This is a genomic window from Reichenbachiella sp., assembly GCF_039969095.1.
In the GTDB taxonomy this organism is placed as follows: Bacteria; Bacteroidota; Bacteroidia; order Cytophagales; family Cyclobacteriaceae; genus Reichenbachiella.
On record NZ_JBDVOL010000011.1, the window covers coordinates 403,701 to 519,043 of the forward strand.

General features: G+C 38.3%; 95 protein-coding genes and 2 tRNA genes (2 of these 97 cut by a window edge). 46 read left to right on the forward strand and 51 right to left on the reverse strand.

The window, feature by feature from the left end; all coding sequences use genetic code 11:
* From ABJH98_RS10380 to dnaE, 6 genes are all read left to right on the forward strand, one after another.
* On the forward strand, positions 1 to 622 hold the 3' portion of the coding sequence (locus tag ABJH98_RS10380) for a succinate dehydrogenase cytochrome b subunit (RefSeq protein WP_348307603.1). It extends 65 nt beyond the left edge of the window; the window shows 622 of its 687 coding nt (coding positions 66–687); the start codon falls outside the window, past its left edge; it ends in the stop codon at positions 620 to 622.
* A 31-nt stretch (positions 623 to 653) separates the two neighbouring features.
* Positions 654 to 2,576 carry a fumarate reductase/succinate dehydrogenase flavoprotein subunit gene (locus tag ABJH98_RS10385; protein WP_348307604.1) on the forward strand — a complete coding sequence of 641 codons (1,923 nt, stop codon included), beginning with the start codon at positions 654 to 656 and terminating at the stop codon, positions 2,574 to 2,576.
* A gap of 8 nt (positions 2,577 to 2,584) precedes the next feature.
* A complete protein-coding gene (locus ABJH98_RS10390) occupies positions 2,585 to 3,337 on the forward strand; it encodes a succinate dehydrogenase/fumarate reductase iron-sulfur subunit (RefSeq protein ID WP_348307605.1) in 753 nt (250 codons plus the stop codon).
* Positions 3,338 to 3,430: 93 nt separating this feature from the next.
* Positions 3,431 to 3,736 carry a hypothetical protein gene (locus ABJH98_RS10395; RefSeq protein ID WP_348307606.1) on the forward strand — a complete coding sequence of 102 codons (306 nt, stop codon included), beginning with the start codon at positions 3,431 to 3,433 and terminating at the stop codon, positions 3,734 to 3,736.
* Between the two features lie 66 nt (positions 3,737 to 3,802).
* The gene (locus tag ABJH98_RS10400) at positions 3,803 to 4,798 is read left to right on the forward strand and encodes a glycosyltransferase family 2 protein (protein ID WP_348307607.1); all 996 of its coding nucleotides are present in this window, start codon (positions 3,803 to 3,805) and stop codon (positions 4,796 to 4,798) included.
* A 235-nt stretch (positions 4,799 to 5,033) separates the two neighbouring features.
* Positions 5,034 to 9,248: a DNA polymerase III subunit alpha gene (gene dnaE / locus ABJH98_RS10405; RefSeq protein ID WP_348307608.1), complete on the forward strand. Its 4,215-nt coding sequence runs from the start codon at positions 5,034 to 5,036 to the stop codon at positions 9,246 to 9,248.
* Between the two features lie 278 nt (positions 9,249 to 9,526).
* Here dnaE and ABJH98_RS10410 read toward each other — a convergent pair whose 3' ends face one another.
* The 3 genes from ABJH98_RS10410 to ABJH98_RS10420 all read right to left on the reverse strand — a co-directional run bounded on the left by ABJH98_RS10410 (position 9,527) and on the right by ABJH98_RS10420 (position 12,012).
* Positions 9,527 to 9,955 (reverse strand): hypothetical protein, encoded by a 429-nt coding sequence (locus ABJH98_RS10410; RefSeq protein ID WP_348307609.1) that lies wholly within the window; start codon positions 9,953 to 9,955, stop codon positions 9,527 to 9,529.
* Between the two features lie 13 nt (positions 9,956 to 9,968).
* Complete coding sequence (locus ABJH98_RS10415; protein ID WP_348307610.1) at positions 9,969 to 11,237, reverse strand: hypothetical protein; 1,269 nt, start codon at positions 11,235 to 11,237, stop codon at positions 9,969 to 9,971.
* 100 nt (positions 11,238 to 11,337) lie between these two features.
* Entirely contained in the window at positions 11,338 to 12,012 is a 675-nt protein-coding gene (locus ABJH98_RS10420) for a toxin-antitoxin system YwqK family antitoxin (RefSeq protein WP_348307611.1), read from the reverse strand.
* Positions 12,013 to 12,128: 116 nt separating this feature from the next.
* Between ABJH98_RS10420 and ABJH98_RS10425 the strand changes: the two genes are divergently transcribed.
* The 3 genes from ABJH98_RS10425 to ABJH98_RS10435 all read left to right on the forward strand — a co-directional run bounded on the left by ABJH98_RS10425 (position 12,129) and on the right by ABJH98_RS10435 (position 16,956).
* Positions 12,129 to 13,034 (forward strand): hypothetical protein, encoded by a 906-nt coding sequence (locus tag ABJH98_RS10425; protein ID WP_348307612.1) that lies wholly within the window; start codon positions 12,129 to 12,131, stop codon positions 13,032 to 13,034.
* Between the two features lie 117 nt (positions 13,035 to 13,151).
* Positions 13,152 to 16,187, forward strand: coding sequence for an ATP-binding cassette domain-containing protein (locus ABJH98_RS10430; RefSeq protein WP_348307613.1), 3,036 nt, complete (start codon positions 13,152 to 13,154; stop codon positions 16,185 to 16,187).
* Between the two features lie 7 nt (positions 16,188 to 16,194).
* Positions 16,195 to 16,956: a YdcF family protein gene (locus tag ABJH98_RS10435; protein ID WP_348307614.1), complete on the forward strand. Its 762-nt coding sequence runs from the start codon at positions 16,195 to 16,197 to the stop codon at positions 16,954 to 16,956.
* On the opposite strand, the gene ABJH98_RS10440 is transcribed toward ABJH98_RS10435, so the two are convergent.
* The 9 genes from ABJH98_RS10440 to ABJH98_RS10480 all read right to left on the reverse strand — a co-directional run bounded on the left by ABJH98_RS10440 (position 16,953) and on the right by ABJH98_RS10480 (position 22,558).
* A complete protein-coding gene (locus tag ABJH98_RS10440) occupies positions 16,953 to 17,750 on the reverse strand; it encodes an SDR family NAD(P)-dependent oxidoreductase (protein WP_348307615.1) in 798 nt (265 codons plus the stop codon). The genes ABJH98_RS10435 and ABJH98_RS10440 overlap by 4 nt on opposite strands.
* Positions 17,747 to 18,253, reverse strand: coding sequence for a dihydrofolate reductase (locus ABJH98_RS10445; protein WP_348307616.1), 507 nt, complete (start codon positions 18,251 to 18,253; stop codon positions 17,747 to 17,749). Before ABJH98_RS10445 ends, ABJH98_RS10440 begins: the two co-directional genes overlap by 4 nt.
* A 1-nt stretch (position 18,254) precedes the next feature.
* Positions 18,255 to 19,166: a methionyl-tRNA formyltransferase gene (gene fmt, locus ABJH98_RS10450; RefSeq protein WP_348307617.1), complete on the reverse strand. Its 912-nt coding sequence runs from the start codon at positions 19,164 to 19,166 to the stop codon at positions 18,255 to 18,257.
* Positions 19,167 to 19,231: 65 nt separating this feature from the next.
* Positions 19,232 to 20,173, reverse strand: a complete 942-nt coding sequence (locus ABJH98_RS10455) for a fatty acid desaturase (RefSeq protein ID WP_348307618.1) — start codon at positions 20,171 to 20,173, stop codon at positions 19,232 to 19,234.
* An 83-nt stretch (positions 20,174 to 20,256) separates the two neighbouring features.
* Positions 20,257 to 20,478, reverse strand: coding sequence for a membrane protein insertion efficiency factor YidD (gene yidD / locus ABJH98_RS10460; protein ID WP_348307619.1), 222 nt, complete (start codon positions 20,476 to 20,478; stop codon positions 20,257 to 20,259).
* 1 nt (position 20,479) lies between these two features.
* A complete protein-coding gene (locus tag ABJH98_RS10465; RefSeq protein ID WP_348307620.1) occupies positions 20,480 to 20,695 on the reverse strand; it encodes a hypothetical protein in 216 nt (71 codons plus the stop codon).
* 26 nt (positions 20,696 to 20,721) lie between these two features.
* Complete coding sequence (locus tag ABJH98_RS10470) at positions 20,722 to 21,276, reverse strand: 1-acyl-sn-glycerol-3-phosphate acyltransferase (protein ID WP_348307621.1); 555 nt, start codon at positions 21,274 to 21,276, stop codon at positions 20,722 to 20,724.
* A gap of 9 nt (positions 21,277 to 21,285) precedes the next feature.
* Positions 21,286 to 22,233 carry an acetyl-CoA carboxylase carboxyltransferase subunit alpha gene (locus ABJH98_RS10475; RefSeq protein WP_348307622.1) on the reverse strand — a complete coding sequence of 316 codons (948 nt, stop codon included), beginning with the start codon at positions 22,231 to 22,233 and terminating at the stop codon, positions 21,286 to 21,288.
* 109 nt (positions 22,234 to 22,342) lie between these two features.
* Positions 22,343 to 22,558, reverse strand: coding sequence for a PspC domain-containing protein (locus ABJH98_RS10480; RefSeq protein WP_348307623.1), 216 nt, complete (start codon positions 22,556 to 22,558; stop codon positions 22,343 to 22,345).
* Between the two features lie 141 nt (positions 22,559 to 22,699).
* On the opposite strand from ABJH98_RS10480, the gene ABJH98_RS10485 reads away from it, so the two are divergent.
* Together ABJH98_RS10485 and ABJH98_RS10490 are read left to right on the forward strand one after the other, a co-directional pair.
* Complete coding sequence (locus tag ABJH98_RS10485; protein WP_348307624.1) at positions 22,700 to 24,478, forward strand: OmpA family protein; 1,779 nt, start codon at positions 22,700 to 22,702, stop codon at positions 24,476 to 24,478.
* A 201-nt stretch (positions 24,479 to 24,679) separates the two neighbouring features.
* Positions 24,680 to 25,663 (forward strand): pyruvate dehydrogenase complex E1 component subunit beta, encoded by a 984-nt coding sequence (locus tag ABJH98_RS10490; protein ID WP_348307625.1) that lies wholly within the window; start codon positions 24,680 to 24,682, stop codon positions 25,661 to 25,663.
* On the opposite strand, the gene scpA is transcribed toward ABJH98_RS10490, so the two are convergent.
* Entirely contained in the window at positions 25,664 to 27,802 is a 2,139-nt protein-coding gene (gene scpA / locus ABJH98_RS10495; protein WP_348307949.1) for a methylmalonyl-CoA mutase, read from the reverse strand.
* Positions 27,802 to 29,505, reverse strand: a complete 1,704-nt coding sequence (locus ABJH98_RS10500; RefSeq protein WP_348307626.1) for a methylmalonyl-CoA mutase family protein — start codon at positions 29,503 to 29,505, stop codon at positions 27,802 to 27,804. Before ABJH98_RS10500 ends, scpA begins: the two co-directional genes overlap by 1 nt.
* A gap of 296 nt (positions 29,506 to 29,801) precedes the next feature.
* Here ABJH98_RS10500 and dnaA point away from each other — a divergent pair, with 296 nt between their 5' ends.
* Positions 29,802 to 31,217, forward strand: a complete 1,416-nt coding sequence (gene dnaA, locus ABJH98_RS10505; RefSeq protein WP_348307627.1) for a chromosomal replication initiator protein DnaA — start codon at positions 29,802 to 29,804, stop codon at positions 31,215 to 31,217.
* A 24-nt stretch (positions 31,218 to 31,241) separates the two neighbouring features.
* On the opposite strand, the gene ABJH98_RS10510 is transcribed toward dnaA, so the two are convergent.
* From ABJH98_RS10510 to mce, 4 genes are all read right to left on the reverse strand, one after another.
* A complete protein-coding gene (locus tag ABJH98_RS10510) occupies positions 31,242 to 32,681 on the reverse strand; it encodes a trypsin-like peptidase domain-containing protein (RefSeq protein ID WP_348307628.1) in 1,440 nt (479 codons plus the stop codon).
* Positions 32,682 to 32,763: 82 nt separating this feature from the next.
* Positions 32,764 to 33,192, reverse strand: a complete 429-nt coding sequence (locus tag ABJH98_RS10515; RefSeq protein WP_348307629.1) for a hypothetical protein — start codon at positions 33,190 to 33,192, stop codon at positions 32,764 to 32,766.
* A gap of 80 nt (positions 33,193 to 33,272) precedes the next feature.
* On the reverse strand, positions 33,273 to 34,304 hold the full coding sequence (gene thiL, locus ABJH98_RS10520) for a thiamine-phosphate kinase (RefSeq protein WP_348307630.1): 1,032 nt from the start codon (positions 34,302 to 34,304) through the stop codon (positions 33,273 to 33,275).
* Positions 34,304 to 34,705, reverse strand: a complete 402-nt coding sequence (mce, locus tag ABJH98_RS10525) for a methylmalonyl-CoA epimerase (protein WP_348307631.1) — start codon at positions 34,703 to 34,705, stop codon at positions 34,304 to 34,306. The genes thiL and mce overlap by 1 nt, the downstream gene beginning before the upstream one ends.
* A gap of 147 nt (positions 34,706 to 34,852) precedes the next feature.
* Here mce and ABJH98_RS10530 point away from each other — a divergent pair, with 147 nt between their 5' ends.
* Positions 34,853 to 35,182, forward strand: a complete 330-nt coding sequence (locus ABJH98_RS10530; protein ID WP_348307632.1) for an iron-sulfur cluster assembly accessory protein — start codon at positions 34,853 to 34,855, stop codon at positions 35,180 to 35,182.
* 602 nt (positions 35,183 to 35,784) lie between these two features.
* Here the strand turns inward: ABJH98_RS10530 and ABJH98_RS10535 are convergent.
* The 3 genes from ABJH98_RS10535 to ABJH98_RS10545 all read right to left on the reverse strand — a co-directional run bounded on the left by ABJH98_RS10535 (position 35,785) and on the right by ABJH98_RS10545 (position 39,766).
* Entirely contained in the window at positions 35,785 to 37,584 is a 1,800-nt protein-coding gene (locus ABJH98_RS10535) for a 4Fe-4S dicluster domain-containing protein (RefSeq protein ID WP_348307633.1), read from the reverse strand.
* The gene (locus ABJH98_RS10540; protein WP_348307634.1) at positions 37,581 to 38,921 is read right to left on the reverse strand and encodes an NAD(P)/FAD-dependent oxidoreductase; all 1,341 of its coding nucleotides are present in this window, start codon (positions 38,919 to 38,921) and stop codon (positions 37,581 to 37,583) included. Before ABJH98_RS10540 ends, ABJH98_RS10535 begins: the two co-directional genes overlap by 4 nt.
* Positions 38,922 to 39,283: 362 nt before the next feature.
* Positions 39,284 to 39,766 (reverse strand): dCMP deaminase family protein, encoded by a 483-nt coding sequence (locus tag ABJH98_RS10545; RefSeq protein WP_348307635.1) that lies wholly within the window; start codon positions 39,764 to 39,766, stop codon positions 39,284 to 39,286.
* A gap of 128 nt (positions 39,767 to 39,894) precedes the next feature.
* On the opposite strand from ABJH98_RS10545, the gene ggt reads away from it, so the two are divergent.
* Positions 39,895 to 41,592, forward strand: a complete 1,698-nt coding sequence (ggt, locus tag ABJH98_RS10550) for a gamma-glutamyltransferase (RefSeq protein WP_348307636.1) — start codon at positions 39,895 to 39,897, stop codon at positions 41,590 to 41,592.
* Positions 41,593 to 41,852: 260 nt separating this feature from the next.
* The gene (locus ABJH98_RS10555; RefSeq protein WP_348307637.1) at positions 41,853 to 42,221 is read left to right on the forward strand and encodes a hypothetical protein; all 369 of its coding nucleotides are present in this window, start codon (positions 41,853 to 41,855) and stop codon (positions 42,219 to 42,221) included.
* A 3-nt stretch (positions 42,222 to 42,224) separates the two neighbouring features.
* Here the strand turns inward: ABJH98_RS10555 and guaA are convergent, their stop codons facing one another.
* The 3 genes from guaA to ABJH98_RS10570 form a co-directional block, all read right to left on the reverse strand.
* A complete protein-coding gene (gene guaA / locus ABJH98_RS10560; protein ID WP_348307638.1) occupies positions 42,225 to 43,754 on the reverse strand; it encodes a glutamine-hydrolyzing GMP synthase in 1,530 nt (509 codons plus the stop codon).
* Positions 43,755 to 43,850: 96 nt separating this feature from the next.
* Positions 43,851 to 44,525, reverse strand: coding sequence for a DUF6048 family protein (locus ABJH98_RS10565; RefSeq protein WP_348307639.1), 675 nt, complete (start codon positions 44,523 to 44,525; stop codon positions 43,851 to 43,853).
* Positions 44,512 to 45,252, reverse strand: coding sequence for a hypothetical protein (locus ABJH98_RS10570; protein WP_348307640.1), 741 nt, complete (start codon positions 45,250 to 45,252; stop codon positions 44,512 to 44,514). The genes ABJH98_RS10565 and ABJH98_RS10570 overlap by 14 nt, the downstream gene beginning before the upstream one ends.
* A 197-nt stretch (positions 45,253 to 45,449) precedes the next feature.
* Between ABJH98_RS10570 and ABJH98_RS10575 the strand changes: the two genes are divergently transcribed.
* Together ABJH98_RS10575 and ABJH98_RS10580 are read left to right on the forward strand one after the other, a co-directional pair.
* A complete protein-coding gene (locus ABJH98_RS10575; RefSeq protein ID WP_348307641.1) occupies positions 45,450 to 47,156 on the forward strand; it encodes a hypothetical protein in 1,707 nt (568 codons plus the stop codon).
* 48 nt (positions 47,157 to 47,204) lie between these two features.
* Positions 47,205 to 48,398, forward strand: coding sequence for an OmpA family protein (locus ABJH98_RS10580; protein ID WP_348307642.1), 1,194 nt, complete (start codon positions 47,205 to 47,207; stop codon positions 48,396 to 48,398).
* Here the strand turns inward: ABJH98_RS10580 and ABJH98_RS10585 are convergent.
* Both ABJH98_RS10585 and dnaB read right to left on the reverse strand, forming a co-directional pair.
* Complete coding sequence (locus tag ABJH98_RS10585) at positions 48,395 to 49,393, reverse strand: zinc-binding dehydrogenase (protein WP_348307643.1); 999 nt, start codon at positions 49,391 to 49,393, stop codon at positions 48,395 to 48,397. The genes ABJH98_RS10580 and ABJH98_RS10585 overlap by 4 nt on opposite strands.
* A gap of 14 nt (positions 49,394 to 49,407) precedes the next feature.
* Positions 49,408 to 50,985: a replicative DNA helicase gene (gene dnaB, locus ABJH98_RS10590; protein ID WP_348307644.1), complete on the reverse strand. Its 1,578-nt coding sequence runs from the start codon at positions 50,983 to 50,985 to the stop codon at positions 49,408 to 49,410.
* 249 nt (positions 50,986 to 51,234) lie between these two features.
* Between dnaB and ABJH98_RS10595 the strand changes: the two genes are divergently transcribed.
* Positions 51,235 to 52,596 (forward strand): Mur ligase domain-containing protein, encoded by a 1,362-nt coding sequence (locus ABJH98_RS10595; RefSeq protein WP_348307645.1) that lies wholly within the window; start codon positions 51,235 to 51,237, stop codon positions 52,594 to 52,596.
* A gap of 35 nt (positions 52,597 to 52,631) precedes the next feature.
* Positions 52,632 to 53,438 (forward strand): 3'-5' exonuclease, encoded by an 807-nt coding sequence (locus tag ABJH98_RS10600; protein ID WP_348307646.1) that lies wholly within the window; start codon positions 52,632 to 52,634, stop codon positions 53,436 to 53,438.
* Positions 53,439 to 53,440: 2 nt separating this feature from the next.
* Here ABJH98_RS10600 and ABJH98_RS10605 read toward each other — a convergent pair whose 3' ends face one another.
* Both ABJH98_RS10605 and ABJH98_RS10610 read right to left on the reverse strand, forming a co-directional pair.
* Positions 53,441 to 53,968, reverse strand: coding sequence for a thioredoxin family protein (locus ABJH98_RS10605; RefSeq protein ID WP_348307647.1), 528 nt, complete (start codon positions 53,966 to 53,968; stop codon positions 53,441 to 53,443).
* Between the two features lie 347 nt (positions 53,969 to 54,315).
* Positions 54,316 to 54,699 carry an START-like domain-containing protein gene (locus ABJH98_RS10610; RefSeq protein WP_348307648.1) on the reverse strand — a complete coding sequence of 128 codons (384 nt, stop codon included), beginning with the start codon at positions 54,697 to 54,699 and terminating at the stop codon, positions 54,316 to 54,318.
* Positions 54,700 to 54,820: 121 nt separating this feature from the next.
* Between ABJH98_RS10610 and ABJH98_RS10615 the strand changes: the two genes are divergently transcribed.
* The 3 genes from ABJH98_RS10615 (at position 54,821) to ABJH98_RS10625 (ending at position 58,401) form a co-directional block, all read left to right on the forward strand.
* Positions 54,821 to 54,894: transfer RNA gene (locus ABJH98_RS10615), tRNA-Met, on the forward strand.
* 174 nt (positions 54,895 to 55,068) lie between these two features.
* Positions 55,069 to 57,852 (forward strand): leucine--tRNA ligase, encoded by a 2,784-nt coding sequence (gene leuS, locus ABJH98_RS10620; protein WP_348307649.1) that lies wholly within the window; start codon positions 55,069 to 55,071, stop codon positions 57,850 to 57,852.
* 108 nt (positions 57,853 to 57,960) lie between these two features.
* Positions 57,961 to 58,401, forward strand: coding sequence for an SRPBCC family protein (locus ABJH98_RS10625; protein ID WP_348307650.1), 441 nt, complete (start codon positions 57,961 to 57,963; stop codon positions 58,399 to 58,401).
* Here ABJH98_RS10625 and ABJH98_RS10630 read toward each other — a convergent pair.
* The 3 genes from ABJH98_RS10630 to era form a co-directional block, all read right to left on the reverse strand.
* Positions 58,398 to 59,408, reverse strand: coding sequence for a GntG family PLP-dependent aldolase (locus tag ABJH98_RS10630; protein ID WP_348307651.1), 1,011 nt, complete (start codon positions 59,406 to 59,408; stop codon positions 58,398 to 58,400). The genes ABJH98_RS10625 and ABJH98_RS10630 overlap by 4 nt on opposite strands.
* An 80-nt stretch (positions 59,409 to 59,488) precedes the next feature.
* A complete protein-coding gene (locus ABJH98_RS10635; RefSeq protein ID WP_348307652.1) occupies positions 59,489 to 60,220 on the reverse strand; it encodes a lysophospholipid acyltransferase family protein in 732 nt (243 codons plus the stop codon).
* Positions 60,221 to 60,261: 41 nt separating this feature from the next.
* Positions 60,262 to 61,149 (reverse strand): GTPase Era, encoded by an 888-nt coding sequence (gene era, locus ABJH98_RS10640; protein ID WP_348307653.1) that lies wholly within the window; start codon positions 61,147 to 61,149, stop codon positions 60,262 to 60,264.
* Positions 61,150 to 61,273: 124 nt separating this feature from the next.
* Between era and ABJH98_RS10645 the strand changes: the two genes are divergently transcribed.
* The 10 genes from ABJH98_RS10645 (at position 61,274) to ABJH98_RS10690 (ending at position 67,289) form a co-directional block, all read left to right on the forward strand.
* Positions 61,274 to 61,346, forward strand: a tRNA-Met gene (locus ABJH98_RS10645).
* Between the two features lie 263 nt (positions 61,347 to 61,609).
* Entirely contained in the window at positions 61,610 to 61,999 is a 390-nt protein-coding gene (locus tag ABJH98_RS10650; protein WP_348307654.1) for a helix-turn-helix transcriptional regulator, read from the forward strand.
* A gap of 64 nt (positions 62,000 to 62,063) precedes the next feature.
* A complete protein-coding gene (locus ABJH98_RS10655; protein ID WP_348307655.1) occupies positions 62,064 to 62,438 on the forward strand; it encodes a single-stranded DNA-binding protein in 375 nt (124 codons plus the stop codon).
* A 91-nt stretch (positions 62,439 to 62,529) separates the two neighbouring features.
* Positions 62,530 to 63,003 carry a JAB domain-containing protein gene (locus tag ABJH98_RS10660; RefSeq protein ID WP_348307656.1) on the forward strand — a complete coding sequence of 158 codons (474 nt, stop codon included), beginning with the start codon at positions 62,530 to 62,532 and terminating at the stop codon, positions 63,001 to 63,003.
* Entirely contained in the window at positions 62,993 to 63,907 is a 915-nt protein-coding gene (locus ABJH98_RS10665; RefSeq protein ID WP_348307657.1) for a toprim domain-containing protein, read from the forward strand. The genes ABJH98_RS10660 and ABJH98_RS10665 overlap by 11 nt, the downstream gene beginning before the upstream one ends.
* Before the next feature lie 37 nt (positions 63,908 to 63,944).
* Positions 63,945 to 64,748: a hypothetical protein gene (locus tag ABJH98_RS10670; RefSeq protein ID WP_348307658.1), complete on the forward strand. Its 804-nt coding sequence runs from the start codon at positions 63,945 to 63,947 to the stop codon at positions 64,746 to 64,748.
* Positions 64,749 to 64,786: 38 nt separating this feature from the next.
* Positions 64,787 to 65,305 (forward strand): hypothetical protein, encoded by a 519-nt coding sequence (locus ABJH98_RS10675; RefSeq protein ID WP_348307659.1) that lies wholly within the window; start codon positions 64,787 to 64,789, stop codon positions 65,303 to 65,305.
* Positions 65,302 to 65,826, forward strand: coding sequence for a hypothetical protein (locus ABJH98_RS10680; protein WP_348307660.1), 525 nt, complete (start codon positions 65,302 to 65,304; stop codon positions 65,824 to 65,826). Before ABJH98_RS10675 ends, ABJH98_RS10680 begins: the two co-directional genes overlap by 4 nt.
* A gap of 321 nt (positions 65,827 to 66,147) precedes the next feature.
* Positions 66,148 to 66,570: a single-stranded DNA-binding protein gene (locus tag ABJH98_RS10685; RefSeq protein ID WP_348307661.1), complete on the forward strand. Its 423-nt coding sequence runs from the start codon at positions 66,148 to 66,150 to the stop codon at positions 66,568 to 66,570.
* A gap of 74 nt (positions 66,571 to 66,644) precedes the next feature.
* The gene (locus tag ABJH98_RS10690) at positions 66,645 to 67,289 is read left to right on the forward strand and encodes an ArdC-like ssDNA-binding domain-containing protein (RefSeq protein WP_348307662.1); all 645 of its coding nucleotides are present in this window, start codon (positions 66,645 to 66,647) and stop codon (positions 67,287 to 67,289) included.
* A gap of 7 nt (positions 67,290 to 67,296) precedes the next feature.
* Here the strand turns inward: ABJH98_RS10690 and ABJH98_RS10695 are convergent, their stop codons facing one another.
* The 4 genes from ABJH98_RS10695 to ABJH98_RS10710 all read right to left on the reverse strand — a co-directional run bounded on the left by ABJH98_RS10695 (position 67,297) and on the right by ABJH98_RS10710 (position 78,839).
* Positions 67,297 to 67,842, reverse strand: coding sequence for a transposase (locus ABJH98_RS10695; RefSeq protein WP_348307663.1), 546 nt, complete (start codon positions 67,840 to 67,842; stop codon positions 67,297 to 67,299).
* A 146-nt stretch (positions 67,843 to 67,988) separates the two neighbouring features.
* A complete protein-coding gene (locus tag ABJH98_RS10700; protein ID WP_348307664.1) occupies positions 67,989 to 68,738 on the reverse strand; it encodes a hypothetical protein in 750 nt (249 codons plus the stop codon).
* Positions 68,739 to 68,751: 13 nt separating this feature from the next.
* On the reverse strand, positions 68,752 to 75,150 hold the full coding sequence (locus tag ABJH98_RS10705) for a DUF6443 domain-containing protein (RefSeq protein WP_348307665.1): 6,399 nt from the start codon (positions 75,148 to 75,150) through the stop codon (positions 68,752 to 68,754).
* Positions 75,151 to 75,206: 56 nt separating this feature from the next.
* The gene (locus ABJH98_RS10710; RefSeq protein WP_348307666.1) at positions 75,207 to 78,839 is read right to left on the reverse strand and encodes a hypothetical protein; all 3,633 of its coding nucleotides are present in this window, start codon (positions 78,837 to 78,839) and stop codon (positions 75,207 to 75,209) included.
* A gap of 753 nt (positions 78,840 to 79,592) precedes the next feature.
* On the opposite strand from ABJH98_RS10710, the gene ABJH98_RS10715 reads away from it, so the two are divergent.
* A complete protein-coding gene (locus ABJH98_RS10715) occupies positions 79,593 to 80,564 on the forward strand; it encodes a hypothetical protein (protein WP_348307667.1) in 972 nt (323 codons plus the stop codon).
* Positions 80,565 to 80,799: 235 nt separating this feature from the next.
* Here the strand turns inward: ABJH98_RS10715 and ABJH98_RS10720 are convergent, their stop codons facing one another.
* Positions 80,800 to 81,063, reverse strand: coding sequence for a hypothetical protein (locus tag ABJH98_RS10720; RefSeq protein ID WP_348307668.1), 264 nt, complete (start codon positions 81,061 to 81,063; stop codon positions 80,800 to 80,802).
* Between the two features lie 591 nt (positions 81,064 to 81,654).
* Between ABJH98_RS10720 and ABJH98_RS10725 the strand changes: the two genes are divergently transcribed.
* The 3 genes from ABJH98_RS10725 (at position 81,655) to ABJH98_RS10735 (ending at position 85,614) form a co-directional block, all read left to right on the forward strand.
* Entirely contained in the window at positions 81,655 to 83,904 is a 2,250-nt protein-coding gene (locus tag ABJH98_RS10725; protein ID WP_348307669.1) for an efflux RND transporter permease subunit, read from the forward strand.
* A complete protein-coding gene (locus ABJH98_RS10730; protein WP_348307670.1) occupies positions 83,901 to 84,902 on the forward strand; it encodes a hypothetical protein in 1,002 nt (333 codons plus the stop codon). Before ABJH98_RS10725 ends, ABJH98_RS10730 begins: the two co-directional genes overlap by 4 nt.
* 163 nt (positions 84,903 to 85,065) lie before the next feature.
* Positions 85,066 to 85,614 (forward strand): outer membrane beta-barrel protein, encoded by a 549-nt coding sequence (locus tag ABJH98_RS10735; RefSeq protein WP_348307671.1) that lies wholly within the window; start codon positions 85,066 to 85,068, stop codon positions 85,612 to 85,614.
* Between the two features lie 46 nt (positions 85,615 to 85,660).
* Here ABJH98_RS10735 and ABJH98_RS10740 read toward each other — a convergent pair whose 3' ends face one another.
* The 3 genes from ABJH98_RS10740 to ABJH98_RS10750 all read right to left on the reverse strand — a co-directional run bounded on the left by ABJH98_RS10740 (position 85,661) and on the right by ABJH98_RS10750 (position 91,026).
* The gene (locus tag ABJH98_RS10740; protein ID WP_348307672.1) at positions 85,661 to 87,346 is read right to left on the reverse strand and encodes a sodium:solute symporter; all 1,686 of its coding nucleotides are present in this window, start codon (positions 87,344 to 87,346) and stop codon (positions 85,661 to 85,663) included.
* Positions 87,347 to 87,485: 139 nt separating this feature from the next.
* Entirely contained in the window at positions 87,486 to 89,966 is a 2,481-nt protein-coding gene (locus tag ABJH98_RS10745) for a PIG-L family deacetylase (RefSeq protein ID WP_348307673.1), read from the reverse strand.
* Positions 89,967 to 90,129: 163 nt separating this feature from the next.
* Positions 90,130 to 91,026, reverse strand: a complete 897-nt coding sequence (locus ABJH98_RS10750) for a hypothetical protein (RefSeq protein WP_348307674.1) — start codon at positions 91,024 to 91,026, stop codon at positions 90,130 to 90,132.
* A 147-nt stretch (positions 91,027 to 91,173) separates the two neighbouring features.
* Here ABJH98_RS10750 and ABJH98_RS10755 point away from each other — a divergent pair, with 147 nt between their 5' ends.
* From ABJH98_RS10755 to ABJH98_RS10770, 4 genes are all read left to right on the forward strand, one after another.
* Positions 91,174 to 93,720, forward strand: a complete 2,547-nt coding sequence (locus ABJH98_RS10755) for a M14 metallopeptidase family protein (RefSeq protein ID WP_348307675.1) — start codon at positions 91,174 to 91,176, stop codon at positions 93,718 to 93,720.
* Positions 93,721 to 93,944: 224 nt separating this feature from the next.
* Positions 93,945 to 95,009, forward strand: a complete 1,065-nt coding sequence (fbaA, locus tag ABJH98_RS10760; protein WP_348307676.1) for a class II fructose-bisphosphate aldolase — start codon at positions 93,945 to 93,947, stop codon at positions 95,007 to 95,009.
* 167 nt (positions 95,010 to 95,176) lie between these two features.
* Complete coding sequence (locus ABJH98_RS10765; protein WP_348307677.1) at positions 95,177 to 96,067, forward strand: 3-hydroxybutyryl-CoA dehydrogenase; 891 nt, start codon at positions 95,177 to 95,179, stop codon at positions 96,065 to 96,067.
* Positions 96,068 to 96,071: 4 nt separating this feature from the next.
* Positions 96,072 to 97,148, forward strand: coding sequence for a DNA/RNA non-specific endonuclease (locus ABJH98_RS10770; RefSeq protein WP_348307678.1), 1,077 nt, complete (start codon positions 96,072 to 96,074; stop codon positions 97,146 to 97,148).
* A 10-nt stretch (positions 97,149 to 97,158) separates the two neighbouring features.
* Here ABJH98_RS10770 and ABJH98_RS10775 read toward each other — a convergent pair whose 3' ends face one another.
* A complete protein-coding gene (locus tag ABJH98_RS10775) occupies positions 97,159 to 97,749 on the reverse strand; it encodes a tetratricopeptide repeat protein (protein ID WP_348307679.1) in 591 nt (196 codons plus the stop codon).
* Between the two features lie 56 nt (positions 97,750 to 97,805).
* Positions 97,806 to 98,900: a DUF1573 domain-containing protein gene (locus ABJH98_RS10780; protein ID WP_348307680.1), complete on the reverse strand. Its 1,095-nt coding sequence runs from the start codon at positions 98,898 to 98,900 to the stop codon at positions 97,806 to 97,808.
* Positions 98,901 to 98,990: 90 nt separating this feature from the next.
* On the opposite strand from ABJH98_RS10780, the gene trpS reads away from it, so the two are divergent.
* From trpS to ABJH98_RS10805, 5 genes are all read left to right on the forward strand, one after another.
* Positions 98,991 to 99,959: a tryptophan--tRNA ligase gene (gene trpS / locus ABJH98_RS10785; RefSeq protein WP_348307681.1), complete on the forward strand. Its 969-nt coding sequence runs from the start codon at positions 98,991 to 98,993 to the stop codon at positions 99,957 to 99,959.
* Positions 99,960 to 99,964: 5 nt separating this feature from the next.
* Complete coding sequence (locus tag ABJH98_RS10790; RefSeq protein ID WP_348307682.1) at positions 99,965 to 101,695, forward strand: phospho-sugar mutase; 1,731 nt, start codon at positions 99,965 to 99,967, stop codon at positions 101,693 to 101,695.
* A 241-nt stretch (positions 101,696 to 101,936) separates the two neighbouring features.
* The gene (locus tag ABJH98_RS10795) at positions 101,937 to 102,911 is read left to right on the forward strand and encodes a calcium/sodium antiporter (protein ID WP_348307683.1); all 975 of its coding nucleotides are present in this window, start codon (positions 101,937 to 101,939) and stop codon (positions 102,909 to 102,911) included.
* 136 nt (positions 102,912 to 103,047) lie between these two features.
* On the forward strand, positions 103,048 to 103,620 hold the full coding sequence (locus ABJH98_RS10800; RefSeq protein ID WP_348307684.1) for a sigma-70 family RNA polymerase sigma factor: 573 nt from the start codon (positions 103,048 to 103,050) through the stop codon (positions 103,618 to 103,620).
* Positions 103,617 to 104,525, forward strand: a complete 909-nt coding sequence (locus tag ABJH98_RS10805; RefSeq protein ID WP_348307685.1) for a hypothetical protein — start codon at positions 103,617 to 103,619, stop codon at positions 104,523 to 104,525. Before ABJH98_RS10800 ends, ABJH98_RS10805 begins: the two co-directional genes overlap by 4 nt.
* On the opposite strand, the gene trmB is transcribed toward ABJH98_RS10805, so the two are convergent.
* From trmB to ABJH98_RS10835, 6 genes are all read right to left on the reverse strand, one after another.
* Positions 104,526 to 105,188: a tRNA (guanosine(46)-N7)-methyltransferase TrmB gene (gene trmB, locus ABJH98_RS10810; RefSeq protein WP_348307686.1), complete on the reverse strand. Its 663-nt coding sequence runs from the start codon at positions 105,186 to 105,188 to the stop codon at positions 104,526 to 104,528.
* Positions 105,189 to 106,418: a folylpolyglutamate synthase/dihydrofolate synthase family protein gene (locus ABJH98_RS10815; protein ID WP_348307687.1), complete on the reverse strand. Its 1,230-nt coding sequence runs from the start codon at positions 106,416 to 106,418 to the stop codon at positions 105,189 to 105,191.
* Between the two features lies 1 nt (position 106,419).
* On the reverse strand, positions 106,420 to 107,259 hold the full coding sequence (locus tag ABJH98_RS10820) for a hypothetical protein (RefSeq protein ID WP_348307688.1): 840 nt from the start codon (positions 107,257 to 107,259) through the stop codon (positions 106,420 to 106,422).
* A 2-nt stretch (positions 107,260 to 107,261) separates the two neighbouring features.
* A complete protein-coding gene (locus tag ABJH98_RS10825) occupies positions 107,262 to 107,651 on the reverse strand; it encodes a biopolymer transporter ExbD (RefSeq protein ID WP_348307689.1) in 390 nt (129 codons plus the stop codon).
* Entirely contained in the window at positions 107,651 to 108,322 is a 672-nt protein-coding gene (locus tag ABJH98_RS10830; protein ID WP_348307950.1) for a MotA/TolQ/ExbB proton channel family protein, read from the reverse strand. The genes ABJH98_RS10825 and ABJH98_RS10830 overlap by 1 nt, the downstream gene beginning before the upstream one ends.
* Positions 108,323 to 108,417: 95 nt before the next feature.
* Positions 108,418 to 109,731: an SPOR domain-containing protein gene (locus tag ABJH98_RS10835; RefSeq protein WP_348307690.1), complete on the reverse strand. Its 1,314-nt coding sequence runs from the start codon at positions 109,729 to 109,731 to the stop codon at positions 108,418 to 108,420.
* Between the two features lie 283 nt (positions 109,732 to 110,014).
* On the opposite strand from ABJH98_RS10835, the gene ABJH98_RS10840 reads away from it, so the two are divergent.
* Positions 110,015 to 110,329: a hypothetical protein gene (locus tag ABJH98_RS10840; RefSeq protein ID WP_348307691.1), complete on the forward strand. Its 315-nt coding sequence runs from the start codon at positions 110,015 to 110,017 to the stop codon at positions 110,327 to 110,329.
* 2 nt (positions 110,330 to 110,331) lie between these two features.
* On the opposite strand, the gene ABJH98_RS10845 is transcribed toward ABJH98_RS10840, so the two are convergent.
* The 4 genes from ABJH98_RS10845 to ABJH98_RS10860 all read right to left on the reverse strand — a co-directional run.
* Positions 110,332 to 111,180 (reverse strand): DUF4249 domain-containing protein, encoded by an 849-nt coding sequence (locus ABJH98_RS10845; RefSeq protein ID WP_348307692.1) that lies wholly within the window; start codon positions 111,178 to 111,180, stop codon positions 110,332 to 110,334.
* A complete protein-coding gene (locus ABJH98_RS10850) occupies positions 111,177 to 113,789 on the reverse strand; it encodes a TonB-dependent receptor (RefSeq protein ID WP_348307693.1) in 2,613 nt (870 codons plus the stop codon). The genes ABJH98_RS10845 and ABJH98_RS10850 overlap by 4 nt, the downstream gene beginning before the upstream one ends.
* Before the next feature lie 171 nt (positions 113,790 to 113,960).
* Positions 113,961 to 114,905, reverse strand: coding sequence for a FecR domain-containing protein (locus ABJH98_RS10855; RefSeq protein ID WP_348307694.1), 945 nt, complete (start codon positions 114,903 to 114,905; stop codon positions 113,961 to 113,963).
* Positions 114,906 to 114,969: 64 nt separating this feature from the next.
* Positions 114,970 to 115,343, reverse strand: partial view of an RNA polymerase sigma-70 factor gene (locus ABJH98_RS10860; RefSeq protein ID WP_348307695.1) — the 3' portion only. 208 nt of this gene lie beyond the right edge of the window; the window shows 374 of its 582 coding nt (coding positions 209–582); its start codon lies off the right edge, out of view — the gene reads right to left on this strand; the stop codon is at positions 114,970 to 114,972.

Consider the following 115,343-nt stretch of genomic DNA (forward strand, 5'->3'; position numbering starts at 1 on the left):
GCTATTTCTAATTTTATTTCTAGTCATTCACTTGGCTGGAAATTTGCAGCTGTTATTTGGAACAGATGGTGAGGCATTCAACATATATGCTCACAACATGGCGAATAATCCATTGATTAAAGTAGTTTCTTATGGCAATTTCTTTTTCATATTGGTGCATGTCATAGATGGTATCATTCTAACTATGAAAAATAAGGCAGCCAGAAATGTTCGTTACAAAGTGGCTACCAAAGATTCAAAAAGCAGTTGGGCTTCTAAGAACATGGCACTGTTAGGTATCATTACACTAGTCTTTTTAGTTGCCCATCTAAAAGGGTTCTGGTATGAATTCAAAAATGGCACAGTCGCCGAAGTCATGTATAATGGAATGACCATTCCTGATGGATATGCGATCGTAGATTTTGCATTTTCAAATCCTTTAATCGTGGCGTTCTATGTGATTTGTATGATCTTTCTAGGATTTCATCTCTCGCACGGATTCTCAAGTGCATTTCAGTCCATGGGATTAAATCATAAGAAATATACCCCTTTCATTTCCAAGCTTGGAATTCTCTATTCAATTCTAATTCCATTTGGATTTGCAATTATTCCGATCCTGATGTATTTGAATATTTCACTTTAATAGACTTATAAAAAATTAAGACCCATATATAATGGCTTTAGATTCGAAAATACCTGAAGGACCGTTAGCTGAAAAGTGGACGAAACACAAATTCAAAAGCAAACTGGTCAACCCAGCCAACAAAAGAAAATATGACGTAATCGTAGTAGGCACTGGATTAGCTGGTGCCGCCGCAGCTGCCTCATTTGGTGAGCTAGGATACAACGTTAAATCCTTCTGCTTTCAAGACAGTCCAAGAAGGGCACACAGTATTGCCGCACAAGGCGGTATTAATGCTGCAAAAAATTATCAAAACGATGGAGATTCTGTTTTTAGACTCTTCTACGATACCATCAAAGGCGGTGACTATAGAGGTCGTGAGGCAAACATCCATCGTCTCGCCGAAGTATCTGTAAATATTATCGATCAGTGTGTTGCTCAAGGTGTTCCTTTTGCAAGAGACTATGGTGGATTATTGGACAACCGGTCATTTGGAGGTGCTCAAGTATCGCGTACCTTCTATGCACGGGGTCAAACAGGACAGCAATTATTATTAGGTGCTTACAGTGCCTTGAGTAGACAAGTAGCGTCAGGCAAAGTTCAACTACACGCCAGAACAGAAATGCTTGATGTAGTAATTGTAAATGGCCAAGCACGAGGCATCGTTACAAGAAATTTAATCACAGGCGAAATCGAATCACATAGCGCTCATGCGGTCGTGTTGGCAACAGGAGGCTACGGAAACGTATTCTTCCTATCGACAAACGCCATGGGCTCGAATGTAACCGCTGCATGGAGAGCACATAAGAAAGGTGCATTCTTCGGCAACCCATGTTACACTCAGATTCACCCAACCTGTATTCCAGTATCGGGCGATCATCAGTCTAAATTGACTTTGATGTCTGAATCATTGAGAAATGATGGAAGAATTTGGGTACCTAAGACAGCAGTCAAAGGATTGAAAGCAGTTGATGCTGCTAAAATCTCCGAAGAAGATAGAGATTACTACTTGGAAAGAAAATATCCTGCCTTTGGAAATTTAGTACCAAGAGATGTAGCCTCTCGTAATGCCAAACAAATGTGCGACGAAGGTCGTGGCGTAGGCAATACAGGTTTGGCCGTTTTCTTAGACTTTTCTGATGCAATCAAAAGAGATGGGCTAGAAACTGTAAAAGGAAAGTATGGCAACTTGTTTGACATGTACGAACAAATCACGGGAGATAATCCTTACGAAATGCCAATGATGATCTATCCAGCGGTGCATTACACCATGGGCGGTCTTTGGGTTGATTATAACTTGATGACCACAGTTCCTGGGCTTTATGCAGCTGGCGAAGCCAACTTCTCAGATCACGGTGCCAACAGACTTGGTGCTAGTGCCTTGATGCAAGGATTGGCAGACGGATACTTCGTATTGCCCTATACTATTGGAGATTATTTGGCAGACATGCCATACGAAAAGATTCCAACGGACCACGAAGAATTCCAAAAAGCAGAAACAGCTGTAAAGGAAAGAATTCAAAAACTGTTGAGTATCAACGGAGAGAAAACGGTAGATGATTTCCATAAAGAACTTGGGCACATCATGTGGGAATACTGTGGTATGGCCAGAAATGAAGAAGGTCTGAAAACAGCCAAAGGCAAAATCAAAGCTTTGAAAGAAGAATTCTGGAAAAATGTTAAAGTATTGGGTGATAACGAAGAGATGAATATGTCTCTCGAAAAAGCCAATAGAGTAGCTGATTTCATCGAGCTTGGAGAGTTGATGATTGATGATGCTCAAAACAGAAAAGAATCTTGTGGTGGTCACTTCCGTGAAGAATCACAAACACCTGAAGGTGAAGCTTTAAGAATCGACGATGAGTTTTCTTATGTAGCCGCCTGGGAGTATCAGGGAGAAGGCAAAGAAGAAAAGCTCAACAAAGAGAAGCTGGAATTCGAAAATGTGAAATTGACTCAAAGAAGCTATAAATAAGAAGAGATATGAATTTAACATTAAAAATTTGGAGACAAAAAGACGCCACGGATAACGGTGGATTCGAAACGTACAAAGTTTCTGATATTTCTGAGGACATGTCTTTTCTTGAAATGCTCGATGTTCTCAACGAAGATTTATCAAGAGCTGGTAATGATCCAATACACTTTGATCATGACTGTAGAGAAGGGATTTGTGGTATGTGCTCATTGTATATCAATGGCAAACCTCATGGCCCTAAAGATGCTGTAACTACCTGTCAGCTGCACATGAGATCATTCAAAGATGGAGACATTATTGTGATCGAACCTTGGAGAGCAGCTGCTTTCCCAGTGCATAAAGATTTGGTAGTAGACAGAAGCTCTTTCGACAGGATCATCCAAGCAGGTGGATATGTCAATGTGAATACAGGCGGAGTACCTGATGCCAACGAAATCGCTATTCCTAAAGTGATCGCTGATGAGGCCATGGATGCTGCTCAATGTATCGGATGTGGTGCTTGCGTTGCCGCATGTAAAAATGCATCAGCTATGCTATTCACTGCAGCGAAAGTTTCTCAATTGGCTCTTTTACCTCAAGGACAAGTTGAGCGTCAAACTCGTGTAGAAAATATGGTCGCACAAATGGAAGAAGAAGGTTTTGGAAACTGCACCAACACCCAGGCTTGTGAGGCGGTTTGCCCTAAAGAGATTAGCGTAACTCACATTGCTAGATTGAACAGAGAGTACTTGTCTGCTAAAGCATCTTCAGACAATATCTAATTTTAATTTTAAAAAAATAATAGAGCGTCATTGCTGAAATAAATTAGCAGTGACGCTCTATTTTTATATTACTTTAACCACGAACTAAATACTATGAACAAGTTTAAAAATGTACTTATGATGGCGGCTTTTATTCTGCCTGTTTTATTTATCTCTACTTCATGTAGTGACGATGATGACGATGATAATGGTTGGAGCGATGCGGAAATTGAAGCAATTAAAGCAGAATGCGTTTCTGAAGAACAAGGCAACCAAGAGCAATGCGATTGCTTTTATGATAAAGTAACAAGTGAATTTAGTAAGAGTCAATTTGAGAACGAAGATTTTTCTGAAGAAGACGGACTTACAATTTTAGAATTTGCTATTGATTGTGATATTGACATCTTTAATTTTGAATAAGAGATTATTTTTCAAGAATTTAAAAAGGTTCATCTCAAACAGATGAACCTTTTTTTGCCTTTAGTCATGTTAGTTTCAATCATACTCCCTTACTACAACTCTTCTAAGACTATAGCCAGAGCTATAAATAGCAATCTTAAGCAAACCCATACAGCATTCGAACTTCTGCTCATCGACAACAATTCTACAGATCATAGCCTTGAAATTGTCAAAGAATTAGCTAACTCAGATTCCAGAATAAAACACCTATCTGAACCCAAACAAGGCGTCGTCTTCGCAGCCAACACAGGTATGAAAGCGGCAACTGGTAATTACATCGCACGTATGGATGCAGATGATGTGGCTCATCCCGAACGGCTGGAAAGACAAATCAAACATTTGAATTCCAATGCTGAGATATCAATTTCAGCAACTCAAGTCAACTACAAAACTGAAAATGAAGAATTGAATGATTTTTCTCATTTTGTGGATTGGAGCAACAGACTCACTTCATGGAATGACATTTATCAAAATCGATTTGTGGAGTTTCCTTTGGTCAACCCTACCCTTATGTTTCGAAGGTCAGCATTAGAAGATATTGGATGGCTAAAAGAGGGTGCATTCCCTGAAGATTACGAGTGGTTCCTTAGAGCCATAGACAACGGACACAAGATCGAAAAACTTTCGCTCCCCCTACTCGACTGGCACGATAGTTCTTCCAGGCTTACTAGAACCGATGAGCGCTATGAAACTGAGGCCTTCTTCCAAATCAAGACTAAATACCTCGCCAAACACCTGAAAGCCACCAACAACACCAAAGTCTGGATTTGGGGAGCTGGAAAACTTGGCTTCAAACGAAGCCAACAACTCTTAATTCATGAAATTGAAATTGAAGGGTATATTGACATCAAAAAAGGCAAGCAATTACCCAACTATCCTTGCGTGCACTTCAAAGACGTTAATAAAGACCAGCATCCCTTCATTATTAGCTATATCACCAATAGAAATCGACGAGATGAAGTAAGAGCTTTTCTTAATTCAAAGGGCTATGAAGAAAGTAAAAACTTCATTGTTGCTGGCTAATAAAAACTCTTCCAAAGTTTAAAACTTTGGAAGAGTTGATTCCATAAATATGTGGAAAACTTCCCTCCTTTTCACTCCGTTTATCCAGTCTAAATTCCTAGCTTTAAAGTCCGATTCCTGCAACTTTTTTTAAATTGTCATTTCGACCAGAGGGAGAAATCTTCAACGTGCTTTTAGCTGAACAATTAGATTTCTCACTATCATTCGAAATGACAAAAAAGCTAAATTGACACCCATGTACCTAATATTTGATACCGAGACCACTGGATTACCCAAGAATTACAATGCCCCATTGGAAGACTTGGACAATTGGCCCCGACTGGTTCAGTTAGCCTGGCAGCTACATGCCAATGACGGTTCACTAATTAGTGATAAAAACTACATCGTAAAGCCAGAAGGCTACACCATTCCGTTCAATGCCCAGAAAATTCACGGCATCTCCACTAAAAGAGCAGAAGAAGAGGGCCATGACCTCAACGAGGTTTTAAGTATATTTTCAGAAGATCTTACTAAAATAAAAGCAGTAATCGGCCACAATGTAGAGTTTGATTTGAACATTGTAGGAGCAGAATATTTAAGAAAAGAAAGAAAGAATGATTTAGCGAGCATTGACTCCATAGATACCAAGGATGAGTCGACTGAATTTGTAGCCATTCCTGGTCGAGGTGGAAAATTCAAATGGCCTACACTAACAGAGCTCCACACCAAATTATTCGGTGTTGGATTTGATGATGCGCATGATGCGGCCTATGATGTAGATGCGACCGCCAAATGTTTCTTCGGGCTTGTCACCGAAGGAGTAATCGCTCCACTTGATGATACAGCTAAGGAAAATATCAAATACCAGGCGCCTGATTTGGCAGCGGCCAATTTCGCCGTAAAAGACGATAACAAAGGCATTGATATAGACACAGAAGCAGCCAAAGATATTGAGGCCCCTTTCTGTCATCTGCACTTACATTCACAGTTTTCAGTCCTTCAAGCTACTCCTAAAATCAAACCACTGATTGCCAAGGCGAAAGAACTAGGCATGCCAGCTGTTGGGCTGACTGATTTGGGAAATATGTATGGTGGCTATCACTTTGTAGAAGGCGCCATCAAAGAAGGTATTAAACCTATTCTAGGTCAGGAATTTTTTATCTCTGAAGAAAGAAAAACACTAAAATTCACCAAGGACAATCCAGATCGAATGACTCGGATTGTACTCCTGGCAAAAAATAAAAAAGGCTATCACAATTTGGCCAAGCTGTCCTCTCTTGGACATATGGAAGGACTTTATGGATTCTACCCAAGAATCGACAAAGAACTCATTAATCAATACAAGGAAGATATCATTTGTCTCACAGGCGGTTTGATGTGCGAAGTACCTTCGCTAGCACTGAATCAAGGAGAAGAACAAGCTGAAACTGCTCTACTCTGGTGGAAAGAGCAATTTGGCGACGATTTGTATATTGAGCTCAATCGCCACGGCTTGGATGAAGAGAATCACTTAAATGATATTTTACAAGGTTTTGCTGAAAAACACAAAATCAAAATGATCGCGTCCAATCATGTGCATTATTTGGACAGAGATGAATCTAAGGCGCATGATGTATTGCTTTGTATCAAAGATGGTAAAAGTATTAATGACGAGGTAGGACGAGGCAGGGCATATCGTGATGCGTTACCCAATGATCAATACTATTTCAAAACGCAAGAGGAGATGAAAGCGCTCTTTGCGGACATTCCTGAGGCCATTGAGAACATCAAAGTATTGATTGATTCTGTTGAAGAATATCGACTCTCCAGAGATGTGCTTTTACCCGCTTTCGATATTCCTGATGAATTCAAAGACCCACAAGATGAGGAAGATGGTGGCAAAAGAGGAGAAAACAACTTTCTTCGGCATTTGACTTATCAGGGAGCAAAAAAACGTTATAGTGATATCACTGATGAAATTACTGAAAGACTCGATTTTGAACTAAAAACCATTGAGAATTCAGGTTACCCTGGTTACTTCCTAATTGTACAGGATTTCACAACTAAGTCAAGGGAAATGGGTGTGTCCGTTGGGCCAGGTCGGGGTTCAGCTGCAGGATCAGCAGTTGCCTATTGTATTGGTATTACCAATGTAGACCCAATTGCCTACGATCTACTATTTGAGCGTTTCTTAAATCCAGATCGAGTATCACTACCCGATATTGATATTGACTTTGACGATGAGGGTCGTGATAAAGTCATCCAATATGTGATTGACAAATATGGTCAAACACAAGTAGCCCAAATCATCACTTATGGTACCATGGCGGCTAAATCTTCTATTCGAGATTCTGGACGTGTGATGGAACTGCCACTGCCAGACACAGATTCTATTGCCAAACTCATCCCAGAGCGACCAGGCATTAGCTTAGATAAGGCATTTAAAGAAGTGAAAGAACTTCAGGCCATGGAGTCTGGCCACGGACTCAAATCTGAAGTGATCCAACAGGCAAGAGTATTGGAAGGGTCCGTAAGGAATACCGGGATTCACGCCTGTGGTGTAATCATTACTCCAAGTGACATTACGATGCATGTGCCCGTCGGTGTGGCCAAAGACTCGGATCTACTCGTCACTCAATTTGATAACAGTGTAGTAGAAAGTGCCGGCATGTTGAAGATGGACTTCTTGGGTCTAAAAACCCTATCCATTATTAAAACGGCTTGCGCCAATGTCAAAAAACGTCATGGAGTTGAAATCATTCCTGATGACATTCCGCTTGACGACAAAAAGACTTACGAGCTCTATCAGCGAGGTGAAACTAATGGAACGTTCCAGTTTGAGTCACCAGGGATGCAGAAGCACTTGCGTTCGCTAAAACCAGATAGGTTCGAAGATTTAATTGCCATGAACGCCTTGTATCGACCAGGGCCGATGGAATACATCCCCAACTTTATTGCCCGGAAGATGGGTACCGAAGAGATCGAATATGATCTAGAGGGAATGGAAGAGTATCTGGCAGAAACGTATGGAATTACGGTCTATCAGGAGCAAGTGATGCGTCTTTCACAGAAGCTGGCTGGATTCACCAAAGGTGAAGCAGATATGCTTCGTAAGGCCATGGGTAAGAAAATCCAAGCCATTCTGGATCAACTCAAACCGAAATTCGTAGCAGGCTGTTTGGAACGCGGTCACGACGAAGCCAAAGTACAAAAGGTTTGGAAAGACTGGGAAGCCTTTGCAGCCTATGCTTTCAACAAATCTCACTCTACGTGCTATTCTGTAGTCGCATACCACACGGCATACCTCAAAGCGCACTACCCTGCTGAATACATGGCGGCTGTGCTTACCCACAACCAAAACAACATAGAGAAAGTCAGTTTCTTCATGGAAGAATGTCGGGTAAGAAAAATTCCAGTTCTCGGTCCTGATGTGAATGAGTCAGGAGTATTTTTTCAAGTAAATGAAGAAGGAAAAATTCGATTTGGCATGGGTGCGATCAAAGGTGCAGGTGAAGCCGCGGCCATTTCTATTATCGAAGAACGCGAAGAAAATGGAAAATTCGAGGACTTTTTCGACTTTGTAACAAGAATCAATTTACGATCTGTCAATAAAAAAACATTGGAGGCATTGGCTCAATCTGGCGGATTTGACTGTTTTGAAGTTTATCACAGAAGACAGTATCTTATCACCGATGACGGAGAACCAAGTTTGATAGAAAAGGCCATCAAATATGCCAATAAGATGGAACAGGAAGAAGCCAGTGCGCAAGCTTCCTTATTCGGTGGTGAATCAGGCGTATCCGTCCCCACTCCTACGGTTTCTGATGTAGAGCCATTCAGCGAATTAGAAAAATTGAGAATTGAGAAGGAGGTAGTCGGTCTTTATATCTCAGGGCATCCGCTCGATCAATTCAAATTTGAGATTGATCAATTCACTAATACTTCGATCAAAGAATTGAATGGTGACTTGTCAGAGCTTCAGAAAAAGGGAAGCATTAAGATTGCAGGACAAGTTGCCGCCGTGGGTCATAGAGTTACGAAAACGGGGAAACCGTTTGGCACCATTACCCTCGAAGACTTCACCGATTCATTCACATTCTTTTTGTTTTCCGATGATTATGTCAAATTCAAAGAATATTTTGAAACCGGTTGGTTTCTTTACTTTCAATGTGCCGTGCAAAACCGATGGAAAGGAGAAGAACTAGAGCTCAAAGTAAAGTCTATGGACTTGTTGACAGAAATTAGAGGAGAAAAAACCAAAGGACTCAACTTGAGAATCAAACTTCAAGATGTGAACGACGGACTAATCCATGAAATCAAAAAACTCACAACTGAATACGCAGGAAGCAGCTTGCTTAAACTAGACATCGTCGATGAGGAAGAAAATATGCAGGTGAATTTACTTTCACGCAAAGTAAAGATAGAACCTGACAACGGCTTATTGGACAAATTAGAAGCCATGGATGAGATTCAGTATAAGGTGATTGCCTGATTAGGAGATCACCTTTATTAGGTTCTATTTTTTCTTTGTGAAATAGTAGACAATTGCTGTAATTATGCTAAAAAATAAAGCGCAGATTATCCACAATGCCTTGCTTCCACCGCTCATACTTTTTTGCTTAGTGAGTACTTCAAAAATTACCCAGATAGCACTAATCAAGGCTACCGATAAAAAATAGAATTAGTATCCATAATTTTAACGATTTGTTGAGATTTATGAATTTTGTATTTACTGCTAATTGCCAGCCAATCAAAATTAAGACACCAGAACTAATTTTTCCTTAAAATTATTGCCTGCTTGACCTTGCGCCTTGCATTAAGAGGAAATGCTATGGATAAAACAGCTAATCCTCCAGATACTTTAAAGAATGTTTTATGATGATCATTTTTCCATTTAGCTTCATCAGCCATTTCACTTTTCAGATAAGAAAGTCCTCCCAAAGCAAAGGAACCTATCGTAGCAAATAAGGTCACTTTACCAAGTGTCCTATTAAATATTGCATGATTCAGTTTAGAATTGACCTCTTTGTTGGACCAGCCATAGTTCAATACATAAAACCCTTGGTCATTTAGCCAAGTATTTTGTTTGGTGGAATAGGGGCTGTTTGGAGAATTTTCGCTTAAGTTTTTTTGACCGTAAGCCTCATTCAAGAAACTCAAATAAACAAATAGAAAAAAGATTTTGATAGATAAGCGCATAATTTACAATTAGCTAGTCTAGATCTGAAGATTGAACTTTTGGATATTTCGATTTTAAGGATTTTCTCAATTGCTCTGCTTTTTCAACTTTATTTCTTCCACTTTGACTAATTATAATTGACCCTGTTAGCATGCCTCCAGTAGCAATAAAAAAACCAGTCCCTGGTTTTCTATCAGACTTGTCTGGATCTTCATTTAAGGCATGTGCAAGATTAAATACTGAACCCAAAAATAATGACGCTATCGAAGCCCCAACAAGAATTCTGGCACTACTCCTTTGCTTTACAGCCTTTTCCAAATTCAAGTTTATCTCTAGGTCATTCCAATTATACCCTGACAATTCAAATCCATTTTTTGATATCCAGCTATTCTGAGATCTTTCATAAGGACTTCGGAATACGGTATGGGTCTGCATTGAATTAATGGTATTTTCATTCTGTTCTTCGTGGTTGGACAAGTTGTTGACAACAACGCTGTCCTTTTCTAATGCCTTTTTTCTTGATTCATCAATTTTTTGCTTCATTTCAGAGACCAATAACAATTCTTCTTTCGCACGATTCGATTTAGCTAGAGAAATAATCGAAGAAACTCCTACTAATAATCCATATGCTTGAATACCACTTTCACTGCCATCACTGAGGATATGTTTCAGCCCAAATGCAGCTCCCGTCATTGCAATGGCCGACCACAATTTACTCATTGACCTGGCCTTGACAGCTCTTTCAATTCCCAAATTGATATCAGGATTGTCCCAATAGTAATCTGAGACATCAAGCCCTCTTTTCATCATCCATGTATTCGTCTTGTCCGAGTATAAATTAAGAGGTGGAAAAGTCAACTCATTATCAAATTGAATTTCTTGCGATCTTCTTGCCCACTCTATTTCTTTTATTTTTCTTCTGGCTTTTGAAAACTGCAAGGCGGATACAGCTGTTACTGGAACACTAACTGCAAGCAAGAAAAATTTATCAGGATCTTGATAGACATTGGAAATCCCTGCTGCCACTCCTACTAGGCTTAAGCTTAAAAGTGCATATGCTGCGCCCCTATTGACAATTGCATGATCAAGTTGATCATTTAATTCTACATTTGTCCAAGAATAACCTTTAACATCAAACCCATTCTTCTCTAACCATTTGTTTTGATTTGAAGAATATGGACTCTTGTCCTTGTTGATTTTTAAAATTGTATTTTCAGCTCGTTTACCATCACTCTGACCTTGGGCTCTTTGAGCTAACCAAAGAAATAAAAAGAGGAAAATAAGTCTGGTTTGTTGTTGCATCGGGATTGAAGTTGGTTTTTAGTTTTGTTGATCATAAGTCAACAAAAATATAAACTCCCCCTAATCTTACTTTTATAATTTAATCCGGAATTAGACATGACTATTTTTCATAATCAAAATAAAGCTTCTTCTTCCCTTTTTTAGAATATTCGAACCACTCACCTATTTCCTCCCCATTTTTATAATTGCCTGAGTAGTTAAGTTGTCCATCTCCGTCAAAAAATTCCCAATAGCCATCTTCCTTCCCTTCCTTGTAATTTCCCTTTTGAAATAAAACTCCATCTTCCGTATAAACCTCCCACTTCCCATCAGGCAATCCCGATACGTAGGAACCATTACTTTTTAACTTTTTATTTTCATGATACGACAACCAAATACCTGAGTATAATCCTGATTTGTAAATTCCTTTTCTTTTGAGTTGGCCAGTATCATAATAATAAAAAGCACTATCCTCAAGCAAACCTGTTTTCCAGTTTTCTTCGCTCTTCATCTGACCATTTCGATAATAACTCAAACATTTCCCACTTAACTCATTGTCGATATAGTTCTCAATAGCATTGATTTTTCCATCCGGATAGAAGTAAGACCATTTGCCAGATTTTCCTTCCTCGTCTATCACGCCAAAAGATTTCAGTTGTCCGCTGTCATAAAAATTTTCGGAAGTTTCTTGAGCTTTCAGGTTCGTGCTTAGAGCTGCACAAATTATGAGTAATAAATGAGTTAGCTTTTGGTAATTCATGTGTAGATATACGAGTCTTTCTAAATTTATGGTCATATTCCATCAAAATTGTATCCAATCAGACGCAACGGTTCAAATTATTTCAAACAGTGCTTTATATCCATTCAAAAATATATTAAAATTGGCATTGAGAAATTCATAAAACACAAACTATGATCAACTATAAACAAACCATCAACCTTTGCTTTGCACTAGCGTTGACTGTTTTCATTTGTTCTTGCGGGGGTAATTCCAAAAAAGTAACCGCTGAAATTGAGGCTGAGGCATTTGAAGAAGCTGAAAATCAACTTATAGAAGAAATTGATAAAGTGGTGCATGATATGCCACCACCATCAGAAGTTCCATATCTACTCCAAGCCACAGGATCAGATTTCAATGCAGAATTGATCAACGACTTGAATAACGTAACGAAATACGAAAATTCAACAGACAAAGCAGCAATGAATCTAGGTGCTTATGCTACCGATATCGGATACCTATCTGCTTATGATCAAGTGCAGGACGCTTTGAAATACATGGAAACATGTCAAAAGTTGGCCGATCAAATTGGTATCGCATCTGCTTTTGAGTTAGAGTTGATGGAGAGGTTTGAAAGAAATCTTGGAAACAGGGATTCATTGGCTAATCTAATCAACTATGCTATGGACGTAGCAGAAGAAAAATTAGAAGCTACAGATAGACTTCAGACTATCGCCTTAGTGCTTTCTGGAAGTTATATTGAAGGACTTTATCTTTCTGTGATGGTTATTGACACTTACCCAGATGATTTACTACCTGAAGCAAGCAGAAATTTGATTCTTGAGCCTTTGGTTAAGATTATCATTGATCAGAAAGAACCATTGAATGATGTTGTAAGATTGTTGAAAGACTTGAAAAGTGACGACACTATTGCTGAAGTAGTAGCAGAATTTGACATTTTAAGAGTACTATACCAAGAAGATCTTTCGGAAATCGATAAGAAAATAGCTGAAGGTGATCCAAACTTTATGTTGAACAAAGATATGTTAGTTGATATCATTTCTGAAGTGAAAAGAATTAGAGCTGAAATGGTTAAATAATCCATCTTCATCTCGCACTAAAAAGCATTGAATCTATTGTTCAATGCTTTTTTTATTTCTGCTCCAAATTAACCTATATTTAAAGATCAATACCATCTGTAAATCTCGATCTAAACTATGAGTGAACAACTGTTAAAAGCCATCATCCACCTATTGGCAATCGTGGCAAAAGAGGACGACGTAACTGAAGATGAGAGAAGTGCCATTGAAGACTTTTTACTCGAAAATCTAAGTAAAGACGAGAGCCTTAAATACATGCAGCTCTTTGATCAAATGACCAGTCACATGTCAGGTGACCGAGCAGTTTCATTTGGTGAACAAAAAGAAATCTCAATACTCGCCAAACAAGTCAATCAGGAACTTACTCAACAGCAAAAAATAGTTGTTATACTCAAGGTACTTGAGGTGATCATGGCTGACGGTGAAATATCCGACCGAGAATTGGAATTGCTTCACCTTATAGGAGAATCATTCAATTTTTCAACCAAAGCAGTTGATCACATCAAATCATTTGTGGTCAACAAAGAACGTTCACAGCTTAATGCTGATAATATTTTAATTATAGATGATAGCAACGGTGCTGGCTCAAATACAGACGCCAGACATCTTAAACGGTCTTTCTTATCTGGATACATTGCCTTCTTCAGGTTACCTGCCTTGGAAATGTATTTTATGAAATACATGGGTGATTCTGCACTCACCCTAAATGGTGTACCTGTTCGAAAAAGCAAAATCATTGTTTTTTCCTCTGGCAGTACCATTCGTGGATCTAAAATAGATCCAATCTATTATAGTGATGTGGTTTCTACTTTCCGTGAAGAAAGCAGTGACTCAAAAATTTCATTTGTTGCCGAAAACATTGGATTCACATTCCCCAATGGGCACCAAGGTCTTAGAGATATTACCATTGCTGAAAGCTCGGGCAAACTGGTTGGACTCATGGGCGGTAGTGGTGCTGGTAAGTCCACTCTGCTAAACGTTTTGAATGGAAATGAGACTCCTTCACAAGGTTCAGTTCGAATCAATGGAATTGACATTAACAAAGACAAGAGCAATGTTGAAGGAGTGATCGGCTATGTGCCACAGGACGACCTTTTAGTTGAAGAATTAACTGTTGCTGAAAACCTCTATTACGCGGCCAAACTCTGTTTTGCAGATATGAGCAATGATGAATTACATCAGCTTGTAGATAAAACTTTAGCAGCGCTAGGCTTGAGCGAAACACGAAACTTAAAAGTGGGGTCTCCTTTACAAAAAACAATTAGTGGCGGTCAAAGAAAAAGAGTAAATATTGGGCTTGAATTGCTTCGAGAGCCTTCAGTGCTTTTTGTTGATGAGCCAACTTCAGGACTTTCTTCGAGAGACTCTGAAAACATCATGGACCTTTTGAAAGAGTTATCATTAAAAGGTAAAATGGTTTTTGTCGTTATTCACCAACCGTCCTCGGAGATCTTTAAGATGTTTGATAAATTGGTCATTTTGGATGTCGGCGGTTATCAGATATATTATGGAAACCCAGTAGAGGCTGTTATCTACTTCAAGAATATTGTTGATCTAATTGATAAAGATGCTGGCTCCTGTATCGAATGTGGAAATGTAAATTCCGAACAAATTTTCAATATCATCGAAACCAAAGTAGTAGATGAATATGGCAAACTTACTGACCAGCGTAAAATTTCTCCTCAAGACTGGAATAGCTATTTCACCGAACGAGTCTCTATAAAGCCAGCTACAGAATCAGATGAAAAACCTGAGAAAACGCTCAAAATTCCTAGCAGAATTAAGCAGTTACTCATATTTGCCAGTCGGGATATCGCATCTAAACTCAGCAACAAGCAATATCTAGCTATCAATTTATTGGAAGCACCTCTTCTAGCAATAATTCTGGCATTTATCATTAGATATGTCCCACAAGGCTCTAACGAGTACATTTTCAGGGAAAACCCCAATATTCCTGCCTTCTTCTTCATGGCGATTATTGTATCGTTATTTATGGGATTAACTGTGAGTGCTGAAGAGATATTTAAGGATAGGAAAATTCTAAAAAGGGAATCGTTTCTGAATTTGAGCAGGTTTAGTTATTTGGTCTCGAAAATGATGATATTATTCGGATTGTCTGCTTTACAAACACTGATGTTCGTCTTAATTGGAGACTTCGTATTAGGAATCAATGGAATGACTTTCTCATTTTGGTTGGTGATGTTTAGCGTCTCTTGTTTTGCCAATATCATGGGATTGAACATTTCTTCAGCTTTCAATTCTGCAGTAACGATCTACATTCTGATTCCTTTGCTTATTATCCCTCAGTTAATATTGAGTGGTATTGTAGTGAATTTTGACAAGCTACATCCATGGCTGAGCAACTCTAAAAAAGTGCCTATTATCGGAGAATTAATGGCCTCAAAATGGGGATATGAAGCATTGGCTGTGACCCAATTCAAAGACAATGAATTCGAAAAAAACTTTTTCACTTACGACCAAACTATAGCCAATTCAGAATTCAAAAGCGTCTATTACTTTTCTGCGATTGAAGCCAATTTGGATTATGTACATTCCAATTTTGGTTCGGAAGACAGTGAGAAGAAACAAAAAGTAAATGAGAAATTGAAACTCATTCAAAAAGAGCTGACCAAAGAAATGGAGTTGGCTGGAGTACCAAAAAGCAAATTTCCAGCAGTTGACAATCTGACGCCCGGAAAATTCAACAAATCTACTTTTGATGAAACCGAAAAGTTCGTCAAAATCATGCGGAAGATTTACAATAATCGCTTGAAAAAAGCTACTGCTGAGCGAGATGCTCTCACGAAGACCATGACAGACAGTGATGAAAAACTAGCGGCATTCGCAGAATTGAGAAAAGACAATGAAAATGAAGCCATCGTATTTTTCTTGAAGAACAGCACTGCAGAAAATAGATTGTTGGAAACTAAAAAGGAGCTGATTCAAAAGATCTATCCGATCTATAATGTACCAGTCCCACAACATGCGTTGGATGTCAGATCTCATTTTTATGCCCCACAAAAACACTTTTTGGGGAATTACTATGACACCTTATATTTTAATGTTGTAGTCATTTGGATGATGTCATTGCTTCTAGTTATTTCGTTATATTTTGATTGGTTCAGAAAAGTGGTCAATAGCTTCGGCCAATAACTAGCTCATGTTTTTTATCTTATCCAAGATCATTTATTGGTTAGTGATGCCCACTAGTCTAATCGCTTGGTTGGTAATAGCTTCTCTATTGGTTAAAAGACACAGACAGAAACATATTCTTAGGATTCTGGCCATATCACTCTTTTTCTTTTTCACCAATCCTTGGATCTCAACTGTGGTTATGAATGCCTGGGAGCCAGACCCATTGCCCTTTCATAATTTTGATCAAGAGTATAGTGTCGGGATTGTCCTTTCTGGTATTACCAATCCTAACCGGCCGCCTTTCGATCGAGTACAATTCAACAAAGGAGCTGACAGAATTGTTCATGCAATTGAACTCTATAAGCTGAGTATTATCCATAAAATATTGATTACAGGTGGGTCAGGTACTTTGACCTTCGAAGGAAATAAAGAATGTTATGCACTTCAGGAATTTGCAATAAGCAGTGGCGTTCCGATAGAAGACATTCTCATTGAAAACAGGGCAAGAAATACAAGAGAAAATGCCTTGTTCACAAAAGAACTGATTGCAGGAATCCCTGGACAAACAATGTTAATAACTTCTGCCTTTCATATGCGAAGAGCACAAGGTTGCTTTCAAAAAGTAGGGTTGGAAACAATTCCTTTTCCTACAGATCATTACGGTGAACCCATTCATTATACACCAGACGACATCATTATACCTTCTATTATTGGTTTGAAAATCTGGACGATTCTCACTAAAGAATGGATTGGAATTGTAGCTTACTGGGCCGCGGGATATATTTAAGTGACAGCCATTTTTCGGACAAGTATTGAAAATATACTTGGAAAAAAGCGCTTCATATAGATACCCATCACTTCTTTGAATCCGCCAATGTAACTCTCCTCCTTTTGCGAGGCCACACTTTTTAGCATCTTAGTCACCAATTGATCCACGGTTAATCCGGCCGCTTGAGCTTTGTCTAGCGAATTTTGTTTAGTTCCATCTCCCATGAGCGCATTAAATGAAATTTTGGTATTTACATAGCCTGGCAGAATCAAGGTCACTTTCACACCATCATCGAAATGTTCCGACCTTAATGCATCGTAAAAACCATGAACTGCATGTTTAGATGCAGAATAACCCGAACGTAAAGGAGTGCTTATGATACCGACAGCACTAGTTACTGCTATGTGATGACCAAATTGCCTCTCAATCATCCCTGGTAATACATACTTTGATAATGCTATTGTGCCAAAGTAATTCACTTCCATAATCTGGCGTTGCACTTCCATCGACGTATTGATTACTTTATCACGTTGGCTTATGCCTCCATTATTAAACAGAATGTCCACTCCTCCAAAAAATGCTTCGGCTTCTTTTGCCTTCTCTTCAAGCGATGGAGCATTTGCCAAATCAAGTGGAAGTATTTCTATTGTTGCTAGGTTCTGATTTTCACCTTTCACTCTTTCCAGCTCTTCAGCACGTCTTGCAGAGATAACTAGGTTACATTTAATTTTACTTAAATGTTGCACTAAACCCTCTCCTATGCCACTAGAAGCGCCAGTGATCCAAATGTTCCTATTTTCGAAGTATTTCACTTTTTTATTTTTTCGTATTTCACAAAATCAAATGAATATTTATGGCGATCATCTAAAGGATGATGTTTTCTTGAAGTCTCTTTCCATTCACTTCGCATTTCTGGAAAGAAAACTTCACCATTTTCAATATGAGCATCAATCTCAGTAAGATAAATCACATCTGCTCGATCCATGGCCATTTCATAGATCTGACCACCGCCAATGACAAACAATTCTTGTTCGCCTTGTTCTACTGCAAAATCATATGCTGCATCTATATCATTAAACACTGTGCAGTCTGGCACCTCAAAGCTTTTTCGCCTGGTAAGTATTACATTCGTTCGATTGGGCAAAGGCTTAAATTTTGGAGGTAAAGAATCAAAATTCTTTCTTCCCATAATCACTACATGTCCTTTGGTAGTTTCCATGAAGTACTTCATATCATCAGGGAGATGCCATGGTAAGTCATTGTTTATTCCAATCACCCTGTTTTTTGACATGGCCGCAATCAATGCTATTTTCATTTCACTCAAATTTAAACCCTCTCAATAAATCTTGAATTTGCATCCGTTTTTTACCTTCCATTTGAAGGTCAAGTAAATCCAACCAACCATCTTTGGTTTTTATTGACAGATAGGTTTTGTTGTCAGTATCCATCTGTCCTACTTCCTTATTTGCATTTCGTTCAGCAGATTGAACTTTGTACACTTTAAATTTCTTATTGTTAATCGTAGTCCATGCAGAAGGGTAAGGAGACAATCCTCTGACGAAATTTCTAATCTGTTCGCTTTCATGATTCCACTGAATCTCACAAGTCTCCTTATGAATTTTTGGTGCAGATTTTAATGCATTTGATTCCACTTGTGGTGACAGTTCTACATTCTGATTCTCAATGTTTTGAACTGTTTTAAGCACCAGCTTAGCGCCTTTATGCATCAGCCTTTCATACACGTCACCTACTGTATCTTCCGAGCTGATGGGCTCTTTTTCCTGAAGTATAATGCTTCCTGTATCTATTTCATGTTTGAGGAAAAACGTAGTTACTCCAGTTTCGGTTTCTCCATTCATAATAGCCCAATTGATCGGTGCTGCACCTCTATATTGTGGAAGTAAAGAACCGTGAAGATTGAATGTACCACTGGCTGGCATGTCCCACACAGCTTCTGGCAACATTCGGAAGGCAACTACGACTTGTAGGTCGGCATCGAGTCCTCTAAGTTCAGATAGAAAGTCTTCAGATTTAAGGTTAGTTGGTTGTAAGACATTCAAACCGACGCTTTCAGCATACTCCTTAACTGGGGTTCCTTGTAGTTTTTTACCTCTACCCTTTGGCTTGTCCGGCGCAGTAATTACCCCTACAATTTCAAACCCATTCTCATGTAAAATCTGAAGACTAGGTACGGCAAACTCTGGTGTACCCATAAATACAATCCGCATATACTTTCGATTTTTTCTAGCTCGAAATTACTCGGATTAGAGGAGAGATTCCATTCTCCAGCTTACTAAATACTATTGTTTCTTTTGATTCTGCTACTCAATCCAATTTTAGGATTGGTGATAAATTGTACAATCACGTTTACCCATGATTTATGCACAAACAGATTGTCATAAAAACTTGGAGCTGTTTCTTTCAACTTTGGCAATCTAGTTCCTGGAATATTTGGAAAATCATGATGCTCGTTGTGGTAGCCAACATTCAATGCAAATTTATTCAAAAACCCATAGTAGCTGTACGTCTCTTGTCCTTCTTTAAACACATAGTGCTCCGCAATGAAATGAGCTGCTAATGGGTGTAAACTTCCTGCGAGGAAAATTGAAATGAGTAAATAAATAATGGCACCAAATCCAACAAAATACCAATAAACCCCAATCGCAGTGAGTTGAAATAGAATATTATAGATGTGCCATTTTTCCAGTTTTATAGGATGGACAAACATGGGTCTAAAGGCGTAGAAAAGAATTTGGTTAGTTGCCCAAAGAATTTTACCTATAAACCCTCTGAATATTTTAGCTTCCGCTGAGGTAGGTAGATCAGTGTCATTATTTTCATCCCCTTGCTCCCAATGATGCTTCAAGTGATAGGTCTTAAATGAAATAGCATACGGTACTACGATTGGAATATTAGCTACTAAGGCTAACCAATTGTTATACACTTTCTTTTTAAAAGCTAAGTCATGACTCAATTCATGAATGGCTAAAAAGATCGTATGACTCACCGATGCTCCAAATATGTATGCCAATGGAAAATACCAGTACCAAGCCAATTCAGCAATAAAAGGCGCGGTTACCAATTGAAAAATGACAAGAGCTAATGTTTTATATTTTAATCCTTTATCAATTCCATAAAGCGATTTCACTTCTGGATGTTTTTCGATTATTTCTTTCCTTCTCTTGAAATGCGGCTCTCTTTCATCCGACCAATAAAACCCTTTTTTCTTTTCCAATGTGCTTCGGTTTATTTGAATTGCAAAGATAAGCTTGTTTTTACTTCATAAAAATATTGAATAGTTAATATTCCTGATATTGATCATGGTACGGGATCATAACCACTAGATCCCCATGGATGACATTTGGCTATTCGTTTTATACCAAGCAAAATACCTTTCCTCACCCCATGTTTTTCAATAGCCTCTTTGGTGTATTGAGAGCAAGTCGGAGAAAATCGACAAGATGATGGAAATAATGGTGAAATACTGTATTGATAAATCCAAATAGGGATCAGAAAGAGTTTCTTTATTAAAGATTTCATATCATTCCTGTCGACTATAAATGTCATTAAGTTTGACCAAATCATCTTCAGGGATATCTGTACGATTTAACACAGCAAACAATTCACTTCTGGACTTGATATCGTATTTCAGCAAAACGTCATCTTTTTTCTGTTGCTTTTTTAAATTTCTTGAATAAAGGAAAATACCCACTTGCAATCCCGCAGCAACAACCAGCAAAATAATAATTAAAGTCATACCAGCAATTTTGGTATTATACTGAATTAATCCACCCCAAGTTCTGGATGTTTTCCTGGAACGCCTACAAATTTACTTTTGATGTAAGCAACTTCTTCATCCATATTTCCAGTAGGATGGAATTCTTCGCCAAATTCAACGACTCTCTGTTTGAAATCAAAGCTGCATAAAATAATAGGCACCTTAGTGGCCATGGCTATTCGATAAAATCCAGTTTTCCATTCAGATACCTTTGAACGCGTACCTTCTGGCGTTATCGCCAATCGCATGACTTCTCGCTCATTGAAAATCTTAACTATTTGATCCATCAAATTCCCAGCATTTCTACCTCGATCTACAGGAATTCCTCCCATATACGTCAGTAACCAGCCAAGAGGCGGAAATTTATACAACTCCTTTTTGACTAAAAATGAAGATCTAAGGTTTTTAATAGGTCTAACTATAACACCAATAAAAAAATCCCAATTGCTCGTATGCGGCGCAATGGCGATGACACATTTTTTTGTTGTTTTAGGAATATCGCCTTTGATTTCCCAACCCAAAATTTTCAAGAAAATGAGCTCTGCGAGAAGCTTAGTCATAAGCTAGAATTACGAGGCTACTACACCCATTTTTGAGAATTTATCAATACGTTGATTGATTCTTTCTTCTGGAGAAATTTTATCCAAATCTTTCAAATTGGCAACCAATACTTTCTTTAGTTCTTTAGCTGCTTCTGACGTATCCACATGTGCACCACCAATTGGTTCTTTAATAACTCCGTCAACCATACCGTTAGCCATCATGTCCTTAGCCGTTGGTTTAAGCGCTTCAGCAGCTTGTTCCTTATAATCCCAACTTCTCCAAAGAATAGTTGAACAATTTTCAGGTGAAATCACAGAATACCAAGAATTTTCCATCATAAGGACACGATCACCTATTCCAATACCCAAAGCACCACCTGAAGCACCCTCTCCAATGATAACACAAATTACAGGCACTTTTAGCATAAACATTTCCTTTAGGTTTCTTGCTATAGCCTCTCCTTGACCTCTTTCTTCAGCTTCTAGCCCAGGAAATGCACCGGGTGTGTCAATCAAACAAATTATTGGTTTATTGAATTTTTCGGCCATTTTCATCAAACGCAATGCTTTTCTATAGCCTTCAGGATTAGCCATACCAAAATTTCGCATTTGGCGCTGCTTGGTATTTCTTCCTTTTTGCTGACCTATGATCATCACTGTTTGACCAGCTAAGGAAGCAAACCCTCCAACCATAGCTTTATCATCCTTAACGGTTCTATCGCCGTGAATTTCTATGAATTCATCAGTGATCTCATAGATATAATCAAGGGTATAAGGTCTTTCAGGATGACGAGACAACTGAACCCGCTGCCAGCGTGTCAAATTATCAAAAGTGTCCTTTTTAAGTTTTTTTATTTTTTTTTCTAAAGTCTTGACTGCTTCATTTACATCTACATCGTTGTTAGATGCGAGCATTTTCATGTCAGCCAACTTTTCTTCAAGCTCTGCAATAGGCTTTTCAAATTCTAATAGCATAGATTAATGATGAAATTTGAGATGCAAACCTAAAAATAAATTCCAATTTAAAGGCTAGCAAAATTTACTTTATCTCAAGAGAATTTAAATCCATTGAATTCAGCGTGGATCAATGATACCAAAGTGAGTGCCTTCTTCTCATGTGTTTTCTGAAATTCATTACAAACGCCAACATTAAATAAACCAAAACAGGCGATCCAAAGGTCAAAAATGACGTATAGATGAAGAATAGTCTGATACTAGAAGATGGAATTTTCAACTTCTCACCTAATCTAGTACACACCCCAAAAGCGTATTTCTCGAAAAATTCCTGTATTCCTTTCATAACGCGGTAAAATTAACGCAAAACGATGAATTTATTTGTCTTCTATTAGTTTAGGATATATTTATTTTTTCCGTATTATTGCAATTATTCCGAGAATAAGTACAAAAAAGTTATATCAATTTTAATAAAACAATTATTCAAATGAGAAAATCGAATGTTGTAATAGCCATATGTGTAGGCTTAACAATGTTATCAGGCTGTAGTGCTCTGAACAACATGGTGAAGCTTGCTGCCACCCAGCAAGTAGATGTAGTACCTAACCCACTTGAACTCCATGGCGATTCTGTGAAGGCTGATATGTCAGTGGTACTACCAGCGAAAATGCTTCCACAAAATTATGTTTATAATCTAACCACTTATTATAAGTCAGGTGAGAACGAAGTAGAAGTAGGGAAAATGGTATTTGATGCTGTAGACTTTCCTGACAGTAAAACTACTACTTCAAGAAAAAGCGATACTTATAGCTTCGCATACGATCCTGCTATGAGCCAAGGTACTTTAGAGGTACAAGGTGTAGCAGTTGATAAAAATGCAAAAACCAAAGAAACTGCTAGAGTCGAAATAGCTAAAGGTATTATTACGACCTCTCTTCTAGTTGAAGAAGAATTTTATAGCGCATATGCTTTCCATGGCTACAACGACCAAGAAGAAGTAGAGCCAACTAACGTGGACTTCTTTTTCGATCAAGGTAGCTCTGTGCTGAAAAGCTCAGAAACAAGAAGTGAAAAAGGAAAAGAATTTGCAGCATTCATTGCTGACAAGAACGTAACTAAAACTGTAACCATTACAGGTACTCACTCTCCTGAAGGTACTGAAACAATTAACTCTGGTTTATCTGAAGCAAGAGCTAAATCAATTGAAAAGTACTACAGAAGTCAAATGAGAAGATACGACTATAAGGACATGGCTGATTCGATCAACTTTATCCTTAAGCCAGTTGTTGAAGATTGGACCGCATTCAAAGATGCTCTAAGTGCTTACGAAGGTGTTTCTGATGCTCAGAAGTCTGAGATCTTAAAGGTTGTAAATGGTGCTGGTGTTTTCGAAGACAAAGAAAAAGCTTTACAAGACTTAGATTCTTACAAAGCTATCTTCAAAGATATCTACCCAGGTTTAAGAGCTGCTAAAACTGAAGTTTTAACAGTTAAAGAAAAGAAAACGAATGCTGAAATTGCTGTTCTAGCAAAACAAATTGCAGAAGGTACAGCTAGCGCTGATACACTTTCATTCGAAGAGTTAATGTTTGCTGCAACTTTAACTCCATCATTAACTGAAAAAGAAGCTATTTTTAAGGCTGCCACTAAGAAAGATGGAAATTGGAAATCTCATAACAATTTGGGTGCTGTGTATTTAGATATGGCAATTGCAGCAGAAGGTGCAGAAAGATCATCTAAAATTGAAATGGCGATTACTCAGCTAGAAATTGCCGCAAATAAAAGCAATACTTCAGCTGTTTTAGCTAATATGGCAACAGCATATGCTCTACAAGGAGATAAGGCTCAAGCTTATGATGCTATAGTAGCTGGATTTGAGAAAAGCCCAGCGAAACGTCACATTTCTGGAATGAATGCTGTTAAAGGTTCATTAGAGATTAAAAGAGGTGAATATGATGCTGCTTTTGAATCTTTGAAAAATGCAGATGAATCTACTAGCGTAGCATTCAATAGAGGATTGGCTCTTTTGCTAAACAATGATTACGAAAACGCTGTGACAGGCTTTGGTAATGCAGCTGAGCAAGATGCTGAATTCGCTAAAGCCTACTATGCATCTGCTGTCGCTTCTGCTAGACTCAGAAATGATGCAGACATGCTTACAAGCTTAAAGACTGCGATTGAAAAAGATCCTGAATTGAAAGAAAAAGCATTGAATGACCTTGAATTTTCAAACTATGCTACTCAAGTAGCAGAAGCATTGAATTAAGATTTCGAATCATTTGAATGGAAAGACTCACTTCAGTAAATGAAGTGAGTCTTTTTTGTTTTACCCCTCTCCTATTTATTTCGGTTTAATTGCGATATTGAGCCCTTTGTGATAATTTAGCCATCTCGAAATTCACATCTGTAGAATAAGAGAAAATACAAAACGACGCACCCAAGCTATAAAACGTTAAAATAAATTCCGATGAAAGAATTACAATTCAGAGAAGCCCTAAGAGAGGCCATGAGTGAAGAAATGCGAAGAGATGAATCCGTATATCTCATGGGAGAAGAAGTAGCAGAGTACAACGGTGCGTATAAGGTAAGTCAGGGCATGCTCGATGAATTTGGAGCAAAAAGAGTTATAGACACCCCAATTGCTGAGCTTGGATTTGCTGGGATTGGCGTTGGATCTGCAATGAACGGACTTAGACCTATTATTGAGTTTATGACATTCAATTTTTCACTTGTGGCTATTGATCAAGTGATCAATGGAGCTGCTAAGATGATGTCTATGTCTGGTGGTCAATTCAATGTTCCAATTGTATTTAGAGGCCCAACTGGGAATGCAGGTATGCTTAGCTCTCAGCATTCTCAAAACTTTGAAAACTGGTATGCCAACTGTCCTGGATTGAAAGTGGTAATTCCTTCTAATCCAGCTGATGCAAAAGGACTTTTAAAATCTTCTATTAGAGATAACGATCCTGTCATATTCATGGAATCAGAATTGATGTATGGTGAAAAAGGACAAGTACCAGAAGGAGAATATTTAACGCCAATCGGAGTTGCAGAAGTAGTGAAAAAAGGAACAGATGTCACTATTGTTTCTTTTGGTAAGTTCATGAAAGTAGCCCATTCTTCTGCTGAGGCTTTAGCCAAAGAAGGAATCAATGCTGAAGTTATTGATCTGAAAACGGTAAGACCGATTGATTACAACACGATCATTGAGTCTGTGAAGAAAACCAATAGATTGGTAATCGTAGAAGAAGCATGGCCTTTGGCCTCAATTTCTTCGGAAATCAGTCATATCGTGCAAAAAAGAGCGTTTGATCATTTGGATGCTCCTATTCATAGAATCACCAACAAAGATGTGCCGCTTCCTTATGCGCCAACTTTGATTGAAGAAATTCTACCAAATGTTGAGAGAACGGTGAAGGCAGTAAAAGAAATCATGTACGTGCAGCAATAATTATTGCTGCAATTCTTTGATTAGCTTTTCTAGAATATCCTTAGCTGCTTCTGAGATTTTAGTTCCAGGACCAAATACTCCAGACACCCCAACATCAAATAAGAAATCGTAATCTTTGGGAGGTATTACACCTCCTGCGATTACCATAATATCTTCCCTACCCAATCTTTTCAATTCATTGATCAAAGCTGGAATCAGTGTCTTATGGCCTGCAGCTAAGCTCGATGCGCCTACAATGTGTACGTCGTTTTCAGTGGCCTGCTTTGCCACTTCCTCTGGAGTCTGAAAAAGAGGTCCAATATCCACGTCAAAACCAAGGTCTGCAAAACTAGTTGCAATCACTTTTGCGCCTCGATCATGTCCATCTTGTCCCATTTTAGCCACCATGATTCTAGGTCGCCTTCCATCCAGTTCTTCGAATTGTTTGACTAACTCCATGACTGTATCAATTTCTTTATTGTCTTTGACTTCTTTTGCAAATACACCTGAAACAGCCGAAGTCTTAGGTACATGTCTACCAAAAGCTTCTTCCATGGCTGAAGATATTTCTCCCAACGTAGCACGAACTCTCGCAGCTTTTATCGACAGATCGAGTAAGTTGCCTTTGCCAGTTTTTGCGCTTTCTGTGAGTGCCAACAAGGCTTTGTCCACTAAATTCTGATCTCGCTCCTCTTTTAGTTTATTCAGTCGCTCAATTTGCGATTTTCTAACTGCATCGTTATCCACTTCAAGTAGCTCAATGTCAGTTTCTTCTTCAGTTAGGTATTTATTAACCCCAACAATGACTTCCTTCTTGGTATCAATTCTGGCTTGCTTTCTTGCGGCAGCTTCTTCTATTTTGAGTTTGGGCATCCCGGTTTCTATGGCTTTAGCCATACCACCCATTTCTTCAATTTCATTAATGATATCCCATGCTTTTCGTGCCAATTGATCAGTCAAATACTCCACGTAATATGACCCCGCCCAAGGGTCGACCACCTTGGTAATATCAGTCTCTTCCTGCAGATAAATCTGTGTGTTTCTGGCAATTCGGGCAGAAAAATCAGTTGGCAAAGCAATGGCCTCATCTAAGGCATTGGTATGTAAAGATTGCGTATGCCCAAAAGCAGCCGCCATAGCCTCAATACATGTTCGTGCGACGTTATTATATGGATCCTGAGCGGTTAAGCTCCACCCTGAAGTTTGGCTATGAGTTCTCAAAGCCATAGATTTCGGATTTTGGGGATTAAATGTTTTCACAATTTTAGCCCATAGGATTCTGGCAGCCCTCATTTTAGCTATTTCCATAAAATGATTCATCCCAACAGCCCAAAAGAACGACAACCTCGGTGCCAGCACATCAACATCAATACCAGCATTTACACCTGTTCTTAAGTACTCCAATCCATCAGCCAAAGTAAAAGCCAATTCTAAATCTGCTGTCGCTCCTGCTTCCTGCATGTGATAGCCGCTGATACTAATAGAATTAAATTTGGGCATGTGCTCCGAGGTATATTTGAAAATATCGGAGATGATTCGCATGGAAGGTTTAGGAGGGTATACAAAGGTGTTTCGTACCATGAATTCCTTTAGAATGTCATTCTGTATAGTCCCACTCAGAAGAGATTGATCTACTCCTTGCTCTTCTGCTGCCACAATATAAAATGCCATAATTGGAAGCACAGCGCCATTCATGGTCATAGATACAGACATTTGATCCAGTGGTATCTGGTCAAAAAGTATTTCCATATCCAAAATAGAATCTACAGCTACGCCAGCCTTACCCACGTCGCCAGTTACTCTTTCATGATCTGAATCATACCCTCGATGAGTAGCCAAATCAAACGCAATAGACAAGCCTTTTTGACCAGCTGCTAGATTTTTTCTATAAAAAGCATTCGACTCTTCCGCAGTGGAAAACCCTGCATATTGTCTTATCGTCCAAGGTCTGGAGGCGTACATAGCGGAGTAAGGACCTCGCAAGAATGGCGGCAATCCGGCAGAAAAACCTAAATGCTCAGCATTTTTAACATCACCTGAATTGTAATTAGCTTTAACAGGAATCCCTTCTGGCGTAGTAAAAGATTTTTCTTCTTTTATATAATTATCAGTTTTCCAATCTAATTGATCGAAACTGATTTTTGAAAAGTCTGGTTTGATCATGACAATGGTGCATTTTGAGTTACACCCAGTTGGGTCAATATATTTCTCACTACTTCTAAGCGATTTGATCTTGCATTTACCCAATTGGTTATTTGATTGGAAGCTTCAGCATGCTCTTTACCAGCTCCAAGTATCAGCGTCTGTGTTTTTTGCCCATTTAGAGCGAGGTCAACGTTAGATTCAGTATAATCATCATCTCCACCACAGCAAACTAAAATATGCTTCTGATTTAGCTCTTGGATTGGATTGATTTTCTCAATTTTAAAACCAGCCCAATTAAAAAAATTAGTGACAAATGTAAACCTGGCATTGATCATCTTCGAATTAGATCCAACACCCAACAAATAAACAGTTGGTCTAGAAGTCTCCCCTTCTTTTTCCACATATGACTCAACTGCTTTTCTTACCATTTCGAAATCACTTGCCAGCGATAAATGCTCTTGATGCAAAGAATCCATGGTGACAGTTTCATCTTGATTTCCAAAATCATTAACACCAACCATTTTTTTTCGACCAGAATTAATTCTATTTCTCTGAAATTCAAAATCTCTCTTAATGATGTCCTTAAAGAAGTTACCATTAACTGCATTTTCAAATCCTCCATCAGATTCTAATTGCTTAAACATGCCCCAAGCTTCTTTCATCAATTCCGACGTTAAATTCTCCAAGTAATAAGATCCAGCAGACGGATCCGATATTTTTGCAAAATAAGATTCTTCCTTTAGCAAATTGGAAATGTTTCTAGCAATCCGATCTGTAGAAGAAAGTGAGTGACGAGGGTTTATACTTAAATAATTTACCCCTCCTAACACGGCAGACATAGCTTCTGAAGTACATCTTAAAAAATTGGTATTTGAATCTAAAGCAGTTTTTGTGATTGCTGAAGTCTCAGCATGGATTGGAATGGTAATATTTTCCACACCATATTGCTTAAATAACTGAGTAAGCAACAATCGCATGGCTCTCACTTTAGCTAACTCCAGAAAATAGCTAGATCCTATTGAAGTACTGACAAATATCCCTTTTGTTATATCCTCTAACTTATGGCCTGCATTTAAAAAATGATTCGTATAAAAAACCATTTGAGACAGCATATAGGCTAATTCAACAGCAGCTGATCCGCCATTGCATTGAACCAATCCACTATTTATATTGATCGTTCTGTGTCCAATTTTATGACCTATCTCAAATGATTGATCTAAAAAATCAAGAAGGTCTGAGTTCAGTATTTGCGAAATATCATCAATATGATGAAACACCAACACCTCTCCATCTTTATCAGTAGGATTATTACTCTTCCACCAATGGGCTAATTTCTCATAGCTATTAAAGCTGGAAGTACACAAAGCCAAGGTGCTATATTGAGGCTTTACTGTTGCCAGCAACTGATTTATATCTGTCACATGATCATCAGACAAGATCGAACCGTCGGCTCCGTTCATCAAGCCATCCAACACTTTTTCATTCGTACTTGTTGTACCTAAGATTTGCAAGAATTTCCAGTCAGTATTAGCATGCGGTGCTGCGACATTTCCACTAAAATCTTCCTTATCGTAATAGGAGGATAATATTAAATCTCTTTCGCAGTTCCAAGTCAAGATTTTCTGTGCGTTTTCATCGCCCAGATCCTTCTTAAGCTTATCCAACCATTGCGATTTGGAGGACTTGGCAAACTCGTCAAAGTTGTATCCTTTCATCATATTTTTTGGGTAGTCATGCAATTTAAGATGTTCATAACGAAGAAGGAAAAAATAAGTATCAATAATCTAAAAACTGCCTCTAGAGACTTCAATCACCGATATTCGTTATTTTTAGGAAATTGTATTTTTCAAAGAATATTCAAAAAAAAGAAGCAACTAATAGTGATAGGACAATTTTCCAAAAAGTCAATACCGTTTTGATTTTTTTGTTAATTATTTTTTCTTCAAATTTGATATCCGCTTTAGAGAAAGATGTTGAAAATAATCACTTTTTAACCACCAACAATTATATACGAATGCATGTAAAAATATGGGATAAATGCTTGGAATTTATTGGGTCAAAAATACCCGAACAGAGCTTTAAAACTTGGTTTGAGCCAATTATTCCCATAAAATTTACACATCCTGTACTCACAATACAGGTTCCCTCTCAATTCTTTTATGAGTGGCTTGAAGACAATTACGTTCAAGTGCTTAAAGCAGCAATTCAAGCAGAAATAGGCGGAGAAGGCAAATTAGAGTACTCTGTAATTGTAGATAAAGGAAATTCTTCCAATCAGCCATACACAGTCAATTTGGCTCAAAAAAACGGCATTTCTAAATTTGGACAAATCAAGGGGGATCAAAATCAGCGTTTCGCTAGCCCTTTTGCACTTCAAGCAGTTGATGGTTGCTATCAAAAATCCAACTTAAACCCAGAAAACACCTTTGAGACTTACATTGAAGGAGATTGTAATAGATTAGCACGATCTGCTGGATATGCTGTAGCAACTAAGCCAGGTGTTACCTCTTTCAATCCATTGATGATTTATGGCGGCGTTGGACTTGGAAAGACTCATTTGGTGCAGGCTATTGGAAACAAAATCAAAGAAGAGACTCCAGAAAATTTCGTATTGTACGTAGCCTCTGAAAAATTTGCCAATCAATTTATTGAGGCATTAAAAAACAACAACCTTCAAGATTTTACTAACTACTATTTGAACGTTGACACTTTAATAATTGACGACGTTCAGTTCTTCAAGGACAAAGTAAAAACTCAGGAAATTTTCTTCCATATTTTCAATCACTTGCACCAAAACGGCAAGCAGATTGTAATGTCTAGTGATAGACCTCCTACCGAATTACAAGGTTTGCAAGAAAGGTTGGTATCTAGATTCAAATGGGGACTGACTGCAGATTTGCAGAATCCAGATTTTGAAACCCGATTGGCAATTATCCAAAAGAAACTTCAAGATGATGGTCTAATCATTGACGATAAAGTACTCGAGTATTTAGCGTATAGCGTAGATACTAATATTAGAGAGCTAGAAGGCGTCCTGATTTCATTGGTCGCTCATTCTTCACTTAATAAAACAGACATTGATTTAGAATTAGCTAAGCAAACACTAAAGTCAATCGTTAAGAATATTGAATCAGAAGTGGGGATAGACTACATCCAAAAAACGGTTTCTGAGTATTTCAACGTATCGTCTGATGACCTAAAAGCAAAGACAAGAAAGAAAGAAATCGTGATTGCCAGACAATTGGCTATGTATTTCTCAAAAGATTACACCAATCACTCTCTAAAAAGCATTGGAAGCCATTTTGGAGGTCGAGATCACAGCACGGTCATTCACGCACTCCAGTCAGTCAACGATATGTTAGACACAGATGCCAGGTTCAGATCCTCATTTTCTGAATTGAAAAAGAAATTTAAAATGAAAGCCATATAGGCTTTCATTTTTTTGTTCACCCTTCTAGAAAAGAAATGGATAGTACACTTTTCTACCTGAAGTAGTAATTCCTGATACGATCACTTTTCCTCTTATTTTATTTAAGATATTTTCCAATTCTTGAGGAGACTCAATGTTACTATGATTGATTTCAGTGATGATGAATCCTTCTGGAATGTCTAATTTCCTGAAAAAACCATTTCCCACTTCAATTACACGAATACCAGATTTTATACCGATAAGATTCTGCTCAGCCTTGGATATGGCTTCAAAAGAAGCTTGCAAGGATTGAGATTGATAGATATTTCTTTTGAGTACTTCAGTAGTGCCTTCCCTATTGGTGAATTCCAGAGTTTTTGAGACATTTTTATTTCCCCGTTTTAAAGTCAACTGAATTAAGTCTCCCGGATACTTATAACCAATCATTTCTTCCAATTGTGCCTTGTCATAAAGAGGCTCGCCATTCACAGCAGTTACAATATCACCTTTCTCTATATCGGCTTTATCAGCTGCCCATCCTTTTTGCACGTGAGTGATAATCACGCCATTCAAGCTATTAATATTCAGCTCTTCAGCAACTTCATTATCTATATCTGCAAATTCAGCCCCGAAGAAAGCTTTTTGAACTTCACCATACTGAACGATATCATTAAATACTTTTTTTACGATATCAACAGGAACAGCAAACCCATATCCTGCATAAGATCCGGTCATAGACAAGATGGCCGTGTTAATACCAATCAACTCTCCATTTCGGTTAACCAAAGCACCTCCACTGTTTCCTGGATTGATCGCCGCATCAGTCTGAATAAATGACTCAATAGGAAACTTATCCTTGAGGATATGAATATTTCTGCCTTTGGCAGATACAATCCCTGCTGTAACAGTTGAAGTAAGATTGAAGGGATTCCCAACTGCCAATACCCACTCTCCTACCTTTACCTCTCCAGAATTGCCCAATGCAATAGCAGGGAAGTCTTCAACATCAATCTTTATCACTGCCAAATCAGTCGAGGGGTCTATCCCTATGATATTGGCTTTATAACTGCGTTTTTTATGTACTACTTCGATCTCATCTGCATCTTCAATCACGTGATGATTGGTGACTATATATCCATCTTTGGACAAGACTACACCCGAACCCGTACTGATTCGTTGGGAAGAGCGCGGCTCAAAAAACCAATCCATCCAATGCCCAGTTCGATAATTGATTATACTCAAGTTTTTAATAAAAACTACGCTGTTTGTAGACTGTTCTGACGCATCTACAAAATCCTCCACTGGGAGAATATTTGAATTCGAAATATGACTATTTGAAATAAAATCCGCTCGTTCCGTTTCATTCTGATGATTCCGTTCTTGCTTTTCTTTGAGACCATTGTACTCAGTATACTGTATAGTAAACCAAACACCCATTCCAGCAGATAAGAAGGCTATTAATCCTGTTTTTAGATATTTCGTCATAGCTATTATTTCGTTTTTCTAAATGAAAAATACGAAGTAATGAACTAGAAGTTGAAATTGGTCGCGTTAAAGATTGTTAAGCTTACTTATTGGATAACCAGTTGATAGCTTCATCCATATTCTGAAAAAACCTATTGTGAGTAGCTTCTGGTATTTTGATGGAGCTTTGTATGTCGTCAAGAGAAAATTTTGCAAAAATATCTACAGGAGAAACGGTTGCAGAATACTCTATGCCCACTTTAATCATTTCTTTGGTAAACTCACCTGCAATAAATCTTTGAGAATTCTCGTCCAACACTTCTATTTCGCGAGCATCATAAAGCACTTTTTTTGCCCCCTCAAAAGTAACGGCATCAATGATTCTTTGCGCTACAGCTTTTATTTCATCATAAGTGCAAAAGCCAGTCCACCGACTGGTCAATATCTTGTTGATAGGACTCCAAAATACCTGTACGTAAGGTTTATTCAGATAAACCTTAGAATTTTTAGGTATTTCGATTGAAGTATGCATTTTCTACAATGATTATTCTGCTTTAACAAATTTAAGATCATTTTAAAAAATATTAACAATAATCAATCGACATTTTTTTGCTAAAAATGTTTCCAGCCCTGCGCTTGAATAGCCACTGTATTGTTGTTCTTTGTGACCATTTTCAGCCCATTTTCCTTTTTGTCAATATAGCCTATGGTACAAATATCTGCGTGGTTTTTGATTTTCTCAAAATCATTTTGACCTATGGTGAAAAGTAATTCGTAATCTTCTCCTCCGTTTAAAGCACAGGTCATTGGATCCATATTGAACTCTACTGCGGTGTCAAAAGCCATTTTCGCAATCGGCAATTTGTCTTCATAAATAGTCACTCCCACTTCCGAACATTTGGCAATATGAAATAACTCAGAAGCCAGTCCATCAGATATATCTATCATAGAAGTAGGAACAAGCCCTAAATCACCCAATTCATGTATGACATCCATTCTGGCAGAAGGTTTTAATTGACGTTTGACGATGTAGTCATATTTCTCCAGGTCAGGCTGCATTTCTGGATTCTCTTTGAATACCACTTTTTCTCTTTCCAAAACTTGTAAGCCTAAAAATGCTCCTCCCAAATCTCCAGTTACACAGATGATATCATTTTCTTCTGCATTCTTTCTATAGACTACTTTGTCTTTTTGTACTTCGCCTATGACCGAAACAGAAATAACTAATCCAGATGGAGATGAAGTCGTATCCCCTCCCACTAAGTCCACAGAATAATCATCACAAGCAAACTGAATTCCTTTATAAAGCTCCTCAATGGCCTCGACTGAAAAACGATTACTCAATCCTAAACTCACCGTAATTTGTTTTGGTAGACCATTCATAGCTGCAATATCAGAAACATTCACTGCTACAGCTTTATAGCCCAAATGCTGCAAAGGCATGTACGACAAATCGAAATGCACGCCTTCCAAAAGCATATCGGTAGAGAGTAGCTGCAACAAATCACCTGAGCCAAAAACAGCTGCATCGTCACCAATGCCTTTTAGTGTAGAATCGTTTTTGTTGGTGAATTTCGAACTGATTTGATCAATCAAGCCAAACTCTCCTATTTCTCCTATTTCTGTTCTTTTCTGATCTGACATTACGCTTTGATTTCTTGACACAATTCTACTAAAACACCATTACTCGACTTGGGGTGTAGGAAACAGACCAATTTATTGTCGGCTCCTTTTTTTGGCTCCTCATTAATCAACTGAAAACCTTCTCCTTCCAATCTTTTCATCTCGGCATGAATATCTTCTACTTCAAAAGCCAAATGATGAATACCTTCGCCCTTCTTTTCAATAAACTTAGCGATCGCGCTGTCTTCTCCTGAGGCTTCAAGTAATTCTACCTTAGACTCTCCCACTTGAAAAAAGGAAGTAGATACACTTTCTGAATCAACAGTCTCTACTTTGTAGCTAGATTGACCGAATAATTGTTCGAAAAGTTGATTAGAATCCTTGAGGTTCTTTACGGCAATACCAATATGTTCTAGTTTCATTTTGGGGCTTAATTATTCAAAACGATTCTAAATAAATCGTTAGATTTGCAAAAAAAGTGAAACTTTTCTGGAAGACGAAGGGTTTTCTACTATTAAAAGTTGAACATTCAAATTGGTGTTAAAAACACCTTTAGAAATAAATAAAATATGTTGACCGTATCAGAAAAAGCGCAAAACAGAATTGTAGAGTTGAAAAAGGCAGAAGGCCACACAGATCTCCATAACTTGAGAGTTTCAGTGAAAGGTGGTGGGTGTTCTGGTCTGATGTACGATTTGTCATTCGATGATCAGATCACTGACAAAGACGATGTGTTTGAAGGCGCCAACGGCGTGAAAGTAATCGTAGATAAGAAAAGCTTGTTTTATCTTTTAGATACTACTTTAGACTTTTCTGATGGACTGAATGGTAAAGGATTTCAATTTGTAAATCCGAACGCTACTCGTACCTGTGGATGCGGAGAAAGCTTTGCTGTCTAAAACAGTTTCATATAAAAATATTGATAGCCGTGGATGATCTTCATGGCTATTTTTTTGTCTCTTCTGTCGATGGACGTTTAACAAGTTTGAGACGAGTTGAATCCTCAGTAATACTAATTATCCTAAAGTAATTATTCTCTGAAAAAGAACTAACAAAAGAAGAGTCATTAAACCAAAATACGTAATCAGCTGAATCATTTTTGTAAATGACAGTGGACACACTATCTATATAATTTAAGCACACAGGCTCATATTCATACATTAGAGACATTAATGAGTCTTTTGAAGGGAAAATCTTTTTTTGAGATCTATACAATACAACCTCATTAAAAAAACCATTTGCACATAACATATTCTGACTCCTTCCTTCTTTCGAACTAGAGATATTGGATATTGAAAACTTGCACGATACAAGTAAAAACATAATCCATGTGTATAGTAAAGGCTTTAAACGAATCATTTAATTGTCATCGGTCGATTGCGATTACAACTTCACAGTATTTATAGTGCAATTAAATAAAATCATCCTTCATTACACATTCATTTCGGCTGTAATTTCTTGCCATACTGTAGATTAAGGTTACTTCAAGTAACCTAGTTAATCATTTCTTTATCTCAGGAAAACTATCATTACCAATCAAGCCAGCCGATTCAAATCGATTATCGTCTGCTCTGTTTTCTAAATTGAGCACCCCTCTTGGGCAAACAGCTGAACACACCCCACAGCCAACACAAGATGATCTGATGATATTTTCACCACGCTGGGCGTACCAGCGCACGTCGATGCCCATTTCACAATAAGTGGAGCAATTGCCACACGAAATGCATTGTCCGCCATTGGTGGTGATTCTAAATCTGGACTTGAATCGTTGTATTAAGCCAAGGTAGGCCGCCAATGGGCACCCGAATCGGCACCACACTCTATTCCCCATCAAGGGATAAAATCCAGTGCCTACCACACCAGCAAAACCAGCGCCTATCCAACCACCGTAAATGGAGCGTACTTTATAGGAACTCACACCCAGCAACTCACTCTCTCCCGTCCAATAGGTATATAACACACCAATGGTCATGACTATAGCAAATACCAATACCCCATGAATGGATATTCGTTCAAACTTCCAGGCCTTCAAAGATTTGTCCGACAACTGGCGAAACGGATCACCGGCAGTTTCCGCTAGGCCTCCACACCCACACACCCATGAGCAATACCAGCGCTTCCCAAAGAAATACACCATCACAGGCACACCGATCAAGGTCAGCCCTATCCCCCAGCCCAACATGAACAATCCAATACCGCCATGATTGATGAGCGTATTCAGTTCATTGTCAAAAAAGAAATCATAATCCAGCGGCCAAATGTTTTTGAAATCAAAGTAGGGCTGATTCAATCGAATCAGTATTTCGGGGATCAGAAAAGCAAAAGCCAACTGAAAAAACATCACAGAAGCCGTTCGCCAAAGCTGGTACTTGCTATGTCGATATTTGATGATCATTCGAATGCCCATCACCAGAATCGCCAGCGTGTAAATAAACCCATACAGAAAAAACCGACCCGCATCTGACCCTTTGAGCCATTGACTCACGGGGTCTACCATCAAAATCCAGCTGGTCATGTACTCCGGATAGAAATACAATACGATATAAAAAAGTATCAGAAAGGTCCCAAGCAGAATCCCTATCCATCCGATGTTTTTAGTCTTACTATGAAAAGTTCCGTCGTTTTTAATCCCCGGTGGCCCCAGTATTTTCTTGTTGGGTAGAATGTAGAGCAAAGCCCCAAGCAACGTCATACCATATACAAGCACCAACGCCAGTGTTTTATGCTCTGACACCCAACCCATCGATGAAGCCTTGGTCAAGGCGTATTTCAAATCTTTGATTTCATATTCATTGAAGCCTTTTTGATTGATGACTCCATATTTTGCAATGTTCACTTGAACAGTTTTCAATGCCTTACGCAGTTCCTCTTCGTTCCCAAAATTACGGCCATCCAGCCAACCCCCGTAGGATTGAAAGGCCTCCCATTGGAACCCTGTAACTGCATCTTTAGTCCTAAATGCCTGCTGCGCTTTTTCTGTTGAAAATTGACCGTCATTGTTTGCTTCTATTATTTGGTCAATTTTCTGATCACTAAGACCATAACGATCCAATTGATAGGCATTGATCTTTGCGAAAATTTCTTCCAAACTTGAATTATAGCTAATTGCATGGCTATGAACTTGGCCTAACTCATTCTCGCCAAATGATTTTATTAAACCTGATTTAGCCGAATTTTCGATATGATCATCAATTATTTGTTCTGTGAGTTTATAATTTTCACTTCCGAAGGTGAGTAAAAACATTCCGAATCCTACCAGAAAAACACATAAACCAATATGCTGTATCGTTTTATAACTCATGCAAAAAGTCTTTTAATCATGGATACTCTATTATTTTCAACAGCTATTTCATCAAATTCCTGGTTGAATTTCTCTCGAATGCTGAATTCATGAGCCTTATAGAATTCAGGGTCAAAATTGGCCAGCTCGAGATTTTTCATTACAAAATTGATCTTGCGATTATTTGCGATCCAGCCGTCCCATACATCATGACGCATACGAATTCCAAAAACATTCACTCCTAATACGGACATTGATTCTGTTTCAAAAACAAAACGTAACAATTTCTTACCATCTTCAGATTGCCAGACAAATTGGCTTTCTCCACTCTCCAATTCAGGTTTTACAGTACCATAAGTTTGATATTCAATATTGAAAAATTTAGCCGAATTAAACCATATACCAGGTCGGTAAGCCGTTTTATCACTTGTAATTGTACTGGCTACCACTTCACCCATCATTCGGCCAGTGTACCAAACCTGCTCTATAGGCCTCCGACCAAGAGAAGGGTTGCGATGCTCAGCACAATCGCCAATCGCATAAACATCAGGAATGTTAGTTTCCAAATATTCGTTAACCAAAACGCCTCTATTCAACTCTAAACCACTACCTTTTAACCAATTCACATTTGGCGATACACCCACAGTAAGCCCAACGAAGGTGCATTCAATTTCTTCACCATCACTGGTTATCACACTTGTTACTTGATTATTACTGTCCGTTTTGATTTTCTTTAGTTCCGTCTCCAACCGTAAATCAATGTGCTGGTCTAGAATTTCTTGATTGATCATTTGAGACTCCTCTTTTGGCAACACTATATCCCAAAAGCTCCTTTCTCTAACTAAAAAAGTGACTTCTATTCCCCTTGAATGGAGCATTTCAACTAATTCGATCCCTATCAAGCCTCCGCCCACGATTACCGCTCGCTTAGTAGTTTGGGTTTGTGCCGTGATATATTCAAGATCCTGCTTGCTGTACAACCCACTCACTCCAATGGCATCCTGTCCAGGCCACCCAAATTTGTTTGAAACAGATCCTGTCGCAATAATCAAAGAATCATAAGCAAGGGATTTCTTATCTTCAATTTTTATGCTTTTTTTCTCGAAATCTACATTTGTAACCCAGCCCTTCATCAAATCAATCTTGTTCTTTTCCCAAAACCAGTTTTCATAAGGTTGAGTATGTTCAAATTCCATATGCCCCATGTAGACATACATAAGCGCTGTTCTGGAATAGAAATAATCCGTTTCACCAGAGATAACAGTGATTTTACAATCACTATTCTTTCTAATGTGCCGAGCTGCAGTGACTCCAGCTATTCCATTTCCGATGATTATTATTCGTTTCTGCTTTGTCATAAACTCATTGTTCCTAGTAGAACTCCATACTAAAAGTAAATCAACTTCCATATAATCCCATCTAAATGGATATAGTTCCATTCATATAGGTAATTCCCCTAGTAAATAGTGAATACCCGTAAATTTCACATTTTTTCTCAGAATAGTTTTGTGTGTTGCAACAGCTTATTATCTTTGTATCACAATTTCGAAAGAAAGAAAAATATTTTCGAATGTCTACATCTTTTTGGCACGATAATCGTTATATTAGAGTAGCATTCAATTACAACATTTAAGGTTGTTGAGGTAAGTTTAGGTTAGGTTGGTTTAGGGGTTGCACGTCAAAAGGCAGCCCCTTCCTTTTTTTAAGACCTTTTTACTTTTTAAATCAAAGTGGTTAAATCTGCTATTTGCCCTTCGTACTTTTTACAAGTCACTCCGAATTTTTGCAGAAAGTCAATTCCTTCATCAGATTGCAAACCTTTGTATTCTGCATAAGATTTCAGATAGACCACTTCAGCGATCCCCATGGAATAGATAATTCTTGCACAAGAGAGGCACGGAGACAGCGTCACATACAACTTAGAACCTTCTACTGATGCATTATTCTTCACTGCGTACAATATGGCATTTTGTTCCGCATGAATAGCCAATGTACAACTTCCCTTTGAATCCCGATCACATCCCGTTTCTGGAAATTCTTCGTCACAATTGTGAGTATTTGCTGGAGGTCCATTGTAGCCTATAGATATAATCCTGGTCTCCTTTACTAAAACAGCTCCTACGTGCCTTTTAATACAATGAGATCGTTTGGCGAGATTAGCCGCCAATTCCATATAAATATCATCAAAATCAGGTCTCTTCATAATTATTCATCTTACAAAAAGCAATTTACCGATTACCTGACTTTAGATATAGCATTTCATGAGGTAATTGTTTTCAATGTTGGTTTACATATTCGTTATTATTGTTATCCAACAATCATGAAGACACTATGATAAACAGAACCATTCTCGTTTCGCTCTCTTTATTTTTCACTTTTTGTGAAAATCCAGATTCACATCAAAAAACGAACAAAGGGCTACTTGGCAAAGAATGTATGGTAGTGACGGCACATGAACTAGCATCCGAAGTTGGCAAACAAGTCATACTGGAAGGTGGCAATGCATTTGACGCTGCTGTAGCTGTTCATTTTACTTTAGCGGTTGTTTATCCACAAGCAGGCAATATTGGTGGAGGTGGATTTGCAGTCTTTCGCAAATTTGATGGGCAGTCTGGCTCATTAGATTTTAGAGAAAAAGCACCATTAGCTGCTTCTAAAAATATGTATTTGGATGAATCGGGAATAGTCATTCCTGACAAAAGTTTGGTTGGTCATCTAGCTGTAGGAGTTCCGGGTTCGGTAGATGGGCTTTATGCTTTGCATGAAAAGTATGGAACCAAACCATGGTCATATCTGCTACAGCCTTCCATATCCTTGAGTGAAAATGGGCATGCTATCAATGCAACATTGGCAAAAGAACTCAACAGATTTCATGACGTTTTTCTTGAAGAAAATGAAAGAAAGACAGCTTATACAAAAGATGAAATCTGGTCAAAAGGCGACACACTCATCAATACAGATTTAGCCCAAACACTGAAGGCCATTCAAGCCAAAGGAAGAGATGGATTCTATGCTGGTTGGGTAGCCAAAAAAATAGTGGAAGAGCAATCAAATGGTCATGGACTGATCACGAGCAATGACCTCAAACAATACAAGTCTAAGTGGAGAAAACCACTAGTAGAAACTTATAAAAACCATCAGATCATTACGATGGCACCGCCCTCAGCAGGAGGTGTCACTCTGCTTCAAATGCTGCAAGGGTCAGAGCAATTTGACTTCAAAAAATCAGGACATAATACAACAGAAACGATTCACCATATGGTAGAGATTGAACGACGTGCTTATGCCGATCGAGCCACTTATTTAGGAGACCCAGATTATGTTGATATCCCACTTGAAAAATTGCTAAGCCGAACTTACAATCAATCAAAATTTTCTACCATCACTCCACAAAAAGCAACCCCATCTTCGGAAGTCAAAGATGGTCAAGTAGACATCATTGAAAGCATGGAAACCACTCATTATTCTATCCTCGATTCTGAAGGAAATGCAGTGGCAATCACCACCACTTTGAACAGCTATTTCGGCTCCAAAGTAGTCGTGAATGGAGGTGGCTTTTTTCTAAATAATGAGATGGATGATTTCAGTGCTCAAGCTGGAGTGGCTAACCAATTTGGATTGATCAGTACCGATGTAAATTCGATCGAACCGGAGAAGCGAATGCTGAGCTCCATGACTCCTACCATAGTAGAAAAAGGAGGTAAACTAAAAATGATTTTAGGCACTCCTGGAGGCTCCACAATTATCACCTCGGTTTACCAAACTATCCTAAATATTATAGACCATAATATGACGATGCAAGAAGCGGTCGATGCCCCAAAATTTCATAGCCAATGGCTACCTGATAAGGTCTATTTTGAAGATGGAAAATTTGATCAAAGCGTATTAGATTCTTTAGGCCAACTTGGTCATCAGGTTGAAGTAAGATCAGCGATTGGAAAACTTGAATGTATTTTGGTTTATGACGATGGTACGATAGAAGGTGCACCTGATATTACTCGAAACGAAAGTGCTGCTGCAGGATATTAGAACACATGACAACCAAATCTCAAATACTATTCTATATAAATTATGTCATTTGCTTAGTCGTAAATATTTAAAACCTTTGGTTTAATTGAATTAATTCAATCTACTGATTTATAAAGCATTAAATATCACTCATAGATTTTCTCTATCAATGAAAACATCAAGTGATATTTTATTCATTTCAAGAATTCTTATAATCAAATGAGGAATTCTATTTATTTTGGAGCTTTAAAATTTAATACTGCCTTAAAAAGCAACAGCCTATGGCTTCTGACAAAATCGAACTTCCTTTAGATCTCTCCTATCTCTATGAAATTAGTGATCATGACAGAGAATTCATTTACGAAATGATCATGACTATTGTCAAGAATACGCCAGACATGGTGAGCGACATTGAGCGTGAAGGAAAAGCCAAAAATTGGGAGCAGGTAGGTCGGATGATGCATAAGCTCAAACCTTCTCTGTTGCTCTTGAATATTGACAATCTATCTACTCACATCAGAGAGCTGGAAGGCAACGCAAAAGCGCCAAGAAATATAGAGTTGATACCAAAACAAATCGCAGAGCTACGAGAACTCTGCGATATCATTTTGAAAGAATTAAATGATCTAATCAAGTCAGATCAATTCTAAATTTTATTCCCATTCGATGGTAGCTGGTGGCTTCGAACTGATGTCGTAAACCACTCGATTTACCCCTTTTACTTTGTTGATGATCTGGTTCGAAATGTCAGCCAAAAAATCGTAAGGTAAATGACACCAATCAGCCGTCATTCCATCCACACTTGAGACGGCTCTAAGCGCCACCACACGTTCGTAAGTTCGTTCATCTCCCATCACTCCTACAGATTGAATTGGAAGCAGCATAGCACCTGCTTGCCACACGTCATCATAGAGTCCTTTGTCCTTCAGCCCATTGATAAAAATGTGATCTACTTCCTGTAAAATTTGTACTTTCTCAGCTGTAATATCCCCAAGAATTCTGATCCCTAATCCAGGCCCTGGGAATGGATGACGACCTAGTATTTTTTCATCAATTTCAAGTGATCTCCCTACCCTTCTTACCTCATCTTTAAAGAGCGTATTCAATGGCTCAACAACCTTCAAATTCATCTTAGCTGGAAGTCCTCCAACGTTGTGATGAGACTTGATAGTAACCGACGGTCCATTGACAGAAACTGACTCGATCACATCTGGATAAATCGTACCCTGACCCAACCATTTTACGTTCTTGATTTTCTTAGCTTCGGCATCAAATACTTCTATGAATACGCGTCCAATAGCCTTACGTTTTTCCTCTGGATCAGTCAATCCTTCCAAGGCTTTATAAAACGCTTCGGAGGCGTTAACTCCTTTTACATTCAGCCCCATGCCCTCATAAGATTTCAAGACATCGCTAAACTCGTTTTTTCTAAGCAGTCCATTATCTACAAATATGCAATGGAGGTTTTTCCCTATCGCATGGTGGATCAGCATTGCAGCAACAGAAGAGTCAACACCTCCAGATAACCCTAGCACAACTTGATCATCTCCGAGCTGATCCTTGAGATCAGAAACGGTGGCATCCACAAAAATATCTGGTGTCCAGTCTTGGCTACACTTACAAATGTGAACCACGAAATTTCTTAAAATGATTTTTCCTTGAGTCGAATGAGTCACTTCAGGATGAAACTGAATACACCATACCGGATGGGTTGTACTGTGAAACGCTGCGACCTCTACTTGTGGAGTACTTGCGATAATTTCAAAATGATCTGGAATACTCTTGATTGTGTCGCTATGAGACATCCAAACTTGAGTGTCCATATTGATCTCCTTCAGCAATTCATTGGTTGAATCTACTTTTGAAAGATTAGCTCTACCATATTCACGGATCTTCGATGGAGTAATTTCACCTCCAGACTTATGTGCAATCAATTGTGCACCGTAGCAAACACCCAAAATCGGCACTTCACCGATCAGTGCACCTAAATTGATGTCTGGATGGTCTGCCTGCCTTACAGAGCAGGGACTGCCTGATAGAATCAATCCTTTGACGGAATCGTCTAACTCAGGTATCTTACTAAAAGGGTGAATTTCACAATATACATTCAGCTCTCTGACGCGACGTGCGATCAATTGTGTGTATTGAGAACCGAAATCGAGGATGATAATCTTTTCTGCCATGCGCAAAATTAACACAGCCTACCTGACCTGCAAGTGGTCTGGTCAATTTAGTTCCGTAAATTTTTAGTCCTGAAAGAAAAGGTGAATCAATCGCTATTAAAAACGTGCTAATGCGTATTTAATATATAGATTCAATGCTGGAATAGACTGATCAAACGTACGTCCATATCCCGGAATAGTATAGACATCTAATGGCTCTTGTTCATCATATTTACCCATTATACGAAGTCTCAAATGGAATCCAGCGTACAATCCCTTCCAAAGTTTCGCCTCTGAACTCATCACCACTTCGAACCATTGAGCAGACAGATCCTTTCTGACAAATGGCTCTGTCAAATCACTATATATACCTGATGCGCTGGTAATATCTAAGGTACCTTTATCTTCAAAGCTAGAATTTGCATACAGTGCAGAAAAATACAAATTGTTCTTTGGGGTAAAATCAATTTTATATCCGAGCCCAACTCTAAAGTAATTTCCTTCAGATTGATAATCCGTATTTTGATAGGCTCCATTCGGGTTGAGTGTAGAAAAACCATACTCCCCTATTAATACAAATCGATCCTTCAATTCTACTTGCCCTCCAAACTCAAACTTCGATTCGGAATCCAACAACTGCCCGAAGAGCTTTCCATAATCAACAGAAATAGCCACCGTAGACAAAAATGGCATAGGTACGCTGCTTTCTTCATCTACTCGCAAAGAGTCCTGACCAAAAGCCTGAAAAGAAATAAAAGCCAACAAGACTAAAAAGCACTTAAAATTCGACATAGATCATTGTATTTATGTCATCACAATTTTCACAAGACAGGCTTGAATTATTAAAATCAGTAGATATGATTTCAAAATTGCTTGTTTTGATAACCACTTTGTTTTTTTCATTGGCCGTGGTAGTTCGGCTATAACTCAGCTTCAAGTTGAATGTCTTACTCCCTTCGATTGTAATATCAACATCAATATCATCTGCCTGCATATCCAATGGCAATTTCCACGAAGTACTGCTGTCTTCATAAAAGATCGGAATCATATTCTTTGTATTTACGATGGATTCAACTTTGACAGCACCTGAATTAATAGTTGCCGCTGTATCTGCCCATAGGGACCGTATCGCATTCACAACAGAATCTTCCATTTCTACATCAGTAAGGAATCTATTCAAGGTATCCAGATCGTGAACCACATCTATACTGTCTTGTTCCAAGTCAAATCCATCAGCCAATGAATCTGTCAAATCGATTAGCCTATCCACCAAGTCATCAGCACTAGTTTCAAGACTTGATATTATAGAATCATATACTTCTAATTCCTCATCAAGAGAATCAACCTTAAAATCTACCTTAGTCAGTCTAGTCTGATTTAAAAAAAAGACACCAACCGATGGGTCACTGACGGTAGGATCAACTTCTTCTTCACAAGCCCAAATAGAGGCAAACACTCCTATATAGAGCACCAATATCCTCAAAGCCCTACCATTTTTGAAAAAATTCGTGTTTGTCATTACGCAAATCTAAATGATAACGAATATTTTAAATGCATTAAATTTAAGTTCTTCTAATAAGAAATGTTTTAATGTTCACCTCTTGTACACCTAACTAAATTCTCTTGACTACAAGCGCAGCAGCTATTGGCTAGCAATCAAAATTACAAATCATGTTTCGACAACCTTTTAACAATCTAAACTTCCTTTTTTGTCTGATGATAATTTCATGTAGTCAAGCAAATAAAAATCCACAATTTGAAGCTCCATTATTTGATAACCTTGGAGACAACCAACTAAAAATCACTACTTCAAATAAATGGAGCCAAAAATTCTTTGACCAGGGATTAACTCTCACTTATGGACTCAATCATGCAGAAGCCATGCGATCCTTCAAAGAAGCTAGTCGGTTAGACGAAGAATGTGCCATGTGTTACTGGGGCATGGCTTATGTACTTGGACCCAACATCAATAGTGCCATGGATTCCTCCCTAGTTGAAGAAGCAAACTCCTATATAACATTAGCTAAAAAATATGCTATAAAAACGGATGCAATTGAACAACAAATGATTGAAGCTATCGATAAACGATACCCAAAAAATAAAACACAAACTTTAGCTTCATGCTATGAAGAGTTTGCTAGCGCTATGAGGGAGGTATACTCCAATTTTAAGGAAAACGACGATATAGCCACCTTATACGCCGAAGCGCTCATGGACTTGCATCCTTGGGATTATTGGAATATTGAAAATGGAGATCCAAAACCATGGACTAATGAGATTTTGGACATTCTTGAAAGTACGTTAGCAGCAAACCCAAATCATCCAGGAGCGAATCACTATTACATACATGCTACAGAAGCTTCAAAAAAACCGGAGAGGGCAATTGAAGCTGCTAATACTTTGACTGACTTGGTTCCAGGCGCTGGTCATTTGGTTCATATGCCAGCACACATTTATATTAGAACTGGTCACTATCATGAAGGAAGTACAGCTGGAGAATTGTCTGTAGTTGCAGACAGTCTGTACATCACTAATTGTAATGCACAAGGCATTTATCCGTTAGCCTACTACCCTCACAACTACCATTTCCTAGCAGCAACAGCGACACTCGAAGGAAGAGGCAAATTAGCGATAGAATCTGCTTTTAAAGTGGCACAAAATGCTGATGCTCAATTGATGTATCAACCCGAGTGGGCAACACTTCAACATTACTATATAATTCCGTATTACATTTTGGTCAAGTTCGGTCAGTGGAATCAAATTCTTCAACTTCGAGAACCAGATTTATTGTATCCAAAGGCTATCAGACATTATGCAAGAGGAATGGCATTTCTCGGCACAGGACAGCAAAGAGAAGCAGAAAATGAATTGGCATTTTTGAGGAAAATAGAAGATAAGGAAGAACTAAAGCAAATTTCAATTTGGGAATTGAATACAGTGGATCATTTGGTACAAATTGCAACATTGATTTTAGAAGCGGAACTTGAAAATCATAAAGGAAACGCATCGGAGGCTATAAGCAAACTTAGACAAGCTGTGACTATTGAAGATCAACTAAATTACAATGAACCACCTGATTGGTTTTTTTCAGTGAGACATAATTTGGGAGCCATCTATTTGGAAAATGAAAATTTTGATTTGGCAGTTAAAACCTATTGGGAAGATTTACAAAACTATCCTAACAACGGCTGGGCACTAAAAGGATTACAATTGAGTCTGGAAGGTCAAGAAAAAAATAGTGAGGCTAAGGAGATTAAAAAAAAGCTCGATATCGCATGGCAATATGCTGATTTTGAGTTGAATTCATCAAGAATACTAAATCAAGAAATTCCCATTTTTGAAGGAATTAATATAGAAAAACTCTCCACTCGGCTAACCAACATTCCGGAATTACCAGTTTGTGGAACCAAGAAAAAATCTTAACTCTTCATTTGAAATATACGTACTCAAAGACAAGAAATCGCTTTGAGCATGTATATTGCGTCCATGGTCAAGAATGGTTTTTTAGTGGGTTTCATGCTATTCATTAGTATTCGATCTGCTCTCGGTCAAAATATGGTTGTCAATCCAAGTTTCGAAGAAAGCTGGGAATGCCCATTCAGCATGAATCAACTTAAATTCACCAAATCCTGGTTCCCTTTTGGTACCGCAGATCCCTCTCCTGACTATTTCAACGCCTGTGATACAAAGCATCTGATGAGTGTTCCCTATAGTGTATTTGGGAAACAAAAAGCGCATGATGGAGAGGCTTATATTGGCGTCATTTCATATTTGACATCGAAAAGTGGCCGTGGATGGAGAGTCCCTGAAAATCATAGAGAATTTGCCATGGTACAACTAACCAAACCACTAGTGGCGGGCAATCAATACTATGCAGAAATGTGGGTCAATCTTGCTGACAATTGCGAGTTTGCTATTAATAGTATCGGCATGTTTTTCACTAAAGACATGCCCAATTTCGATTGGCAAGTCATGAATTTTAATCATTACAAACCTCAGATTTCCAACCCAAAAGATCGTCTCTTGGATGACAATGAGGGGTGGACAAAGATATCGGGCACCTTCACTGCACAAGGAGATGAATTGGCATTGACAGTTGGTACTTTTGCTCCTGATTCTTCGCTTAATACAAAAAAAACTAAAAGACAGTTTTCTAAAGTCCGTGACAAGCGTACTCCTAAACATCTCCAACCTCAAATTGCCTATTATTTCATTGATGATATTTCGGTAAGACCCGTTGATCCGAATGAATCTATTTTCCCAGATCCAGCAGTTGCAAAGGCAGAGCCAGAAGATGATTATTTTGGCCCTGCAGAAGTGGGCAAAAAATTCACTCTGCAGAATATTTATTTTGAATTTGACAAAGCTACTTTGCTAAGAACATCATTTCTGGAACTTAATAAGCTATTATCTTATATGGAAAAACATCGAAGAGTGAAAATTGAGATTGAAGGGCATACAGACAATGTAGGCTCAAGAACATATAATCAAACATTGTCAGAGGCTCGAGCGAAAGCTGTCGTAGATTATTTAGTGGCTAAAGGTTTGAATGAATTTAGATTAGAATATAAAGGGTATGGAAGCAGTCAACCGATTGTGCCGAACGATACGCCTCAAAATCAGGCACTGAATAGACGTGTCGAATTTCTTATTCTAGAAAATTAGAAGCTAACTACCAGCTTACCCATTTGTTTTCCTGCATGAATTTCATCAAATGCTGATACAATTTGATCGAAATTCCGCACCGAAGAAATGATTGGTTTTATTTTATTTAGAGAAACAAATTTGACCATTTCCTTAAACTCTAAATCAGAACCCATGGAACTGCCATGAATACTAGCCTGACTCCAGAACAGTCGGAACATATCGATATTTTTCGGCACTCCAGAAGTTGAACCATAATGCACCAACCTTCCTCCAGGCTTAATCAATCTCAGATAGTCATTCATAGCATTTCCTCCTGCACTATCTATAATTACATCAAAACCGCCAGTACTTTTTAGTGCTTCTTTTGCCCAATTTTCTTCCTTATACACAAAACCTCCTGAAGCTCCTAAATCCGTTGCAAGTGTGATTTTCTCCTCACTTCCAGAAGTCACAAATACATCTGCACCAGCAGCTAAAGCAGATTGGAAGGCAAACTGAGCCACACCTCCACCAATTCCAGTAACTAGCACTTTTTGTCCTTTGCTTATTTGTCCTTTTGAAAACACTGCCCGATAGGCTGTGAGTCCTCCAAGTGGTAATGCCGCCGCTTCATTAAAATCTAAATGAGCAGGTTTTTCCATCAACCGATCTACATTCACAATTACATATTCTGCAAAAGTGCCGTTGGTGGGCATACCCAGGATGTGATACTCAGCAGACTGTGCGGCCTCGTCTGAACCCCAGTTGATGTTAGGGTTAACTATTACCTCTTTATGAAGCCAATCACTTGCCACACCCTCCCCTAATTCAGACACTATTCCGGCTCCATCTGATCCTAAGACCGTATCGTATTTAATATTTGGATACATCCCAATTCTACACCATTGATCACGATGATTCAACGCAGCAGCCTTTATCTGAATTAATACTTCTCCTGACTTTGGTGAAGGTTTTTCAATATCTCTTATGGCAATTTTATCTTGACTTTCGTCAACAAGTAAAAGGGCTTTCATACTTAATTGGTTTTTTAAAATGGTGCTGGATCTGATGAAGCTCCTCCTTCACCTTCGTTCGCTTTAGATGGGAATGTGACAGTATTCGGTGAACTGTCAAATTCAGCAGGAATACCTGCCGATGGGAATCCACCACCACTATAGTCTCCACCCATGATTGAACCATCCAGATCCGCAAACTTGGTAAATCGTCCGATAAACTTAAGTTTCACATTTTCTAAAGACCCATTTCTATGCTTAGCAATGATCACTTCCCCAGTTCCAGCTGTAGGTAAACCATCTTCATCCTCAGTAATATCATAATACTCTGGACGATACAGAAACATCACCATATCCGCATCTTGCTCGATAGAACCCGATTCCCTCAAATCCGAAAGTTGTGGTCGCTTATCTCCTCCTCTAGTCTCCACCGCTCTACTTAGCTGCGAAAGTGCGATCACCGGCACATTCAACTCTTTAGCAATTCCTTTCAAGGCTCTTGAGATAGAAGCAATCTCTTGTTCCCTATTTCCTGATCCTCCTCCAGACTTAGAAGAGTCTCCAGACATCAGCTGCAAATAATCAATAATGATCATTTTGATGTCATGTTGAGCCTTTAGCCTTCTACATTTCGCTCTCAATTCAAGAATACTCAGCCCTGGTGTATCATCTATAAATATAGGCGCCTCTGTCAGTCTTGCTGTTTTATGCACCAATTGTTCCCACTCATGATCCGCAAGATTACCTTTCTTTATTTTATCACTTTCTAGCTCAGCTTCCGCTGAAATCAATCGATTAACCAACTGAATCGAAGACATCTCCAAAGAAAATATCGCCACAGCTTCACCAAATTCCACTGCCGCGTTTCTCATGGCAGAGACTACAAAAGCCGTTTTACCCATGGCAGGACGAGCTGCTATTATCACTAAATCTGAGGCCTGCCATCCTGCCGTGACTCTATCTAATTCGGTAAAGCCACTTGGGACTCCAGTCAGACCATCTTTGTGTTCTTTGCGAGCTTCAATCTCCATAATGGCTTCATGCATCAATTGCTGCATGCCCGCATAATTTTTCTTTATGTTGGATTCAGAAATTTCAAATAAGGCTTGCTCGGTTCTGTCTAATAATTCGAATACATCTTCGGTATCCTCAAAAGCATCTTCTTGAATTTTTGCAGATATTCTAATCAAATCTCTTTTGATGGCCTGCTCAGTAATTATTCGAGCATGATATTCAATATTGGCAGCTGAATTGACCCTAGTGGTAAGGTTGGCAATGTGATAGGCACCTCCTGCGATTTCCAAGGTTCCATTTTTCCTCAACTGTGCCGTCACCGTCATGATATCTACCGGCTCAGATTTGTTGAACAGCTGAACAATGGCTTCATATACTTTTGAATGGCGATCGTCATAGAAACTTTGTGGCTTCAGAATGTCAATAACTGTAGTTAGTGCATCCTTTTCCAGCATCAAAGCACCGAGCACAGTTTCCTCTATGTCCACTGCTTGTGGCTGCATTTTGCCTAATGGAACAAGCGCCGCTTTAGATGGGTTTTTCCTGTTACTGACTTTACTCTTAAAGTTTCCTTGCTCTGGAGAATCTATATTAGCCATAATTTTTTAAAGACAAATCGCTGTATCTGTTCTATTTTAAATTCGAGAACAAACTTATTAAATCGGGTGATGTAATCTTTCAAAAAAACCAGTGGCTTATATACAACATTTCCACATTAAAAATCGCGTGTACAAGTTGTTACATTATTAAACGATTAACACTGATAATATTGTTCAACTAATTTTATGATAAGGTTTAATTTGTACACCTTACTAATTACATTATTTTTGAAAAAATTCAATTCTCGCATGAGTCAAAAAAATCAAAAAATCTACATTATCGCTATTGGAGGTGCAGTCATGAGCAGCTTAGCTGTTGCACTTAAGAAAAAAGGTATGACTGTATTAGGTTCTGATGATAAGATATATGATCCTGCGGCTAGTTTATTGAAAACCAATGATTTGCTTCCTACCGATATGGGCTGGGATGCGAATCGAATTGATGATTCCATAGATGCTATCATTGTAGGTATGCATGCGAAAGCAGACAATCCAGAATTGCTTAAAGCACAAGCATTAGGAATTAAAATATGGTCTTATCCAGAGTTTATTAGAGCACAATCAGACAATAAACAAAGAATTGTAATTGCTGGTAGTCATGGTAAAACGACAATTACAGGCACTATTATTCACGTGCTTAATTACTGGAAAAAGGATTTTGATTATGTAGTGGGAGCCAAAATTCATGGCATTGAAGAAACCATCAAACTGTCTAACGCTCCAGTAATTGTTATTGAAGGTGATGAATATTTTACCTCCCCTTTAGACTTAGAACCTAAATTTCTCAAATACGACCACCATATTGCATTGATAAGCGGCACTGAATGGGATCATATCAATGTCTATCCGACGGAAGAAAGTTACTTATCACAATTCGAAAAATTAGCGGATCGCACACCTAAAGCTGGTACATTGGTGTATTGCGAAGAAGACAAGCAAGCCAAAAAAATAGGATCCATTGATAGAGACGATGTCAGAAAAGAGCCTTACGAAACTCCTAAATATAAGGTAAAGGATGGTGTATTTATTTTGAACGGAGATACTCCTGTAAAGCTTATCGGCAAGCACAATATGCAAAATATTGAAGGCGCCAGATTAATCCTCAAGAGGATTGGCATCACCGATGAGCAATTTTATAAAGCCATTGCCTCATTCGAAGGCGCTTTCAAAAGAAATAATTTGCTTTCAGAAAGTGATGACTGTTCGGTCTACACAGATTTTGCTCATGCACCATCCAAACTAGCCGCAACTGTGGCTGCTCTAAAAGAACTTCACCCAAAAAGAAAACTGGTAGCCTGTTACGAATTGCATACATTCAGTAGTTTGAACAAAGAATTTCTAAGTAAATATAAAAACACGTATAAAGCACCAGAAGAAGCGATTGTCTACTTCGATCAAAATCTAATAAAAGAAAAGAACTACGCTCCTATATCCGAAGAGGATATCAAAACATCTTTTAGCAGAAAAGATATTCAGGTATTTACAGATCCCACTGCATTAGCCGACCATATACAAAACAAAGACTGGAAAGATCGTGACTTATTGTTCATGAGTTCTGGGAATTTTGGAGGACTAGACCTTAACGCAATAGCGGAAAAAATCACAAACTAATTAGCCCTGTTAATTCAACATTATATCAAACACCCATGCAATTAAAATTAAATCATCCACTGGCGATTTTCGACTTGGAAACAACAGGTACTAATATTTCTACTGATCGAATTGTAGAGATCTCTATCGTGAAAATCATGCCTGACGGAGAGGAAATCATCAAAACGATGAAAATCAACCCAACGGTTCCGATTCCATTAGAAACCAGCTTGATCCATGGTATTTATGATAAGGATGTGAAAGATGCTCCAACTTTTAAATCCATTTCAAAAAGTCTAGCAGAATTTTTAAATGGCTGTGATTTAGGAGGGTTTAATTGTTTGAAATTTGACATCCCATTACTAGTTGAAGAATTTCTAAGGGTAGATGTTGAATTCGATACCTCAAATAGGAAATTTGTAGATGCTCAAAAGATTTTCCACATGATGGAAAAAAGAACCTTAACTGCGGCATACCAGTTTTACTGTAACAAATCTCTTGAAGATGCACATAGTGCTGAAGCAGATACATTGGCAACTGCTGCTGTGATCAAGGCGCAAGTTGAGCGCTATGACGGACAAGAAGTGACGAATCCTATGGGCAAAGTCATTGGCACAATTGCCAATGATATGAAAAACCTACATGAGGTTTCAGCTGCTAATATGGTAGATCTAGCAGGCAGGTTCGTAACTAATGAAGAAGGTGTGGAAGTTTTCAACTTCGGGAAGCACAGACACAAACCCGTGGAAGATATCCTAAAAGCTGAACCAGGTTATTATGATTGGATGATGAAAGGCGACTTTCCTTTGGATACCAAAAGAAAGCTAACTCAAATAAAACTTAGGGGATTTAATGCCAGATAATATTAATTGACGCTCTTCTCTTTGAGTTCAAGCATTTTATCTAGATTTTGTGTGTATTTATTTGGGCCTCCAGCGGCATAACCCGTTTTCCCGTACGCTTGAATCTGAAATTTCTTACCATCAGGTCTATCCAAATCAAACATCCAAATAGTTGGGAATCCAGTGACCCTAAAGGCTTGTTGCAATTCGGCGTTTTGCTTCTGTTGAGCTTCTGGTAGTGATGTTCTACGCGGGTAATCCAATTCTAGTAGTACAACATTTTCTTCCGCCCATTCTTTGAATTCCGGCTTATTGAATACTTCTGCTTTCAATTTTTTACACCATCCACACCAATCACTACCTGTGAAATTGGCTAAAATAGGTTTATTCGTTTTTTCTGATAATTGATAAGCCTCTTCTACATTGACCATCCACCCTTCATTTTCGGATGAACGAAAGCCTTTTTTCACCTCTTGAGCTGTAGATGGACCAACCATCAAAAAACTCAATACTATAGCACTACTAATTACAAAAGAGATCTTATTCATCATTCTTAGATTTATCTTAAAATCGTATTCCAAAGGTACATTTTTTTAACTTTCACCCATACTCTAATACTACAATTAACTGATTTAGGTTCATTTTATTACTAAAATTTTAAGAACTAAAATTATTCTCTACGCCCAGTTAATGATGGGTTTCTAATATTTACTATATTTAAATAAAGAAGAAATATCATGCACAACTGCAATAAATGTGAAAAAAGAGCTATCCTTCATTGTCGCGCATGCGGAAGATATTGGTGTGTAAAATGCCACGAAGAAGATGGGAAACCAGGCTTGTTTGCTGGCAAATGCGGTATATGTGATGGTATAGTGGTCAGGCTAGAGCACCCAGATTAACCCCCTACTATTTCCCTTAGGTTGGTCATTAGGCTCTCCCATAGTTCTTCCAATTCCTGCTCATCGTCCATATCCGAATAATCGGTCACCCGGATGAATACAGATTGGGTGAGTTCATTCATATCAATTTTGAACTCCACATAATTAGGATCGTCATCCTCAGATATAAATTCAAATTTTACTTGAGAATTAGTCCGATGAGAAGTCATCTTGGCTTTATTCTCTTCACCATCCCAAATGACGGTGAATATTTTATCCTCATCTATGTTCACATCATCAGCAAACCATTGGGCTAACCCACTTGCTGTAGATAGATATGGATAAAGCATTTTTTTTGATGCCCTGACCTCGAACTCCCCTACAAATTTGAACTTGCTCATATCCTAAATATCGATTTCGTGATTGTTCAATGTATGAATTTTCTACGAATGTATCAAAAGTTTTTATAAAGACTTGTGAATAAACAAACAATGGCTAGATTTGCACCTCGAAAAATCACACGGCGAGGTAGCTCAGTTGGTTAGAGCGCAGGATTCATAACCCTGAGGTCACGGGTTCAACTCCCGTCTTCGCTACTAGATTCAGAAGGCAGTTCCTATTTTTTAGGCAACTGCCTTTTTCATTTATTGAATTTTTAGGAGTTGTACAAACATTGACCATTAGCCCATTTACAACTCCTTTAATGTAACCAATTAATTCAATAAACCTATTAATTTTGCGCACTTATATTAAATAGTACCAACGAACAAATGGCATCATACGACTTCCAATCGATTGAAAATAAATGGCAACAATACTGGCAAGAACAACAGTCGTTCAAAGCTGAAGTAAATACTGAAAAACCTAAATTCTACGCCCTGGATATGTTTCCATATCCTTCAGGTGCGGGCCTTCATGTAGGTCATCCCTTAGGTTACATCGCTTCCGACATTGTTTGCCGATTCAAAAGAACGAAAGGATTTAATGTTCTTCATCCTATGGGCTTTGATGCATTTGGACTACCAGCAGAACAATACGCCATCCAAACAGGTCAACATCCAGCCGTCACCACAGAAGAAAACATTGCCAGATATAAGGAGCAGCTTAAAAATATTGGATTTTCGTTTGACTGGAGCAAAGAAGTGCAAACCTGCGACCCTAATTACTATAAGTGGACGCAATGGATTTTCATCCAACTTTTCAATAGCTGGTATGATTATGACGCCAATAAAGCCAGAGACATTCAAGAGCTAGTTACTGAATTTGAAAAAGAAGGGAATTGTACAGTCAATGCTGCTTGCGATGAAGATGTTAGATCATTCTCGGCAGCGGATTGGAATTCTTTTGATGAAGCGAAGCAACAAGAGATTTTACTCCAATACAGACTCACCTACCTATCAGAGACTACAGTAAACTGGTGCCCTGAAATGGGAACAGTACTATCAAACGACGAAGTCAAAGACGGTTTTTCTGAAAGAGGCGGCTTTCCTGTAGTTAGGAAAAACATGAAACAATGGAGCATGCGTATCACAGCTTATGCTGAACGTTTGCTTGAAGGCCTTGATACAGTCAATTGGCCTGAACCATTGAAAGAAATGCAGCGCAATTGGATTGGTAAATCCAAGGGTGCTGAGATGGACTATACCATCGAAGGGCACGACGAAAAGATTACAGTTTTTACCACTCGTATTGATACGGTCTGCGGAGTTACCTTTTTAGTGTTGGCTCCAGAACTGGATTTGATTGATAAAATCACAACCGATGACCAACGCAAAGAAGTAGAAGACTACGTTGAAGTCGCTAAAAACAAATCTGAACGTGATCGCATGACCAATGTGAAAACCGTGTCCGGTGCTTTTACAGGTGCTTACGCCATCAATCCATTCAACAATGAGCGTATTCCTATTTGGATTGCTGATTATGTATTGGCTGGTTATGGAACTGGGGCCGTTATGGCTGTGCCAGGAGGTGATCAAAGGGACTTTGATTTTGCCAAGCACTTTAACCTACCGATTCTTCCCATTTACGAAGGAATGGATGTGAGTAAAGAAGCTGATGCGACCAAAGAAGGTAAGATCATCAATGAGGGACCTTTGAAAGGATTGTCTTTTCAAGAAGGCACAGACAAAGCCATTACTTTCTTAGAAGAAAATAATATTGGAAGTGGTAAAATCAATTACCGAATCAGAGACGCCATTTTTGCTCGTCAGAGATACTGGGGCGAACCAGTGCCTATCTATTTCAAAGATGGCATCCCCTATCCCGTAGCGCAGGAAGACTTACCCATCGTATTGCCAGAAATTGACAAATACCTACCTACCGCTGATGGCGATCCACCATTAGCCAGAGCAGAAGGTTTTGTCTATACACCTAAAGGTTCTAGTGAGTCTTATCCTTTAGAACTAAGTACCATGCCGGGATGGGCAGGATCTAGCTGGTACTGGTACCGCTACATGGATGCGAATAATGAAGATGCTTTTGTGTCTTCAGAAGCACAGAACTACTGGAGAGATGTAGACCTATATATTGGTGGCACTGAGCATGCGACAGGCCACCTCCTCTACTCCAGATTCTGGAACAAATTCCTTTGTGACCGAGGTTTTGCCAAAGAAGAAGAACCATTCAAGAAATTGGTGAATCAGGGTATGATTCAAGGGCGATCGAATTTTGTCTATAGAGTAAAAGGAACAAACAAGTTCGTTTCTTTGAATCTAAAAGAAAAGCACGAGACTTCTCCAATGCACGTTGACGTAAGTCTAGTAGACAATGACATTCTGGATGCAGATGCTTTCAAAGCTTGGAGACCTGATTTGAAAGATGCGGAATTCATTCTGGAGGATGGAAAATACATCTGCGGCTACGAGGTGGAAAAGATGTCGAAGTCTAAATACAACGTAGTGAACCCAGATGACATCATCGAAAAATATGGCGCTGATACGCTCCGAATGTATGAAATGTTCTTAGGTCCTTTGGAGCAATTCAAGCCTTGGAATACGCATGGTATTGATGGGGTATTTAAATTCTTGAGGAAATTCTGGAGACTCTTCCATAATGCTGAAGATGGTTTTGAAGTCTCTGATGAATCGCCTACTAATGACGAACAAAAGGTCATTCACAAGACGATCAAAAAAGTAGAGGAAGACATCAACAACTTGTCTTTAAATACTTCTGTAAGCACATTAATGATTGCTGTAAATGAATTGACCGCATTGAAATGCAACAAGCGAGAAGTATTGGAGAAGCTGACCATTGCGCTATCTCCATTTGCACCACATTTGGCAGAGGAGCTTTGGGAGCAATTAGGGCACAGCGGCGGGGTCAGTCTGGCGCAATTCCCGGCATTTGATGAAAGTTTCTTGACGGAAAGCACCCATGAGTATCCAATTTCTATCAATGGTAAAGTCAGAGCCAAAATTGCTTTCGCCATTGACAAACCAAAAGAAGAAATTGAGGCTGAGGTGTTAGCTCACGAGGTGGTACAAAAATGGACTGAAGGCAAAGCACCTAAGAAAATGATTATTGTGCCAAAACGAATCATTAACGTCGTAATATAAGAGTACAGACTATTGTACTAAGAAGGCATTCAACTGAAAATGATCAATTGAATGCCTTCTTTTTTTTGGTTGGTTGAATGATTATATTAGACAGATAAACGCGCTAATATGAAGTACACAGTTGATATCATTATTGACCTACCACGGCCAAAAGTCATAGAACTTTTTGATAATCCAGACAACATGCACAAATGGCAACCTGACTTGGTTAGTTTTGAGCCCATCAGTGGCGAACCAGGTCAACCTGGGGCCAAGTCCAAATTACAATACAAAATGGGCAAACGTGATATTGAAATGATTGAAACAGTGACTAAAAATGACTTGCCAGATGTGATGACTGGCACTTATGAAACCAAAGGCGTTTACAATCATATATCAAACAACTTTGTAGAAATCAGTGAAAAACAAACCCGATGGATTTCAGAAAATGAATTTCAATTTTCAGGGTTTATGAAGCTGATGGGCATTTTTATGAAAAGTGCTTTTCCAAAGCAAACGCTCAAATTCATGAATCAATTCAAAACCTTTGCCGAAGGGCAAGCAATTTAAGCTAGTATTTTTGTTACTTTCTGAAGCATATCATCCGTGAAATTCAGATGAGTCACCAATCTAATGTTGTTTGATTCAAATGGGACAGCTAACAAGCCCTTCTTCTTCCAGTTGTTAAGTAAATCATTGACTGATTTGTCCTTAGCTATGGTTACAATCACGATATTCGTGCCGGCAGAAACAATATTTTCGACATACATCTTGTCCTCAAACACATTCGCCAATTGATTGGCTCTTCTGTGATCATCTTTCAGTCGCTTGACATTGTTTTCTAATGCATAAATACATGCTGCAGCTAAGTATCCCGCTTGTCTCATGCCTCCACCCAAGACTTTTCTCACCCGCTTGGCTCTGGCTATCGCTTCTTTTGAGCCCAACAGTGCTGATCCTACCGGAGCGCCTAATCCTTTGGAAAAACAAACTGACATGGTATGGAAGCATTTGCCGTGATCTTTGGGGTTTTCGCCTGTCTTTACCAAAGCATTGAATATTCTGGCACCATCCAGATGCATTTTCAATTTGTTTTCAACAGCAACTTTGGCTATGTCTTTAATTACGTCTAAGGGAAAAACACTGCCTCCTCCTTTGTTGACCGTATTTTCCAGAGCGATCATTGACGTTCGGGCATAATAAATATCATTGGGATTGATATTCTCTCTGACATCATTTACAGTAAACCTACCTAAGTCCCCATGCAATAATTTCATAGAGACCATGGAATTATAAGCTGCACCACCACCTTCATAATTATAAATATGTGACGTCCGATCACATATAATCTCATCTTGTGGTTGCGTGTTGATTCTAATCGCGATTTGATTGGCCATCGTGCCAGATGGGCAAAACAAAGCCGCTTCCTTACCAAAGTAATTAGCGATCTTATTTTCAAGCATTAAGATGGTAGGATCCTCACCAAAAACATCATCTCCCACCTCAGCAGCCATCATAGTCTGCAACATTTCATCAGATGGTTTGGTTACGGTATCGCTTCTTAGATCAATTGTCATTGTTTTCTATTTGTAGCTTGGTTTCAATTCTTAAATTAAGAAATTAAATATAACAATCTCGGCATTGTTTCCTAAAGGAATCAAGGATTCAATCGATTCAATTCTGATTGAATGATGTGGTGAACATCTTCTTGAAATTTTTTTATACTTGATAAATTGTATTTCGATGGATCAATGGGTTGGTGAATGATCAATCTGCATTCCTTTTTCCAATTCATGAGAAATTGACCATCATCTGGTAAAATATACCAATTGTCAGCCAAAGTGATGGGAACCAAAAATGCTCCTGTTTCTATAGCCATACGAAAAGGTCCTTCTTTAAATCGACTCATTTGGGTCGTGTGAGCTGCATGAATACCTCCTTCTGGAAATACAGTCAAAGAATGCCCATTTCCCAAAGCTTCTACACTTTTGCGATAAGTGGCATATCGGTCTTTTAGCTTTTCTCGATCTACCGTGATATGAAGTTTTTTGTAGAAATATCCAAAAATTGGAATGTTAGCTATGGATACTTTTCCAACGAACTTAAATGCCTTAGGCAATAAAGGCATCAAAGTAATATCTAGGAAAGAAAAATGATTAGGACAAAAAATATAGGTCGAATCTTTATTCAGAAAATGCTTGTTTTCTATCCTAGCAGATATTCCGATTAACACATAGAATACTTTGCCCCAATATTGATTTATAGAAACTGCCAATGTGGAAAAACCGAATATAATCGCCAAGGATAAAAACGGAATTAAGAGAATGAACAATCCAAAAAAAACAATGACAGTATATATTAGGTAACTCCTTTTAAGGAATTTATTCATATTCTATTTTGATTATTCTTCTTTAATAATTTATCGCAGCATCAACCTTTGTAGCCAAATTTTTTGAGTAGGCTATCTTTCTTTCTCCAATCACTTGCCACCTTTACGAAGGTCTCTAGAAAAACCTTCTTACCAAAGAATTTTTCTAATTGTAGTCTCGCCTCGGTACCGACTTTTTTTATGGCCTCTCCACCTTTGCCTATAATGATTCCTTTTTGAGACTTTCTCTCTACAAAAATCTCGGCTCGGAGTCTAATGATATCGTCATCCTCTTTGAAAGATTCTATTTCTACTTCCGTACTATAAGGCACTTCCTGCTTGTAATTTTTGAAAATCTGCTCTCGTATAATTTCAGACGCAAAGAATTTTTCTGGTTTATCAGTGAGTGTATCTTCTGGAAAGTATGCAGGATGCTCAGGCATGAGTTCCAAGATTCGAGCAAATAGTAAGTCAACATTTTCCTTGTTGAGAGCAGAAACGGTCAGAATCTCTACCTCTGGATATAGCAAACTCCAATAATCAATCTTATCAGTCAGTCTTGAGCCTTTATTCAGATCGCATTTATTAATAACAAAAATGACTGGAGTTCCACTTGCTATTATTCTTTCCAGCATTTCTTCGTCCTCTTGTTTCTCCATGAGTTCGACGACATAAAGCACCAAATCAGCATCTTCTAAAGAAGCGCTTACAAATTTCATCATGGACTCTTGTAAGGTGTACTGAGGTTTGAGTAAACCTGGAGTATCTGAATATATGATCTGAAAATTGTCTCCAGAAAGTATACCCATAATCCGATGCCGTGTAGTCTGAGCCTTAGAAGTGATGATAGATAAATTGTCACCTACCAAAGCATTCATCAAAGTAGATTTCCCAACGTTAGGCTTGCCTATTATGCTTACAAAGCCTGATTTAAAATTAGTTTCGCTCATAGAAGAAATAAAGTTCAAAGGTACTTGTTTTTTAATCAACGTACTTCTACTTTTGCATCGCAATTGAGGGAAAAACGAATGATTTTATGACCATTTCGTCTCAAATTGCACACCAAATATACATCGCGGGATGGAGCAGTTGGTAGCTCGTCGGGCTCATAACCCGAAGGTCGCAGGTTCGAGTCCTGCTCCCGCTACTAGATAACCCTCTGATTTTCAGAGGGTTTTTCTTTTTTATTCCTCACACGTGTTTTTATCTCAAATCTTGTAAAAACATTGTAAAAACAAAATGGACTTACGAATGACCCCGTTGTTCTTTTAAGAGTATATTGTTCTGGCAAGTATCAGTGTCAGGTAGACAAATATTTAGGTTTGATTAAACCATTCTCCCCTGTTCTTTGTGCTTTTACTGTCTCATATATAATTTGAATAGCTTTAATCATTCAGCTAAAAAAAAATAATGCAATCTATTCCACTGCATTTTGATAATTCTCTTACCTTACGTAGACAAAAATTGTCCAGAACCATTAACTCTAGAACTTTGAAAGAAAGCTTTGGTGAGTACATAAGGAATCTTCGAGAGCAAAAGGAAATTCCTATTAGAAAAGTAGCAGCTGCATTGGATCTTGATCAATCAACTCTAAGCAAGTTTGAAAGAGGGGAAAGACTACCACCAGAGAAGATTATTCCTGAATTGGCAGCATATTTTGAAGTTGAATTGGAGGAAATGAGATTGTCATATTTTAGTGATAAGGTGCTTAATCCAATATTGTCAGATCAAAATGCTGAGAAAATTTTGGAAACGGCTACCAAAAAACTCAAATACATAAAAAGCAAAAACCATATCTGAAAATGATCAGAAAGACCATCAAAAGCCGGTCAACAGAGAGCTGTTTTCCGATACCAATGTTTCAATGAAATCAGGACATCTGGTTAAGGATGCCGAAATTGTAGGAGATGGCAAGTATGTTAAATTGCGATTTGCCAGTAACAAGCAATTTGAAAATCCGCATGACGGCGAAATCAAGACTAACACCAATTATTTCAACGCATTGATTTCATATCATCTGAAAGAGGCTTTTGACTTAGCAAAAGACTTCAAAAAAGGTGATTGGATTTACCTCAAAGGTGAAGACAGTACCAGATCATTTGATACGCCCGAAGGTTATAAGCAAACTGCCTGTACAATTTTTGCCTATCATGTTGTTTTGAAAAAAGAGAAGAACAACGAACTACCAGTAGAGGCAAGCACTGTGAAAGCGCATTCAAACGGCGCAGTTCCAGCTTAATCTTTTAACCGCTCCACCATACTATCGGGAAAGCTCTTTCGATTGAGTGCTTTCCCACTTTTTTCACTTCATATTCATAAGGGGTAAGGCTATGAAAGAGCTTTCAACACAATTTGAAGAAGTGCAGCTTGTTTATTACAACAAAACCAAAGCCATTGATCGACCAAAAATAACATGTGCTAAAGACGCCTTTGATGTTTTTTATCATAGTTGGGATAAGGGTCAGATTAATCTGGTTGAAGAATGCAAGCTCATGATGCTGGATAACCAGTTAAGGGTCATGTCTATTGCTTCTATTTCTAAAGGCGGTATGACGGAGGCCATTGTTGATCCTAGGATCATATTCGCACTTGCACTTAAAAGACGCTCTAACATGCTCATACTGGCACATAACCATCCAAGTGGTGCCTTAAAGCCCTCAAAGCCGGATATCACGCTAACGCGCAATCTCGCATCAATTGGGGAGATATTGCGAATTACGGTTCAAGATCACCTCATCATCACTGATCAAGGATTTTATTCCATTCAGTATGAATTCGAAAAGGGCTTGTCTCATGAGCTATAATATTGATTTCAAAAACTTAAAACGTGAAATTGACCTCACTCAATATGCTGCTTTCCTGGGATATAAAATTGATAAAAAGAAGAGCACACGAACATCCGTTGCCATGCTTAAAGACCGGAGTGATAAGATTGTTATTTCCCGGAGCAATGGCACATGGATCTACTTTTCCGTCTATGATGATAGCGATAACGGGACGATTATTGATTTTGTCAAGAATAGAACCAACCGTTCTGTTCGCGACATTGGACGTGAATTAGAAGGCTGGCTTGGCACCAACCCCCAAATCTCAAATGAGTTTAAGCCTGTAAAAGAAAAGGGCTTTGAGCCCAAACGGATCGAACGACTTTTTAATTATTGCAAGCCAGCTTACAACAACGCCTATTTACATGGTCGCGGAATTCCCAATGAACTCTTACGATCAGAGCGGTTTTTTGAGCGAGTCTTTCAAGATCAGTTCAAGAATGCGGTTTTCCCTCATTTTAAGCGTGGCCGGGTCTGTGGTCTTGAATTAAAGGGTGAACATGCTGATCTATTTGTCCGGGGAAGTGAAAAGACGCTTTGGCGCTCAAACCGTATGATCGATGATCAAATCCTCATAATTGCAGAAACCCCGATAGATGCTATGTCCTATGAAATCATTCATCAGTTAAAAGATGGGTTTTACATTGCAACGTGTGGAGGGTTTTCCAAAAGCCAAGCTGATATGATCCGAAAGCTCGTCTCTGAATTTGACTGGATTAAAAGTATTCTGATTATAACCGATAATGACAAGGGCGGAGATAAAATCACCAGTCGCCTGGAAATACTTATCAGCAGCACTGATTTTGCCGGAGAGATAAGACGACACAGCCCGGATAAACGGGGATGTGACTGGAATGATGTCTTAAATCAATTGGGCGTATAATTTTTGATCTACGGCTATGTGTTGCTATTTTTATTAAATGAAAAAAGGGCTATTGAAACCATTGTTTATCATCGGCGTGATCAGTTTGGTCACGGCGAATAGCAATGAACTTAAGGCGCAAAGTAATGATGTGGCGAACAAAAAAAGCGAAGGGTTTGGCAAAAACGCCAATCCATTTGCTTCATATAAACCTGTTATTGCAAGCATCAATGGCTATTCGTTGGCATCAATACCTGACTCTATTCAATACAGACATGAGGGAGGTTTATTTACAGCTAAAATAGCTTCAGAAAAAGAAGGAAAGCTTGAGCTTCGACAAGGCTACACAACTGTTTTCAAAATCCAAGGAGTGCAGGATAGAGAAACTCAATCTATGATCATGAAGGATTGGATTGAAGAAAAAGGTACAATCCAATTGAAAGCTATTGCCTCCAACCTCACTACAATATGGAGCTTTGAACTGTTTTATGGATATGGCGTTGGCATCAAATATGAATACATCCATGCCTTGGATCAAACATTGCGAATAGTGGATGATAAAAAGAATCAAGCATTCTTTCATGGGGTACTAAGCGATGAGTACATCCGAGCAATAGTTAATGCAGCAAATATGAGCGAGCCTTTGTATATGAGAGACCTGCCGATAAATGAATTTGTAGAACACTCTAATCTCTCAAAAGGCTATGGATTTTTTAACCCTGAAACTGGCCAACAGGCTAACTTCGGATCAAATACGCTTGAATTGAGCAATAAGAATGAGGCCGAAGGAATAAAGCAAATCTATATCGGCACTTATAAAGACACCTTTTTAGAGGCCTTTGATAAAACCTTTTGTAAGTAAATATGAAGAGTCTATTGAAATCATTATTCGGTGCTGGCGTGATAACTTTGGTCGCGGCGAACAGTGATGAGCTAAAAGCACAGAGCAATGTGATGGCCTTTAATGATAATGCCAAAGCAAAGACCGAGTTAGTTAACGCTGCTGTTCTAAACAAGACAACGATTAAGCCGGGCACTCTAGGTGATGCGATTGATGCATCAGATCCTGTGAATGACTATGATAAAGGCAGCTTTGTTTTATTCGTTCAAGGGCCAAAAGATGGTCAAATGACAGCACGTCAAATGGCTGTAATGCTCGCCGACGCGTACCAAGACCGTCGCCTAACGGATTTCCCGACATATCTAACCGTAATTTACAGCAATACAGGTGATACCAAAGGCAAAGTGTCTGCTTTCTCTGGCGGCGTTCTTTACACAACTGAAGATGGTCAAACGGCATTTACTGCCAAAGATATTTGGAATGGCGTAAAGCCAATTACAAAATGGAATGTAGAGAACATCGGTACAGATGATGTCATTCCAGAAGGTCTAGAACCAGCAAAAATGGAAATACAATGAAAAAAGGTCTATTAAAATCATTATACGCTGCTGGCGTGATCACTTTGGTCGTGGCGAATAGCAATGAGCTAAAGGCACAGTCAAAGATGGATACAATGAAGAAAGAGTCATCTCTTCTTACAGCTCCAAATCCGATTGTCGCGCCTTCAGGCGAAGCGCTCAAAGCGTCTGTTGAAGCACCTAAAATTTCTGTAATCATTAACATTAATGAGAATGATCCGATTAGCGAAGATCGCTATGCAAAAGGCTTTGCCAATGGTTTTGCCAGCCGCGAAAAAACAGGTGATAAGCCTATCTACTTAACAGCTGTTTCAGTTGATGAGCGTCATGATAGAGCTACTAGTGTTTCTTTCCTTATTAACGGCCACTACTACAAATATGAGTGGCAACCATCGCATGGGGAAGCAGCACAAGAATTTGACGGTAAAGGCGTATTCCCTGTTGATTTCGGCTCGAAGCTTATACCGCTAGTCATGAATAAGTATGTTGCAGATCATGGATATGCTTACATTATTCCGTAAAGTGTAGAAGCAGCAAAAAATGGAAATCCATTAATCCCTTTAGAAATTTTATGAATGACATTCCTAATTAAGGAATGAACCATCAGTTTGCATCAGATCATCTGATGCAAGGAACCCGTAAACCAGCTTATTTCAAAACCATGGACGCCTTGACAGGCTGTGAGTCAATAAACTTGCCGCCGCAAGCGGTCTCCCGAGAAGTTTTTTGACTAATCCATGGATTTTAAACGAGGTCATGAATGACACTCGCCGCTTGGCAAGGGTTCATGCAACAGGGAGAAATCTCTATTTAGTCAAATCTTAAAATGAAAGGAAAAGACCATGACTGACCAAAACAAAACCCAAAACTATGAACCAACGAACCGTATTGTTCTGATTGGCAATAGCGGAGCAGAAGCTGAGGAGCACACCAGCAAAAACACTGGTGAGAGCTTTGTAGCAATGTCCCTTTATACTTCAAATAGCTACCTTGATGATGAAGGCAACCGCCAGGATTTTGCCTCTACGCTTCACAATATCGTGGCTTATGATCCTATTGTCATGAAGCAACTTCTATCCTTTAAAGCCGGTGTTCGCCTACGCATTGAAGGAAAACTAACCTACCGCACATTTGAAGTCGAAATTGATGGTCAACTCGTCAATAAGAAAGAGGCTTCTATTGTCGCTAAGAAAGTTGAACAAGCTGCACTGCCTTCAAAGAAAAAGGCTGAAACAGCCCCACCAGCAGAAATGGCTACATCTTAATATATCCCCAAAAGACAGAGGCAACCCGTGCCCCTGTCTTTTCTTATCAATTCGATTTTTTAAGGAGGAGTGCGATGCCCAAAGCTCATGCACCTAAAACCGATATTCATCAGGACATTACAAACAATATCATTGAAATACTGGATCAGGTTGATTTAAACGACTATCAACCACCCTTTGCAGCATTGGCAGCGCAAGGCCTTCCCAAAAACCCGATCACGAATAATCACTATCAAGGGGTTAATATTCTTGCTCTTTGGTTTAATCAACAAGCCAGAAAGCTACCCTCTAACCAATGGGCAACTTTCAAGCAATGGCAGGAAAAAGGCGCACATGTTCGAAAAGGTGAAAAAGGCTCTCGTGTTATCTTCTATAAAACCCTGACCAAAACCGAAGAGAATAATAATGGCGAGAAAGAGGATATCAAAATCCCAATGCTCAGACTCTACACTGTATTTAACGCCTCTCAAGTTGAAGGGTATGAAGTGGATCAAACCCAGCCAATTCCAGATCAAGACCGCGTTGATTGCATCAGCCTTATTGATGAGTTCTGCCAAAAGACTGGAGCCGATATCAGGCACATTGAGGATGAAGCCTATTACAGCATTCTTGAAGATTATATCAATATGCCTGATACATCGCTTTTTCTTGAAACCGAGAAAGCTTCAGCCACTGAAAACTATTATTTCCATGGCGCGCGTTTAGCTTTTTCAGCGTAACGCGTGACTATTCCACCAGCACAATTTCCAACAACCCTCTTTGACCTAAATAATCTCTTGTTGAACTATACCAATAATACACCGATTCATCTACTATTTCTTCCTCTACAGGATTGTTATGGATATAATCTACTTTTTGTTCTTGCAGTTCATTGGTATCCAAATGTATGGGATGATTACCATCTTGCCAGATCTTGTAGGAACTAACCCTTTGTACTTTTTCTGCTGCTTTTTCAAATGCCTTCAGTAGCCACTCCTTTCGGCTTTCATTGATTCTATCGAGCGCTTTGATGATGGCTCTAGAGGTATGTTTCTTGAAGTCACGCATAATCGATTCCAAAGACTTACCCTTTGTGCTAATGACCATATGCAAATGACTCGGCATCAACACCCAGGCATGAATGAGCAATCCTTTCTCCTTTTGACAGTATTTCAACGAATCAACAATGATATGCTTGAATTCATTTCTTGTAAACAGGTCAATCCAATGCACAACCGTGCTTGTCACAAAATAGATACCCGCTGGATCATGGAATTTGTATTTCTCAGACATCCTGTAAAATATAAAATTCTTCAAGTTTAGGCCTTTGCTCTTAGCGATACTTTGCACGCGTTACGCTGAAAAAGCTAAACGCGCGCTATTGGAGGGGCTAGAGTGATCTCTTATGTGCAGATAGAGCGCCAGTGGAGGGCTAACTATTATAGCACTAAAAAATTATAGGTATAAATATCAACCGTATCTACAGGATCAATATGAGCAACGGAAACACTAACACTATACTTTCCTCGTATTTCCATTAGCCTCGAATATTCAAAATAACCCAAATCCTCATCTACAATCCTTTCAGCAACAAATTGAAAATCAATATCATTCTTTTTAAAATCAAGTACAATTTCACCATCAAAATTATTCAAGCTAGCACTATTTATTACAAATTTAAACTCTTCTCCTGCCATTATAGTGTCAGAAGAAAAATCTAAATACGTCGCGATTTTAGCTTCATAGTCAGCCGAGCCAAATTCATCAAAATGTACATAGTCAATTATTTCATTGTTCTGATCAACCAAATTTTTCATTACCAATCGGCCCAAACTATCATAATTGTAAATAATGGGATAAATAGAGTCATATCTCATTTTCAATTCTCCATTACTGTAATACTCCAGAAGTGATTCTTCTACCTTTGATCCATTTTCATACTTTATGGATTTCATGATCTTTTCATTAGGATAATACAATATCATAGTACCATGTAAATAACCCTCTTTATAAGATTCCTCTCCAAGCATAAAACCTTTCTCATCATAAATTTTCGTGATCCCATCTGGCTTGCCCCCTTTCATTTGAGAAATTGATTTTATGCTTCCATTTGGATGGTATTTTCTTAACTCATCACTGGAACAGGATAAAAACCATACAGATAATAAAATAACAATTCGACCTTTCATAAACATCATTGAGTTACTTAAAAATTAATTGAATTGTATCTTGAGGAATTCCATTTTGCCGAATAACAGCGGGACCATAAGCATCTCTAAATCCATTTCCTCTTTCATATGTTGTAGGGCCAGCAATTCTAGCCGTGTCAATTTTAATAGGAGCAGGTGAATTCATGAATTTATACAGTTCATCACCAATATCATTACCAAAATCAATAACTGGGAAAGTGTTCAATATTATAGTGGCTATATCACTTGGGACTTTGACCATATTATTTGCGCTTATATTCGGAGCTATTGACCCCATTTTGGTGTCCATGAACTCAGCCTTCTGAACCTTTCTATCTCCCCATTGTAATGCCCAGCCGACACCTGCATTACCAAATGACACTATTCCACCACCACCACCATACTTGGATCTGAAATTGCCCCAAGCTTTGTTGACGTCATTTGAAAATCCAAGCATATTAGCATGCCAGCTGTGCATAAAATCTCTCCAACCGCTTCCATTAGATTGAACTTCCACCAATTTATTTTCGATAATCACTGTTGCTCCTGTCCATATTTCTCCATTCAGATTTTCTGTTGTATAATCGAGGCTATAAGATTTTATATATTTATAAGTTGACCCCAAACTAGATGCAAAACTCGCTCTTTGGTCACTATCCGCCTTTCCATACCTTTTATCAAAACTAGAACCACTCGATAAAAAATAGTCTCTAAGCATCTGCGTAGCACCAGATAGAATCCCATTATCACTCCAATGGCCACCTGAACCAGCATGAGTACTCCCCCTCGTAGTTCCACCTTCACTACCATAAGATCTAGACCCTGCTGGCTTCAAAGGACCGCTTCCCGTTCTCCCTCGTTCCATGCTAGCCCAATACGGTCTGTCTCCTAGTGGGTCGTTGTAGTTGACTGGGTTATCAAAAGCATATTGATAAGGTGTCATGTCTGCAAAGCTCGTCGCCTTAATATCTACCCCATTGAACCTGCCTAGGGCTGGATCATAGTGTCTGTAGAAGGTTTCAAAGTTTTGGGTCTGCTCGTTGAGCTCGCTGCCCGCATTGTACAAGCGCTTATTTGGCGTGATAAAATCCTGACTCATGCTGGCAGCCGTCTGCAAACCAAAGGGGTAGTAATCATTGGTCTGGATGATGGGACCATGTACTTGTTCTACCCAGAAATCATCGAAAAATACGTCCACTCCTTGTTCACTTTCATTGGATAAGTAAATATAGACAAAGCCGGCTTCTTCGATCGTGATCGAATGGCTTAGTTCTTCATGCTGGGTGTTTGCCCCTGTTTCTTTAGCATCACTTGATATCTGTTGAAAGCCTGTTTTCTCTGCAATCAGCCCTCTGTGTTTATCGAATACCATATAGTTCAAATAGGCTTCTGGTACTGTATTGTCAACTCCTGAGCGTCCCGGATCTGCCCAGGGGGTCGAAGGGTTTAAAGATGACCCTTCAGGAAGTAAGGCGCTACCTGTGAGTAGCTGTGCTCCTATCGTACTTACCAGTGCTGAGAGGTCGTCTGTGCCTTCAGTCTGGTAATATTTCGCAAAGACAGACATATTGATCTCATCTCCTGGCATCACCTTCAGTATTCTGACCAGACCGATGTTCACATCATCAATCCCATAGAGCAGCATCGCATTGCGTGTGGTATCCGACGCACTATTGGTATGATCGAACATATCGGAATGAATGATGTTGGCATTTTCATAATTGAAATAAATTTCATCTTCTCGCTGGGCTTGACTCTCTTCCATCGTAGCAATGGTAGCTGTAGTCCGCTCAGCTGTGGTCAGCATCATACGTACGTTGCCTAGGTGATCAGTGAGCTGATACTGGTATTCGTAGTTCGATCCATCAAGCGTTTCTTCGTGATAGACAATGCGGCCCTCGCTATGCTGGATGTATTGGAGTACATCGTCTTCATAGACTGCGCCTCCAAGGTAGCTGGTGGTCTTAATCAATTCATCATTTTGATTATAATTTTGCACTTTCAGCTTTTGTCCTCCAGCTGAGTAGGTGTAGGCTATTCTGATGCTATCTGCGGTACCTTCTTTATTGCTAATTGTTAATAATGTGGGTTTGTTGAGATGATTATAAATAATCTCCGTAATCCCTTTATTCAAGTCCTGAGTCATATTGCCATTGGCATCGTAGGTATATTCCTCACTTGCTGTGCTACCGTCTTCAAACCCAAGTGGATTGTCAGACGCATCTTCTACTCCTTGCAATTGATTGCCACTGTAAGCATAGGTCAACTCATCGATAGAGGTCAAAATACTATCCAATGCATTTCGGTTGAGTGAAGTAATGTTTCCATTTACATCGTAAGTGGCTGTCATATCGAAGTCACCTACATCTACTCCTTTTTTCCAATCTGCAGCCGTGAGACGGTTGGCTCGATCATAGGTATAGTTATACTTGCTGATCGCATCTTCACCGGCCGTATTCCATCGGATGGCACCGATGTTGCCATTGTATTTATTGTTGGTAGCTCCTTGATTATAATGCATTTGCATACCAAACAAATCTGATCCGGCTGCTGCTTCGGATTCATCCAGGTTCACATTGTTGATACCTTCCAGCCAGCCACGGATATTGTAATCAAAATCAATCGACTGCAAATAGTTACCTGCTTCTTCATGAATATTTTTTTCGATCACCTGCCCCAGTTCGTTGTAGGTGTATGAGGCAATTTGCTGCTCTACTCCACCGATTTCGTGATAAACGGCCAACACCCGTCCCAGTAGGTCGTACTCCATGCGATTGCCAGTATGGATGATCTCATTTCCGTCGTGGGTGCCACGCAGCGACTGAACTACTTTGCCCTGGTAGTCATAGATCATGGTGGTCTTGTCCTCCAGATCCAGATTCATATGATTGTTGCTCAATATTTGAATCACCTGACCGTCCTCGTTGTAATAGAAAATTTGTGTAAGCCAGTCATCCGTTTCTAAAATGCGGCTGGTACTGGCCGTCAGTTTGTGTGTGGTATAGTCATCGGCCGAGGTTTCCTGGCCTGTCAGGTGACTCGGATCAAAGGCAAAACCTGAAGCCACGTCACCGATCAACGCATAGTCGTCATAATAATTTGCGGATAGTACAGTCAAATTTGCTGTAGGAAACGCCTGGTTCGTATAGCCTTTAGTTGCTACGTCCGTGGATCTGCTTTCGTATAGATTCGTTTGTGCGTCGGCAGTTGTCTGTAATTCACTTCGCGTCTGACTACTTTCATAAAGACCAGTATACGCCGTACGGTGCTGTTTGTCATATTTAGTAAACAGCCACTTTCCATCTTGGGCAAGCAAGGCACTTTGATACAGAATAAGTTCATCACGGGTATTGTAGACATAAGCTTCCGGTGCTGTGGTGCCAGGCACTTGTTTTTCAATCAGTCTACCCCATTTGTCGTAGGTAAAAGAAAAAATCAATTCTGCCACAGATGAAATAGTATATGAATTGGCATCATCCATTTTTTTCAGTGCCAATGGCGGCACTACATATTTCACCCGACCAAAGTCATCGTAGATGATATAAGTAGTCAAATATTGACCTGCGTCCACTTCCACTTTTTTGGCAATGGTTTTTCCTGATCGATCGGTATAGACGATTCTTTTGTTTCCATCTTCATCGGTCACGGTGTTTTTGAAAAGGGTATTTACACCATAAAAACCATTGGACGTACCATCTGACTCCCACATGCGAATCTCATTGGCCTGATTGAATTGATAATCGTAGGTGACTTTATGGTTGCCATTCACATCCCAAGCTGCTCCTGCCGAGCCAGACTTCAGGACACGACCCAGCGGGGAGGCTTCTCTTATGATTTCTGAATAGGGTTGTGAATCGCTGGCTACATTGGCGGTTTCGCTATAGAATGCGGCCTGTGCGGCATGCGTATCTTCATGTATGTCCAGCAAACTGGTAGTACTCGCAGTATAAGGCAAGTACTCCTTTACCTGATCTCCATATTCATTAAACTCTGCAAAGGACACGATATCTTTACCTGTCGGACTTGCTTCTTTGTAGACCGTTTGTCTAGCTCTACCAAACCCATCCATAAATGAGACTGACAATAGACCATTATCTGTGTTGATTTCAGATCGGTCCGTAATCTCATCAACCAACGGCACCTCAGAAACTACATAGTTTTCCTGCAAAACATCCTTGCTTTCTAATGAAACTGCCATCACTTCGTGCCACGCTCCATATAGCGTATCTCCTTGATTTAAAAAAACGGGACGATAGCTGTTTTGACCTAAGACTGGTGTTTCAGTGATGGCATCCGTTGTTTTAGAGATATCTGTAATAGATGGTCTTTCAGTTATTTTTTGCCAATAATAAACATCATAACCTGCCTCATCAGGTAGCAAAGATATAGAGGTAGACTTTCCGATTGGGACTTCTTGCCATGCTCCATATTGCACTTCCCAATTCACGTTTAGGGCTGGTCGGTAACTACTTTCTACTAAAAGAGCGGTCACTGTTATAGTGCTGGTATTCTCTGAAATTCTACTAATATGCGGCTCCATACTAGACCTTTGCCAACCCACTATCTGCGCATCTGAATGATAGTCGGATACAGCAATAGTTGCCGACTCTCCATTAAAGACAAAATCATCTCCCATCGTCTCTCCAACGAAAGACTCTACCTCAAAAGATGAGCTTTCTAAAGCCACTTTTACGATATTAGATGGCTTGGTCGTGCAATTGTCTGTTGCCAATCGTTGATACCATCTATCAACGGTATGACCGCTAGGTGGGTTGTAAGTGGAATTATTGGCACCATTAATATTCGCCCACCCGCTTATGTCACTCTCAGTCACTTGCCATTGATAATTGATGTCACCAACATAAGCTGAGGCCGGCGTTGAATTATCTAATTTGGCAGGATTGCCATTGTAACTCACGGACTGTGCACCTTTAATTGTTCCTGGTTTTAAATCACCGCCAATAGAGATGAAAATCTCATCCGAGTAGGCTACACAATAGTCATCCGACACCTTTCTCCTAAACCAAGTGTCTTCAGTAAGGTCATTTGGAACATAATAAGACCGATCAGCCCCAAGTATTTGACCCATTTCCCAATCTATCGAATTCGTCTTTGATTCCCATTGATAACTAACATCTCCTGTATAACCTGAAGGAGACTCTACTGATAACGACCCTGGTGAAGTGTTCTTGCAAATGGTTTGGTTTGCGGAAATTAGTGATCCAGGGTTTAAACTTTTAACAGTTATCTTTACAGAATTGGTGAATTCTGTTTGACAATTGTCTTGAGCTCTTCTTCTATACCAACGATCTGCTGTTAAACCCGAGGGTGGATCATAGAAAGCGGATGCAGCTCCAGTAATATCATCCCAGCCATTGTTGCCATTAGCCGAGAATTGCCATTGATAATGAAGTGTTCCTTTGTTATTTCCTGCTTGGAAATTAGAAGTCAAAGACGCAGGGTCTTCATTATAGCAAATGGATTGTTCACCCAAAATTGCGCCCGGTGTTAGATCCTTTACAGTGACTTTGACAATATTTGAAAACACTGTCTGACAATTATCTTTAGCTCTCCTTCTATACCAGCGATTTGAAGTCAGCCCAGATGGAGGATTGTAAGAAGTTGACTTAGCTTCACCGATATTATTCCATCCACTATTACCATTGTTAGAGTATTGCCATTGATAATTGATAGTACCCTTATTATTGCCTGCCGACGATGAATTGTTAAGCTTAGATGGGTTACCATCATAACACACATTATGAGCTCCTTCTATTGAACCAGGCGTCAAATCAGCCACCGTAATGGTTACTACATTAGAGTACTTGGTTTGAGTTCCAGAAGTCACTCTTCTTCTATATTTTCTGGTATCCCCTAATACACCTGGAGAATAATATTTTTTATTATTCGTATTCTCCGTAACATCAAACCATGTGCCACCTGGTACTTTATATTGCCATAGATAAGTATAGCTTCCTATTCCGCCTGACGCACTTGAAGTATTGGTTATTGTACCAGCAGAAGTCAGAATACAAATCGTATTGGAAGTACCTATTGAACCTGGATCCAAAGTAGTCTCGGGTTCGGATAATACAAATGAGAATTCACTTATTAGAATTGATCCTCCTTCCTTGAATTGAATATTCTTGTTCCCAAAATCTATCCATTCAATAACTACTTCGTACCTAATCGAATTTCCATCAGCTACCATATCTGTACTTATCACAGAACCTCCCGTGACCACCCAGTTTGGAGCAAAATAAAAATCATCTGAGGTTATTGAATAGGTATATTCTACGCCAACCTCACATTCAGTGTCACCAATTATTTTTGGGTCACTTAAGTCAGCACCTTCACCATGAGTGACAAAGACAATCTGAAAAACAATAAAAAGAGATAAAAATAATTTCATTAGAGGTGTGTTTTTTTGAAAGACTTTGAAGAAATTGAATCTTGCTGTAACTTCTATCATTCTGAAATTATTTCTGTGGTCTGAAGAATATTCGGATTGATAAGAAAAGACTTATAATAAGTTTCACCTTCTGCTATGACTTTAAGAAAAACAATTTTGTTTTCATCTTCTGTCATATAGAATTTGAAGTATGAATTTGAAGTCGGCTGAATATCTGAATAGTCAAAATCTATCGCATCGGTCAAAAAATCAGTCTCTGAAATAGCCCAAAAGTAATTGGCATCTTCGTCATCAAACGTACTTACAGAAACCGTTCGTAAGCTTCCTTCCGACACAAGGTCGACAGGTATGCTTGAGGCAAGCATGTTTTTTTTATATTCAAATGCCTTTAAAATTTCCCCTTTATCATCTCTTATGACTATTGGTCGATTCAAACCATCATACTCATAATAAGCCCCCTTACCATTAAATGTGTTTTCTGACTGTAATCTTCTCCGCTCATCATAGTTTCTATAAGTCACTCCTGACTTACGCGGATAGAGCAATAGATCATCGATAATCGCTTCACCTTGCGTGGCATACAGCTCCAGTGATATTTCATCATTGAAATTGCTTAAATCCAATTCTTTCCGATAGTATTTCCAATCGTCATGATTACTTAATGTGATTGTACTTAATTCTGAGACTGCTCCTTCAGAAAGGGCAATCTTGATTTGTGAACTACCATTAGATTTAGCCCAAAAAGAAACTACGTACGGATCATCAGCTTTTGTAAATATTTTGCTCACAGTTTCGGCGCTTCCAAGCTCGAGTTTCAATCCCTTTCCATATCTCCCTTCACTTAGAAGTGTATCATTCCAATTCGTATAGTCAATACTAAAATCAAAAAGGGAAGCAGTCTCATCCAAGTCAAAATTGGTAAAACCCACATTTGATACAGCGACCTCATCAAAAGAAGCTACCAAAAGTCCTTTTTGTATAACTGCAGTACCAGTGGGTTCTCCGTACCTATTGCGTGATGATAATATCTGTCTGTTTGAAACATCTATATCTAATACTTCTCCTAGAAAGATATAGGACGGGTCTTTATCAAATGAATTGCCTGCAATGGATGAAGAATTAAAACCAGTTTTTGGGTCATCTAAAATAGTTCCAAACGTCGCCATTTTCAGTAACCATTCATTTCTAATTTCATAGTGACTAATTTGTCCTCCTGTTACATACTCAGTGCCTGATTTTATAAAATAATTAATGGATTCAATGGGTAGATAGCCATAACCACCATTGTTTAACTCCTTCAAGTCCAAGGCAAATCCGCTAAGATTACTAGATGAAGTATTATAATCCATGGCATATTTTACTTTCCTGCCATGAGTAATTCCCTTGCTATCTACAGATTCTTCTTTGATCAGCAATCCTGAAACATTGTCATATACATAGGAAGAAGAAGAAACTTTCACCCCATTTCTATAGGACTCACTGGCAACAACATTTGATGCACCACCAACTGAAATCTCATAAGGCTTGTATACTATCAAGTCGGTTACCCCTGAGTTACTTTGATCTGAGCCATATATAAACCCAGTTGGTATTAATTCATAATCCAAACACTTAATTTCAATAGGCTCTACCGTATTCTCATAAGTATACTGGTCGTACCCGACCAATTCTCCTTGTTCAGAGAAGTATTCTTTTTTCACTAGTCTGCCATTTCGAAGCCACGCATCTTTTTTTGCCAAGCCCAAGGGCAAATCAAGAAGATTCGAAAAATCATAGTACAAATAATTTGGAGATTCATACGCTTCAAATTCCATAAGATTTTGTCTCGCTATTTTATTTTGATTTCCAGTATTTAGGAAATCATCAGGTATGTCATAATGAAAAACCGAATGGCCAAACCCTTTTCGTCTTTCAGTCACGACTGAGTAGTTTACTTGCGTATCACTCAATGGGTGATCGTTTTTATTTTCTAAAACTTGTAGTTTCGTCTCATTTTCAAAAACGTCAAATGAAATTTCATTTGACGTTGCATCATAATTAAATCCAAGTTCGATCTCTTTAACCGGCTTATCTATCAGCACTCCTGAGGATATTTCTTCATTTTTTTCGTATTCGTAAGAAACAATAGTCTTTCCTCCCTCATTATCTACACTTACCAAAGAAGAGACTCTCAAACCACCACCATACTTATTGCTTCCAGTCTCTGAATCAAAATAAGTATTGGGTTGATAGAAGAAATATGATTCACCTCCCAATGGCTGACTCACCATCCTCAACATTCCATTTTTTAATTTACCAATCCCAGATGGAGTGAGATCTGTAATAGTTAGGAAACCAATATCGGCGTAACCGAACAAGTCTTTTTCAGTATAAAGACTAATGTCGGTTGTCTGATCTTCATAGTTCAAGCCATAATATTTAAATAAATACGGTTTGATTGATGCACCATCAGCTGAAAATATATCGACTCTATTTAAATAGGATTCAAATATGAAGTTTTCATATGGTGCATCAACTAAATCAGGCTCGTTTTTGAAAAATGGAATTATTTCCAATTCAGCTCTACTTTTCAATATTAAATCCTCTCCATTTCTCGCATATGTTCTAATAGAAGATGCCAGCGGTTTTTTAAGACGAATCAAATGCTCATTCAAATCCTCAAGAAAAAACGACCGAGGTATTGGGACATTTCCCGACTCAAATTCGATTAGCCAATCTTCACTTTTAATTTCAGATATAGCATACGGTTTTGAATAGCTATATTTTTCTTGGAAAAATTCAGATTTGTTCGGTTCTCCCACCACATAGGCCCCATAGTTATCATCAATTGTTTCTTGAAAATGAAAGTAATGAGTAGTACTATTTAGCGAAACAGCTGTCTGGAAATATTTAAATTCTATTTTTGCTGAAGATGCGTTTGATTCAATAGAAGTTAAATACCATTGCTCGACATAGTTTATCCTAGCTTCTTCCGCACCCATATCATATAGCAGCTTCTTTTTCTTACCAATTGGTATTGCTCTATCATCAATAGCATAAGTAGCGATACCCACTTCAATTCGTAAATCAAATGTATACTCCAAATGTCCGTTTCGAATTTTAAAATCACCACCTTCTTCAGTAATCTCTATGCCACTTGAATGAGGAATTGTTCGAATGATACCGTCATTGTCATACAAAAAAGTTAAACTCAATCCAAAAGCCTGTACAAAATAAATATCAGGTTCGGTGTCATAAATCACACTATCACCACCAACTGCTAGCTCCAGCAAAGACTCATAATCAGCTTTTTCATCGGAAGAATCGGAAAAATCATCGTCTGCGGTCGGACTAAATATGTTGATATCCCCTGCACCAGATGGCCTTTTATTCCATCCTTTTTTATTGGTCAGATCACAATCGTCGGGCAAGCCACGAACTACACGACGAATAAAATTTTCAGAATTTCGTAAGTGCCAGCCTCTTCCATATTGACCTATTTCATCGTTGACCCTATTACCAGAGGAAGAGTAAACCAAATTGAAAGGAATTTGAATATCACCTTGAGAAATAGATGTTATGGGAATTTCATAAAATGGCGCCCCTGTGATTTGGTTAACACTGGCTTGCCCATAAATAATGGATTGACCAAATAAAGTCATGAAAACAACAAGCACAAACTTGCTGAAAGCTTTGGACAGTAAATTCATTTCAGAAAAAGATTTAGACGGAGAGGTGAATTTCTCCTTTGAAAAGTATTCAAGGTAGGTTGTTGTAATAGCTAGCAATTATGTTTTTATTAATGTTAATAAATCACATAATCAAGTTTCTCTAATTGCTGCTGCAAGTCTATATACAAAATTTTATTTGGCCAAATAAATAACACTCTACTCAACTTGGGATTTGAATAAAAAATCACATTGTACCCAACCTGTACCTTCACCTTATTTGCAACTTTTAATATTATGACTATCAATATTTTACAAAAAAAATATTTGAATCCTGACAAGACTCAGACATATAAAACTGCCTTAAATACAATGTAAACATGTTGTACCTTATTTGTACCCAAAATCTTTAAACCATCTTAAATGACTGATTTTCAAATAGACACAATTTATAGTCCTAATCCTGAGCGGACTTGAATCACAAGCCATCTGACTAGCAATTTTATGAGAAGTTTATCCAACCCCAGAAATAGCAAATTAATCTGAAATGTTAAATATATATTTTCCTTTCCTTCGTTTTGTGAGACAATTACAGTTTAGATCGAACACGTTACATGACCATTACAATAATTGTTGAAATCATTACTTTGAACATCCATTTTTTAAATTCGCTTTGTTGAACAGTTTTAGTGCTACAAAAATCAACGATTTATCGTACCCTCTAAAACTACTCTACTTTCAATTTTTGTCAAAGCATTATTAACAAAACAGCCTATTAAGTAAATTAGTGAACCTATGATGATCATTAAGAACATCCACACCGGCGAAGAAAAAGAACAGCGCAGAGCTATTTGGGAAAGTAGTAAAAATATTATCCACGAAGACTGGGATATAATATCCGAAGGAGATCCAGTTATATTTTGTACTATTTATCTGGGAAAGAAAATCGAGGGTAGTTTGATTGATCGTGAAGTGGCCCTTGAATCCATAAGAAAATCACCGGACAAATATTCAATTAAGAACTGGTGGGAAGCGGAAACAAATAAAGGAAAGCCGAAGGTGACTATTGATCATAAAAAAATATCCAATCCACACAACATGCCAGATGTATTGAAGAAAGATTTACTTGATGCCTTAAAAAAAGGAAAATTTATTTCACCAAATACAAAAGGTCCTGATAACAAATCAGAAGTAAATAAATCTCATTCAAATTTAGTTGAAAAAATAATTGATGACGCTTTGTTAGAAGCTAAGAAATGGATGCCTTCAGATGAAGAATACCGAGCCAATTTTGAGATGCTCATTGATAAAAGAATGGAACAAGCAGAACCCTATCTTCAGATGCTTTTAGCTGAAGAAGTTGTAAAAATGGATATCGATGTTTTACGGAAGGAATTTCGTAAATACTACTCTGAAAAAGAAGATACAGGAGATTTACAAATCGAAAACGGTGATTTTGCAATTGAAGATGGTGATATTAAAACCATGCCCGACATACAAAACGAGGATTTCAAAATCTTCAGTCAAAAATTTATTGACTTCACCCGTTATATGAAAGAAAACAATATGATCAAAGATGATAAAGCGGATATTGGCAAAATTGTCAATCAAGGCAATATGATTGTCAATCAACAATCTACTATTTCGGAACAAAATATTAAAAAAACTGAGCGGGCCAATAAGGGAGTCAACTGGACTAAATTGGGATCGATTGCAGCTATAATTGGAGTATTAATAGCAATTATAGCTCTATTTGTGAATGGTTAATTAACCGGACCTTTAATGAGACCTTTTCCAAATTCTTGGTTTCTTGAATATTGGACAGCATATTGCCCCTATGAATTGACCGTTTTAGAGAACATCAAACGGTACATCTCTTTTTTAAGGATTGTTCAAAATGGAACGTTTCGATTTTACGATTTTATTCAACAATTCAAGACGAACATTATATGGTTTTGAAAATATTGTTTTGTGTGGAAGGGTGGTCAACCCTAAATCTCCTTTAAAAGTCTACTTCATTTCGTTCTGTCAATTGATAAATCTCATTCATTCTAATACAAAGACATTCATGGAGCTGTTCCAGTAACCAGGTAGCATTATTCATGTCTTTTTGCCAAGAGACTTCTCGTTCGTCTGCCATTACAACAGCTTTCATTATTTGAATTAATTCCGTGGAAAATGAGATATTTCCTCTTGATTTCAAAAGTTCATCGATCGGTTCCAAAGCCTTGCTTTTATACCGTGGCACTTGTTCTGATGCTTCCATTTTAGTCTAATTTTGTTATTAATATTTTATAATTATCTGATAATCAATTAGATTAAAAGTCCTGCTCCCGCTACTACACAAAGGCTAACATGAAAATGTTGGCCTTTTTTTATGACTATACTAAAAGATTATTAGAGTGGAGAAGGTGCCGGGTTAGACAAGTCCATTACCCTCGCTGTTTTAAGTGTTTTGCAAGGGCCACTTAAAACATTTTACGATAATCAAGTCTCAAGACTTGCTAAGGATCTGACCTTTCAAGTCTCGCTGCGCTAAGACTTAAAAGAGCAGGGTAAATATAACTTCATTCACTTTTGGAAATAAAAAAAGCCAGATCAACGTTATGAACTGGCCAAAGAATAATGAAGCAAAATTGTTAGTTAGGTTAACTTCGTTTATCAAAAGAATACTTAAAAAAGGTTAGGTTGATTCCCTCACCAATAAAATAGTTATTTATCGATAGTTCAAAAGTAGGCCTTCGCTCCGACGTTTGAAATAGGTACTGATACCACATTTTAATCTAGGTACTTGTACCTAGTAGCAAAATTCAAATGGGAATTCGCTATTTTCATGGTGACATTATAAAGGCTCAAAATGATCAACAAACAGACCTCTATTATTTCTATTCTATTTGCGTTTTTGTGCCTTGCGTTTTTAGCCACGCAATTGCGTCATTTGGAATTTGACTATGAGCTGGAAAATTTTTTTCCCAATAATGATCCAGATCTAATTTACTATCAGGAATTCAGTCAAATCTTCGGACATGACAATGATTACCTACTCATTGGTTTTGAAACACCAGATCGCCTATTCGATTTAGAATATTTAAACCAAATAGATAGTGGAATACGCCAAATAGCCAAATTGGCTAGTACTTTGAAAGTTCACTCCCCGACGTCAATGCGAACTGCTGTCCATACACCCATGGGACTGTTGCCCATTCCACTCCTCCATCTATCTAATGTCGAAAAAATCAAAAAAGATAGTGCAAGATTCTATCAACATCCTCTGTATCGCGAAATGTTCATTTCCAAATCTGGAAATAGTCTGAAGGCAGTTATTATCCACAAACGATTCAAAACCAAAGAAACTGCAGATGAATATGTAAGTGAGATTAGAAAAATTTTCAATTCACAATCTGTTAAGATTAGACTCGCTGGAAAGGCAGTAGCTCAAACAGCTTTTGTAAATGCTGTTAAGTCTGATTTTGCATCGTTCATTTTATTCGCCATGGTTTTAATATTTGGGTGGCTGATGGTATTTATGCGAAGACTGACTCTGATCATAACCGCAATGAGTATAGCTGGATTTTCAGTAGTTGCAACTATAGGGTTCATGGCCGTTACAGGCAAAGAAATAGATGTTTTATCTTCTCTTATTCCTACCATACTTTTAGTTGTGGCCATGTCAGATATCATTCATTTGTATTCACATATCCAAGCAGAATATGCAAAAACCACTGATCTAAAATTATCAATTAATCATGCTGTAAGGCAAGTTGGGTTTGCAACTCTCCTTACTTCGTTTACTACGGCCGTGGGATTCCTGACTTTGATTACAATCAATGTCAAACCTATTATTGATCTTGGAATATATGCTGCAGCTGGAATTATCATTGCTTTTGTGATCACTTATTTATTATACCCTACTATAGTAACAATCATTAAACCAACGATAACCCCACCGTCTGAAAAATCATATTTAAATCAGCTCTCTCCAAGAATTTATAATATCATCTTGGATCGAGGAAAAGTAGTGGCATTTATTGCTTTCATCCTATTTGCTATTTGCTTATTGGGAATATCAAAACTGAAGATTGATGCCTATCTGGTTAATGACTTGCCAAAAAATGACCCCGTAAAATCTGATTTTGTATTTTTTGATCAGGAGTTTTCTGGTTCCAAACCCTTTACTCTGAGTTTATGGACTAAAAATCCAGCTTTACCTATATATAGCAAAACCATCATAGCTGAGATGGATAAAATTGAACAAGAGATCAGGGTTCACACTGGTGCTGGAGATTTAACCTCACCTGTTTCTATAGTTAAACTAGCCAATCAAAGTCTTCATGGCCCTTCTCCTGCTTATTACAAACTGCCAGACACGGAAAAAGAATGGAAAAAAGCATTTCAATTCATTAAGAAATATCATCCTGAACGAAAGTCGATAAAAGTAAGCTCAGATTCTCAAGCGCAAATCACCGGATACTTTCAAGACTTAGGATCTAGAGATGCTACTTTAAAACATGCCAAACTCATGAATGTATTAAGTGAAAAAGTCAATCCTCAGTTACTCGGCTATCGACTAACAGGCACGACCCTTCTTATTGATAAAAGCCATGAATTGCTATCAAAAAACTTAATTAAAGGGCTAGTCTTAGCTATGATAATCGTTGGACTTATTTCTGGCTTGTTGTTTAAATCATGGCGAATGATAATCATAACGTTAATCCCTAATATATTCCCAATATTAGCAGTCGCAGCTGTAATGGGCTTTTTTCAAATACCACTCAACTTGAGTACATCAGTAATATTCGCTATTTCCTTCGGTATAGTGGTGGATGACACCATTCATTTTCTTAGTCAATTCAAATATGAATACCTCCAGGGAAAATCCAAACAAGAGTCTGTTAGAGCGGCGCTTAACAAAACCGGCAGGCCTATTATCATTACCACTATCATTCTTTCTTCTGGCTTCATTGTCTTTTGTTTTTCAAGTTTCAGCGCAACGTTTTACATGGGATTATTCGTTTGTTTATCCTTCATCAATGCCTTATTAGCAGATTTATTTTTACTACCCGTTTTATTGCTTTGGTGGTTGCCTTCTAAAAACTTAACCAGATGAAACTACAATTATATCTTCTGGTTTGCTTTTGGTCTTGTACAAATGCCCAAGAATCCAAGGAAGAGAAAATAAATGGTTTGTGCCTGGTAGCCCCTCCATATGAGATTCAAACAGAACACTATAAACCCATCATAAATACAGGTGCCAATTGGGTGGCAGTCATTCCTTATGCTTTCTGCAGTCCCACAAAACCGAAAGTCACTTATGATCATCCCAGGCAATGGCAAGGAGAAACCACCGAAGGCGTCAAACTAGCTATAGATTTGGCTCATCAATCTAATCTGAAGGTTATGCTTAAACCGCATCTTTGGGTAAGTGGCCATGGATGGGCTGGAGACCTAGATTTTGACAATAACGAAGATTTAGAACTTTGGAAAACGAGCTACACGCAATATATCCTACACTTTGCCTCGGTAGCACAAGATCTCAAAGTAGAGATGATCTCTATTGGTACTGAAATTAGACAAATGGCAACTAAACATCCGACCTATTGGATAGAATTGATTCAGCAAATTAGAACGATATATGAGGGGCATCTAACCTACTCTGCCAATTGGGATAATTATGAGAACATTACATTTTGGAACGAATTAGATTTTATCGGAATAGACGCTTATTTTCCAATGAGCGAATCTCATACACCAAGCCGCAAAGAACTAATAGAAAAAAATCAAAAAACAAAGTTGGTAATTGAAAAATTCGCCATCAGCCATCTTAAAAAAGTGCTATTCACAGAATACGGATTCAGAAGTGTTGATTACTGCGCTGGCGGGCACTGGAAAAATGAATTAATATCTGCAGGGCCAAATTTAAAAGGACAAGCAAATGCTTATGAAGCCATTTTCAAAACTTATTGGCATGAAGAGTGGTTTGCAGGCGGATTCGCTTGGAAGTGGCATTACAAACACGCTGAGGCTGGAGGCACCAATGACACAGCCTTCACGCCTCAAAATAAACCAGCGGAAAAAATACTGAGAATTCAGTATTCCAAAAATTAAACCAAAGCCTTATACTTCTATAAAAAGCACCCATTCCACTCTTATAATTTTCCTGATTTTCCCTTGTATTTTATATAAAAAATGCAATATTACATAAGTTATTTATCGTTCTGTGAGTTTATTCAATGACTCCAGATTAATCTTTAAACCTAAAATTAAAATTATGAAAACTAAATTACTCGCATTAGCCTTAGTAGGTTTATTCGCAATTAACGGTGCTATGGCACAGGAACAAGGAGACATTAGAGGTGGCCTTGGCTTAGTTCTTGGAACCAAAGCAGGTATCAATGATGATGGAGATTTTAAAATGGGATTTGGAATTGTACCTTCTCTTGAGTACGTATTTACAGATGCTATGAGTGCAAACCTATCATACGACTGGTATTTCAAGTCTTCTGTTGATGGTGGTGACTTTACACTTAGCTCTTTTAATATTGATTATAGATATTATTTTATGACTGGTGACACTCAGGTTTACGGTTTGGCTGGAATCGGTTTCATGAAAGGAAAATTCGAAGTAGATGGTGGTGGTAGTACATCAAGCACCGAAACTGGTCTTAATATCGGAGTTGGAGCAATTTTCCCATTGAGCGATGCACTAGGAATTAATGCTCAACTAAAATATCAAACTCCTAAGTTTCAAAACTTTAGTGGAGACGAAAGTGCTAACATAGCAATCAATGCTGGTGTAGTTTACACTTTTGGAAACTAAGAAATCAATTAGAAAATTAAAGTCAGGCTTTTAAGTCTGGCTTTTTTTATGCCCTAGGTTTTATGGTTTCTATTATCAGACCAATCAAAATCACCCCAACACAACCGATCACATTGAACCAGAGGTAGCCAATATCAGTATTTAGAAACAAACTGATGACAAGTCCCTGAGAGATCACTGCAGCCCAAAACACGGCAGTGCCTTGCACATACTTAAAGAAAAAGGCTACTAGAAATATACCCAGGATATTTCCGTAAAAAAGTGATCCTAGAATATTCACCATCTCAATCAGATTCTCAGACTGATGCGCCATAAAAGCGAAACAAATCGCTAGCACGCCCCAACCAGCGGTCATCAATTTAGAGACAAGCATATACTGACTTTCTGTACCATCGGGATTGATTAGATTCTTATAAAAGTCTATAACGGTGGTAGATGCCAATGCATTAAGTTCTCCTGAAGTGGAGGACATGGCGGCAGAAAAAATAACAGCAATCAAAAGCCCTATAATCCCTTGAGGCAAGTAATTCAGTATAAAAGTCAGGAATACATAATCCGAATCTTTGAGTTTGATGGCAGGATCAGTAGATGCAATAAGATTTTTCATTTCAGACCTAGAATCGTTCACCTGCTCAGCAGTAAATTGTAACAGCTGCTTGGCTTCCTTCTGATCTTCTATAGACCCTGATCCAAGCGCATCTTTATAGACCATAGCTGAGGCTTTTCTCTTGCCTATCCAATAGTCATGGTCTTCGGTAATAATTGCTACATTTTCCACTCCTATTTTCTGTTCAACAGCATCTAAGCTTTGCTGATTGAAATGTACTGGCGGTTGATAAAATATATAGAATACATAAAGCAACGCTCCTGTCAACAGGATGAAAAATTGCATGGGTACTTTCATCAACGCATTGAACATCAAGCCCATACGACTCTCTGCTGTATTTTTCCCACCCAAGTAGCGCTGAACTTGCGACTGATCTGTACCAAAGTAGGACAAGGCTAAAAACAAGCCACCCAAAATACCCGACCAAACGGTGTAACGTTTTTCAAAATCAAATGAAAAATCAACTGCATTCAGTTTATCCAAACTGCCTGCAATATGAAGTGCTTCTGGAAAAGTGACATAGTCAGACAAGTAATGAATGATATATCCAAAAGCAATGGCCATACCTATCAAAATGACTGTCATTTGATGTTTTTGGGTTAAGCTCACTGCTTTAGTCCCACCACTTACCGTGTATATAATGACTAAAATACCTACCAACAAAATAGTCCAAGAAAGACCCCAGCCTAAAATAGTGGAAAGAATAATGGCCGGTGCGTAAATAGTGATTCCTGCTGCTAATCCTCTTTGTACTAGGAAAAGAAAAGCTCCTAATAAGCGCGTTTTTTTATCAAATCTGTTTTCCAAATACTCATAAGCCGTATAGACTTTGAGTTTATAATAAATGGGTATGAAAACGAATGCGACAATGATCAAGGCAATAGGCAATCCAAAATAATTCTGAACGAATGCCATACCGCTCTCATAGCCTTGACCAGGAGTAGAGATAAAAGTAATCGCACTGGCTTGTGTAGCCATAACGGAGAGACCTATTGTTCCCCACTTCATGCTGCTACCTCCACGCAGATAACCATCTATGTCCTTAGTGCCTAGAGTCTTATAAACACCATAACCTACAATGAGCCCCAAAGTCCCAAATAGAACAAATAAATCTAAAGTACTCATTTGAAGGAATTGCTAAACCAATACAACAATAAAATAATGACAACCAAATTACCTAAAACAACCAAGTACATGGTTTTCCAGGTTTTAAAAAAAGGAGGTTTATCCAAAGAGTCCAAGAGTAGCTGAGTTAGTTGAATTTTTATTCTTTTCCGATCGAGATCATGTTCGTGAAGATACGATACGCACCTGGCACGCCTGCTGGCAGTTCTCTAAACCATGAATATCCGGTATAGATATAATACCCTTCACCATATTTGGCTACTAGCAAACCGCCATCTTTGGCTTCTTCACCTGGGTCGTTGGATGAAAGCACGGCTTCATATTGTTCATCCCATTCATTAGGAAAATATAACCCTCTTTCCTGAACCCAACCTTCAAAATCTTCACTACTGATTTTATTTGGGGAGTTCAACAATGCATGCTCTGGTTTTAATATTCTCACTTCTGCCTCTTCTACAGTCACTCTATCTCTAGAGATTTTCAATGGATATGGCCCCAATTCTTCAGTGACCAAATTATGAGCAGTATTGTATTGCACGATCATGGTTCCACCATTTTTCACGTATTGCATCAATTCTTCTTGATAGAATTTAAGTCTATCATTGGTATTGTATCCTCTGATACCGACAATTACAGCATCATAATTTTTCATTTTGTCTGCTGTGATATCACCATTGGTTAACTCTGTCACCTGATAACCTATCTGTTCCAAACTGGCTGGTATTTCATCTCCAGATCCAACGATATAACCTACGTTGGTTCCTCGTTTCTCCAACTCTACTTTCACCACTTTGGCTTTGGAAACTGGAAAAAGTGCTTGTACTGGAATATGATCGTATTCGATTCGAACCAAACTATTGTTAAATGATTGGCCATCCATACTGGCAACAGCCCCAATCTCCCCACTATGCGCCGTAGCTGGAGGAAAAAGTTCGAAACTGTAGGTAGCCTCCGCTCCTTTGTCAGATAATTCGAATGGATAGCTTTCTGGCTCTACTTTCCACCCTGAAGGAATTTGCAAAGTCAAATCTCCTTTTACGTCTGATTTTCCTGCCAATACTTGCACATCCACTTTTTTCGAGGTGCCGTTGCCAAAAACATAGACTTTCTCCGAAATATTGAGAAAAACGGGAGGTGTAATTTCAAGTGGTCTATAAGTTTCACCATCTACTGGGTCATTTTCCTTATAAACAACAGGTAATTCGTAAGTAAGGAATGTTCCGTTGATTTCAATAGTTGCAACCCAGGACAATGCTGGAGCATTTTCGGGTGTGCTGATCAGATTCGAATCAGCTACTTTGTACATACCCAATGAACCCTCTTCTTTCAACCAATATGGATCAGAGTAACTTGCATTTTCATCCAATAGATAATCCATATCCATATTAAATGGACGATTGTTAATCAACTGCTGACGAATAGTGAAGCTTTGGTAAGCACCTAATTTTATAGAGGCCATTCGCATTTCTACATCCGAACGGTTGATGGCTTCCACGCTCAATTTCATTGAATCACCTGGTGTATAGGCAAATTGATCAGCTTTCACCTCTATATACAAGCCCGTACAAGCCTTGATCAAATCTTTAATTTCTTGTTGCTTTAAATTTTTCCAATATTGATCTCTTACTTTTTCCAAAGCCTGATAAGCTAAAATCAAATCAGGAACAATGATAGATGGATTTGTTGGGTCATAATTCAAAATGGCTTTGTCGACATGTACCCCTACTTTATCACCGCCTTTCACTCGATTCCAGCTAGTATCTATTCCACTAAACATATCACTTGCTTTTTCACCTGCTGTGTGATCGAAATATTCGGTTTGTGTTCCTCTTGATCCTGTAGACCCAAATCCTTGACTCTTGTGCATACTTCTGCTCAAGGAGGCTATTTCAGGATATGACTTACCGAGTAATGGATTGTAAGCTCCTAAATCAAGTACCATCAATGAGGCCGTATCCATGTCTATACCTGCTCTCTGATAGAAGAAAGGGTGCGTATTGAATAACAATCTTTTGGGTTGCCAAACACCATATTGACTGGCCGATTCTGGGAATTTTTTCTTGTCTGCAGCTAATTCGAATGCCTCCTTAGCCAAGAGAGCTGAAGCCGTGTGATGACCATGCCCTCCCAATCCAGTACCAGGGAATCTAGTAATAATAATGTCTGGCTTATGCTTTCTGTAAACCCGAACAAAATCAGCCAACACTTGATCTTTGTTCCATATTTCGAGTGTCTCCTCCGGGCTTTTTGAATAACCAAAATCATTAGCTCGGCTGAAATACTGCTGACCTCCGTCTGTTCTTCTTGCAGCTAGTAATTCTTGTGTTCTAATCAAACCCAATAATTCTCTAATTTCAGATCCAACTAGATTTTGTCCTCCATCACCACGAGTGGCGGATAAATAAGCGGTATTAAATTTCTTTTCGTTAGCCATATAAGCTATGACTCTAGTATTCTCATCATCTGGATGGGCGGCTACATAGAGCACGGAACCTAATACATTGAGTTTCTGAAGCATTAATTGAATGTCAGCAGCATTTGGCTTTTTAGGTTGTTGTGCTTGAGCTGAAAAAAATATAATAAATGAGAAAAGGAGTAGTTTGAGTCGCGGTGATTGCATAGTAGAATGATAAAATTTCCAACAATTATAGTTGGCTAAGCATTAAGAAAAAAACAATAAGTGCTAAACGGTGATTTCAGCTTTGAGTTGTACCTACTTTAAAACAGAAGAAGCCCACCCAATGGGCGGGCCTCTATCCTACTTTAACCTAATCTATATAACCTTAGTTATTTCTTCTTCTAAATCTTCTTTTACGTCTTTGCTTTGGATCGATTTCTACTTCTTCTGAAACTCCATCTTGAGTGATAGTGACCAAATGGTCACAAGTGCCATCACCAAAGTCAACTATTTTTTCGCTTTCCCCTTCTATGTTGATGCTCAGTATGCCCGAAACTGGAGCAAAAGTTCCCACTTCTCTACAATCGCTTAGTGTCAGGATTGGAGTAGTTTCGTCTACTGAGTTATCATAGGCTAAAGCTTCACGGTTTATTCCCATAGCTGATCCAAATCTCTCCACTTGAGTTTTTTCACCCTCCTCATCGAAGCTAGCAATCCGGGTTCTAGTAGATTCTCTAGTGGCTTCAGTACCATCAGGAAAAGTCAATTTACCACCAGTCAAAGTCGCATTGTACTCTTTTTCTGTATCCGTTCCTGATACATAAGTCAGTACCCTTGTACCTTCCACTTCAATTGAATCAACCGAAAAGTCTTCTAATGTAATGGTGCGTTTGAACCCTGGTGTATCTCTTTCTCCTTCATGTACGATAATGATTTTTCCTTTTCTGACTCTACCATCTCGGCCTTCACACCCTTCTTCTCCAAAATCAATCGTCTTAGTATTTGTAGCTTCATCTTCAGTGATCGTTACACAATCACCAAAGCGCCTTCCTCCAAATCCAATCGAATTCAACAATTTGCCTCCACTGGATTCAAACGAATTTGTTGCAAAATCAGCAGCTTCATCAATTTCTTCCATTAATTCACTAGATGTAGTCTCAAGACTTGCGTCCTCGATAGCGATCTCAATAGCAGTACTATCATCAGTACTCTCCACATCATCTGAGCAAGAGTAAAAGAATAAAGCAGCAGTTGAGATTACTATTCCGAATAACTTTTTCATGGTTTTAGTATTTAATGATTGTCTTTTTTCAAATTTGTTTGGCTCTTGGACATTGATCTTTGTGAAAGGTTTAATTCGACCATAGATTTATTTGAAAAAAAAGTGACAAAGGCTGAAAAAGCTTAAGTTTGAACCAAATAATTAAATATGATTTTAAGGATTTTATTTTTCTGGGTCACTTCTGTAGCATCACTTACCTGCTTTGGACAAACCTCGCTTAATTATTATTTACCATCCAAAACGGAATTAAATCCCAATATTCCTACACCCAAATCTATTATCGGTCATGAAGTGGGTGAATGGCACATCAGCCATGACAAACTTGTCCAATATATGTATGCTTTGGCTAAAGCATCGGATAGAATAGAAATTGAAGAGTATGCGAGAAGTCATGAAAATCGGCCCCTCTTAACCTTGAAAATTTCGTCTCCTGATAATATTCAAAACTTAGAAAAACTCAGACAAGAGCACCTTCAGCTCTCTGATTTCAACCTATCAAAAAATCTGGATCTCAACAATATGCCTTTAGTGGCTTATCTCGGGTATAGTATTCATGGAAATGAGCCTAGCGGCAGCAATGCAGCTCTATTAGTAGCATATTACTTAGCTGCAGCTCAGGGTGCTGAAATTGAAGAATGGTTGAAAAACACAATAATTCTTCTTGACCCAAGCTATAACCCTGACGGATTAAATCGATTCGCTTCGTGGGTAAATAGTAAAAAAAGTTTGAATCTGGTCACAGATCCAAACAACATTGAGCAAAACGAGCCATGGCCAAGTGGCAGAACGAATCATTATTGGTTTGATCTCAACAGAGACTGGCTCCCTGTACAACATCCAGAATCCAAAGGAAGAGTACAGCAATTTCACCAATGGAAACCTAATGTACTGACCGATCATCATGAAATGGGCTCCAATGGCACTTATTTTTTCCAACCAGGCATTCCAAGTAGAAACAATCCATTGACGCCAAGTAAAACCTATGAACTCACACAAAAAATTGCAGATTACCATGCCAAAGCATTAGATGAAATAGGATCGTTGTATTATTCCAAGGAATCATTCGACGACTTTTATGTAGGGAAAGGCTCCAGCTATCCTGATGTGAACGGTGGAATCGGCATTCTATTCGAACAAGCCAGTGCAAGAAGCCATGCCCAACAAAGTGATAATGGCGTATTGACTTTTCCTTTTGCTATAAAAAATCACCTGACCACTTCATTATCAACCCTTAAAGCGGCCAATGAATTGAAATCTGAAATACTAACTCATCAACAAAATTTCTATACAGAAATCCCTTCTTTAGCAGACCAAGATGACATTAAAGGCTATGTTTTCTCAGCGGCCAACGATCACAATAAGTTGAAAGCATTCATTAGCATATTAGATATTCATCAAATTGAAGTATTTAGATTGAATCAAAAATTCGGTTCTTTCAACACATCTAACTCTTTCATCATTCCACTGAAACAAAATCAAAACCGAATGATGAAGGCGCTTTTTGAATCCAGAACGGCATTTCAAGACAGTCTTTTCTATGATGTTTCAGCTTGGACTTTACCCTTAGCATTTGACCTCGAATATTTGGCATTAAATGAGAAACAATATTCAGAAAACTTACTTGGAGACCGCTTACTTCAGACATCATTCCCAACTATAACTAATGATTTAGAACAAAGTAGCTATGCCTATGCCTTTCTCTGGGAAGATTCCCAAGCGCCTGCTTTATTATATGACATCCAAAAATTAGGTCTAAGAACAAAGGTAGCTACCGAATCTTGGACTGATTCCGATGGACAGCTATTTGAAAGAGGTTCCATTATCATACCCGTTAAAAACCAAATTCTAAAGGAAGATATTTTTTATCAGCAGCTTCAAAAATTAATGACCAAACACCAAATTCCCATTTCTAGCTGTGCAACTGGAAATTCCACTGGATTTCAACTAGGCAGTCCAAAATTCGAGTCATTAAAAATTCCGAAGCCTTTATTGGTTATTGGCAAAGGAGTGAATTCGTATGAAGCAGGAGAAGTATGGCATCTTTTGGATCAAAGAATAGGAATGGCCTTGCCTATGGTCACAATTGACAAATTGAATAACATTAACCTTTCAGCATACAATACTATTATAATGGTTGATGGCAGTTATGGCACCTTAACTCAAGCCAAACTCAATACATGGGTTCAGAACGGAGGTAATATAATTACCACTCGAACAGCAGGAAAATGGGCTTCAGACATCGGTTTGTCAAAAATGAAATACAAAAAAATAACCAAAGACACCACTCAAAAATTCCTGACTTATAACCAGCGTTCAAAATCAAGTGGAGCTCAGCGCATTGGAGGAGCTATTTTTGAAACAAAAATAGATTTAACACATCCAATAGGCTTCGGGTTTCCTGATGATACATTACCCATATTTAAACGCGGAACACAATTCATGGAAGTAGCCAAGAATCCTTATGCGCAACCGATTCAGTATTCTGACAATCCATTACTTGCAGGTTATATATCCGAAGAAAATTTAAAACAATTGCCTAATACTCCTTCAATAGGACTTTCAGCTTTTGGCAAAGGCTTGATCATCTCTTTCAATGACAATCCGAATTTCAGAGCTTATTGGTATGGTACCAATAGACTCTTCCTAAACGCACTGTTCTTTGGAGGAATAATCGAAGCTGGATCGGCTCGCTGACAACAGAACGCCTATTCATTTGCAATTTTCATAACTTCACGTCGATAAATTATGAATAATCCAATAATTCAATCAATGCATTACGAATCAGCATTGTCTTTTCTCATTTCAATGATAATTTGATACAAATACATATCTTTGCCAGCCTTAATAATCACAATTATTTTTATCAGGAGTTTCGAGAATTTACCACGGCTTCAGATCACTAAAAACACACTAAAGAAATGAAATTCAAATCAGGGGTTCTCACTGGAGACGAAGTAACAGAATTATTGAATTATGCGAATGAAAATCAGTTCGCCTTACCAGCAGCTAACGTAATTGGAAGTAGTTCTGTCAATGCAGTATTAGAAACAGCCAAAGAGTTGAACTCTCCAGTAATGGTGCAGTTTTCAAATGGTGGTGCTGCATTCAACGCAGGCAAAGGGTTGTCCAACGACGGGCAAAAAGCTGCTATTGCTGGAGCGGTTGCAGGTGCACATCACGTGCATATGATGGCAGAAGCTTATGGTGTTTCTGTAATCTTGAACACGGACCATTGTGCTAAAAAATTATTACCATGGATCGACGGCATGTTGGATGCAGGTGAAGAATTTTTTGCCAGAACTGGAAAATCTCTTTTCTCCTCTCACATGATCGATTTGTCTGAAGAGCCTATCGAAGAGAACATCGAGATTTGTAAAAAATATTTAGAGCGTATGTCAAAAATGGGCATGACACTCGAAATCGAATTAGGAATCACAGGTGGTGAAGAAGATGGTGTAGACAACTCTGATGTAGATGAGTCAAGACTATATACTCAGCCTGAAGAAGTGGCTTACGCTTACGAAGAATTAGGTAAGATTAGTGATAAATTCACCATAGCAGCTGCATTTGGAAATGTACACGGTGTATACAAGCCAGGTAATGTGAAATTGACTCCTAAGATTTTGAAAAACTCTCAAGATCACATCCAAGAGAAATATGGAACAGGTCACAACCCCGTAAACTTCGTATTCCACGGTGGATCTGGATCTACTAGAGAAGAAATCAGAGAAGCTATCTCCTATGGTGCTATCAAAATGAACATCGATACAGATTTGCAATGGGCTTATTGGGATGGTGTGAAAAACTATTACCAAAAGAACGAAGGCTATCTTCAAGCACAGATTGGAAACCCTGAAGGTGATGACAGTCCAAACAAAAAATTCTACGATCCTAGAGTATGGACCAGAGAAGCTGAAAAATCTTTTGTAGCTAGATTGAAAGATGCATTCGAGGATTTGAATAACATCAATAGAAACGCATAAGCTCAATTGTATTTGTAAAATAATATGAAATGAACCGTCTATTAGGCGGTTCATTTTTTTTGTTCCAATAAAAAAGATTTCTTGATCCGAATCATTTTGAACCCTGCGCAATTAATGACATTTTTGTGACTCATTAAGCAAACAATACAAACCCAAATACAATCAAAGTGAAGAATATTTCAGTCATCGGATCAGGCACCATGGGCAACGGGATAGCGCATGTTTTTGCTCAAACAGGATATGCAGTCAATCTCATTGACATTTCTCAAGAAGCACTTGATCGTGCCATTGCCACAATCGGGAAAAACCTGGACCGATTGATAAAAAAAGAAAAAATCACTGAAGCTGATAAGTCTTCAACATTGGGTAATATCACAACCTATACGAAACTATCAGACGGTGTAAAGGATGCTGACTTAGTTGTGGAAGCAGCCACAGAAAACATGGACTTGAAACTTTCCATTTTCGAGCAAATGGATGAGCATACGAAGCCGTCTTGTATTCTGGCTTCAAATACTTCTTCTATTTCAATTACTAAAATAGGATCAGCCACCAACAGAAAAGGCAAGGTGATCGGTATGCACTTCATGAATCCTGTACCTGTCATGAAATTGGTCGAAGTTATTCGTGGATATAGCACAAGCGATGAGACTACCGACACTATCATGGAATTGTCAAAGAAGCTCTCAAAAGTACCCGTAGAAGTAAACGACTACCCAGGTTTTGTCGCCAATAGAATTTTAATGCCAATGATCAATGAGGCCATTTATACCCTGTATGAAGGGGTTGCAGGAGTGGAAGAAATTGATACGGTTATGAAACTTGGAATGGCACATCCTATGGGTCCTTTGCAACTGGCTGATTTTATCGGACTCGATATTTGCTTGTCAATAATGAAAGTACTTTACGACGGGTTTGGCAATCCAAAATATGCTCCTTGCCCACTATTGGTAAATATGGTAGAAGCTGGCGTACTTGGAGCTAAATCTGGAGAAGGTTTTTACAAATATGAAGCTGGATCTAAAGATCTGGTAGTTTCCAAACAATTTCAGAAATAAGTAAATGGCGAAAGCGCGAAAAGGAAAATCTAAAGGCAGCAATAGCAAAGGGACTGGAGTCAATGGTTCTGCCATCTTTCTTATTGTTGCTATCCTAGTTTTGGTTGGTATATACTGGGTGAAACAAGATCCAAATTGGAGTAAGGAGTTGGACAAAATCACTTCTACGATTACCACTCCGGCAAAAAAGCCATCAGATACTGTTTCGTCAGTTAAGAAGGCAAATCAATCGCAGCCATCAAGTTCGGGCACTACAAAAACGCAGTCAAAATCAGTTGAGCCTAAAAGGGAAAAATTTGAAGAAAACAAACTCAACGCTCAGAATGGTCTAGTCGAAACTGTAAAAACCAATAAAAATCTTCCGGTATACACTGAAGATGATAATTATTACTACTCATCGAGTTTCGATTTCACATGGCCTGCATATACACAAAATGATGCAATAGTAGAACATGCCTACTATACTCTACGATACAACGAAAAAACAGAACAGGCAGACTGGGTAGCGTATACTTTAAAAAAGATTAATCTTGACAACTCAAAATTCAAACGAACAGACAATTTTAGAGAAGACCCAGATGTCAAAACTAAATCTGCCGCTCTAGCCGACTATAAAGGTTCAGGCTATGACAGAGGTCACTTGGCTCCGGCAGCAGATTTTGGTTGGACAAAAGAAGGAATGAGTGAATCGTTCTACATGAGCAACATGAGTCCACAAGAAGCAGAATTCAATCGCGGAATATGGAAAAAACTTGAGGAGCGTGTTCGAGACTGGGCAAGAAGTAATAATGAAATCTACGTTGTAACGGGCCCTATCTACAAAGGTAAAGGCGAGAAAATTGGAAAAAACAAAGTCGTGGTTCCAGATCAATATTTCAAGGTCATCCTCGAACTAAACGGAAAAGAAGTTAAAGGAATTGGATTCATACTTGACAATAAAAAATCGTCTAAAGATCTAAGCGCCTATGCAATGAGTATCGATGAGATAGAAAAATCAACTGGTTTGGATTTCTTCCCAAGTATTCCAGATCCTTTAGAAAATAAGATTGAAAGCACCTATAATTATTCTCTTTGGAAATAGTTTCAAAGTATTATTTGCAATACTTTTTCATCGCTGCTTCTGCTTCTTTCACTCCAAAATCCTTTGCAGATTTAAAATCAGAGCAAGCTCCTTTTTTGCGATTGCCTTGCATTTTAATAGCTCCACGATAGAGATAAGCCTCACCCAACTCCCTGTCCAAATTAATGGCATTGTTGTAAGCAGTAAGTGCCTCAGAGAACGCACCCAACTGATGCTGTGCACGACCCAACCAAAAATGGGCTTGAGGTAAATTCACATTTTCCTTTACTGCCATTGCTCCATAGTATTGAGCTTTTTCAAAATTGTGGTCTCGGTAATAAAACTTACTCAGGCTTAGCATAGCAGAAGTATTCTTCTTGTCAAGATCTAAAACTGTTTCAAAATCTGCGTAAGCTTTTTGAAATTTACCCAATTCCTCAAAAGATCTTCCTCGATTATAAATAGACTTGATGTGAGAAGGGTGCAATTTTAAATATTCGTCATAGGCTTTTATCGCTTTAGCATACTCCCCATCACTATACAAAGTATCACCTTTAGTTCTTTCGTCGTTTTCACACGAAACGAGTGCCAATGCCAGCACCCAGATCATCAAATATCTCATTACCTAAATTTTCTGCAAACTTAAAACGAATACTTAAATAAAGTGAGTATTTCCTATCAATTTGCAGCTATAATAGAAGCTTTTATGGACACCACTTGCACAGGATCCACCGGATCATTGGAGTAGATGGTAATAGATTTATTTTGATTGCCCTTTCTATCTGTACTATCAAAAGTACCTTTTAAAGTTACTGACTTACCAGGCTTGATTGTATCCTTTGATAACTCTGCGACGAAACATCCACAATTAGACTTTACCTTTCTAATGTTTAGTGGAGACTGACCATGATTTGTAATTTGAAATTCAGCAACTGTTTTAGAACCCTCATTTAATTTACCCAAATCTTGAAGTCGATCTGTAATCGCCAATTTTGGTGCTTTGGCTTTCTCCTCGTCAGACATAGGTGGAAAATACTCAGAAACAGTAGCTAGCACATTTATTTTCTTTGCTTCAGCATTTTCTTCATTAGTATAGATAGTAATGCCGTGATTGTTATACCCCAAATTGTCGTCATGCACAGGATCATAGCTAATGATTGCTTTAACTACCTGTTTCGGCAGCATAGTATTCGTATCAAAAGTCAATTTGATGAAATCTGGTGCATCAAATTTATCTAGCAATTGTAGTGTATCGGCGCTATCGTTATATATATCGAATGACTTCTCTACTTTTTTCTCTGTGGAGATTTTGCCAATGTTTACTGATCGGCTCTTGAACCTAGTCTTTCCAATTTTCACAGCCATTTGCTCTTCTAATGACTTTACCTTTGGAATCACTTTGCCTTTAATATATGCTCGAACAATAGATGGTTCCCCATTAGTAGTAATTGTAAGTGATTTTCTAAAGGTACCTGGTCGATTCCTTGGATTGTATTGTGCCTTCACGAATCCCTTTTGCCCTGGCAATACAGGTTCCTTAGACCAGCCAGGAGTGGTACATCCACAAGAAGCTTTTACATGGCTAATTATTAATGGTGCCGTTCCCTTATTTTCAAATTCAAATTCATGAACTGCAGGTCCATCTTCTTCTTTTATTTCTCCAAAATCAAAGTCATTATTAATAAACTCAAGGACACCTTTTTCCTGAGCTGAAATGAGACTTGAACTAAAAACAAACAATAGGATAATAGCTGATTTACTAAATTTTGACATGGTTCTTTATGAATTATTCATTGCAAATAAACAATAATGTCTTAACGTAACAAAGGGAAATAATTTTATTAATTTGCGCAAAAAATTACTATGGCAAGAGTATTAACAGGAATTCAGAGTTCGGGACGGCCACATTTGGGCAACTTGCTAGGTGCAATCAAGCCAGCCATCCAACTTACCGAAAATGAGAAACAAGAGTCTTTACTTTTTATTGCAGATTTACACTCTTTCACTACTATAAAAGACCCTGCTACCAGAAAAGAAAATATCAAATCTATAGCAGCTGCGTGGCTTGCCTGTGGATTAGATACGTCAAAATCAATTTTCTATAGACAATCAAAAATTCCTGAGGTTTGTGAATTGACGTGGTTTTTAAACTGTGTTACACCCTACCCGATGCTAGCCAATGCACATTCCTTCAAAGACAAGTCTGGCAGACTTTCTGATGTCAATGCAGGTTTGTTCGATTATCCTGTGCTCATGGCAGCAGACATTATCATGTATGATGCCGAAATTGTACCCGTAGGCAAAGATCAGCGACAACATATTGAGATGACACGAGACATCGCAAAGACCTTCAACAATCAATTTGGAGAAGTTTTTGTAATTCCCGAAGCTAAAATTGACGATCAAGTCATGACAATTCCTGGTACTGATGGTCAAAAAATGAGTAAGTCCTATGGAAACATTATTGATGTTTTCTTACCAGAAAAAAAACTCAAAAAGAATGTGATGTCAATTATCACGGACAGCACGCCGATGGAAGAACCAAAAAATCCTGATACTTGCAACGTTTTCAATATCTTTAAAACAATTGCGAGTAAAGAACAGATTTCTGAAATGAGAGGGAATTACGAAGGAGGCAATTACGGTTATGGTCATGCAAAAACGGCCTTGTTCGAATTGATGCTGAGCCATTTTTCTGAAGAAAGAAAAAGATTTGATCACTTCATGGAAAATGAAACTGCCATAGAAGAACGCCTTCAAGAAGGAGAAGAAAAAGCAAGAGCCATTGCTCGAGATGTCATGAATAGAGTTAAAACCACCATCGGATTCTAGAAATTATGGAAGAAAATATCAAAACCACCATCGATACCTGGCTAAATAGCAACATTGACGAAGCGGATAAAGCTGCTTTAAAAGAGTTGATTGCCAATGGAAATGAAAATGAGCTTGTAGATTCTTTTTATAAAGATTTAGAATTTGGAACAGGTGGACTTCGTGGCGTTATGGGGTTAGGTTCTAACCGCATGAACAAATATACCGTTGGCAGCGCCACACAGGGACTAGCTAATTACATCAATCTTCAATTCCCAAATGAGGAAGCATCTGTTGCGATTGCTCACGATAGTCGAAATAATAGTGACTTCTTCGCACAAATCGTTGCAGATATATTGTCAGCCAATGGAATCAAAGTGTACCTATTCGAAGAACTCCGACCAACGCCGGAATTGTCTTTCGCTATCCGAGCATTGAATTGCAAGAGCGGAATTGTCGTAACTGCCTCCCATAATCCCAAAGAGTATAATGGCTACAAAGTTTATTGGGATGATGGCGCACAAATCATAGCTCCTCACGACACTAAAATCATAGAAGAGGTAAGAAAGATTACAAGTTTTGATCAAATTAATTTTTCGGCAAATAAATCATTGATCCAATCCATAGGAAAAGAGATTGACGATCAATATTTAGCAGAAATGTCCAAGCTGAGTCTTTCGCCAGAGGCCATAAAAAATCAATCGGACTTATCTATCGTATTCTCTCCTATTCACGGGACAGGTATTACACTTGTTCCTCGAGCGTTAGAGCAGTTTGGATTCAACAACGTAACCATAATAGAAGAGCAAGCAACTCCAGATGGCAACTTCCCAACCGTAGTCTACCCCAACCCAGAAGAAGAAGAAGCATTGACACTCGCTTTGAATAAAGCAAAGCAGATAGGCGCAGACTTAGTACTTGCCACCGACCCAGATGCGGATCGAGTAGGCATCGCAATCAAAACCGAAACAGGTGACTTTGAATTACTAAGTGGAAATCAAACAGGTGCATTACTGATATACTACCTATGCCTGAAATGGAAGGAAAACAACAAACTTGACGGCAATCAATATGTCGTGAAAACTGTGGTCACCACCGAATTGATCAAGGACATAGCCACACATTTCGGTGTGGAGTGTTTTGATACACTTACTGGCTTTAAACACATCGCTGGTTTGATCAAGAAACTAGAAGGACAAAAGACCTTCATTGGTGGTGGAGAAGAAAGTTACGGTTATTTGATTGGAGATTTTGTTCGGGATAAAGATGCCATAGCGTCCTGCGTAATGATAGCTGAGATGACTGCTTGGGCAAAAGACAATGACAAGTCACTTGGAGATTTGTTAGAAGAAGTGTATTCTCAATTTGGAATGTACCAGGAGGACCTTGTTTCTTTAACGAAAAAAGGAAAATCTGGAGCAGAAGAGATACAAGAAATGATGCACCAGTTCAGAACCAATTCACCAACGTCTTTAGCCAATTCTGAAATTGAATGGTTGATTGATTATCAAAACTCCACTTCAAAGAATTTACTAACTGGTCAAACTGAAAAAATCGACTTCCCAGCCTCAAATGTGTTACAGTTTATCACCAAAGATGGCTCTAAGATTTCTATGCGTCCATCGGGCACCGAACCTAAGATAAAATTCTACATGAGTGTAAGGTCAGATTCTGATTCTGACAGGAGTTTTGAAGATGAGAAAAAAAGTCTTTTTAATAAAATAGAAAAAATTAAAGAAGAACTTAATTTAAGTTAATCAACAAGCTCATTTTCTGATATTTAAGATAAAAATCAATTTTACTTCCTGCTATTATTCATGAAAAAAAATGTTTTGAATATATTGCAAAGAAATAGTGAATGTTAGCCTTGAAATTTGGATATAAATAAGAAAGTTTTTCATACTTTCTTTATTCATCGAAAAGATGATTAAAATAATCTGAATATATTTATATTTCAATTCTAATACTTTTACCACCTGAACATAAATTAATTCAAATATGGTAGTGCCCTTTTTGCTCATCATTGTCGGTTTCGTTATGCTTATCAAAGGAGCCGATTTTTTAGTGAATGGAGCTTCTTCTCTTGCCAAGCGTTATAATGTTTCGGACATAGCCATAGGTTTAACAGTCGTTGCCATGGGGACATCTGCTCCTGAATTGGTGGTAAACATTATATCAGGTGCTTCAGGTGAGAATGACGATATTGTATTTGGAAACATAATCGGATCGAACATTTTCAATATGTTCTTGATTCTCGGTATTGCGGCAGTCATTTATCCCCTGACTGTTCAGAAAAACGCGCTCTGGAAAGAGGTACCTTATTCCTTGTTAGCAACAATTGTACTTTTCATCTTAGTCAATGACCAATTAATATTTGGCGCTGAAGAAAATGCCATGAGTTTTTCAGATGGAATCATCCTTCTGGGAATGTTCATCGCCTTTCTAGCCTATGTATTTCAAAATATGAAACGCACAGGAGATCTTGGAGGTGATATGGATGAGATCGAAATGTATGGTAGTTTAAAAACTACTTTAATGATTGTGTTTGGTATTGCTGGACTTGCCATAGGTGGTCAGGTGATAGTAGACAATGCCATTATTATTGCTGAGCATTTCTCCATTAGTCAAAAAGTAATTGGCCTGACCATATTGGCTGCTGGTACATCTTTGCCGGAATTAGCCACTACAGCAGTAGCTGCTTTTCATAAAAAATCAGATTTAGCAGTTGGCAACATTGTAGGTTCCAACATCTTCAATCTACTACTTGTGCTAGGTGCCACTGCCACTTTAAATGCTCCTATTGCCTTTGATGTTGATCTCAATCTGGATTTGTATATTGTGATGATTGGAACATTTATGCTGTTCATCTTCATGTTTACACTTCAAAAGTATAAGCTTGACCGAGCTGAAGGCGCTCTTTACTTAGTAGGCTTTGTAGCTTATTGCGTTTTCTTGTATATGAATCGTCTATAATTTAGACTCCCAATTTTTTCGCTGGAAGTTAACAGTTGTTAACACCTTTTAACGGCTCGTTAACGGCTCGATGTTTGTATATGCCATATTTTGCATTTGCATTTCTGCAAAAGCAACCTTTTTTAATTAACAAGCATTGAATAACCAAGAATACATCTCTAATCAAGATCAAATTTTGGACGACAGTCAACTGACAGACTTGTGTAAGGCCAAGGATGAATTGGCTCAGAAGGCGTTGTACGACAAGTACGCGAACAAGATGATGCGAACCTGTGTCAGATATTTGAATGATGAGATGGAAGCTGAAGATGCCATGATCGATGGATTCATGAAAGTATACTCGAAGATTGACACGTTTGAATATCGTGGTAAAGGCAGTTTAGAAGGATGGATTAAAAGGATTATGGTAAATGAATCTTTGATGCTTCTGAGGAAGAGAAAAATGGATCAGGTTGAAATTGAAAAAATTCATCACCTTTCAACCGAAGCCGCTACCATTGATTCGCAACTCATGGAAGAGACCATAATCAAAGTCATACAAGAACTTCCAAATGGATACAGAACGGTATTCAATATGTATGTAATAGAAGGCTACTCGCATAAAGAAATTGGAGAAAAGCTCAGTATCAGTGAAAACACTTCAAAGTCTCAATTGAGTAAAGCCAGAGCTTCCTTGTCTAAATCATTAACACAAATAGGTGCGCTATGAAAATTAACGGAAATCATAAAAACGGAATAAGTAAAGATTTAAAGGAATCTACAACAGATCAAGTGAGCAAAAAAGCTGTTTCTGTAGTAGAAAATGTTCCTTTGAAAAATTTTGACGCTTCAGATACTTGGAGAAAAATTGCTCACAAACTTGGCCATGTGGATAAACGATTTGTGACTTGGGGATTAGCCATGGCAGCCTCATTTTCATTACTCGTCGCGGCCAATGTTGACCTATTCACTTGGGAGAGCTTCAATCCGCAACCTGAACCAGAAGTAGCTACAAATAATACTTTCATTGACAAAAAAGAAGTCTTTATAGCTGCTACTTCTATAAAGCCAGAAATCATAATTACCGAAATTAAGCCTCAGTCGCAAGAGCAAAAATCAACACTCCATACGCCTGTGGAAAAAAGAGCAATAAAAACTAATCCAAAAACAATTCTACTACTTGATAAGAAGGATAGACAAAACATAGCACTTTACCCTTTAACTAATCCGTTTGTATCCGTATTTGCAAAAGCTAATATTGGATCTGGTAGTATTACTCCGGAAATCGGTATTGACTTTAAATTGGCAGAAAACTATACTGCAAAAAGAAGAGATATTTTCAAATTAGGAGTATCTTCTCAATTCAATTTCAAGACGGATGAAACTGGCGATAAAAAGGTGCATCCGCATACATTTGTGAATTTAGATTTCACGTCTCTCAACAAAAAGACCAATAAAGGCTGGACCACACGAGCAGGCTACTTACTCAATCCTGATGGTCAATTGTACCAAGACACAACAGTGAAAGTTTCCCTCTTCAGAAATATCAACAAGCATATAAAAATAGGTCCTGAAGTAATTTTTACAGACAACCTAAAGACAGCCTACCCTAGCATCTCTTTGGTATTAGGTTAATCAAGCGAATTGGAATTTCATATATTTTATACTTTCGCCTTTTTCAAAGAATAGTTTTTCGTATTTGGTCTTCACTCCAAAGTGCTCATCCATAAATTCAGAATTATAAAGATCGTGGGTATGTACAAGGTTCTTCACTTTCACTATTCCCTCCTGAAACAATTCTAAAGTATAATCAAACAAAAAAGTGTTGTCTGTTTTGAATTTCACCCAACCATCATTTTTAAGCAACTGCTTATAGACTTCCATATGCCTGGGTGCAGTCAACCTCCTTTTTTCGTCCTTATCCTTAGGCCTTGGGTCTGGGAAAGTCACCCAAATTTCATCAATTTCATTTTCACCAAAATGTTTGTCTAGCAATTCAATTTGGGTTCTCAAGAAAGCTACATTCTTCAAGCCATTTTCAATGGCATAAGAACTTCCTACCCAAATCCGAGAACCTTTTATATCAACTCCTACGAAATTGGTATCTGGTATTTTCTCACCCAATCCTACAGTATATTCTCCTCTCCCACATCCTAATTCGACCACCAAATTTTGATCATTCTTAAAATGTTCGGATCGCCATTTCCCAATCAAATTTCCAAAATTTGACTTGCCATCTTGAACTACATTGTATCGCTCAGCATTGTCCTGAAAACGATCTAATTTTTTTCTTCCCACTTATAAATCTTTTAATTCTGCTACTACAAATGTGCTCCCTCCAATAAAAATCAAATCGTCTTTATCAGCGTTTCCCAATGCTTTTCTATACGCATCATCAACGGAGTTGTAAATATTTCCTGACAATCCAAATTCAGCTGCCCATTTTTCCAAGACCTCAACTTTCATCGCTCTGGGTACATTCGCAGCGCAAAAGTAATACTCACAATTCTTAATTAGTAATGGGAATATCTTTTCAACCGATTTATCAGAAACTGAACCCCAGACTATATGTAAATTTTTGTAATTGATATTCCCTATTTGGCTCATAAGCCAAGCCACCGCTTCCTCATTGTGACCTACATCACATATGGTCAAAGGGGAAGATCTCAACTTCTGCCATCGCCCTTTCAGACCTGTTCTTTGCACCACCTGCTCAATTCCATTCTTAAAATCTTCTTCCGAGATATTCATCCCACGCTTCTTCAATAAACCGATGGATCTAGATACAGTTTCTAAATTCAGTTTCAGCACTTCTGGAGACAAATCAGAATTCCATCCTCCAAAATTCAACTCTTTGCCAGGTTCGCTGAGGAAAGATTGATTGTTTTTTGCCACTTGCCTGATTACTTCAAGTGCTTCATCTGGAAGTTTTCCAACAGCTACTGGTACATCCTTCTTGATGATGCCTGCCTTCTCTTTGGCTATATCTTTCAATGTATTGCCCAGCATATCCTGATGATCTAAACTGATAGACGTGATCACAGACAACTCAGGTGTAATGATATTGGTGGAATCCAATCGCCCACCCAAACCAGTCTCAACTACCGCAATATCAACTTGATGTTGAGAGAAATATTCAAAGGCCATCACCACAGTGATCTCAAAAAAAGAAGGTGCTATTTCCTCTATTATCAACTTATTATGGTTTACAAAGTCGGCAATAAACGACTCCTTCACTTCTTCGCCATTTACGCGAATTCGTTCTCTGAATGATCTTAAATGCGGAGAAGTATAAAGTCCAACTTTGAATCCTGCAGACTGAAGCACTGAAGCAATCATATGAGAGGTAGAACCTTTGCCATTAGTGCCCGCTACGTGAATGCTTTTGAATTTTTCATGAGGATGACCAAGGCTTTCAGATAATCGCAAAGTGTTCGTCAAATCCTTTTTGAAAGCTACTTTGCCCACCCGTTGATACATGGGCAATTGCGTGTATAAGAAGTCAAGGACTTCTTGATAATTCATCATCTTACTTGGATTGGATAATAAAGGTAATTTTCCCAGTAGAAGTAGAAGCTGCTACTCTATTATCAGCAGTTTTGCTGAATGTTAATTCCATAACTGCGTCTCTGTAGACTTTTTCAACGACAGGCGAGACTGTTTTTTCAATAGTCTTGATGCCAATAATTTCCCCTTCTCCATCTATAACAATTTGAAACACGATGATTCCATTTTCAGCAGATTTATCATCTGGTTGAGGTCTAAAATCCCAATCCCAACCGGCCAAATCTAAACTGGATCCTTTATTACCGCTACCTGATCCATTATCAGTTTTTTTGAATATGGCACGGTCATCGATCTTTGGTGCTTCTACTTTTTTCTTTTCCTCCTCCTTCTCTTCAGTCTTTTCTGTAGAATCTACAGTTTGAGCATCACTTCCTGTATCAGTTTCTTTTACTTCCTGAGTTTTTACTTTTTCAGCTGATACAGTTTCTTCTACCACATCCGGACTATTGATGTCTTCAGAAGTAGATTCGGCAGTTTCAGCTTCACTTTCTACGGTTTCACTGTCTTGTCCTTCTACTTGCTCAGCTGCTGTTTGTTGAGATTGTTCGATTGTTTCTGATTCTTCGATATTTTCCTCAGACACTTCTTCTATCTCGTCTATGACCTCATCCCGAACTGACTCTTCGCTTTGATTTTCGCTAACCATACTATTTCCAAGATTGAATTCAATACCATATTCTGGAATTGGAGGATCTGGTTCGGTCCAGGCCAGCATTACGAAAAAGAGCACAAAAAGCAATCCATGCATCCCTATGGACACATACATGCTAATTGTCCGATTCTTTTTTTCCTGTTTGTCCAAAATCAATCTGGTTTTGTAGCCAAAGATATTTTAGCTTTCAGTTTAGTAGCAATACTAGCCACATTCACCAAATGCTCAACTGGCACAGATTTATCGCAGTGTAGTACTACTACACCTTCCTTGTCCTTTAATTCAGATTGTAATGTACTTTCCAATCGGCTCAAAGAAACCTCTGTATCATTAACGAAGTATTTTAAATCTGGTGTAATCGTCACGCTGATTTTTTGCATGACTATATTAGAACTTTTACTCGTCGGTAGGTTTACCGGCAAACCTGATGGAGTAATAAAAGAGGACGTCAGCATGAAAAATATCAACAACAGGAAAATCACGTCTGTCATAGAAGACATCGAAAATGACGCTTGTATTTTTTGTTTTGAATGTAAATTCATTATTTCTGAGGCTCTTGTAACAGATCAATAAAATCAATAGATGTGTATTCCATGCCGTGGATAAGCTTACCTATTCTAGTCACCAAATAATTGTATGCCAAATAAGTTAAAATACCAACAAACAAACCAGCAGCAGTTGTAATCATAGCCTCATAGATTCCACTAGAGAGCAATTTAGGGCTTACCGCCCCTTCTTCTTGAGCTATTGAAATAAATGCCTGAATCATACCTGTAACAGTACCCAGAAAGCCAATCATAGGAGCAGCTCCAGATATCGTAGCCAATAGGCCTAGGTTTTTTTCCAATTTGTATATTTCAATTTTACCAACATTCTCAATCGAAGCTTCAATATTCTTGAGTGGGCTACCAATTCGAGCAATACCCTTCTCCACCATTCTCGCAATCGGAGTTCTCGTAGATTGGCAAAGCGAAACAGCTTCTGAAATATTACCTTGAAGCACCATTTGCTTGATGTTTGTAATAAAGGCTTCTGGCGTTTTAGCAGCGTCCTTTATGGTAAGCAGTCTTTCGACGAATATATATATACCTACTAAAGACAGCAACAGTATTGGCACCATCATATAACCACCTTTAAACAACAAGTCTAAAACTGAGACTTGCTTAACGACATCTCCTACCGGTATATCTTGAGTAAGAGAAACCAAAATCATATTAAGTATTTGCATAATTTCCTATAAACAAAAAAAAGGCCAAAATGACCTTTTTATATTTTTAATACAGAATTAAAACAACGTTCTATTTCTTATCAATATTGTAGCGCCCAAACTTCATCTCCATATTGTCCTTTGAAGCTTCCTAGCTGACTAGCAGCATCTCCATAACTTGAAAAGTCAGCAATAGATACTCTATAACGCTTTGCCTTACCATATGGATGGATAATTTTAACTCCACTACCTTCACCACTTAGTTTCGTAGCATAATCCATGGCTAAATCTTCATCAACAAAACTGCCAATGATAACATATGATCTTGAGCTTCGTTCGGTTACCCTAATGATCTCACCCGGTTGTGCAGAAGCGACTTGAGGCTTTGGTTTAGTCACAGCAGGCTTTTCTACTTTTTCTACCTTTTCTACTGGAGTCGATTTTTCTTCAGCAGCCACTACTTCTTCTTTAGGTTCAGGCTTCTTAGCTGCAGGCTTATTCACACGCTTACGCGGTACCTCCTTTTTCGCTATTTCTTTTTCTCCTCCCGAGGAAAAAAAGTAGAATACGCCACCTATAATAGTTATGATCAATACACCAATAATAATCACCTTGGCAAATCCACCTGAAGACTCTTCATAAGAGTATGGTTTGTAATTTGGAGGTAATGAAGGTGTTTCAGCTTCTTCAAAATCTGGCTTTTCGTCTTCAAAAGACATGCTGTCAGTTGCGAAAATAGAATCATCATCGTCAGAAGAATCTGCTGCAAATAGAGAAGACCCTCCACTATCAGCACCAAAATCGTCATCATTGGAAGATTCACTCTCTGTATCCGAAGAATCGTCATCTTCATCCAATATACCTAAAGCAGCCAACTGATCAGGGCTGTCGATATTTGCGAGCAAATCATCGTTGTCTTCGCTGTCGTCCGAACCTAAATCCAGACCCAAATCTTCAATTGATGAGGAATCACTGTCAGAAGCACTATCGCTACTTTCACCAACAAGGTCATCGTAATTAATATCGGCACTGAAATCAGGTGACAGCGGATCTTCTTCATCATCATCGCCTAGTCTATCCGAAATCAACTGTGCACTATCCAGAACATCCTCCACCTCTTCGATACCTTCATCGAGAACTGATCCTTCTGGCGGATCAAGATCACCAGGCTGTAAGCCAGCACTCTCTTCTGAAGATTCAGGGACATCGATCTCATCTAAGACGCTCATATCAATCCCTTCCGGCTCTGGAAGTGTTGTTTCTTCGCTTTGGGTTTCCTCTTCGTCGGAGTCATCCAAATTAAAATCTAATTCTTGCAATTCATCAAATTCCAAATCTGGTAAACCAAAATCCTCGTCTGACTGATTTGACTTGTTTTCTTCTTCCGAACCTTCGTTGAGTTTATCGTCGGCCATATCTAAGCAATTACCTTATTATTAATATAAAATTATTAAATCACACCTTAAATGTATAGAATTATTTTGAAATAACAACTTTATGGTGTCCTTTGTATTTTCCTATAAAATTATCAATAATTCATTCAAAATATTACTTTAATCCAATATATCTGACATGTTCATTCTTCTCAAATCATTTCTATCTACCAAACTATTCAGACATACGGACCTTCGAACTGACTTCTCACTGTTCATAAAATTAAGTAGGCAAATTTGGATTCTAACTTTTGCTTTGGCTCTAATGAGTTGTCAATCAAACAAGGTTAGCTTTGATTCATTTGATTCTCCTCGGTGGATATCAGAAACTTCTGCTTGTGAAGGATATAGGGCAAGTGTAATTGCAGAAATGGAGGATGAGTTTGACAAATTCATGGGAATGAGTGAAACAGAAGTACTTGACTATTTGGGCAGCCCAACTAAAAAATTATTATATACACGGGGGCAGAAATTTCTAAGTTATGACGTGGATTGCACCAATAATAGCAATCAATCCAGAAAGCTAAGGATTAGATTTAGTGCTTTAAATTACGTAAATGAGGTTTTAGTACTTGATTAATGTCAATTATCAACATGGATCGTAGTTACTTCAGAAGCACCAAAGTATCCCAATACTAGTTCGTTTGGATCATCTCGATTAGACATATTACCTATTATAATTCCAGGTTGTATTCTAGGGCTCAAGGTTGAATGACTGGTTTGATCTTTGATAGCGTTGTAGTATTCGTACGCTCCTTTAGTCATAGACATGTGCTGGAAATAAAGAATATCTGATTCTGTAAAAAGGACATTAGCAGCGTCAAATTTGAACTTATTTCCATTCGTAAATCTATCATCAAAAAGCACCAATTCTTCAGGCAGGTTCCTCAATTCATTATTCACAAAAACTTTCCAACGGTAATAATTTTCTGTTAGAGAATCATCATCGATGTAAGCAGTCACAAAAAAATTCTCATCATTCTCATCTATTTCAAACTCTGCAGGATCAGATATAAAATTGATAAAAGCATCTTCTGCCGCACCTAATTGAGGCATTTCTTCCATGGATGATACATAAACCTGATCATTATAATTTATAGTCAATTGGTAGAAATTTCCCGGTATTCCCACAAATAAAGCGGGATCAGATAGATAAATACCGCTGTTCTCTTTTTCTATGAAATTATGCCTATTGTTTAAATGGTCCGTAACAAATACTTCGGCGTCTGTAATTGGAGGATAACCAGATTGGTCTGAATAGCCATTGCTTCTTGCAAGTTTTATTTCATAAGCCATGTTCTCATTAGTGATCCAACCAAAAACCACCAAATTAGTCTTTCCAGAGTCCAGATCTAGGTCAATTGGATCAATACACGATAAGTTCAACAATCCCAAAATGACTAGGACGATATGTAATTTGAATTTTATCAAAATCTAAAATTATATGTGACCGATGGAATCATTGTACCTAATACTGACAACTTCTCTACGACTGATACGCCTGGTTGTTCTTCACTCTCACGAAAATAGTAGGCTTGCGCATTTCTTCTTGCGTATACGTTATAGATAGAAAAAACCCAGCTACTTTCTGCTCTTCTTTCTTTCCCATTTTTTCTTGTCCTTTTCAAATTAAGTGTTGCTGCTATATCCAATCGGTGATAATCGGAAAGTCTATCCAAATTTCTATTTGGAAAATGAGGAACCTGCAATCCATCAATTTCATATTTTGAAGAAGGGAATGAAAATGGTTTGCCCGTGTAATAAACAAAACTAGAAGACAATGAAAGATAGGGCGTCAATTGATAGATTCCAGTAATCGCAATGTCATGTGTACGATCATAATTGGTTGGAAAAAATGAGCCTCCATTTATTTTCTCTTCTTCATGCTCACCATTCACTTGCCTCTCAGACCTTGATAGCGTATATCCTACCCACCCTGTCAACTTTCCAATTTTTTTCTTCAAATACACCTCCATACCAAATGCTCGTTCCTTTCCATTTAGGATTTCGGTCTCCACAGATTCATTAAATAACAAATCAGCCCCATTTTTGTAGTCTACCACATTTTGAATTTTTCTATAATAAAACTCAAGCGACAGATCCATATCGAATTTTTCAACATATTGATACAGACCTATTGTTGTTTGATGAAGCGTTGTGGGAAGCAGGTATTTGGTGGGAATTTGCCAAAGATCTGATGAAGCTGGAGATAAGGTATTGGACAATAAATGCATGTATTGGACAGAGGCGAAATGCCCAACTTTAAAGGCCATATTGGGATTAAGCTGAAATTTCATCGATAACCTAGGCAAAAAGTTATAATAATAGGTTTTAGCACTTTTTTCTCCAGCTCTGATTGTGTCTGTCCTAGTTTCCATGGATTTCACCTCTCCTTCTTCATACAAATAAACATCTGACCTTCCCGTATTTATAAATCCTGACATTCGAGCACCGAGCGAAACAGATAGATTACCGAAGTGTCTTTCATTTGATAAATAAACGGAAGGTTCAATCCCTAATTCATCTTCAATTTTAACAGGATTTTCTGACGATCCTACCCCAGGAACTCGTTCACCAGGATTCATAAAATGGCCAATAAGTTCTCCTCCATATTCAAATATGTTCTTCGGACTATAGTATGAAGTCATATCAAATTTGGTAACTACATCAGTCACACGTGAGGTCCCAACAAAATCTGCAGATTCACTTTCTTGAATCACCCTGTATTCATACTGACTAAAGTAGGCTGTTAAATTCATAAAATGTTTTGACCTATGAATCTTGTTCCACCGAACACTAAACACTCTGTTGCCCCATTTTTGTAGCGCATCAATCCCAAATTGGTTAGCATCAGCACCGAAATATCCTGAGAAATATATTTTGTTTTTGCTGTTCAAATTGAATTTGACTTTTGTATTAATATCTTGAAAACTTACGCGACTATTGGCTAGTGTTGGATTTTTTGTATTATTTAAAATCAAATCCCAAAAAGTACTTCTAGCTGACAAAAGGTAATTGGCATTGCCTTTCATTATGGGACCTTCAAACATGATTCTACTTGTGATCAAACCCAAACCTCCTGAGAGGTGAAATTCATTTTCATTCCCCTCCTTTTGTCTGATGTGCATCACTGAAGAAGTTCTACCACCATATTTAGCTGGAAGATCTCCTTTCAATATTTCAACATCTTTGACTGCGTCAGGATTAAATACAGATACTAATCCAAAAAAGTGGTTAGAATTATAAATCACAGCTTCGTCTAGCATTACCAGATTAGCATCAGAATTACTCCCCCTCACATTGACACCAGAAACACCCTCTCCTACATTTGAGATGCCTGGCAATAAGAGTGAACTCTGAAACACATCTACTTCTGCGATATGAGGAATCTGGCTCGCCATATCCATATCCAACTTATTCGAACTCAAGAGTACATTTTGAGCTTTAACATCAAATAATTCCTGGTCTTCTATCACTACATTGTCCAACTCCACAGAGTTTTCAATCAAATGAAAATTGAATTGAAAATCTTTATTTAATTCAATAGAATAGGTCAAGGTTTGATAGCCGATAAAGGAAACCAATAAGTCATACTTGCCCTTAGGTAAGTTAAAAGCATAAAACCCATAGCCATTGGTAGCCAATCCACTTTCAATATTTTTCACATAAACTGTGGCGCCGATCAATGCTTCTCCTGAGGATGCATCTTCTACCAAACCACTAATTGAATATTTATACTCCTTTTCTGGACGATCATAGTATCTGATCATTAATTGTCCATTGAGATAGGCAAAATCGAGGTTTTCATTTTTACAAATCTTAGACAATATCTCCCTAACATCTGTTTCCTTCGATTGGTCAAAAGTTATTTCCTTTTTGAGAGGGATGATATTATCATGATAGGCCACTTTCACTCCTTGCTCAGGAAGTAGATGCTCTAGTAAATCTTTGGTCTTATATTTCTTCTTATACAGTATGACTTTTCTATCAAGAATATGGTCTTGGGCATTCAATTCTGTTGAAAGAATCAGTAATGCCAATAAGGGAAATAAATATTTTCTTACAACGACGTGGTCCAAACTATCCTATTAGATAAGTGCAATTCTACGTCAAATGTAGACATTGCTGATAAATCGAAGAATAGATTGCATAAAAAAACCCGTCCCGATAATAATCGGGACGGGTTGGTCCATTGTACTTCGAGTATTTTTCTAACAGCCTGGGCCTGTCAATTTGATAGTTTTGCCCTTTTGCTCACTTTTAATATTGGCAATGGCTTCAAGCGTATCAAGAATTTCAGTGAGTTCTTTGTCCTCAAAAGAAGAGGTAATTAAACAATTTTTTATGGCGTCATCTACCTTGATCTTCACTTCAAAATGTTGACTCAATTTTTCTACTACTACAGATAGCGGTGAACTTTTAAACACAAAATCCTTAGTCATCCAAGAGGATGCGTTATCATTGAATTCCTCGTTTTTCACCATTTGATTCGATTTGAAAGTTGCCTGACTACCTTTTTCAAGTATCACTTTGATCTCTTCATCTTCTACCAATTCAAAAGAAACGCGACCGCTAGTCACATTGATGTTTGCGAAATTGTCCTTGGAAATGAAATCAAATGAAGTTCCTAAAACTTCAACGGCCGTTTGATTGCCTACTATTCTGAATGGTCTATTTGGATCCTTGGCAACATCAAAATATGCTTGTCCTTCAAGTGCTACCACTCTTTCCTCTTCATCTAACTCCTTTGGATAGGTAAATACTGTATTTTCATTCAACCATACCACCGTACCATCAGCCAATTCTATTTTTTTAATCTCATCATCCAAGGTACGTGCTATTTGCTGACCATTTTGATTTTGGTATTGAAAAACTAGGATTCCCAAGCCAATGAATACAGTAATCATGGCAGCCACACGGTACAACATCACACTTCCAGCGCTCTTTGATTGGTCGATTGCAGATACCACAGCATTCCAAGCTTGATCTACATTGGGGTTGATCGTCGAAGTATCCAGTTCTGATGAATGATAAATCTTTTCAATCTCATTGAAGGCCTGTTGGTTTGCATCAGACAGAGCTACCCATTGCTCAACCTGATGTTGCTCCTTCTCATTGAGCTCACCTTTCAAATAGACCAATATTTTAAATTCCAATTCTTGCATTTTAGTCGTCGTTCAATGATATGTCAAACAAATCATTTATTCCCCCCATAAAAATTTAAAAAATATTCATTAAAAGAAGCAACATAATTTTATCCCAAATTGGGTTTAGATTTTCCCTCAATTTTTTAAGTGCCAATCCTATCTGATTTTCGACGGTTTTCACTGAAATATCAAGCTCTTCGGCAATTTCTTTGTACGTCATTCCAGCGTTTCTGCTGAGATTAAAAATGATGCGACATTTATTTGGTAAGGACTCTATGGCACTGTAGACATATTCTTTCAGCTCATCCATAATCAGCTCTTGCTCTCTATTATCTTCTTCCAAGAACCCAAGCCCATCCAGATCAACTTTCTTCTGTTCTTTAGGTAATTGCAGTTTTAGATAATTAAAAGATCTATTTCGAATGGCAGTAAATAGATAGGATTTAA

Coding starts and splice junctions, on each gene's coding strand:
- ABJH98_RS10385 (WP_348307604.1), top strand. CDS start 654: ATGGCTTTAGATTCGAAAATACCTGAAGGACCGTTAGCTGAAAAGTGG.
- ABJH98_RS10390 (WP_348307605.1), top strand. CDS start 2,585: ATGAATTTAACATTAAAAATTTGGAGACAAAAAGACGCCACGGATAAC.
- ABJH98_RS10395 (WP_348307606.1), top strand. CDS start 3,431: ATGAACAAGTTTAAAAATGTACTTATGATGGCGGCTTTTATTCTGCCT.
- ABJH98_RS10400 (WP_348307607.1), top strand. CDS start 3,803: ATGTTAGTTTCAATCATACTCCCTTACTACAACTCTTCTAAGACTATA.
- dnaE (WP_348307608.1), top strand. CDS start 5,034: ATGTACCTAATATTTGATACCGAGACCACTGGATTACCCAAGAATTAC.
- ABJH98_RS10410 (WP_348307609.1), bottom strand. CDS start 9,955: ATGCGCTTATCTATCAAAATCTTTTTTCTATTTGTTTATTTGAGTTTC.
- ABJH98_RS10415 (WP_348307610.1), bottom strand. CDS start 11,237: ATGCAACAACAAACCAGACTTATTTTCCTCTTTTTATTTCTTTGGTTA.
- ABJH98_RS10420 (WP_348307611.1), bottom strand. CDS start 12,012: ATGACCATAAATTTAGAAAGACTCGTATATCTACACATGAATTACCAA.
- ABJH98_RS10425 (WP_348307612.1), top strand. CDS start 12,129: ATGATCAACTATAAACAAACCATCAACCTTTGCTTTGCACTAGCGTTG.
- ABJH98_RS10430 (WP_348307613.1), top strand. CDS start 13,152: ATGAGTGAACAACTGTTAAAAGCCATCATCCACCTATTGGCAATCGTG.
- ABJH98_RS10435 (WP_348307614.1), top strand. CDS start 16,195: ATGTTTTTTATCTTATCCAAGATCATTTATTGGTTAGTGATGCCCACT.
- ABJH98_RS10445 (WP_348307616.1), bottom strand. CDS start 18,253: ATGAAAATAGCATTGATTGCGGCCATGTCAAAAAACAGGGTGATTGGA.
- fmt (WP_348307617.1), bottom strand. CDS start 19,166: ATGCGGATTGTATTTATGGGTACACCAGAGTTTGCCGTACCTAGTCTT.
- yidD (WP_348307619.1), bottom strand. CDS start 20,478: ATGAAATCTTTAATAAAGAAACTCTTTCTGATCCCTATTTGGATTTAT.
- ABJH98_RS10465 (WP_348307620.1), bottom strand. CDS start 20,695: ATGACTTTAATTATTATTTTGCTGGTTGTTGCTGCGGGATTGCAAGTG.
- ABJH98_RS10470 (WP_348307621.1), bottom strand. CDS start 21,276: ATGACTAAGCTTCTCGCAGAGCTCATTTTCTTGAAAATTTTGGGTTGG.
- ABJH98_RS10475 (WP_348307622.1), bottom strand. CDS start 22,233: ATGCTATTAGAATTTGAAAAGCCTATTGCAGAGCTTGAAGAAAAGTTG.
- ABJH98_RS10480 (WP_348307623.1), bottom strand. CDS start 22,558: ATGAAAGGAATACAGGAATTTTTCGAGAAATACGCTTTTGGGGTGTGT.
- ABJH98_RS10485 (WP_348307624.1), top strand. CDS start 22,700: ATGAGAAAATCGAATGTTGTAATAGCCATATGTGTAGGCTTAACAATG.
- ABJH98_RS10490 (WP_348307625.1), top strand. CDS start 24,680: ATGAAAGAATTACAATTCAGAGAAGCCCTAAGAGAGGCCATGAGTGAA.
- ABJH98_RS10500 (WP_348307626.1), bottom strand. CDS start 29,505: ATGATGAAAGGATACAACTTTGACGAGTTTGCCAAGTCCTCCAAATCG.
- dnaA (WP_348307627.1), top strand. CDS start 29,802: ATGCATGTAAAAATATGGGATAAATGCTTGGAATTTATTGGGTCAAAA.
- ABJH98_RS10510 (WP_348307628.1), bottom strand. CDS start 32,681: ATGACGAAATATCTAAAAACAGGATTAATAGCCTTCTTATCTGCTGGA.
- ABJH98_RS10515 (WP_348307629.1), bottom strand. CDS start 33,192: ATGCATACTTCAATCGAAATACCTAAAAATTCTAAGGTTTATCTGAAT.
- thiL (WP_348307630.1), bottom strand. CDS start 34,304: ATGTCAGATCAGAAAAGAACAGAAATAGGAGAAATAGGAGAGTTTGGC.
- mce (WP_348307631.1), bottom strand. CDS start 34,705: ATGAAACTAGAACATATTGGTATTGCCGTAAAGAACCTCAAGGATTCT.
- ABJH98_RS10530 (WP_348307632.1), top strand. CDS start 34,853: ATGTTGACCGTATCAGAAAAAGCGCAAAACAGAATTGTAGAGTTGAAA.
- ABJH98_RS10535 (WP_348307633.1), bottom strand. CDS start 37,584: ATGAGTTATAAAACGATACAGCATATTGGTTTATGTGTTTTTCTGGTA.
- ABJH98_RS10540 (WP_348307634.1), bottom strand. CDS start 38,921: ATGACAAAGCAGAAACGAATAATAATCATCGGAAATGGAATAGCTGGA.
- ABJH98_RS10545 (WP_348307635.1), bottom strand. CDS start 39,766: ATGAAGAGACCTGATTTTGATGATATTTATATGGAATTGGCGGCTAAT.
- ggt (WP_348307636.1), top strand. CDS start 39,895: ATGATAAACAGAACCATTCTCGTTTCGCTCTCTTTATTTTTCACTTTT.
- ABJH98_RS10555 (WP_348307637.1), top strand. CDS start 41,853: ATGGCTTCTGACAAAATCGAACTTCCTTTAGATCTCTCCTATCTCTAT.
- guaA (WP_348307638.1), bottom strand. CDS start 43,754: ATGGCAGAAAAGATTATCATCCTCGATTTCGGTTCTCAATACACACAA.
- ABJH98_RS10565 (WP_348307639.1), bottom strand. CDS start 44,525: ATGTCGAATTTTAAGTGCTTTTTAGTCTTGTTGGCTTTTATTTCTTTT.
- ABJH98_RS10570 (WP_348307640.1), bottom strand. CDS start 45,252: ATGACAAACACGAATTTTTTCAAAAATGGTAGGGCTTTGAGGATATTG.
- ABJH98_RS10575 (WP_348307641.1), top strand. CDS start 45,450: ATGATAATTTCATGTAGTCAAGCAAATAAAAATCCACAATTTGAAGCT.
- ABJH98_RS10580 (WP_348307642.1), top strand. CDS start 47,205: ATGTATATTGCGTCCATGGTCAAGAATGGTTTTTTAGTGGGTTTCATG.
- ABJH98_RS10585 (WP_348307643.1), bottom strand. CDS start 49,393: ATGAAAGCCCTTTTACTTGTTGACGAAAGTCAAGATAAAATTGCCATA.
- dnaB (WP_348307644.1), bottom strand. CDS start 50,985: ATGGCTAATATAGATTCTCCAGAGCAAGGAAACTTTAAGAGTAAAGTC.
- ABJH98_RS10595 (WP_348307645.1), top strand. CDS start 51,235: ATGAGTCAAAAAAATCAAAAAATCTACATTATCGCTATTGGAGGTGCA.
- ABJH98_RS10600 (WP_348307646.1), top strand. CDS start 52,632: ATGCAATTAAAATTAAATCATCCACTGGCGATTTTCGACTTGGAAACA.
- ABJH98_RS10605 (WP_348307647.1), bottom strand. CDS start 53,968: ATGATGAATAAGATCTCTTTTGTAATTAGTAGTGCTATAGTATTGAGT.
- ABJH98_RS10610 (WP_348307648.1), bottom strand. CDS start 54,699: ATGAGCAAGTTCAAATTTGTAGGGGAGTTCGAGGTCAGGGCATCAAAA.
- leuS (WP_348307649.1), top strand. CDS start 55,069: ATGGCATCATACGACTTCCAATCGATTGAAAATAAATGGCAACAATAC.
- ABJH98_RS10625 (WP_348307650.1), top strand. CDS start 57,961: ATGAAGTACACAGTTGATATCATTATTGACCTACCACGGCCAAAAGTC.
- ABJH98_RS10630 (WP_348307651.1), bottom strand. CDS start 59,408: ATGACAATTGATCTAAGAAGCGATACCGTAACCAAACCATCTGATGAA.
- ABJH98_RS10635 (WP_348307652.1), bottom strand. CDS start 60,220: ATGAATAAATTCCTTAAAAGGAGTTACCTAATATATACTGTCATTGTT.
- era (WP_348307653.1), bottom strand. CDS start 61,149: ATGAGCGAAACTAATTTTAAATCAGGCTTTGTAAGCATAATAGGCAAG.
- ABJH98_RS10650 (WP_348307654.1), top strand. CDS start 61,610: ATGCAATCTATTCCACTGCATTTTGATAATTCTCTTACCTTACGTAGA.
- ABJH98_RS10655 (WP_348307655.1), top strand. CDS start 62,064: ATGAAATCAGGACATCTGGTTAAGGATGCCGAAATTGTAGGAGATGGC.
- ABJH98_RS10660 (WP_348307656.1), top strand. CDS start 62,530: ATGAAAGAGCTTTCAACACAATTTGAAGAAGTGCAGCTTGTTTATTAC.
- ABJH98_RS10665 (WP_348307657.1), top strand. CDS start 62,993: ATGAGCTATAATATTGATTTCAAAAACTTAAAACGTGAAATTGACCTC.
- ABJH98_RS10670 (WP_348307658.1), top strand. CDS start 63,945: ATGAAAAAAGGGCTATTGAAACCATTGTTTATCATCGGCGTGATCAGT.
- ABJH98_RS10680 (WP_348307660.1), top strand. CDS start 65,302: ATGAAAAAAGGTCTATTAAAATCATTATACGCTGCTGGCGTGATCACT.
- ABJH98_RS10685 (WP_348307661.1), top strand. CDS start 66,148: ATGACTGACCAAAACAAAACCCAAAACTATGAACCAACGAACCGTATT.
- ABJH98_RS10690 (WP_348307662.1), top strand. CDS start 66,645: ATGCCCAAAGCTCATGCACCTAAAACCGATATTCATCAGGACATTACA.
- ABJH98_RS10695 (WP_348307663.1), bottom strand. CDS start 67,842: ATGTCTGAGAAATACAAATTCCATGATCCAGCGGGTATCTATTTTGTG.
- ABJH98_RS10700 (WP_348307664.1), bottom strand. CDS start 68,738: ATGAAAGGTCGAATTGTTATTTTATTATCTGTATGGTTTTTATCCTGT.
- ABJH98_RS10705 (WP_348307665.1), bottom strand. CDS start 75,150: ATGAAATTATTTTTATCTCTTTTTATTGTTTTTCAGATTGTCTTTGTC.
- ABJH98_RS10710 (WP_348307666.1), bottom strand. CDS start 78,839: ATGAATTTACTGTCCAAAGCTTTCAGCAAGTTTGTGCTTGTTGTTTTC.
- ABJH98_RS10715 (WP_348307667.1), top strand. CDS start 79,593: ATGATGATCATTAAGAACATCCACACCGGCGAAGAAAAAGAACAGCGC.
- ABJH98_RS10720 (WP_348307668.1), bottom strand. CDS start 81,063: ATGGAAGCATCAGAACAAGTGCCACGGTATAAAAGCAAGGCTTTGGAA.
- ABJH98_RS10725 (WP_348307669.1), top strand. CDS start 81,655: ATGATCAACAAACAGACCTCTATTATTTCTATTCTATTTGCGTTTTTG.
- ABJH98_RS10730 (WP_348307670.1), top strand. CDS start 83,901: ATGAAACTACAATTATATCTTCTGGTTTGCTTTTGGTCTTGTACAAAT.
- ABJH98_RS10735 (WP_348307671.1), top strand. CDS start 85,066: ATGAAAACTAAATTACTCGCATTAGCCTTAGTAGGTTTATTCGCAATT.
- ABJH98_RS10740 (WP_348307672.1), bottom strand. CDS start 87,346: ATGAGTACTTTAGATTTATTTGTTCTATTTGGGACTTTGGGGCTCATT.
- ABJH98_RS10745 (WP_348307673.1), bottom strand. CDS start 89,966: ATGCAATCACCGCGACTCAAACTACTCCTTTTCTCATTTATTATATTT.
- ABJH98_RS10750 (WP_348307674.1), bottom strand. CDS start 91,026: ATGAAAAAGTTATTCGGAATAGTAATCTCAACTGCTGCTTTATTCTTT.
- ABJH98_RS10755 (WP_348307675.1), top strand. CDS start 91,174: ATGATTTTAAGGATTTTATTTTTCTGGGTCACTTCTGTAGCATCACTT.
- fbaA (WP_348307676.1), top strand. CDS start 93,945: ATGAAATTCAAATCAGGGGTTCTCACTGGAGACGAAGTAACAGAATTA.
- ABJH98_RS10770 (WP_348307678.1), top strand. CDS start 96,072: ATGGCGAAAGCGCGAAAAGGAAAATCTAAAGGCAGCAATAGCAAAGGG.
- ABJH98_RS10775 (WP_348307679.1), bottom strand. CDS start 97,749: ATGAGATATTTGATGATCTGGGTGCTGGCATTGGCACTCGTTTCGTGT.
- ABJH98_RS10780 (WP_348307680.1), bottom strand. CDS start 98,900: ATGTCAAAATTTAGTAAATCAGCTATTATCCTATTGTTTGTTTTTAGT.
- trpS (WP_348307681.1), top strand. CDS start 98,991: ATGGCAAGAGTATTAACAGGAATTCAGAGTTCGGGACGGCCACATTTG.
- ABJH98_RS10790 (WP_348307682.1), top strand. CDS start 99,965: ATGGAAGAAAATATCAAAACCACCATCGATACCTGGCTAAATAGCAAC.
- ABJH98_RS10795 (WP_348307683.1), top strand. CDS start 101,937: ATGGTAGTGCCCTTTTTGCTCATCATTGTCGGTTTCGTTATGCTTATC.
- ABJH98_RS10805 (WP_348307685.1), top strand. CDS start 103,617: ATGAAAATTAACGGAAATCATAAAAACGGAATAAGTAAAGATTTAAAG.
- ABJH98_RS10815 (WP_348307687.1), bottom strand. CDS start 106,418: ATGATGAATTATCAAGAAGTCCTTGACTTCTTATACACGCAATTGCCC.
- ABJH98_RS10825 (WP_348307689.1), bottom strand. CDS start 107,651: ATGAATTTACATTCAAAACAAAAAATACAAGCGTCATTTTCGATGTCT.
- ABJH98_RS10830 (WP_348307950.1), bottom strand. CDS start 108,322: ATGATTTTGGTTTCTCTTACTCAAGATATACCGGTAGGAGATGTCGTT.
- ABJH98_RS10835 (WP_348307690.1), bottom strand. CDS start 109,731: ATGGCCGACGATAAACTCAACGAAGGTTCGGAAGAAGAAAACAAGTCA.
- ABJH98_RS10840 (WP_348307691.1), top strand. CDS start 110,015: ATGAGTTGTCAATCAAACAAGGTTAGCTTTGATTCATTTGATTCTCCT.